Below are 100,323 nucleotides of genomic sequence, written 5' to 3'. Positions count from 1 at the left end.
ATCTTCCTTCTCTTTCCCTATTCAGCACCGCTTCTTTTACCCTTTGTATGAACTACCGCTCCTGTTTGAAGCGGCTGCAAAGGTGCGAATTTCATTTTGATTTAGCAAGTGAAAATTTCACTTTTTTTAACCTTTTTATTCGCTCTTAATTTTCAAAAAACAACGCCTCTTTTTCTAAAGCGGTCACAAATGTACACAGAAAATCAGCTATCAACCAAGATATATTTTCAAATAATTAAACCTATTTTACAACTGCCTGTAAATTAAGGTAAAATACATCCCCAAGCACCCTCACAATTAAGTAAAGGCGAGCATTTAGCTAATGTGTATATTTGAAATGTATATGAATGAGCATAATTTCCCTCCGCATTTCATCGCATCATTGAGCGCCGAAAACAGTTTCGATGAAGAAAATTTTGTAAAAGCGCACCGGTTTGAGGAGGCTCCAACCTCTATAAGGGTTAATCCTTTTAAACCATCTGCCTTAAAAAGCACACAAAATGTACCGTGGTGCGCCAACGGTTACTACCTGGACAGCCGTCCATCGTTCACTTTTGATCCTCTTTTTCATGCAGGATGCTACTATGTGCAGGAAGCATCATCAATGTTTATCGATCATGTTTTTAAAACAATCAACCAAAATAATGATGATGCGGTAAAAGTACTTGACCTTTGCGCGGCGCCCGGAGGCAAAAGCACCCTGCTTAATTCGGCCCTGCAGCCTGCCGATTTATTAGTGGCAAACGAGATCATTAAAACACGTGTACCTATATTAACAGATAATTTGAACCGGTGGGGTACGGTCAATACCATTGTCACCAATAATGATCCTAAAGATTTCAGCAGGCTGAAAAGTTTTTTTGATATCATACTCGTTGATGCCCCCTGCTCGGGCTCGGGCATGTTCCGAAAAGATCCGGACGCGATGAGCGAATGGTCGGAAGGGAATGTGAACCTTTGCCACCAACGGCAGGAACGCATACTGGCCGATATTTATCCGGCTTTAAAAGAAGACGGGTACCTTATATATAGCACTTGCTCATATTCGCACCAGGAAAACGAGGACATTCTGGACTGGCTTTGTACCGAGTTTGAACTGGAAAGCGTACGTATCCCAATTAATAAGGAATGGGGCATTGTTGAAACCCAGTCGCCGGAGAAAAAAGCCTGGGGCTACCGCTTTTACCCGGGTAAGGTAAAAGGCGAAGGCTTATTTGCCGCCTGCCTGCAAAAAAAAGAAAACAGCGGCGATCTGGCCTCCTTTAAAAATAACACCCAGCAAAAACTGCCGGGCAAGGAACTTGACCAAGTGCGCTCATATATTAATAACCCCGACGACCTTTATTATTTTAAGGTAAATGACGACTGGATGGCTATTAACCGAACGCACAAAGAAAGCCTTAATATATTGCAAAGGCACCTTTATATTAAAAAATCGGGGGTAATTATTGGTAAACTTGCCGGTAAGGACCTGATCCCTGATCATGAACTGGCGCTAAGCCTTATAATTAATAAAGATGCAGTTTTGGAAACGCCCCTTAATAAAGATCAGGCTATCCAATACCTGCGGCGGGATAATATCGAACTATCCACAACAGATAAGGGCTGGACGCTCATGACCTTTGAAGGGCATCCGCTTGGCTGGGCAAAATTATTGCCAAACCGGATCAATAATTATTACCCTAAAGAAATAAGGATCCTCTCGGCACATCCACCAAGAGAATGGTAGTATACTATTATATTCAGGATAATTAAGCCGTTCCAGCGTTAGGGATAGTAGCGGATACCGGCCGGTGGCTAATGCCTGTGCAGTATGAGCGAATAGCCCGGCCGCAGGCAACGCTATAATAATAGATTAACCTTACAAAAAAAGCCGCAAAGTTTGGAATACCCTCCCTTTGCGGCTTAGCGCCTTTGCGCGAGAAACAAGTTCTTTATAAAAAGGACATTGCCCCTAATACCTGATAATTTATTGAAATTTAAACCCTAAACCAATTTGCCAAACCTGGTTACGGTAATCGGGCAGGTTTTGATCAGCATAAGGACGATTTTCACCAAGGTCGATATTATAACGACCGCGGATCTCCACATTGCGATTAATGTCAAAACTTACACCTACTACGCCGGCTACGTAACTATGATTGGCATCGTTGTCAATATGATCAACACTGGTACCTAAACCGCTTTCGTAAGTATTTTTGGTTGATGTTAAAAAGGTAAGCTGTGGACCAATCAGCAGGTTAAAGCCCCGTACCACCCTAAATTTAGCCAGCAAAGGCACATCAATATAATTGGTACGCTGTGTAAATTTCCCGTCCCGGTCATTCACCTCATATCCTTTTTGCGAAAACAATACTTCGGGAGCAAATGATAGCGGGTAGATAATTGGCACATCAAAAGTTAAACCTGCATGCCAGCCGGCAAGTGAACTCGAACTATAGTTGCTGTTATAAGCATCAACCGTGTTTGAAACGTTTAAACCTACTGCCAAACCAACTTTTGGGGTGTAAAAATCATCATAACGGCGTTGGGGCTGAGACCTTTCAACAACCCGGCGGGGAGGGCGGCGATGGCGCGGTCCATAGTAATACCCCTGTGCGCTAACTGTCCCTACGGTAAAGAGGCACATTGCCAAGAAAAGTAATTTTTTCATCGTATTTGTCTGTTTTAAATAAGTGGCGGGAAAAGTCGTTAGCCCGTTAGTTTATCGGTTACTGCCGGCTTTTCCTTATATGTATGTTAATAATGTGATAGATTAATAAAAAACACAAAGGTTTATTAGCGGTTTGATTTTTGTAATAGTTGTAACATCATTTTCATCAAAAATTCAGAATAACGCTACATTTGGCCTATGCAAGCTTCTAACACCCGCATTTTCTACCCGCTGATTATCATCTTCACATTTTTCACCGCCGATGTTTTTGCACAAAAAGAAAGTTATATCCAGTTGTTAGGCAAACAAAACCGCTGGGTCGACTCGGTGTATCATAAAATGAGCCGTAAGCAGCGGGTTGCACAATTATTATTTGTACGGGCGCATACCAATAAAGGGAAAGCCTATGAAGATTCGGTTGGGCAGGTGATTAAAGAGCAGCAATTGGGGGGCGTTGTGTTTTTTCAGGGTGGGCCGGTGCGTCAGGCCAACCTAATTAATAAATACCAGAAACTGGCCAAAGTACCTTTAATTATAACTATGGACGGCGAATGGGGCCTGGGTATGCGCCTGGACTCTACCATATCATATCCATACCAAATGACCCTTGGTGCCATACAGGATAATAACCTGATTTACAAAATGGGGCAACAGGTAGCTTATGATTTTAAACGCCTGGGTATGCAAATGAACCTTGGCCCCGATATGGATGTGAACAACAATCCTAATAACCCGGTTATCAATTACCGTTCTTTTGGCGATAATATGTATAACGTGGCCAAAAAAGGCATTGCTTATTTTAAAGGCATGCAGGATGCAGGCTTGCTTACTTCGGCTAAGCATTTTCCGGGGCATGGCGATACCAATGTCGATTCGCATTTTGATTTGCCGCTGCTTCCTTATAGTCGCAGTCGATTAGATTCATTGGAGATGTATCCCTTCCGGGAAGCCATCAATGCGGGTATCAGTGGGGTAATGATCGCTCATATGGGGATCCCTTCCTTAGATAATACGCCAAAACTCCCCTCAACCCTTTCGCGCCCTATTATTACCGGAATTCTGAAAGATTCGTTAAACTTTAAAGGCCTGGTGATATCCGATGCGATGGAAATGAAAGGGGTAACCAAATATTTCCCCAACGGTGAAGCCGATGTAAGGGCATTTATTGCCGGCAATGATATCATCGAACTATCTGAAAACTCAGACCGGGCTATCGGCCTGATCCGCAAAGCTGTGAGGCATGGCAGCGTTAGTGCTGTTGAGTTTGAAGCGCGGATCAAAAAGATCTTAGTTGCCAAATACTGGGCAGGGCTTAATCAATACAAACCAACTGCTTTAACCAATTTAAGCCAGGACATTAACAGCGATGCCGCCAAAGCACTGGTGCAACAACTAAGCGATGCCGCGGTAACCCAATTGAAGAACAATAATGTAAAGCTTAATCCATTTTTAAAAACAGCCATCGTGAGTATAGGCGTAAGCTCGCCAACGCTTTTCCAGATGGAGGTTGTAAAAAGTTTCCCGAACAGCCGCATATTTATAGTTAATAAAGACGCACCGGCGATTGAAGTTACCAACATCCTGAACTGGCTTAAACAGTACCAGCAGATTATTGTAGGCATACATGATACCCGTCTGCGCCCGCAGAGCAAGCTTGATTACAGCAGCGATGTAAAGCTAATGATTGCCGATCTGGCATCACGCAAAAACACAGTATTCAGTGTGTTTGCCAATGCTTATACCATAGCGGGTTTGCCGGGACTTGAAAAAGCTAGCAGTTTATTGGTTTGCTACCAGATGTCGCCCGAACTGCAACAGTCGGCGGCGAAAGTGCTTAGCGGTCGTTTAAAGCCTACCGGTAAGCTTCCTGTAAGCGTGAATGCTTTATTTACTACGGGGATGGGGTTGTAGTCGCCCCCCCGGCCCCTAAAGGGGGAGTTCAAGTATAATATTAACGGGAGGCAATCAATTTCCATTTTAAGTCCTAATTTTGATATCGGTGGTTTTGGGGTTCAGATAAGTATCCTAAGAACGCCCGACTATCAAGCATCAGAATACAAAGAATTTTAATAACCAAATTAGAAGTCTTCCCCTTCAGGGGGAGATTTAGAGGGGGCTTATGCAATCTACATTCAATAAATATAACGCTAAATTTCAGGAAGCCTTAGCCGGTTTAAACCCCGAGCAATTGGCCGCGGTTAACAAAATGGATGGCCCTGTACTTGTAGTAGCGGGCCCCGGTACAGGCAAAACGCAGATCCTGGCAGCGCGGATAGGTAAAATCCTGACTGATACAGACGCTTTACCCAGCGAAATCCTGTGCTTAACGTATACCGATGCCGGCGCAGTGGCCATGCGTAAACGTCTGTTTGAATTTATCGGCCCCGATGCTTACCGTATTAATATATATACGTTCCATGCGTTTTGTAATGAGATTATCCAGGAAAACCTGGAATATTTCGGCAAGCTGAATTTGGAGTCGCTTTCCGACCTGGAATCGGCTATGCTATTCCGGGAACTGGTTGATGAGTTCCCGAACGATCACCTGCTGAAGCGTTTTACGGGCGATATTTATTACGATGTTCCCCGGCTTAAAAGCCTGTTCAGCACTATGAAGCGGGAAAACTGGAACGCCGAAATGATCGAACAGGCGGTAAATGACTATCTTGAAGACTTGCCTAACCGCGAGGAGTTTATTTATAAACGGGCTAATGCCAAAGCGGGCATCAAGATTGGTGATCCGAAGCAAAAAGATATCGACGCCGCGCATGACGTGATGAAAAAACTGCTGGCTGCTGTTGGAGAGTACCAAAACTATACAGAAAAAATGAAAAGCCGCGGCCGCTATGATTATGACGACATGATCATTTGGGTGTTGCGCGCGTTCCGCGATAATGAGGAGATCCTGCGCCGTTACCAGGAGCGTTACCAGTATATTTTGGTTGATGAGTTCCAGGATACCAGCGGATCGCAAAACGAGTTGCTGCGCTTTTTGCTTAATTATTGGGATACCCCGAATGTTTTTGTGGTAGGCGATGATGATCAGTCGATCTTTAAATTTCAGGGAGCCAACATGAAAAACATCCTTGATTTTGCCAATGACTATGTAGATACACTATACACCGTAGTGCTAAAACATAACTATCGCTCCAGTCAGCAGATCCTCGATATTTCAAAAGCGCTTATCGACAACAATTTTGAGCGATTAACCAGTCAGCTCAATTTAGATAAAGCTTTAAAATCGTCGCACCCGCGTTTTAATAACCTGTTGGTTGAACCGGTAATCCGGGAGTACGAGAACCCCGATAAAGAATTGGTCGATGTATCGCTACAGATAAAACAACTGGTTACTGACGGTGTACCTCCGGGCGAGATAGCGGTAATTTACCGTAACCACAACCAGGTTGAGGAGATGATCAAATTTCTGGATGTGCAAAAGATTCAGGTAAACACCAAACGCAAGATAGATGTGCTTACCCAACCCTTTGGAGAAAAGATCATTAATATCTTACGTTACCTGGCCATGGAGCTCGATTCGCCATACAGCGGGGATGAATTGTTGTTTGAGATCATGCATTATGATTTCTTTAACATCCCCCCTATTGAAATTGCCAAGGCAAGCGTTGCCGTGTTTAAAGAAAACTTTGGTACGCTGACTTACAATCAGCCTAAAACTTCTATCCGCCGTTACGTAAGCGAGATGAGGCCACCCAAACAAGCAGACCTTTTTCACCCCGACCAGCAACAGGAGATGCGGTACCTGGTAAGCAATATTGATTACCTGCTCAAAGAGTCGGTTAGCGTTACGCTGCAACAGCTTTTTCAAAGTGTGATAGCCAAAATGGGCATCCTGAAATATATTATGCAGCAACAGGATAAGGGCAGCTACATGCAAATGCTTACCAGCTTTTTCGATTTCCTGAAAGATGAAAGCCGCAAAAGGCCCGACATCAGCCTGCCTGATTTGATCTCGACCATCGAAATGATGAAGAAACATCAGATCCGCCTGGAACTTAACCAAAGCATCTTTTCGGAGAATGGTGTCAACTTCCTCACGGCACACGGCTCAAAAGGCCTTGAGTTTGAATATGTGTTTTTTATTGGCTGCGACAAACGTACCTGGGACAGCAAAGGCCGTAACAGCGGTTTCAGCTATCCCGACACACTCACCCGTTCCGCCGCTGATGAAATTGCACAGAAAGAGGAAGCGCGCCGCCTGTTTTATGTGGCGGTAACGCGTGCCAAGCAGCACCTTATGATCTCATACGCCGCTAAGGACAGGAAGGACAAAGACCAGGAGGCAAGCCAATTTATAGGCGAGATATTAGCCAGCACCAATATGCAGGTACAATATCCTAAAGTGGATGTTATGGATATGATCGAGTTCCAGGCAACCCAATTCAGCGAAGCCGAAAAACCAAAGGTTGAGTTGCTGGATAAAAACTACATCAACCAGCTGCTGCAGAATTACACGCTATCGGTAACCCACCTGAGCAGTTACCTGGACTGCCCGCTGCGATTTTATTTTCAGTGTTTGATCAGGGTGCCATCGGGTAAAAGTCCGGCGGCTACGTTTGGGCAGGCAGTACACTGGGCGCTCAACAAAACATACAGGCAGTTGAAGGATAATGATAACGAGTTTTTGAGTACGGAAAATTTTATGCGCGAGTTTAGATGGTATATGGCCCGCAATCGCGATTCATTTACTAAAGATGAATTTAAGTTGCGCTCTGCCTATGGCGAGAAGATCCTGCCGCCATATTATGAACAAAACGTACCGCATTGGAACAAGATAGCTGTTACCGAACGATCTATAAAAAACATTGAAGTAGCAGGTGTTCCTATTAAAGGTAACCTGGATAAAATAGAGTTTGACGGCAAGCAGGCTACCGTTGTTGATTACAAAACTGGTAAGCCTAAAAATGCAAAAGATAAACTACTGCGCCCAACCAATGATTTGCCCAACGGCGGCGATTACTGGCGACAGGCTGTTTTCTATAAAATACTGATAGATCATGACCGCACTACCGACTGGCAGGTGATCAGCACCATTTTTGATTTTGTTGAACCCATAAGCGATGGTGAATATTACCGCGAAAAATTTGTGATAACACCGGAAGACGTAGAGACAGTAACCGGGCAGATTAAGGACACTTATGAGCAGATCATGGCCCACAATTTCAGCACAGGTTGCGGCAAAAAAGAATGCGACTGGTGCCATTTTGTAAAAAGTAATTTTAAACAAGCCGATGAGATTTTGGGGATTGTTGCGGAGGAGGAGGAATAAAATATGCTGATGTAGAGACGCATAATTGCGTCTCTCGCAGGACAGGCAATCGGAAATAAATAGTTCGATAGACGCATGTGATGCGTCTCTACATTAAAAAAAGCCACTACCATATCATATGAAACACATCCTCCCGTTTTGCCTTTGGCGGTGTGATCACATTGACCACAAAAGAAGCGACAGGGGTTAACAGGGTTAACACAAATTCGAATATTTCTTAATATTAATCTAACAATCAGCTATTTATAAAAGGTACAGGGTTACACTAAAAATGCGCTGTGATCGGTGTTACCACCTTAAACGTACAAATTTAAACTCGCCATAGGAGAAATCGCATCACGTGATTATTACAATATGTTTCATTCTGCAAATTCATTAATTCCATAAATTCGGGTTTCAGACATACATCATATGAAACACATCCTCCCATTCCTCCTCCTCATCTTAACCTTGCCTGCCACTGCCCAAACCATCATAAAACAGGACGCTGGCATTAAGCAAATGGTTGATGAGGTATCAGCCAAAAACATTGAGGCTACCATCCGCAAACTGGTTAGCTTTAAAAGCAGGCACACGCTGAGCGATACAACCAGTAAAACCACGGGCAGCGGTGCAGCGCGCAACTGGATCAAGGCCGAAATGGAGAAATATGCTTCGGAATCAAACGGGAGGATGACCGTACAGTTTGATACGTTCACACAGCCTAAAGGTACACGTATCGATAAACCCATCAAGCTCAAAAACGTACTGGCCACACTGAAAGGTACCGATCCGAACGATACCCGGATATATCTGGTATCAGGCCATTATGATTCCCGCATAAATGATGTGATGGATGCCAATGGTGTTGAACCGGGCGCAAATGATGATGCTTCGGGCACTGCACTTTCAATGGAACTGGCAAGGGTGATGGCTAAACGATCTTTCCCGGCTACTATTATTTTCATGACGGTAGTTGGTGAAGAACAAGGGCTTTACGGATCGGCCAATGTAGCTAAACGTGCCAAAGCAGAAAACTGGAATGTAGATGCCATGCTGAATAATGATATCGTAGGCAATACTTATGGCATGGAAACCGACCTGAAAGATAACCGCAGCGTACGTGTTTTTAGCGATGGTGTACCTACAGCAGCTACCGATAAACAAGTGGCAGCTTTGAAATCATTAGGAGGAGAAAATGATAGTCCGTCGAGACAACTGGCAAGGTATACCAAAGAAATTGGAGAGCGTTATGTTGATCAATTAGACGTAAAGCTTATTTACCGGCGAGATCGCTATTTGCGCGGTGGCGATCATTTGCCATTTTTAGAACAGGGCTTTACGGCTGTAAGGTTTACTGAAATGAACGAGAATTTTAATCGTCAGCATCAGAATATCCGCGCCGAAAACGGTGTTGAGTACGGCGACCTGCCCGACTTTGTTGATTTTAATTATGTGCAAAAAGTAGCCCGCATGAACCTTGCAGTATTGGCTAATCTCGCTTCAGCCCCGGCCGGGCCTCAGAATGTAGGCGTGATCACCAGCGACTTAACCAATAAAACTAAATTAAAATGGGAAGTACCTTCCACGGGTAAAAGGCCCGCCGGCTATTATGTACTGATGCGCGAAACCATCAGTCCCTATTGGGAAAAGAAATTCTATGTAACCGATACTATAGCTACGTTGAATTACTCAAAGGATAATTATTTCTTCGCGGTACAGTCTGTTGATGCTGAAGGGCACGAAAGTTTGCCGGTGTTTCCGAAGCCGGTGAGGTAGATAATCAAAAGATTGTAGGTTAGATAATGGACATTAGATTTTGCACTCAAGAAAAATGAATTTTTTGAATTTGATTCACGGCTGTTTAAGAAGTGAGTAATTAGCACTCCGGCAAACTGATAGGGATATTAATTGCCAATCCGCCATCACTTGTTTCCTTATACTTTGAGTTCATATCAAGCGCGGTTTGCCACATCGTTTTTACCACTGCATCAAGGCTTACCTTCGCTTTTTCGGGATTGCTTTGCAACGCCAGTTGTGAGGCAGTGATAGCTTTGATAGCACCCATGGTATTACGTTCAATGCAGGGGACCTGTACCAACCCACCAATCGGGTCGCAAGTGAGGCCGAGGTGATGTTCCATGGCTATTTCGGCAGCCATAAGTACCTGGCGTTGGGTACCGCCCATACATTCGGTTAATGCTGCCGCAGCCATGGCAGATGATACGCCAATTTCGGCCTGGCAGCCGCCCATGGCTGCCGATATGGTAGCGCCTTTTTTAAAGATACTTCCGATCTCGCTGGCAGTAAATAAAAAGTTGATGATCTTTTGTTCGGTATTGCCATCGCAAAAAGCAATATAATATTGGAGCACTGCAGGAATAACACCTGCGGCGCCATTTGTTGGCGCAGTTACCACACGGCCAAATGAAGCGTTCTCCTCATTAACGGCTAATGCAAAACAGCTTACCCAATCTAAAGTATTTTTAAAGCTGTCGCCGGTATTTCTGATGGCTGCTATCCATTCATCATAATTGCTGTATTTATTATTCCCGATGAGCCTTGCGTTTAATTTTGCGGCGCGCCTTGCCACATTTAACCCGCCAGGCAATTGGCCGGTAGTGTGACATCCCCGGTAAATACACTCTTTTAATGCCTTGAAGATATTCAATGCCCCGGTACGGGTTTCCTGTTCGCTGCGCCAGGCCAGCTCGTTTTCGGCTACAACTTCCGAAATCCGAAGACCTGTTTTGATACACCAGTGCAGCAGATCGGCTGCGGTATCAATCGGGAAGGGAAGGTCAACCTCCGCTTTTGATTGCCCTGAAGCACCTTCCTTCACCACAAAACCACCTCCTATCGAGTAGTATGTTTCAGAAATTGCTTTTCCGGTACTTAAAAATGCCTGAAAAGTTACCGCGTTTGGATGATAAGGTAAGCTTTCGTTAAACAGGAACAGCAGGTCATCCTCAGCATAAAAACTCAATGGTAAAATACCACCGATGATCAGTTCATGCGAGCTTTTGATCTGCTCAATTTTAGGTATTACCTGGTCCACCTCGAAAGTAACCGGGTCATCGCCGCTTAAACCTAATAATATAGCTATATCCGTACCGTGCCCATGACCTGTTTTGGCTAATGAGCCATATAATAAGATCTTAACCTGCTGCACCATCGGCAGCACCCCCTGTTGCTCAAGCGACTGCACAAACTGCTGCGCGGCACGCCAGGGGCCAAGCGTATGCGAGCTCGACGGGCCAATGCCTATCTTAAACATATCAAAAACCGAAATCTGTTCTCTTTGCATCAAGTCAAAATTAAGGATAAATTATAATTACAGGTTCTATAATAAATACGTTATGCTGGTGCTTTTGATAAAAATAATTTATAATTTGCGTTGAACTTAAACAAATAATACACTTAAACTTAAACACTAAACAAAATTATGGATTCTTACACTTCTTCTTCCGACATGTCTGCGGGCATGGCTGGTGCTATTTTTGGTGCATTTTTCATCCCGTGCCTTATAATCTGGGTTATCGTGGTGATTAGTAGTTGGAAAGTGTACACCAAAGCAGGAAAACCTGGTTGGGCGTCAATCATTCCAATTTACAACATCATTGTACTACTTGAGATAATTGGAAAACCTATATGGTGGATTATCATGCTTCTGATCCCTTGCGCTAATATAATTTTTGGTATTTGGATGATTAACCTGTTAAGTAAAAGCTTTGGTAAAAGTGAAGGTTTTACAATTGGTCTGATTATCTTCCCGTTTATTTTTTATCCGATTCTTGGATTTGGAAGCGCAACCTATTTGGGTCCATCTGCCAAAGAAGCACAGGGCGCTGCACCATTTAACCCAAATGATTACCGCGATCCGTTCAATAATCAAAACCCACCTCCACAAAACTATTAATGTGGGTAAATAATATCATGATATATGCTTCCTGCAGCCCGTTGGGATTTATCCACTGGCTGCAGGGGCATTTGTTACCTTGTCCTTTTAAATATCTTACGGGTATTGATTGTCCGGGCTGTGGTTTTCAGCGATCGGTTATAGCCCTTATCCGGGGCGATCTTCAAAAAAGCTTCCTTTTATATCCCGCGGCTATTCCGCTGATCCTTTTTTTTATCTACGGCATAGCCGATGTTATTTTTAAACTTGATACTGACAAAGCGGTTGTAAAGAAAACCGTTTTTATGATCAATGGTAGTATCGTGCTTATCAGCTATGTTATAAAGATGTGGCATCTTTATAATCATGTTGCTTATTGATAAGGCTCAGACATGGCGCTTACATGGCTGTAATCTTTGATAATAGCCTGTAAAAACTGTAGGTCGTTCATATCGGGAGGCAGTGTGGCTATTTTCAAATGCTCTTTTAGTTTTGTTGCCATGTTGTAAACAACCACGGCATTATGCGTTTTCATGTAATTATGTATCACGTCGGCTATCAGCCTTACATCGTTATCGTTTAGCACAGCTACTTCTTTAAAAGTAGGTTCATAATCGTCGCCCGATGGCCTGAATGTTAAGCTGTCTATTTTGGTACGCGGATGTGTTTTTACCATAGCTGTTCCGGCAACCACATCACCTATACGCTGGCCGTTTTCAGTCACCAGGGCACAAAGCAGTGCGCCAAGGTTAAGGGTAATGCCAAAATCAACCATGCGCATCAGCCATCTTAACAGGTACTGTCCAAAGCGGGGACGGTTACCATTGAGGCTAATCACCCGTATCTTCATTATCCGCTTGCCAACGCTTTGGCCATTAAGCAGCGTTTCGCAAATCAAATCGTAAAATACAAATATCGCCGCCATGATAATTGCGCATGTTACCAGCACGCTTTCGGGCATTTTTCCGATGATCAGAAAAATAAAGATGAAATAGAAAGCAATGAAAATGGCGTAATCAATTATGCGGGCAACTATCCGTTCGCCAATACCGGCTATTTCATAGTCTATATCAATATTTTGTGTTGTGTGTACGGTTATGGTTTGCATCTTAACAAAGATAAATTTGTTAGTGTAAAATATGATAGCATATTAAAGATTTGTGAGTATTTTAACAAAAAATAAAACCTGCTTTTTAAAATGCGTGAGGCGCTGTTTATCAAACAAAATACCGAAAAATGGAAGGCCTATGAAACCAATAAGCCAACCGATCCGGATGAGCTTGCTGCCGCATTTATAGCCATTACTGATGATTTGGCATACGCCAAAACTTTCTTTCCGCAGTCAAATACAACAAAGTACCTTAACGGGCTTGCATCAACGTTTCACCAGGACATTTACAAAAATCAAAAGGAAAAAAGTAACAGGTTTGCAGCTTTCTGGCGATACGAACTGCCGCTGCTTTTTTTTCAGCATCGCAGGCAGTTATTGTATTCGCTTATCTTCTTTGCGGTTTTTACCTGTATGGGAGTGCTTTCGGCCAAATACGATAATCATTTTGTACGGCTTATCCTTGGCGATGATTATGTGAACATGACCAATGATAACATCGCGAAAGGTGATCCTTTCGGTGTATATAAAAGCAGTTCTTCGGGCCTGATGTTTTTCCAGATAGCCATCAATAATGTTTATGTCGAACTGCGCTTTTTTGTGATGGGCTTATTTTTTTCTGTTGGTTCATTATACGCCAGTTTAATGAACGGCGTTATGCTTGGCTCATTTCAGTATTATTTTTTCAGCAAGGGACTGGGAATCCAATCCATACTGGTGATTTGGATCCATGGTACGCTTGAAATGTCGTCGTTTATTGTGGCCGGTGGTGCCGGTTTAGTACTTGGTAACAGTTTGTTGTTTCCCAAAACGTATACCCGGCTGCAATCATTAAAAAAAGGGGCGCTTGAGGGCTTGAAAATTACAGTAGGCCTTATTCCCATCATATTATTAGCCGCTTTTTTTGAAAGCTTTGTAACGCGCCATACCGAAATGCCCGTTTGGTTAAGTATTATTATATTAGCCTCATCATTACTGTTCATGATATGGTATGTGATACTTTATCCTGCAAAACTGAATAAAAACCTAAACTATATTAATACCGATCATTAAATGAAATATATTATTGAACTGAGGAGGATCCGTGATTTTGGCGAAATAATAAATGACACCTTCACCTTCCTGAAACAGAATTTCAAACCGCTTTTTTCGTCATTACTCGTTATCTGCGGCTTTTTTTTGCTGGTTGGTACTGTTGCCACTGCATTTTCACAATTATCTGTTTATGACAGTCTTGATGCAGGCGCTAAAGGCGACTATAACAGCACCCTCAAAGTGGGTATAAGTGCTGCAGCAAACGGTTTTGTAATGATGCTGGCACAATTTTTTATATACCTTACCACCCTGTGTTTTGTCGCAGTTTATCTTGAAAAAAAAGGAGATAAACCAACGGCACAAGACGTTTGGGGTTATTTTAAATATTACTTTTTCCGTTCGTTAGGGAGTGGTCTTTTATTATTCATCCTGCTCATTTTCGGTTTTTTATTTTGTATAATACCAGGCATATATCTTACGCCGATATTTTACCTTATTTTGCCTACCATGATCATGGAGAACGCCTCATTTGGATACTCATTCAATAAAGGCTTCCGGCTTATAAAAGATCACTGGTGGATGGTTTTTGGGATCATATTTGTTTGCTCGCTGATAGTAAGTGTAAGTAATTCAATTGCCAGTATACCTTTAATGCTTGTTGCCTCATTGCGGATCCTCGTTTCTTTTAAATATCTTTCAATAGCAGCAGTGATATTTTTCAGTATGCTTCAAAATATTTTACTACTTACTTATGCTATTCCAACCATAGCCATTGCCTTGTGTTATTTTAGCCTCCAGGAAAGAAAAGACGGAACCGGGATCTTAGAGCGTATAGAAGCATTTGGCACACATGCCGATAAAGCCGACGATCTGCCTGCCGAACAATACTAATTGAGTTATGCCTAAACCGATACTAATCCTGTTCATACTGTTATGCTTTGCCCTTGAGCCGGCTGCGGCTAAAGTTGGCGGACAGGCTATCCCCTTAAAAACAGATACCGTTGCTAAAAAAAAGCCCCCGGTTTTGCGTATGGATAGTTCGAAGGTTAACGTACGCCGTTTTAACGAAGACGCGTTTGATAAATACCGGGCCGACAAGGAATATCAGTATAACGATAAAAGTATAGGCAATGAGCTGTCGTTCTGGGATAGGTTTTGGATGTGGTTTTGGCGTACCTTATTTGGCAGCTTAAGTATAAGCCCCGGCTTTGGAACTTTTTTAAAGTACTTCTTTTTGATACTGGCTGTAGGTGCGATCATTTTCTTCATCATGAAACTTTTGGGTATGGATATGGGCAGCCTGTTATTAGGTAAATCCCGTAAAACACCGCTGGCCTATACCGAATCGGCAGAGAATATCCACGAAATTAATTTTGATGAGGAGATTGAAAAGGCAATTTCAAATCATAACTACCGGCTGGCTGTTCGCCTGCTTTATCTGCGGAGTTTAAAACAGCTCAGTGATAACGGTCTTATCCAATGGCTGCCCGAAAAAACCAATTCAGCATATGTGTACGAATTAAACAATCCATCCGTACGGCAGTCTTTTGTGTCGTTGACCCGGCAGTTTGAATATGTATGGTATGGCGGTTTTAATATAGATGGTGCTGCTTTTGGCAATATAAACCAGTTGTTTCAAAACTTTAAAAAGCAGCTGTTATGAAGGACCTTAAGATTTACTTTATAATAGCTACAGCTTTGTTTACTGTTTACATAGTAGCAAACATGAACAAGCCCAAAGATATTAACTGGACGCCTACGTTCAGCAATACCGATAAAATCCCATATGGTACGCGGGTACTTTATGAGCGTGCCCGGGATATTTTTCCCGGAGCCGTGATCAAACCTAAACGCCAGGCCATTTACAATACTATTGCCGAAGATTCCATTAAGGGTTCATCCTATATTATCATAGCAGGGGGGCTCAATATTACCAAGCCCGATTTTAAACAGCTTAAACAATATATTACTGCCGGTAATGACGTTTTTATCGCCGCCGGATTTTTAGGGGCCGATTTCGAAAAGGAACTTAAAATAAGCATCACTAATAAATTTGCGGTTAATGGGAATGCTCATACGTTAATGCATTTTGTAAACCCGGCCCTGTCGCCCGAGGTGAATTATTTTGTTGATAAAGGTTTAACGGCAGGCTATTACGATAAATTTGATACCGCACATGCAGTAGTTATAGGTGAAACGGACGACCATAAGGCCAACTTACTGAAGTATCCGATGGGGAAAGGCAACCTGTATTTAACGCCCAATCCGGGTATGTTCACTAACTACAGCTTGTTAAAGCCTCAGGGGGCCGAATGGGCTTCTACCGCTTTATCCATGGTAAAGAAAACACCGGAGATAGTTTGGGACGAATATTATACTCAGGGTACCGGAGAGAATGACTCGCCGATGAGGGTATTCCTTGGGAATGCGCAGTTAAAAGCGGCTTACTATCTGGCATTGTTTACCTTGCTGATATTTGTGCTATATGAGGCAAAAAGGCGTCAGCGGATCATTCCAATTATTAAACCGCTCGAAAATTCAACTGTGGATTTCGTGAACGTAGTAGGGCAGGTATACTATGAACGAAGGGACAACATTAACATCGCCCGGAAAAAAATGCAGTATTTCTGGGCTTTTATACGCGAAACCTACCGGATAAAATCAAACCGGCCAGGTCCCGAATTTGTAGAAGAACTGGTTAACCGTACCGGTGCAACCGAAGATCTTGCCCGTGAATTGTCAGGTGCATTTATCTTCATCAGTACTCATGACATTGTAACAGATCAGGAGCTCATCAGGCTCAACCAACTTATTGAACAATTTTATATCCAATCCAGATAAATATGGAAAACGAATTTTTTGAACAACGTACCGATCTATCTAAATTAAGCACTGCTGTTGAGCAAATAAAAGCCACGCTGGCAACCATCATCGTAGGTCAGCATGATTCTATTGATTTGCTTATTGCGGGGATCCTCGCCGATGGCCATATCCTGATTGAAGGTGTGCCGGGCGTTGCTAAAACGCTTACCGCAAAGCTTATCGCCAAAACAATAGATGCCCGGTACTCCCGTATTCAGTTCACACCAGATCTGATGCCATCGGATATCCTGGGAACCTCTGTTTTTAACCCTAAAACAACCGAGTTTGAATTTAAACAAGGGCCTATTTTCGGTAATATCATCCTGATAGATGAGATCAACCGTGCACCGGCAAAAACACAATCGGCTTTGTTTGAGGTAATGGAAGAACGGCAGCTTACCATTGACGGGCACCGCTATAAAATGGAAGAGCCTTTTACCGTTTTTGCAACACAGAACCCGGTTGAGCAGGAAGGTACCTACCGCCTGCCTGAAGCCCAGCTTGACAGGTTTTTGTTTAAGATAGAAGTGAAATATCCGACACTTGAAGAAGAAATAACTATCCTTAGTCGTCAGCATCAGCAAAAAACAACCGATCAGCTAAGCCAGGTACAACCTTTACTCGCCGCTGCTGATATCAACCAGTTGCGCAACCAGGTGAGGGCCCTGCATGTAGAAGATAAGATCCTGGAGTTTACAGCTAAAATTATCCACGAAACACGTAACAGCAAATCCCTGCAGCTGGGAGGCTCGCCACGTGCGTCGCTGGCTATTGTTAATGGAGCCAAAGCGCTTGCTGCAACCAGGGGGCGTGATTTTGTTACCCCCGATGATATTATTTATGTTGCCGCTCCTGTGCTGCGCCATCGGATTATGTTAACGCCTGATAAGGAGATGGAAGGCGTAACGCCCGACGAGGTGATAACCCAGGTAATACAAAAAATTGAAGTGCCACGATAGTAAAGCGCGTGAAAAAACTATTCCGACTATTTTATACCAACTTGTTTTTAACTAACCGTTTATTCGGCGCAGTTGCTACCTGTGTGGTATTGTATTTACTTTCATTTTTCTTCCCGTGGTTGGGCATTATGCCCGACATCGCGTTTTACGCCTTATTGGCATTATTAATTGCCGATTTGTTTATACTTTACCGTGTTGCCGATGGCGTGTTTGCCAAACGCCTTGCCCCCGAACGCTTGAGCAACAGCGACGAAAACGAACTTAGTATTTATATCGAAAACCGGTATAGTTTCAGGATTAACACCGGAATTATAGATGAGATCCCCGCACAGTTTCAGAAACGTGATATTTGGTTTGCTACAACCCTTGCCCCCGGCGAACGTAAGCAGATCAATTACATGCTGAGGCCAACCCGCCGGGGCGAATATGAGTTTGGCTTTATTCGGGTTTTTGTGCGATCGGCTATTGGTCTGGTATCTAAGCGTTACAATTTTGAGCAGGCTGAGACTTTGCCCGTTTATCCTTCTTTTTTACAAATGCGTAAGTATGAATTGATGGCGATATCAAACCGGCTCACCGAGATAGGCATTAAGAAAATCAGGAGGATTGGCCACAGTATGGAGTTTGAACAGGTAAAATCCTATGTTCCGGGCGATGACTATCGCACCATAAACTGGAAGGCCACAGCCCGGCGGGGCGACCTGATGGTAAACTCCTATACCGACGAAAAATCGCAGCACGTTTATTGCATCATTGATAAATCGCGGGCTATGCGGATGCCTTTTGAAGGGTTAAGTTTATTGGACTATGCCATCAACGCAAGCCTTGTGCTATCAAACGTAGCCCTGCTTAAAGAAGATAAAGCGGGTTTAATAACTGTAGGCGAAAAAATAGGTTCTATAGTGCCTGCCGATAAGAATTACGCGCAGCTTAATAAGATAATGGAGGTTTTATACAAGGAAAAAACCCGGTATCTGGAAACCAATATGGAGGCCCTTTATGTTACAACACGCAGGGTATTAAAACAGCGCAGTTTGGTGGTGTTCTTTACCAATTATGAAAGCCTTTCGGCATTACAACGGCAATTACCATTTTTACGCAGGATAGCTAAATTTCATTTGCTGTTGGTCGTTTTCTTTGAAAATACGGAATTAAAAACCCTGAGCGAACAGCCTGCCAAAGATGTCGAAGGCATCTACATAAAAACCATTGCCGAAAAGTTTGCTTACGATAAAAAGCTGATGGTTAAAGAGCTGGCCAGCCACGGCATCCAGTCGATACTGACATCCCCCCAAAACCTTACCATAAACACAGTAAACCGCTACCTGGAAATAAAGGCGAAGCAAAAGATATAAATGACCATACATTTCCCGAATTGTCATTACTTAATTACCTATTGCGCTAATGTTACTTATCGTGATCATGCATTCTTTGCATTTTGAAACTTAAAGAAAAGATCTGCATTTTTAACATCGGGCGGTTTAGTCCGCGCAGAGACAATTTAAAACTGCCGGCTAACAAAATGTACCCTATATTTACATTGCCAACAATAGCCAAATCAAAACTTTCAACTTTTTGTTAGCAATCTTTTTTTGAATTGTAAGCCTATTCCCTCAACTTCGCAGTCCGAATTTTGATTATGAGTATTCATTATAAAATAATAGCTGCAGAGCTTTCTGTAGCTGAAAAGCAGGTTACCGCTACGGTAGGCTTGCTTGATGAAGGAGCTACCGTTCCGTTCATTTCCCGTTACCGTAAAGAACTTACCGGCAGTTTGGATGAGGTGCAGGTTGCCGCAATCCGCGATCGTGTACAGCAACTGCGCGAACTGGATAAACGCCGCGAGGCTATCCTGAAATCGCTTACAGATATGGGCAAACTAACGCCCGAGCTTGAAAAACAGATCAACGAAGCAGAAACAATGGTTACTTTGGAGGACCTTTATCTTCCTTATCGCCCAAAACGCAAAACCCGTGCTACTACAGCCCGCGAAAAAGGCCTGCAGCCATTGGCCGATGTTTTATTGGAACAAAAAAATATCGACCCCGAACTGATAGCTGCCGAATACATCAGCGATGAAAAAGGCGTAGCCAGCGTTGAAGAAGCTTTAGCCGGCGCAAGGGATATCATTGCCGAAACCGTTGCCGAAAATGCTGAAATACGTACCAAAATCCGTGAACTGTTTGTTGAAAAAGGCACTTTCGCATCAAGAGTGGTTGAAGGCAAAGAAGAGGCAGGCATTAAGTACAAAGACTATTTTGAATGGACTGAGCCTGTTAAAACAGCGCCATCGCACCGCGTATTAGCCATGCGACGCGGCGAAAAGGAAGAGATCCTATGGCTCGACCTGAAACCTGAAGAAGATGAAGCACTGGAGATACTGGAAAATTCAGTTATCAAGGCAAACAACCCGGCTGCCGGACAAATCCGCCTGGCTATCACCGATGGCTACAAACGCCTGTTAAAACCATCGATGGAAACAGAGGTGCGCCTGCTTACCAAAAAGAAAGCCGATGAAGAAGCGATCCGCGTATTTGCAGAGAATGCCCGCCAGCTATTGCTGAGCGCGCCGCTTGGTCAAAAACGCGTAATGGCGCTTGATCCGGGTTTCCGCACAGGTTGTAAACTGGTTTGTTTGGATGAACAGGGCAAACTGCTTGAAAATACCACCGTTTACCCGCACACGGGTGCAGGTCAGGCGCGTGAAGCCGAAAAAACAGTACAGCACCTGTTCCAGAAATATAATATCGAGGCTATTGCTATAGGTAACGGCACCGCTGGCCGCGAAACAGAGGTATTTGTTCGCAACCTGAATTTACCGGGCGTGACTATTGTAATGGTTAATGAAAGCGGTGCTTCTATCTATTCGGCATCTGAAGTTGCGAGGGAAGAATTTCCGGATTATGATGTCACTGTAAGAGGGGCCGTATCTATTGGTCGCCGTTTGATGGACCCATTGGCCGAGCTGGTGAAAATCGACCCAAAATCGATTGGCGTAGGTCAGTACCAGCACGATGTTGACCAAAACAAGCTGCAAACCTCTTTAGATGACACTGTGATTAGCGCGGTGAACGCAGTGGGGGTTGAGCTAAACACAGCTTCAAAACAGATCCTGGCTTATGTATCAGGCCTTGGTCCGCAACTGGCACAGAACATTGTGGAATACCGCAACCAGAACGGCGCTTTTAAACGCCGCGAGCAGTTGAAGAAAGTTCCGCGTTTGGGCGATAAGGCATTTGAACAGGCAGCAGGGTTCCTCCGCATCCACAATGCCGAAAATCCGTTGGATACCAGTGCAGTTCACCCGGAGCGTTATGGCTTGCTTGAACAAATGGCTACTGATATGAAGTGTACGGTGAAAGACCTGATGAGCAACCCAACCCTGCGCAAAAGCATTCCGCTGCAAAAATATGTTTCCGAAACCGTTGGTTTGCCAACCCTGAATGATATCATGGCCGAACTTGCCAAACCGGGCCGCGACCCGCGCGAGCAGTTTGAAGCTTTCAGCTTTACAGAAGGTGTAAATGCTATCGGCGATCTGAAAGTTGGCATGAAGCTGCCGGGCATCGTCACCAACATTACAGCCTTTGGTGCTTTTGTCGATATCGGCGTTCACCAGGATGGCCTTGTTCACCTGAGCCAGATCACCAACCGTTACATCAAAGACCCTAACGAGGTACTGAAAGTACATCAAAAGGTTGAGGTAACTGTTACCGAGGTTGATGTGAACCGCAAGCGTATTGCCCTATCCATGAAAGAGAACGACAAAAGCGAACCGAACCAGCGTCGGAGCGATGACCGCCGTCCGCAAGGCAATAACAACAAGGCCAACTTTAATAAAAGGGTTGAAAAAGAACCGGAGACAGATATGGCTTTGAAATTGGCGGCTTTGAAGGGTAAGTTTAAGTTGTAATTAAAAAAAACGGGATTGCTCACATGCTTGTTTACAAAAGCCAGTCATGTTGAACTTGTTTCAACACCCCACTTGCTAAGCAAGCCTGCTAAGCAAATTTGCGACTCGTCCTGTGGGGTGCCGAAACAAGTTCGGCATGACGATCTTTTTAAAAAGTTAGTAGCAAACTCCCTGAATAGTTTCTCACAAACAAAAAAATCCCCAACCTTACGGCTGGGGATTTCTATTTAATATCTGATTATAACTTACGCTACTGTCCCTTCTTTCAGCTTCTCAGCATTCTCTGCAAACTGAAGCGATTCAAGGATTTCCTGCAGGTCGCCGTTCAATACGCCCGGCAGGTTGTAAATAGTCAACCCGATCCGGTGCTCAGTTAAACGTCCCTGAGGATAGTTATAGGTACGTACCTTGGCCGACCTGTCGCCGGTTGATACCATGGTTTTACGTTTTTTTGATGTTTCTTCCAGGTGCTTTTGCAGTTCCATTTCGTACACCCTCGAACGCAATACCTGTAAAGCCTTATCGTAGTTCTTTAATTGTGATTTCTGGTCCTGGCATTGGGCAACAATACCGGTAGGGATGTGGGTTAACCTTACTGCCGAATACGTAGTATTTACCGACTGTCCACCCGGGCCTGAAGCGCAGAACAGATCTTTACGGATATCACTAACCTGCAGGTCGATATCAAACTCATCAACTTCGGGCAATACAACCACCGAAGCTGCTGAAGTATGTACACGGCCTTGTGTTTCGGTATCAGGCACACGTTGTACGCGGTGTACGCCCGATTCATATTTCAGGGTCCCGTAAGCGTCTTCGGCGTTTACGTTAAATACAATCTCTTTATAACCGCCGCTGGTGCCTTCGGTATAATCCACCAGCTCGGTACGCCAGCCGCGTTTTTCGCAATAGCGCATATACATGCGGTAAAGATCGCCGGCAAAAAGGGCAGCCTCATCACCACCGGTACCACCACGAATCTCCACAATAGCATTTTTCGAATCTTCAGGATCTTTAGGGATTAGCATCAGGCGAATTTCTTCCTCCTTTACTTCCTGTTGAGCAAGCAGTTCGTCAAGTTCCATTTTGGCCATCTCACGAAACTCCTCATCTTTTTCGGTAGCCAGGATCTCTTTATTGGTTTCGATATTGCTCATAATGTTGCGGTATATATGATACTCATCAACAATTTTGGCAAGGTCTTTATATTCTTTATTCAACTGGGCAAAACGCTTCATATCCTGCATTACCTCAGGATTGCTCAATTCACCTTCAACATTTTTCCAGCGCTCGTATATCAGCTCTAATTTATCTAACATATTTTATAAATAATGATGCAGCTAAAACTGTTTGATATTGAACCGGCTTATGAAATATTTAACGTTTCGGGCGGCTTACAGGCTTGCTGCAAAAAAGTGCACAAAAGTACGCATTTTACTGCATATTTTAATTCAGCGGATTGTAAGTTGTTTTTCTTAGTTTATAGATGATGGATCATAGAGCACCCCGCCTATGGTTCATAGTTCATGGACCATAGTAGCTCGGCTTATAGATCATAGTTCATGGATCATAGCAAAGCCACCCTATCAATATCAATTAGTCCAATCAAAAACCATGAACCATGATCTATTAACCATGAACTAAACAAAATACTCCAGCCTCAATTCATTACCATCAAAAACGGCATAGGAAAAATATGAAATCCATTCGCCAAGGTTAATATAACGGCTTTTAGGGGTCATTTGAATATCAAGCGGCATATGGCGATGGCCAAAAACAAGGTAGTCGTAAAAATTGGTCTTTAATTCTTCACGGCAAAAATTTACCAGCCATTCCTGTTCGCCTGGTTTTGGATTTTCTTTCTTTGCATTCGTATCCCGGCTGTGGCGACTCCATTTATTGGCTATTCCCACGCCAAGGTTTGGGTGAATGCGGGCAAACAGCCACTGGCAAAACCGGCTCCTGAAAAAACCTTTTAAAAACTTGTAAAAGTTATCACCGGGGCCAAGCCCGTCGCCGTGGTGAATGAAGAATTTTTTGCCGCCGCGTTCAATTTTCAATTCATTGCTGATGATAGTTGCGCCCAGTTCATTTACAAAATAATCAAACATCCACATATCGTGGTTGCCTTTAAACAGGTAAAGCTTTACACCGGCATCGGCAAGTTCGGCAAGTTTGCCAAGGAAACGGATGTAGCCTTTGGGCACTACGGTTTTGTATTCAAACCAGAAGTCGAAAACATCGCCAACCAGGAATAGTTCGGCGGCATCATGCTTAATACTGTCGAGCCAGCGCGTTATCTTATCTTCGCGTTGGCGGCTTGAGGCATATGTACCTGTGCCTAAATGAACATCAGAAGCAAAATAGAGTTTGTCGCGAACCGGCATATCGGCAAAAGTACGTTTTAACAGCCAAACAGAAAAGATAAAGATTGTTACACAATAACCAGCAAACAACGCCGTATCTTAGTGGTTATTCAGCATACATTAAACATTAAAATTATGGCAATCCTCGAAAACCCAAATCTTGACGATGCGCAGGAAGATAAAGACCCCGGCAACGAATTTGAGCAGAACGAAGGCCAGGATACCGGTAACGAAATAATCGATAACAGTGAGCCGGATGTAGCCGGATTGAATGCCGCCAGTCGCGCATCCGAATCGTCATTTACTTTAAATTTTGAAGACGGCTATGCTCCTGCGCCCGATAAAAAGAATGACGACCAGCAATTATCAAAACACTGATATATCAATAATGAAAAAATTACTACTGCCGGCATTGATCCTCGTCATTTTTGCCGGTAAGGCATCTGCACAGTCAAAAGGCTTTACGATGGCTGATTTCAAGGCTAATATAGGCAAAACAGGCACTTTGTGCGATACCGTTTACTCGTACAAAGCGGTGAGCGACACACTTACCCTATTAAACTTAGGCGCGGCTTACCCAAGGCAAAAATACACCATAGCGATAAAGGGCAATAAAATAAAGCTCGACCTGTCTACGATAAAAGGAAAACACGTATGCGCAACCGGCACATTTGAGTTTTTTAAAGGTCAGCCCGAAATCGTAGCCGACAAACCAGAGCAAATCACGGTTAACTAATAAGCTATCAATGCCTTATAAACAAGAAAAGCAGATCGTTGACCTGCTTTTCTTGTTTATAAGAGAATAATCTTATTAAGGTTTTTTAGCCTTAAGCTTTATGCATTTCGCTTTTAGCTTCAATTAAAAAGCTTTGTACAAGCCAAATACAATCTGCCCTTCGGTAATTGGCTGTTTGGTTACCAAACGGCCCACATTAAGCGTACGCCCGGTTGTGGTCACATCATATCCCTGCGATTTAACATAATTTCCTTTAAGCGATAATCCCCAGCCGGCACCCATATCAAACCTGATAGCCGCGCTGCCTCCATATGCAAAAGCATAGCCTTTGGCACTTTGCTGGGTAATGCTGCCGGTTTGCGCGTCAACTCCTGTAACACTAATGGTTAACTGCGGTGATGTTTGGCTTTTGATAGCACCTGCCGATGCCCTTAAATCAAATGACAGGCTTCGCCATACAAAGGTGTATTGCGGGCCTACTAACAGGTTAAAGCTACGGTAACGTTTATCGGCAGTTACAGTTCCCTGGTCGGCTTTAAAATCGGTTGTATAGCCCTGCGATAGTATCAGGTCGTCATCATATGAAAAATTGCTTTGGTCCTGGTATGAGAAAGTGTAACCGATACCAAAATTTCTGTAGATGTAATATGCTCCGTCAAGCTGAAAGGTAACACCCTTGTTTGCAAAGCCAGATTTATTATTCTTATAATCCACCTTTTGGAAATCGCTTAACGGATAAGAAATACCCATACCTAAGCCCACATAAGGTTTAAGTTTTACTTTGGTTTCGTCATCTTTATCGTTGGTATCCTGAGCTTTTGAAGTAAATGCCAGCAGTATTAAAAGGCCTGCTGTAAAAAAAGTAAGGGTTTGTTTCATGTTTGTTATTATGTAACTGTATTACCGTTAGTTGCCGCTGCATCCTTAACCGCAAAGCAAACGTGTAAAAAAACGCATTATTATTGATACTTCGGTGATAACAAGCTCCGCTTCCGGGTTAAAAATCACACGGGTTATCAACTGCAAAAAGTTAAAGGGGTAATTTTTAATAATTTGCCCTTATTTTACAACGGTTTTTTCACGCCGCTAATATAGCCTGCCACGGGCAATTAAACAGCAATCGGGTGTAAAATTAACAACTTTTAACCTTTTGAACCGTTATTGCCTTGCGGCAATGTAGCCTGAATGGCTATCTTTAGTTGCCTGTAATTTAAACAACCATGACAAAAACGTTCTGTTTATTTGCATTAGCTGTTTTATTTTGCAGCTATACACATGCACAAATGACTATAAAAACACTTCCATACCCTAAAACAAAAAAAGTTGATGTTGTTGATACCTATTTTGGCACACAAGTGCCCGATCCCTACCGCTGGCTGGAGAATGACCATGCCGATGATACCAAAGCCTGGGTACAGGAAGAAAATAAGGTAACGTTCAACTATCTCGATCAGATCCCCTACCGGGCCGACATTCATAAGCGCCTGGAGTTTTTATGGAATTACGAAAAATATAGCGCTCCCTTTAAGGAAGGCAAATACGTTTACTTTTATAAAAACGACGGGCTGCAAAGCCAAAATGTATTGTACCGCCAGTTGGGCGATAACGGCGCCCCCGAAGTTTTTCTCGACCCGAATAAATTCTCTGCCGATGGTACTACCTCTTTACAAGGCATCCAGTTTAGCAAAAACGGGGAGCTGGCAGCCTACCAGATCTCTGAGGGAGGCTCGGACTGGCGCAAGGTCATCGTTATTAACACCGAAGATAAAAGCGTTGTGGGTGACACCCTGAAAGATGTAAAATTCAGCGGACTGGCATGGCATGGTACCGATGGCTTTTATTACAGCAGCTACGATAAGCCGACAGAAGGCAGCCAGCTTTCGGGTATGACACAGTTTCATAAACTTTATTACCATAAGCTGGGCACACCTCAAAGTACCGATAAGCTGATCTTCGGCGGTGATAAAACCCCTCGCCGTTACATAGGAGCTTATCTTACCGAGGATGAACGCTTTTTGGTGATCACAGCCGCCACTTCAACAACCGGCAACGAGCTTTATATCCGGGACCTGAGCAAACCCGGCAGCCAGATCATTAACATTGTGAACAATTTTGATAACCAGCACAGCGTTTTGGATAATGTGGGGAGCAAGCTTTATATCCTCACCAATATCTACTCGCCCAATTTTAAAATAGTTACTGTTGATGCCGGCGAACCGGGTATCACCCATTGGAAAAACCTGATCCCCGAAACTAAAAACGTATTAAGCGCCACTACCGGCGGAGGTAAAATTTTTGCCGAATACCTGCAGGATGCCACCTCGCTGATCCAGCAATATAATATGGATGGCAAACTTGAACGTACTATCCAGTTGCCGTCAATAGGCTCCGCGTCGGGTTTCGGCGCAAAAAAAGAAGAGAAGGTTACCTATTACACTTTTACCAATTACATATACCCGCCAACTATTTTTAAGCTGGATATTGAAACCGGCGCCTCCTCTGTCTATAAAAAATCGGGGGCAAAGTTTGATCCTGAACAGTATGAATCAAAACAGGTGTTTTATACCTCGAAGGATAAAACAAAGATCCCAATGATCATCACCTATAAAAAAGGGACGGTACTTAACGGGCAAAACCCAACCTTGCTGTATGCTTACGGTGGTTTTGGCATTAGCTTAACCCCTGCTTTCAGTACATCAAACATCATATTGCTTGAGCATGGAGGTATTTATGCTGTGCCTAACCTGCGGGGCGGCGGCGAGTATGGCGAAACCTGGCACCGCAAAGGCATCAAGCTAAAAAAACAAAATGTGTTTGATGATTTTATTGCCGCGGCCGAATACCTTATCAAAAATAAATATACTTCCAACGATTACCTTGCCGTGTCGGGCGGCTCAAACGGTGGCCTGCTTATCGGCGCTATGCTAACCCAGCGTCCCGACCTGTTTAAAGTAGCATTCCCTGCCGTAGGCGTGCTGGACATGCTGAGGTATAATAAATTTACCGCAGGTGCCGGCTGGAGCTATGATTATGGTACCGCCGAAGATTCGGAACAAATGTTTAAATATCTTTATAACTACTCACCATACCATGCCCTTAAACCGGGCATTTACCCTGCTACCATGGTTACCACCGCCGATCATGACGACCGTGTGGTACCAGCCCATTCCTTCAAATTCGCGGCACGCCTGCAGGAATACCAGCAGGGTACTGCGCCAACACTTATCCGCATTGAAACCAATGCCGGCCACGGAGCAGGACAAAGTACAGCCCAGCTCATCAATGGCCAGGTTGATAAATGGGCCTTCATGTTCTGGAATATGGGGATAAAGTGGTAACGATTTTTTAATTTCAATACTCAATTTATAAATGAAAAAATACCTGTTAGCTGCTGTTCTGTTATTCGTTGCCTCGGCAATAACATTCGCGCAGCATAAAAAACCAAATTTAAACATTGTATTTATAGGCAACAGCATAACCCAGGGCGTGCAGCTGGCCAATCCGGCAACTGAAGCGCCGCCAGCCACGGCAGTGGCTTATCTGCAAAAACAAAAGAACCTGGACACAGTAAGCTTCAGTAACCAGGGCCATAGCGGCTACACCACGCTCGATTTTTTGCCAGGTACAGGTACTTTTGCTAAAGTTGAAGAAGCCGCCAGCGCGTTTACCAATAAGGATGCTTTACTGATATTTTCGATAAAACTGGGTACAAATGACAGTGCTATACACGGGCCGCATGGCGCGCCCGTATCGCCTGAAGATTATCAAAAAAATTTAAAGACCATAGCTGATAAACTTTTAGCCGATTTTCCAAAAGCGGTTATCATTTTCCAGCACCCGTTATGGTATAGTCCTAACACCTATAATGGAGCAAAATATTTGCAGGAAGGGTTAAGCAGGCTGCAAAGCTATGTGCCGATGATAGATGCGCTTGTAAAAGCATACGCCTCAACAAACCCCAAACAGGTTTTTGTCGGCGATACCAAAGCATTCGCCTACTTCGAAAAAAATCATTTAACTGATCTCATCCCCGAGAATGGTAAACAAGGTACTTTTTATCTTCACCCCAATAAAAAAGGGGCCGAAGCTTTAGGTGAGTTTTGGGGCACGGCTATCAATAAAATAATAAAGCGCTATTTTAAATAAATTACTTGGCGCTTTACATCTCTTAAATGAAAGCTAAAAGCACAATGCACAAAGCCGAAAGAACATATTGGTTTTCAATACCATTAAGTTACTTCGTGTAAGTTAAATAATAGGCGTTATATAACCCTACACTCATGCTAATCACCTCAAAATCACTACATAGCCCGAAATAACAATGTTATTCATCTTTGTATTTACTATATAGTAGTAAGTACCGGACGGCAGCGGTTTTCCCTGGTAAGTGCCATCCCAGGGCTTAGGATATCCTACAGAATGAAATAAAAGTTGCCCGTAGCGGTTGTAAACATCAACTGTGCTGTTTTCATACGCTACTAAGCCTTTAATTTCCCAATAGTCATTTACCCCATCACCATTTGGTGTAAAGGTGTTACTAACGTTTATTACCGGCGAAACCTTAACCGCAACAGTGCTTTTGTTAACGCAGCCGTTTGACTTATCGGTGATCTTCAGTTGATAAATTACATCCTGATCGCCGGTTACTACCGGGTTTTTAGCTGTAGCGTTGTCCAGACCGGTGGCCGGAGTCCATTCATAGCTTACGTTTTCGCTGCCTACCACCGGGTTTAAAGTGATCGTATGCCCTTTTAAAACATATCTCGTATCGCCGGCTGCATCTGCCTGCACCGTCGGCGGCGGCACAAAATTGATGGTGATATCATCAGTGGGGGTATGACAATCATCGGCCTGGGTTGCGGTAAGCGTTAATTTAACCGAGCCCTTGGCAATATCAATAGGGTCTGGCTGAAAGCTTGGATTAAGTACATTATCCGAAGGGATAAATCGCCCCAATCCCGATGCCGATGTCCATTTTACTGTAGTTCCGGAAAATACCTGTCCGCTCAGCGGCACCATTGGGCTCTGGATACAAACATTATCGATGCTTGGCGGTCCGGCATCGGCACCAGGGCTTGGCGCAAAGGTAATTGTAACATCCTTGGATACCGGAGCACAATCATCCTTCCCGGTTGATGTAAGGGTTAAGGTAATCGATCCCGCATTCCTTTCTGCCGTTGTCGGAGTATATCGTGCTTTGGGATCATCCTGCTTAGAGAAGCCATTGGGCGTCCCCCCGGTCCAGGTCCCTGTGCCGGTAGCACTTTGTACGCTGCCATCAAGCTGTATGTACGGAACCCTGACACAAACAGTTTGCGGGCCTCCCGCGTCAACAATTGGGATACTGTGTACTTCAACCGGCACCATATATGGTTCGCCCGGGCATTGATTAATTATCAGATACAAATTATAAGGACCCGCGTTAGCGGCTGTAGCTTTTGGAATAGTTACACTTGGGCTTTGGCTTTCCGATCTGAAATTATTGGGGCCGGTCCATAAATATGTTGCACCAGCTATAGGCTGGGTTTGCAGTATAATATCATTGCCTTCGCAAACGGGGCTGTTGCTGTGCCCTTCTATTTTTAATGTCTGGGGCCTTACAGTTACCGTATATTTAACCGGAGTACCCGGGCAGCCAAATGCTACAGGTGTTATGGTGTAAGAAACCTGGATAGGGTTTGTTGTGGTATTGACCAGGGCTTCATTAATAGGGTTAGCGGTTTGATCGGTAACCGCGGCATTGCTGATGCCGGTGACAGCCGGCCTGCTCCATAAAAACGTAGCCGTAGATATATTGGATGTTAAAGTAAGCCCAAGTGGGGTGTTGTTACACATAACAGACGACAGCGGCGGCGGATTGGTAATTACCGCTCCCGGGTTAACCGTCACCTTAAGCGGATACGGAACTCCCGGACAGTCGCCCGTTTTAAAATTAAACATATAGGTAACTTCAACAGGCGCATTGGTGGTATTATAAAGCACCTCTTTTATAGTAGGTGACGCCTGGCCCGCTACAGCAGCATTACTGATACCCGGAACGGCCTCCCTGCCCCATGTAAAGCTTGTTACCGTTACCGGGGTGTTAAATTTAACTTCGTAATTGGTGCTTGTACCATTACAAACCGGGCCGGGCGGAGCGCTTTTAACCACGGGGGTGGCATTTACCTTTACTGTGTATGTAAACACAGCTCCGGGGCAACCGTTTAAATATGGTGTTATTTTATAAGTCACGTCAACAGCCGCGCCGTTTGCATCGTTATTTAACAGTGTTTCGGTAATTGTGCTTGATGTTTGCCCCGTTACTGCTGGGTTACTGATGCCGGCAACAGCAGGGCGGTCCCATGAAAAAGTGGCGCCGGGCTGGTCGGCGGTGATCGCATAATTTAGCGCGGTACCGCTGCATATCGGATCGCCTGTGGCGCTGCTTATTACCTGTGGGGCGGGCGTAACTTTTACATCAACTTTAGTGCGTTCACTAATACAGTCATTAACCTTAGTCTCCACATAATAAGTTCTGTTGATGGTTAACGGAGCTGTAGGAAAAGGGTTTCCCTGGTGTACAGGGGTGCCTCCGACGGGCACATTGTACCAGGTGTAGGTGCCCGTTGAGCCGCTTGCGGTAAGTATAGCAGATTGGCCTTCACAAACCGTTGCTGTGTTATCGGTGCCAACCGTAGGTGCTGCCGGAGGGGGTATCGCCTTAACCAAAACAGGGGTACGCGCACTGGTAATACCGCCCACAGTTGTCGCAACATAATAAGTAATATCGTTTAGTATAGGCGGGGTAGTAAATATCGGGCCAACTTTAAGAGGCGTTCCACCGGTAGCATCGCTATACCAGCGGTATGTTCCGCCCGGCGCTGTGGCTACGAGGGTGGTTGTACTGCCTATACAAACAGATTTACCAGGGGCCGTTGGCGCGGCAGGCACCGGGTTTATAGTTATAGTAACTGTGCTCGATTTTGAACCGCAAGGTCCCGCAGGATCATTAGATGTTAAAGTTAGTGTCGCTACTTTTTCTCCCGTAGCCGGCGTATAAACAGCATCCTTACTTGTTGGGTCGGAGAACGTCCCCGCGCCGCCTGTCCATTTTACTGATGTAGCCCCCCCTCCGAAACTTCCGGCCAACTGTACAAGGTCGCCCTGCTTTTTAACCTGGTCCGGGCCTGCATCAACGATAACCCTATTGTAAATAGTTATCTGGTTGGTAGCAATACTTTGCGGACAGCCGCTGCTTGCGGCTATGGTATTGGTTATGGTGTACGGCCCCCCGGCGTGGCTTCTCACCAGGTCAATCTCGCCGGTGCCGGGATTCTTAAATACGATATTACCGGTCGGTTCGCTGAAAACGCCGGCACTTGCCCCCGGCTGGAAAACCGGCAGCGGGTTTTTTACATCGTTACAGATGGGGGTATTATATGTAAAAGTAGCATCCGGTGTTGTTACTATGGAGATGCTTTGGCTGGCCGTTCCCGGGCATGAGCCCCCATAGGTAAAAGTAATGGTATATTTTCCGGGAATACTTGCCGCCACATTGATCTCGCCTGTGGTGTTACTCACAAAAACCAGCCCCGGTGTTGACGAAAAAGTACCTCCGGCCGGATTAAGAATAGCAGGCTTTACATTACTTCCCGATGTACATATCGTGCCCGAAGGATACCGGAACTGGGGGTCAATAATAGATGTTATTGATACCGTGAAAGCGGTACGCGGACTAACACATGTGCCATTAACGGCCTCGGCATAAAAAGTTGTTTGTGCAAACAAAGGATCGGTAGTATAAGTGTTGCCGGTATGCACCGGTGTACCGCCTGTAGCACCAGTATACCATTGAATGGTTGCGCCCGAAGCCGGAACGCTTAAACTGGCAGGGTCGCCGGGGCATACCGTTGCAGTACCGTTAACCGTTGGAGCGGCAGGCAGTGGGGTAACCTGTACGGTTACCGGGGTACGCTGGCTGCTGCAGCCATTAGCTATACTTTGTACATAATAAGTGGTATTTGCAGTTAGCTCCGGCGTAACATAGGTGTTGCCGGTTACTAACAGGTTACCGCCGGTGGCCTGGTCATACCATTCATATTCATCGGGCGAGCCTGTTGCTGTAAGTGTGGCCGATGTACCGGCACATATTGCCGGAACCGGTTGCACAGCAGGGGCAGGGATCGGATCAAGAACAGTCACAGTAATTGCCGACCTCTCGCTGATACATGTTCCTACCGTGGTTTGAACATAATAAGTTGTGGTGGCTGTTAAAGCGGGAGTTGTAAATGTATCGCCCGAAAATATAGAGTTACCGCCGGTGGCCGCGGTAAACCATTGAAAACTTCCGCCTTGTGCCGATGTTGCCGTTAAAGAGGCTGTTGCCCCATTACAAATTACTGGCCCGTCGGGCACAACCGGTGCATCCGGGGCAGGGGTAACAGTAATTGTTATCGGGGTACGTTCGCTTGTGCAACCACCGGTGGTATGCTCAACATAATAAGTTTTATTACTTGTTAAAGCCGGGGTTTGAAAAGTATTGCCAGTACCAACCGAACTGCCACCTGTGGCTGCTGTATACCAGTTATACGTGCCGGTGGGCGATGGATCGGCAGTTAAGGTAATACCGGTGCCATAGCAGGCAGACGGTGATTGCGAAGGTGGCGCGGCCGGTATCGGCGTTACAGATACCGGCACCGCGATACGGTCGCTTGTGCAATCGCCTACCCGTGTTTGCACATAATAAGTAACCGCAGAGGTAAGCACCGGGGTTGTATAATCCGGGCTTGAAATTAACGGAGTGCCTCCTGAAGGTACATCAAACCACTCGGCTACCCCCGAGGCATCAGCATGCAGCGTAATAGCCGATCCGGAACAAGTGCTGTAGCCACCTGCAGGAAGTACAGGAACGGCTGGCGGTGCATTAATCCGGGCAACTACAGGGATACCGGAGCTGGCACAACCTTTAATTACTGTAAAAAGATAATAAGTGGTATTTGCAAATAATGGGGGTGTTATATAGGTTGCATCGTTGCTCAATGGTGTTCCTGTTCCCGAGGAATTTGAATACCAGGCATAACTGTCGGCACCCGAGGCTATTAACGTTGCGGGGGTACCATAACACACCGGATCTGCCTGAATGCCTGGCCGGCCTGTTACATTAACAACAACCGAGCTCCGTGTACTGGTACAGCTGCCTACTGTTGTTTCCACATAAAAAATGGTACCCTGGGTAATTGGGCCTGTTACATATGGGTTACCTGTAAACAAGAATTTGCCATCAGCATCATACCATTGGTAAGTTCCTCCGGGAGCCGTTGCTGTTAAAGTTGCCGAAGTATTGGGGCAAACAACCTGATTGGCTACCGTAGGCGGATTTGGAGAAGCTACAGCGGTAATGGGAATACTGGCAACTTTTGGCTGGCAGCCCGGGGTTTTATCACTAACCGTTACCGTATACGTTCCGGCTTTGTTTACATCAATAGATGGCGTATTTTCACCGGTGTTCCAGATATAGGTAAATGGGCCTGTACCGCCCGATAGATTAGCGGTTAACGTTACATTCTTTCCCGAACATATCGTATTAGCTGTTGAGGATATGGTTACATTCAATGTACAAACTTGACTATACCCTGCTAACGACCAAATAACCAACAGGAATAGTACAAGCAACGGCTTATTAATGTTCTTCATAAGTCTCTTTATACTCAATAAATGTGGCTGCAAGCGGCTCATTTTAACAACTCCCCTTATTGAGCACAGTTTTAAGATTGGCAAACAATACTGTTATGCTATACCAATCCGGCAATGATGTGCGCCTTTTTACGTAAAATACTAAAAATAGGTTTGATAAAACGTCAACAAAATGCACAATGAAACCCTGATGAAATTATTTCTTTTATAGATTAAAAAAATACCCGGTTAGGAAAATAACCAGGTATAAAAGAGGCACGATAGTGTACCTCGTACAATTACGGGATCTGCCGGTAATCATTCACTCTCCGGCAGCGATATAATAGTATTTTAAAGATCCGGATTGGCTTATAACAAAGCCACAAAATCACGCATTGCCTGTCCCGGATCCTGTTGTTTCATGAAAGTTTCGCCAATTAGAAAACCATTGAAACCTTCCAGTTTAAGGTGCCTGATGGTTTCGGGATCGCTGATGGCGCTTTCCGAAATCTTCATAAACTCGGCGGGGATATGTTTAGCCAATTTGTAAGATGTTTCAACCGACACGGTAAAATCGGCCAGGTTGCGGTTATTTACACCAATGGCATCCAGGTTGGGGTTAATGCTGCGTTCCAGTTCTTCGAGGTTATGCACCTCGAGCAATACGTTAAGGCCTATACTTTTGGCAAGTTTGGCCAGGGTATCAATTTCGGCAGGTGTAAGTATAGCGGCTATGAGCAGGATAATATCGGCGCCTAATGACTTGGCCTCTATTACCTGGTACTCATCTATCATAAAATCCTTGCGCAATACAGGGATGCTGTTTACCGAACGCGCTTTCACCAGATCGGCTTTCCGGCCCATGAAGAAGTTACGGTCGGTTAAAACCGAAAGTGCCGAAGCGCCGGCAGCGGCATAATCTGTTGTAACGGCGCTAACCCGCACCTTGTCGTTAATAATACCTTTTGAAGGCGATTTACGCTTAAACTCGGCTATGATACCGGTGCGTGACGGATCGAGCAAAAATTCTTTGAATGAATAAGTTTCACGGTGAAAATGATCCGATTCTTCAAGTACGGTATATGATGTACGTTTTTTTGCCGAAGCAACTTCTCTTTTTTTGTTGGCAACTATTTTATCAAGTATCGTCATAGGATCGAAGCACTAATATTTATGTCATTGCGGGGCGCGAAGCAATTAGTCTTACCCAACCCCGTCCAGAGGAGAGGATTTTAAATACTTTTTAAATCTTCCTTTCCGTAGGAGATTTAGAGGGGGCTAATTGCTCTCTTCCTTATAATGACATAGTTGTAAGCTATTGGTTAATAAGTGTATTTTTTAATCAATTTTATAACATGTACGTTGCCTGCGGCCCGGGCTTTTCGTTGCAAGTCCTCGCTTTTCCTGCCCCCAATCCCAACCCGCGCTGTGGGCTTTTCACTGCAATCCCTAACGCGGCCACCGCGCACCGCTAAGTGTCCTGCTCCCCGCGAGGGTCCTTCTGTCCCCGCAGGGTCCTCTGCGAGAGACCCTGATGAGACGTTATATCAATTTTTCAAAGTTATCATTATTCCTTAAAACTAAGCCTTAAGCCAGTTTTGCATCATTTCCTTACCATAATCGGTCAGGATTGATTCGGGGTGGAATTGTACGCCCCTTACATCATATTGCTTATGCTTAAGCGCCATGATAGAATTATCGGCTTCATCAATAGCGGTAACCTGCAATGAATCGGGCAGGTCATTCCCGCTTACTACCCATGAATGGTAACGTCCAACTTTAAAGCTATCGGGCAAACCGGCAAATAGTTCTTCATCGCCATCGGTTACTTTTATCGGCGTCGCGATACCATGCATAGGCTGGTTAAGATTGTACAGGCTCCCGCCAAATACTTCGGCAATAGCCTGCTGACCAAGGCATACCCCAAATATGCTTTTGGTGGGTGCATACTTTGCTATAACATCCAGCAGCAAACCGGCCTCTGAAGGAATGCCCGGCCCCGGCGATAGGATGATCTTATCAAAAGCCTCCACATCCTCAATGGCAAACTGATCATTTCTCCAAACCTCACATTCCAAGCCGAGCTCGTTAACCAAATGCACCAGGTTATAGGTAAAGGAATCGTAATTATCTATGATCAGAATCCCCCCCCGCCCCCTAAAGGGGGTGCTTGAAGAGGGTGTATTTATATTTTCGTTCATTGTTATATATATCTTAAAAAATCTATTAAAATCTAAATTATCCGCTATAATTCCCCCTTTAGGGGGTTAGGGGGCGTTGCCTACAGCTCCTCCGCCAGTTCAAAAGCCCTTCTCAAAGCAGAGATCTTGGTATCAACCTCCCTTAGCTCACTTTCGGGGATCGAACCGGCGACTATGCCAGCACCTGCCTGGTAATGCAACGTATTGTTCTTGCTCAAAAACGAACGGATCATAATAGCATGGTTAAAATCTCCGTTGAAGCCCAGGAAACCTATAGCACCGCTGTAAAAGCTGCGTTTTATATTTTCGTTTTCATCGATGATCTCCATGGCTCGGTATTTTGGAGCGCCGCTCAGCGTGCCCGCCGGGTAAGTATCAGCTACAACTTTAAAGGCCGATACACCGGGCTTCAGTTTTCCGCTTACGTGTGATACCAAATGGATCAGGTGCGAGTAATACTGAACCTCTTTAAATGCCTTCACGGTTACATTTTCACAATGACGGCTCAGGTCGTTACGGGCCAGGTCAACCAACATTACGTGTTCTGCCGATTCTTTGGGGTCGTTCTCGAGGTTGCGGGCCAGCTCGGCATCGCGCTCATCATCACCGCTGCGTTTAAATGTTCCGGCTATCGGGAATATGTTAGCCACATTATTTTTTATGGTGATCTGCGCTTCGGGCGACGAGCCAAAGATCCTGAAATCGCCAAAATCAAAATAAAACAGGTATGGTGATGGGTTGATAGAACGCAGGGCGCGGTAAACGTTAAACTCGTCGCCCAGGAAAGTACGGGAGAAAGCCCTTGAAGGCACTATCTGGAAAACATCGCCCCGATAAATGTGCTGCTTCATTTTCTCCACTATGGCAATGAACTCATCGCCGGTAAGGTTCGATTTTTCATCGCCATTGCTTTTAAAGCTATACTCGGGGAAGTTTTTGTTTTTGATGAGGTATTCCAGTTTTTCGATACCGCCATTGGTTGGTGCACCTTCGGACTGATTATGAAATATGTAAAGTTCATTTTTAAAGTGATCGATAGCGATGATGTACCTGTAAATATGGTACTGCATCACCGGGATCTGGCGTGTAGCATCATCGCTTTGCTTTAGTTTAATGGTTTCATAATGTTCAACGGCCTCGTGGGTAAAGTAACCAAACAAGCCATTGGTGATCATTTTTAGCGGCAGCGAGTCGGTTTCAAAGCTACCGGTAAAATTGTTAAGCTGTTCAATCAAATCAAACGTACCAGCCTCATGTACTTCCTGGCTGCCATCGGGATATTGTTTTTTTAGGATACCGTTATTGAGCACTATACCGCTGAGCGGTTCGCAGCAAATATAGCTGGTGCTGTTTTCGCGGCTGTGATAATCCGAGCTTTCCAGCAGCAGCGAGTTGGGGAATACATCGCGCAGGCGAAGGTAAATGCTCACCGGTGTGGTGGTATCGGCCAGCAGCTTTTTATAAGTAGTAGTAATTTTAAATGTGCTCATGTTTATTTTTCAAATATCTTAAAACAAAAAAACCCGGCGAATTGGGGTCGCCGGGTTTCCTATTTAGGTTCACAATTGATTAGGTTGTCTCTGATCAAAAAGCGCAAGCCGGCTGCCAATTTAATTGGTGCCACCAGCTGTTTTTATGTGTGTTTTTAATCATCGCGGTCACAAATTTATAAAGAAATTTGAATTGTCAAATTTTTTGTGAAATTATTTATTTGCTAAATCCTATTAGCTACGTAGAATTACTGTGGAATAAGCATAATACCTACCGAAATAAGTACAATCCCGATCAAATAAAAGATAGCGATGGCTTTATGCTTAGCCTCTGGCAGGGCAGCTTTCTTCGATTTGCTGTGACCGATAGTGATCAAAACAATGGCAATAAGCATAATTACCCAATGCTCAACCGTAAAATAACGGGTGACAGGGTTTTTCATGGTCTCCTTGCTAAACTGCACCATCGGACTGATAAAAAACAAAATAATTCCCAGCAAAAATTGCGTATGTACCGAGATCATGGCAAACAGGTTAAGCTTGCGGTTGCCCTCGCCGTAAGGTCTTTTACCCAGCCAGCCCATAAACGCGCGGATAAGGGCCAGCAATACCAGTACAATAACAATGTACCTGAAACCGGAATGGAATTCCTTAAAAAAGCTATAAAGTGTCATACATCAAAATTTGCCGTGAATATACAACATATAGCTCATTGATGGCATTAGGTCATTGGGTCATTTTTTGCAGACATAAACTGCCGTTAATAAAAAAATGTCAATTGCGAGCGCAGCATGGCAATCGCACGGAAGCACGGCCGCTCTGTATAGCATGCGATTGCCGCGTCGCACCTCGGCTCGTTCCCATTGTGCTCCTCGCAATTGTAAGAGTTTAGTAATTCGATGACAGAATGAATAGTTTTATTTTTTGTTGTTTAGGGAGACCATATCGATTGGCTTTTTGCCATTAATACCTTGATGTGGTCTTTCCCAATTATAATAATAAAGGTATTTTAGCAATTCATCTTCAAGCTCTTCAAAACTGTCAAAATCAGTATCTTCAATTAGATCCTCTTTAAGAGTCCTCCAGAACCGCTCAACCTTGCCGTTTGTTTGCGGCCGGTAAGGCTGCATATAGCGTCGTTTGATGCCTGTTTCTACCAGCATTCTTTCAAAGGGATGATTCTTTTTGTTCAGACTGGCGGAAGTGCCAAACTCGGGCCCGTTGTCAGCTATGATTTCCTCGAACTGGATGCCGAACTCCCGCTTGAGGGCCTGCATACAGCGTAATGCTGTAAACATTGCAGTTAAGGCTGTATAACTCTGCCCATGCCAAACGGGAATAATCATCTAAAACACAGAGCAGATAAAGCTTTCTATGCTGTCCGCGAATGACTGTTTTACCCAGATGGTGACAATCGATATGTCCTAACTGACCCATACGTTCTTTGATGATCCTGCGCTTTTGTTCCTTATTGGCTACCGTTAAACGATTCTGCTGATATCGTTTCAGGATATTATATACCCCTGAAGGTGATGGTGTAAAGGTATTGGCTTTTTGTTTGATCCGCTCCGCTATTTCAAATTTATTGCAGCCCCGTGCGCGCAGCTCCAGTACCTGGGCTTCATCCTGTAATGAGGGACGCCTGGTTTGGCACTTCGGGCCACGTTTACCAGGTAGCAGATCCTCCTCATTACCCGATTGTTTAAAACGGTTGTAATATTTACGAAAACTACGCCTGTCTGTATGATGGGCTGCATAGAAATCTTTAGCAAATCTGAAGATTGGATGTTGCTTTGCCTTTACCTGGTCATACTCAAGAATTAACTGCCGATAAGTCTTTAAGTAATTACGCTTCAGCGTTAGATCATCATTATTGTTTCGCATAACTTATTAGCTAATGGTATAAAGCTAATTCTGTTACCGAATTATATAACCTTTACAGCAATGACATGGTTTATAATTTATCCCATAAACAAAAAAAGCGATGAGCCTAAACCCATCGCTTTTCAAAATCCGAAATCGAAAATCCGATATTCGAAATCAATAAATTATATCAGCAGCCTTACCGGCTCTTCTAATAATTGTTTTAATGTTTGCAAGAAGGCGGCAGCTGTAGCGCCGTCAACCACGCGGTGGTCGGCGCTCAGGGTAACCTTCATGATGTTGCCAGGTACTACCGCACCATTTTTAACAACCGGAACAGCCTGAATACCGCTTACAGCAAGGATACATGCGTTTGGTGTGTTAATGATGGCCGTAAACTCGTCAACGCCAAACATACCAAGGTTTGAAATGGTGAAGGTTGAACCTTCCATTTCGTTTGGCTGTAGTTTTTTAGATTTTGCTTTGCCTGCAAACTCTTTCACTTCAACCGAAATATGGCTTAATGATTTACCATCGGCAAATTTGATAACCGGTACCAATAAACCTTCGTCAACAGCAACGGCAACACCAACGTGAACGTGCTCATTAGTGCGGATCTTATCGCCTAAGAATGATGAGTTGATAGCAGGATGCTGCCTTAAGGCAACAGCGCAGGCTTTAACAACAAAATCATTAAATGAAATTTTAACCGGAGCGATCTCGTTCATACGGGTACGGGCCACAATAGCCTGATCCATATCAATGCTCATGGTTACGTAGAAATGCGGAGCAGTAAACAAGCTTTCGCTTAAGCGGCGGCTGATAGCTTTACGCATTTGAGTAACCGGCCTTTCGCTGAATTTCTCTTCGCCTGTAAAGGTTGGCAATACGATAGGTGCTTTTGCAGCAGCAGCCGGAGCGGCAGCAGGTGCAGCTTCAGTAACAGGAGCCGCAGCCGGTTTAGCCGACGGTGTATATTCTTCCACATCCTTTTTGATGATACGGCCGCCTTCGGCACTTCCTTTTACATCATTAAGGTTGATACCTTTATCTTTAGCTATTTTACGTGCCAGCGGAGATGCTTTTACGCGGCTATCATCAGTGTTAGAAGTTTCAGTGGCAGGTGCAGTTGCAGTCGCCTCCGTTTTAGTTTCAGTGGCAGGTGCAGCTTCAGCGGCGGCAGGAGCCGAACCACCATCCTGTAATAGCGGGGTGATGTCGGTACCTTCTTTACCTACTATGGCAATAATATCATTTACTTTAGCGGCTTCCCCTTCTTTAACACCTATATATAACAAGGTACCGGCTTCGTAACCCACAACTTCCATGGTAGCCTTATCGGTTGCCACATCAGCCAGTGAATCATCTGCTTTTACTTTATCGCCAACTTTAAAGTTCCATTTTTCAATGGTACCTTCGGTCATGGTGTCGCTCAATAATGGCATGCGGATAACCGTAGCCGGAATGCTTGATAAATCAACCTTAGGTGCGGCTGGTGCCGGAGTAGCGGCAGGTGCTTTGTCGGCAGCTGGTGCCGCTTCCTTAACAGGCTCTGCGGCAGCGCCACTGCCAGCCTGGTCAAGTAAAGACTTATAATCTTCACCTTCTTTACCTAAAATGGCAATTACAGAATCAACCGGGGCGGCAGCACCTTCCTGTATACCTATATACAGCAATGTACCATCCTGGTACGATTCAAAATCCATGGTAGCTTTATCAGTTTCAATCTCGGCCAGTACATCGCCCGATTTAACCTTGTCGCCAACTTTTTTATGCCATTTCGCCAATACCCCTTCGGTCATGGTATCGCTCATTTTAGGCATTTTTACTACTTCGGCCATATATTAATAGTATTATAAATTCAGTATAAATATAGTTAGTTCTTATCGTGAAGTTTAAAGTCTGAAGTTTTTAGCCTGAAGTCTTTTTTTTTGACCGCAAAGACTGTAGGCTTTCGACTTAGTACTTTCGACTTAAAACTTAGTCCCTTATATAAGGGTAATCTTCTTGAACGTAAACATCTGTATATAATTCAGATGCCTCCGGCCATGGCGATTCTTCAGCAAACTTCACAGCTTCGTCAACAATAGCTTTGATCTTAGCGTCCATTTCGTCAAACCATGCTTCATCAGCATATTTTTCGGCAAGGATAGTTTGTTTGGTAGCCTCAAGAGGGTCTTTCGCTTTATAGCTTTCCAACTCCTCTTTAGTACGATACTTTTGCGGATCGGACATGGAGTGACCTTTATAGCGGTAAGTACGCATTTCAAGGAAAGTTGGGCCTTCACCTGCGCGCGCGCGCTGAACAGCTTCGTCCATTGCTACGTGTACCGCAGCAGGATCCATACCATCAACCGGCGATGAAGGGATTCCATAAGGCAGGCCTAATTTATAAATATCAGTCTGCGCGGTTGTACGCTCAACAGAAGTACCCATGGCATAACCATTGTTTTCGCAAACAAAAATTACAGGCAGTTTCCAAAGCGCAGCCATATTAAAGGTTTCGGTAAGCGCGCCCTGGCGTACGGCACCATCACCCATATAGGCAATGTTCACAAACTCGGTACCTTTATATTTTTCGGCAAAAGCAATCCCGGCACCCAGTGGTACCTGGCCGCCCACAATGCCGTGACCACCATAAAAATGTTTTTCTTTATCAAACATGTGCATAGAACCACCTTTGCCTTTTGAGCATCCGGTAGCTTTACCATACATTTCGGCCATAATGGCGTTTGGAGTTACACCTTTAGCAAGTGCATGAGCATGATCGCGATATGCGGTGATCATGCTGTCTTCAGGTTTAATTACAGACATGGCTCCGGCTAAAACAGCCTCCTGCCCAATATATAAGTGGCAAAAGCCCCTGATCTTTTGTTGTCCGTATAACTGTCCTGTTTTTTCTTCGAACCTGCGCATCAATAGCATCTGTTCGTACCACATCAGGTAGGTGTCCTTGTTTATTTCGATTGAACTCATGTATTAAACAACCTTTTTGGAGTAAAGCGCAAATCTAATTATATCCTGCAAAATATCGAAACCTCAAGCAAATTGTTGCAAAATTTTATTCGGTGGCCTTAAAGTGTGTTTAAACACAACAAACTGGCTGTTTATGAGTTTGGCATAGTCCGGCAGGTTAAAATAGAACTTAAAAAAACACACCACGGCGCAATAAATTATCGTTTTACGAAGTTTTAGAAGGGTTGTTTTTCGCAAAAGACTAAAAAAAGCCTTTAAATAATTACAACCAAATTACATTAATACACGTACAAAAGCCTGTTTATTAAAAGGATGTGTAATAAAAAGCGCTTTTTTATATTTTTTGAAAAATAAGCTGCATTTATTTGCAATTTTAAAAAATATAAATAGTTTTGTAGAGCACGATAGACATAGTGTCTGATTTAATAAACAATTTGTTGTCCTAACTCAACAAACAAACTGATTAAATGAAGAAATTTGCCCTGGCTATTGCCTTACTTTTCAGCGTCGTAGCTTCACAAGCTCAAACCAAAAGTGCCCAAAGCACCAGTGATGATAACAAAGACGACCAGGAAAGTTTAGGTAAAGCATACTTTTCCCAAATTATGGGAGTTGCTTTATCTGCTACCTCAAACATGAAACTCTTTCACTTTGTTTACGATTGGATTGGTACCCCCTACCATTTTGGCGGAAGCTCAAGAAGAGGCATTGACTGCTCAGCCTTCACCAAAGAATTGTACAGCGAAGTTTTTAACCTCGATATTAAACGTAACTCACGCGATATTTTCAGCATGGTTAACCCTGTTGGTAAAGATGAGTTAAAAGAAGGCGATTTGGTTTTCTTTAAGATCCACAGCCGCAGCATTTCACATGTAGGTATTTATTTAGGTAATAATAAATTTGCTCATGCCTCGTCAAGGGGTGTAGCCATCAGTAGCCTTGACGATGCTTACTACAGCCGTTTCTTTTATAAAGGCGGCAGGTTGTTAGCCTCGTTTAAAGACGAGTTTAAAGGTTCGGCATCGACGGGTAACAACGATATGGGCGACGACGTAGACGAAAGCAAGAACTAAACGATTTTGAAATAAATAAACTAATTTGGTCCCTTCATCCTGGTGAGGGGATTTTTTTTATAATGAAATTTTTATTGCTTACGGCAGCCTGCCTGGCGCTGTTTTTACAGGCGTGTAACCATCCGCCAAATAAAAAACAAATCCTGGCCCCTGCACCTAAACCCGATACTGCCACTACAACAACTACAGCAGTTGTTCAGCCTGATTCATCCATATCCATTGCCGCTGTTGGCGATATGATGCTCGGAACATCGTACCCTAATAATTATACCCTCCCCCCCGACAGTGCGAAAAACAGTTTTAATGTAATAGCTAACGAACTAAGAAACGCCGACGTAACTTTTGGCAATCTTGAAGGCAGCTTGCTTGACGGAGGGACCCCCGCCCATTATAAACTGCATCAACGAAGTAAGGCTTACTTGTTCAGGATGCCTACAGCCTATGCAGGCGTTTTTAAAAACGCCGGTTTTAACTTGCTGAGCCTGGCCAATAACCATATAGGCGACTTTGGCGATACGGGCCGGATGAGTACCACTCACGTGCTTGATAGCATAGGGATTAATTATGGCGGATTGCTTAGCCACCCCTCCACAGTGTTCGAACGTAACGGTGTTAAATATGGCTTTTGCGCTTTTGCCCCCAATGCCAATACCCTGCCTATTCTCGACCTAAAGAACGCAGCCCGTATCATAAGCCAACTGAAACAGCAATGTGATATTCTCATTGTATCATTTCATGGTGGCGGCGAGGGCGTAGCTTGTGAACATATTCCTTTTGCAATGGAATCCTTCATCAGTGAAAAACGTGGCGATGTAAATGCCTTTGCCCATAATGCTATTGATGCCGGTGCAGATATTATATTGGGCAATGGCCCGCACGTGAGCCGGGCAATGGAGGTTTATAAAAACCGGCTGATCGCTTACAGTCTCGGTAATTTTTGTACTTATAAATCGGTAAGCGTGGCAGGCGTTTGCGGCCTGGCGCCATTATTAAAAGTAAAGCTGAACAAAAAGGGGGAGTTTTTAAACGGACGCATCATATCCCTAAGGCAAGCGCATGATAAAGGGCTTGAACTTGATTCGCTTAACCGTGCTGCTATCCGGATCAGGGAACTTACAGAAGCCGACTTCCCGAATGCGGGATTACTTATATCCGACACGGGCGAGATCAGCCTTAACCCGGCTATTCAGAGCGAGAATTTATAAATAGATACCAGGGCAGGAATTAAACGCCGTATCTACTCACCCCGACTTCGCTACGCTCGTCACCCCTCTCTGCTGCGCAAAGAGGGGGTTTTAATTTCTTCCTACCCTTTGCGGCACAGCCGGAGAGAGGGTGGTCCAGCGAAGCGTAGACCTGGTGAGTAAACTATGCGATTTGCAGCTAACACGCTATTTAAGCCGCTTCATCCTTAGTATTCCGCACCAGGCTGATACCCGTTGTAAAAAATATTAATGAGATAATACCTATTACCACCATGGTGGTTATTTGCGCGCTATGGTTTATGATAGCTACACCGGTATAAATAAGGCCAACTATACCAAGCACGCTCAATATAGCTCCAAAAGTTCGTTTTAAGTTCATAACAGGTGTGTTGTTTTTTATAAGCATTTTTTAAAAAACAAATAACACACCAATAATTAATGCTACTTTTATTTTAAACATAATAAACCAAACCATGCCCGAATCATTTGGATCATTGATAACAATCATCATTTTTGTTGTTATCCTTATTACTATTTTCACCTCGTTTGTGTCTGTAAAACAGGGCACTATAGTAGTTATCACCGTATTTGGCAAATACCGCCGCATCCTAACCCCGGGACTTAATTTTAAGATCCCTTTTATAGAAAACATTTACTCCAAAATCTCTATCCAAAACCGCTCGGTTGAGCTGGAGTTCCAGGCGGTAACTTACGACCAGGCCAATGTGTATTTTAAGGCCATGCTGCTGTACTCGGTACTTGACCAACAGGAAGAAACCATCAAAAACGTAGCTTTTAAATTTGTTGACGAACGCAACCTGATGCAGGCCCTGATCCGTACGGTTGAAGGCTCCATCCGTGCTTTTGTAGCTACCAAACGCCAGAGCGAGGTACTGATATTACGCCGCGATATTGTGGAACACGTAAAAGAGCAACTGGATGTGATACTGGAAGGCTGGGGCTACCACCTGCAGGACCTCCAGTTAAACGATATTACTTTTGATGATGTGATCATGAAATCAATGAGCCAGGTGGTGGCATCAAACAACCTGAAGGCCGCTGCCGAAAACGAAGGCCAGGCCCTGCTCATCACCAAAACCAAAGCTGCCGAGGCCGAGGGTAACGCTATCAAAATTTCGGCCCAGGCCGAGCGTGAGGCAGCTCAATTACGTGGCCAGGGAATTGCGCTGTTCCGCGAGGAAGTTGCCCGCGGTATGACTGTAGCCGCTAAAGAAATGGCCGAAGCCAACATGGATACCTCGGTGATTTTGTTCACCATGTGGACAGAATCCATCAAACACTTTTCCGAAAACTCAAAAGGGAATGTTATTTTCCTGGATGGCTCAACCGATCAGATGCAACATACGTTAAAAGAAATGATGGCCTTAAACCTTTTACATACCGACAACGTCAAAAAGTAAAAGTTTGAAACCGCCAGTTTTTTTAAATGAAAAGAAATATAGTGAAAGTGATAGGCCCTGCGGCCATGTGTTTTTTAATGATGATTGCGCCTGCTTCGGCACAGTCATTTCACCAGCTAACTGCCAATGATTTTTGGGGAACGCCGCGGGCTAATGCCGGCGGCGTTGTAGCTTATACCAACTGCACCATCGATTACCGGTACCAGGCCCGGCGCGAAGGCAGGGGTTACCGGCTGAATTTTAACATCAGGCTCATCCTTAACAACAATAAATCATGGCTTGATAAAAGCAGGGTTAATACGCCGCAGCAACTCAGCGAAATACTGAAACATGAGCAGGGCCATTACACCATTGCCTTTTTAGAGCAGCAGGAGCTGCTACGCATAGTAAGCAATACCCGTTTCAGCAATAATTACAACTACGAAGCCATGGCCATTTTTAACCGTATCGACGCCAAGTACAAACAGCTCAATGCCGATTATGATGAGGATACGGCTCACATGACAGATCGCAAGCAACAGCATAGCTGGGACGTGTATTTTCAGCAGAAGCTTAAGTTTTTGCCAGGGGATACGGAGAGTTAGTTTTTTTTTGCATGCTCAAACATCCTTTGCCTAAGGAGTAAAAGCGAGGGATTGCGCGATTCCCTTCCGGGCATAGCCGTCAATTTAAGCGAAAGCAATAAAAATGAGTTTGTTTTTTTGAGATTGAGGGCAGAACGTAGTTTGCCCGTAAAGGCAAACTTTATGTATTTTTGCTCTCATAGTTTTATTTCTATTTTTTTGAAAGGCAGACCGGTGGAGGTCCTTGATGTTGATCTCAAGACCTTGTATCTCTCTACAAGGCAATTCTATCGCTAAAAGTCGCTCCAGGGCTCCTTTGATAAACTCCGTCAGCCCTTCATTATACTTTTGATGCAAAGCCTGTTTCGATATATTAAATGACTGCCTTAACATCAGCTGCATACTCATGCCATTAAATGATTGATTGCTGTCAAATAGCAGCGTATCCAGAAGATCTGCTCCGCTTATCTTCCTTAAACGTTTGATCACTCCCGTCTCTTTCCTCAGGATATCAAGAAATCCTAGGTCAAATAATTCCACTTTTAAGCGTTTAAATAACCCTGTCAGGTTTGGTTGGCCGATTCTTGCTCTTAAAAATTTTCATACTATTCCTTAAATTGACGACTATGCTCTCAAGAGGTGGCATTAATGCGCATTAGCGTCACTGCTTTGTTCCTTTACAGCAATGACGCTTTTGTTTTACACCGGTTCTCGCTCTACCTCAACCGGCCTTTTACCATACCTATTAATAACTTCAGCCAAAATCAAATTAGGTACCCAGCTTAAAAAGGCAATGATGAGGTAGTTATTATGAAAATTTACGCCATTACCTAAAACAGTAAACAGCCAGATATAAAAGCGCAGGGTAACCGCGCCGAAGGCGAGGGCATAACTCCGGTTCATCATTTTGATGTGATCGTCAATCCTTCCTTTTTTTATCAGCAGAAACGCAGCCAGTGTAAAAGCAGCCCACAATGTGTTTTGCAATAAAAAAGATATGAATACACCCGTTCCCCGGTTTATAAAAAGCGTCATGACATAGGCTCCCGGCGCAGCAAAAAAAAGCACACCAAACACATACAATTTTCCCAATGCCCTGTGCAGCGCTTTATTATTATATACCTTTTTTGAAAACTGAAAGAATCCGGCCAGTAGGATCACACTGCTGCCTATAATATGACAATAAAAAGCAGGCAGGTACCACCCGGTTTCAACCGCCTTTTGTTTGATGTGCAAAAAGTAGGAGTCATGATTAAAATCCCAGTATTGAATAAATGTGCCCGCACAAAGCACAAACACCCAAAAAAAGGCAAAGTATCTCAATATGCGGGTTGTAATGCTCATTTAGCTGCAAGTACATTAGGCTTTATTGCCGGCAATCCTTTAAGCTTCTGGTCTATCCACTGGATGTTATACTTATCAATCTCGGTAAGCGAATCCTGAACGCTGATGTTTTCCGGTTTATAACGATCATAAAACTGCTGCGTGAAAATATCCGTCCATCGTTTGTCTTTAAACTTGTAGTTATAATCGGCGTAGATCTCGTTTTTCATATACCTCAATACTTCGGACGAAATTGGCCTTCCGACTGAAGTTTTATATTTTCCATTATCAAGTTTACCATAAACATAACAGCCATTAATAAAATGGTCGTCTATTTTTTGGTATTTAGTAAAAGCAAATACCCTTTTGGTATTCATGGCCTCTTTTACTTTACCATTTTCAATTTTTAAAAGGTGAAATATGGGTAATTCATCAATAAAGGTGTTATTATAAAGTTCGATGTTAGCAGTGGTGGTTACTTTTACCTCCAGCAGCGAATCGCTGATAGCATTGATATTATACTCATTGCAGCTTCCGCTTAATTCGCTACCACCTTCTTCGGAGTTAATATCAGTGTTAATTTCATAGCTATAAATCTTGTTGTTTTTGTTATCTATCAACACCATATTATTGGTGTCATAGAATTCGGAACGGCCTCCAATAAAGTAATCGCGGATAGAATAATAAGCACTTTGCAACCAACTGTTGTTTTCCGTGGATATTTTTACTGGCAATGCCTTCGCTTTTACTATATACTGTGAACTTGTGGCTACAAAGTCAACATGGTTTCGCAGCGGATTTTTAAACTCCTGAATCTTTCGGATCAACCCAAGGTCAACAAGGTAAGAAGGAGGTATATAAATGCTGCTGTGCTGCTCGCGCGAGTTAAACTCGGTGATGTCACCAGCCGGGCTTTTGGTCAATGTAAATGAGTTTGGTTGCTTAAGTTTTGAAAACAGCTCACTGATTTTAACCTCGGCTTTTTCGGACACAGAAAAGTCGTTTTTTAACCAAAAGTACTCATCGCCTTTTCTTAATGCGGCGAGGTTTTCGGTGTCATTAACCGGAAATATCTGGTCATATTCAACGGGAATTACAACTTTGCCACTAAGGTCGTAAAAACCCCGCTTACGATCTTTTTCAACTTCAATAAGATCAGGGAACGTGCCGCTGATGTTATGAATAAGGTCATATTCAGCAGGGATTACTTCTTTATAATCGGGTCCGATTAATCCTATTTTATATATTTTGGCAGTATCCTTCATTAAGTTATAGTAATCCCATTTCCCCTTTACTACATAAAAATATGTCTGTTTCTTTAAATGGGTAAACCATATTACGCTATCATATTTAGCGAATAAATTGCCTGCATCTAAGAATGCTTTCAGTGTTTCCGGGCTGTAAATTTCTTTATCTGTATATTTTTTCTCCCACGCGGTATTACGGTAGGTTATATAATCACTCATGAAATTACGAGCATCTACCTGGTAGATGCTAAGTTTGTTTTGCTCGTTTTTTTGAATGGTAAAAGTTATGCCCGAATGCCTTGTATCCAGATGCTGTTCGCTAAAGGTAACAGGAACAACGGCTGTGGCGATTTGAGGATTGATCTGCGTAATTTCGGCCTGCTCTACATTCAGCTCTATGTTAAAAGACACATCCTCTTCGCCGCTTTTTTGCTGTTTGTTGATTAGGGTTGTTATTAATTTATTTATAGGTTCAGATGCTTGCTTATCGGCAAAATAACTCATCAATGAATCGCGATTGCCTTTTATAACCTGAGCTTTGAATGCTTTTAAAAAGTTGCTTATTTCATTGCTGCTGGTTGACGGTTTGGATTTTCCACGGAAAATAAAGTACCCGCTAACAGTTAATACAATAACAGAAACTGCAACAATAAGGATAGGTTTGGTTTTCATACAACCAAGGTAAGCTATTTTTTGAAATAGTAAAAGCAGGCTAAACTCCTTAAAAACAAGCCTATAAATATTACTTATATTACACAATAACTATATAGCTAAAATCTATATAACATCAATTATAAGTATTCGGGGGGCGGCTTTTAATTTCTATATTTGCATAAACATTAAAAGAAACATCAAAATATGTTAACCATAGGACAAAAATTCCCCGAATTTTCTAAAACAGCAGTAGTAAGCCTTGAAAAAGGTAAAGAGTTTGAAACCCTTACTTCTGAGTATTTAACCAACGATGATAACGTTTGGACTGTAATGTTCTGGTGGCCAAAAGACTTCACTTTTGTTTGCCCTACTGAAATTGCTGAGTTTAACAAAAACTTTGGCGAATTCCGTGACCGTGAAACCCGTTTGATCGGTGCTTCTACCGACTCTGAATTTGTTCACGCTGCATGGAGAAGAGATCACGACGATTTGCGTGATTTGAAATTCCCTATGCTTGCTGATACTTCAAAATCATTAGCCGAAGACCTGGGCATTTTAGAGCCAACTGAAAAAATTGCTTACCGTGCTACTTTCATCATCGACCCGCAAGGTATCATCCGCTGGGTATCAGTTAACGACCTGAGCGTTGGCCGTAACGTGAAAGAAGTATTACGCGTACTTGACGGTTTACAAACCGACGAGCTTTGCCCTTGCAACTGGGAAAAAGGTCAGGAAACTTTAACTGTATAATAATTAAGCAGAAAGCCGAAGGCTGAAAGCTAAAAGCGAAAGGCTCAAAGCAAGGGAAGCATAGCTTTCAGCTTTGGGCCTTTTCTTTAAATTCCAAGCATCAGCCTTTAAATTTTCTGCCAATAACTCAATAAACAACAGCTTTTGGCTTTATGCTTTAAGCTTTCCGCTAAAATTAGCTTTCGGCTTTAAGCCTTAAGCTTTCAGCTAAAAAAAATGAACGAAAGTACCGAAGTGATCCAGGAGATACTTGAAAGTATCGGATTAGATAAAAATTATCGCACAGCCAGCCTGAGCCTTTTAGAAACAGGCGAATCACGTTACCTGCGCGACCTTAAGCTGAACTTTACCAGCACCCTTACCTCCGCACATTTAACTAATAAAGAATGCGCCTTGCTGGGTTTGGCTACTGCTGTAAACAATAACAATGTTCCGCTTACCAACTTCTTTACCAAATACGCTAAAGAAAACGAAGCTACCGATGCCGAAATTGGCGAAGCTGTAGGTTGCGCCTCATTGCTGGCATCAAACAACGTATTTTACCGTTTCAGGCATTTTACCCAAAAGGAAAAGTACACCCAGATCCCAGCACGGATCCGTATGCAGTTAATGATGAAACCGGTAACCGGTAAAGAGTTTTTTGAACTGGCCAGTTTAGCCGTATCAGCCATTAATGGTTGCGAGATGTGCGTGAACGCACATGAGGATTCGCTTATAAAATTGGGCACTACCGAGGAGCGTATTTTTGATGCCGTACGTATAGCATCATTAACTACAGCTACAGGTAAAGTTATATTTTAACAAGCTTAACTTATTTTAACAATGAAAAAGGCATGAAATAATAAAATTTCATGCCTTTTTCATAAATAGTATTTTATTGCCTAATAAAATTTGCGTTTATTAATTAAAATCCAGTAAATTTATACCTTAAGATTAAACAAACCCCGGTCGCAATATTCAAATATGTTGTTTATGCGGGAGGAGTTACTTAAATTTTAATTGTTAATTTTTTTTGGGGAAAGCCGTTCCGGTAATAGTGGAACGGCTTTTATTGTTTTAGTGCGAATCGGCAACAGCTTTCAGCTTTTTGAACGGCTGCAGGTAAAGCAACGGTATCGAAAATAACATCACCAATCCCGATATCCAATAAGCATCGTCATACGTTAACAACAATGTTTGCCTGGTAACCATACCTTCGATAGCCTGATATGCCATATGGGTAGCATCAATCATTGATTTGCCTTTGGCCATAAATCCCTGGGTGAGCATATGCAAACGGTCATTAAACGGATTGTTATACGGATTGATATTTACCAGCAAATTATTGCGGTGCACACCCTGGCGTATATGGATGAGGGTTGTTAATGTAGCTATCCCGAAAGATCCACCCAACTGGCGCATCATATTGTTCAAGCCCGATCCCTGACCTAACTCAGGGCCCTTCAAATCTGCCATGGCCAACGTAGTAAGCGGCACAAATAATAAAGCCATACCCACACCACGGATTAATAACGGTATTAACACATCCTTTTCGCCCGTAGCCAGTGTCGAATTGCTTAACATATGTGTAAATACATAAAAAAGGAACATGCCCGCAGTAGCCATAAACTGGGCTGGTATGCCCTTATTTAGCATTTTGCCTATAAATGGCATCATCACAATGGTACATAAACCACCGGGGAACAACAGCTCACCGGTTTGCTGGGCGTTAAAGCCAAGCAGGTTTTGACAAAACACCGGGAACACGAACACCGATCCATACAAACCAAACCCAAGTATAAAGGATGTGAACATGCCCACAGCAAAACTTCGGTGCCGCAGAATGCTGAAGTTTACAATAGGATGCTCGGTACTCATCTCACGCCAAATGAATAATAGGGTACCTAATACAGCCGATATAGTTAATACCAGGATATATGGCTTAGCAAACCAGTCTTCACTTTCACCTTTTTCAAGTACGGTTTGTAAGCTGCCTACTGCAATAGCCAGCAAGATAATACCCCACCAGTCAACAGGCTTGCCTTTGGCATCCTTGGGTGTTTCCCGCACGAAGGTGTACGTACAAAATGCCGCCAACGCCCCCACCGGGATATTTACGTAAAAGATCCAGGGCCATGAGTAGTTTTCAACTATCCAGCCGCCAATGGTTGGGCCTACTGTTGGGCCTACAACCGCTCCCAAACCAAATAGCGCGGTTGCAGTACCTATCTGCTCACGAGGCCAGGTTTCAAGTAATATGGCTTGGGCTGTCGAAATCAAACCACCACCGGCAATACCCTGAATAATCCTGAACAATACCAGCTCATCCATACTGTGCGCGTTACCACATAAAAATGATACGATGGTAAACACGATGATAGATGCCATGAAATAGTTTTTACGCCCAAAACGGCCGCCCAGCCAACCCGACATGGGCAATATGATCACGTTTGCTACCGCATACCCGGTAACTACCCAGGCCACATCTTCAAGGGTTGCGCCAAGGTTACCCTGTATGTGAGGCAACGCCACATTAACGATAGTGGTATCAATCAGCTCCAGTAATGAAGCTGTGATCACCGTAATGGTGATGATCCACTTTTTAAAGCCAGTTTCAGCCATAATATTATTCTTTAATTACAGATACGTTTACGCTCATACCCGGGCGTAATTTTGCAAGCTCCTCTTTAGTGCCGTTGATTTTAATTTTTACAGGCACACGCTGTACAACTTTTACGAAGTTACCGGTAGCATTATCCGGAGGCAACAGGGAGAATTTAGCACCTGTAGCAGGCGAAAAATTGTAGACCTGGCCTTCCAGCTTCATATCTGGATAAGCATCAACTTCAATTTCAACTTTTAAACCATTTTTGATATTGGTAAGCTGTGTTTCTTTATAGTTGGCGGTAATGTAAAGGCTGTTATCATTCACAATTGAGAACAGGGTTTGGCCGGCCTGCACCAACTGACCTAACTGTACATTCTTTTTAGAGGCTAAACCACTTGCCGGCGATTTCACCAGCGTGTAACTCAATTGCAGTTTTGCATAATCAATATCAACCTGTCTTTGTGATACACCCGTGTGGGTAACAGCTAACTGGCTGCGGGTTGTGCCAATTTGCTGCACAGCCGCTTTGTACTGATCCTGCGATGCTTTGTAGTTAGCTTTTGCAACATCCAAATCGGCCTTAGCCTGGTCAAATTGTTGCTGGGTTACCGAACCGTCTTTTACCAGGTTGGCGTAACGGTCGTAATCTTTCTGTACTTTTTCTAAATGGGCCAGGTTTGATGAAACCTGGGCTTTTGCGCTTGCAGAGTTTGCTTCGTTGGCGAAAATTTGTGATTGATTTACATTAATGCCTGCGCTTGCGCCAACTTGTGCCGCCTGAGCCTGCTCTAATTTTACTTTATAGTCGCGGTCATCAATTTTAACCAGCGGCTGACCAACGTTTACATGAGTGTTTTCTTCAAAATAAATTGAATCAACATATCCGCCAACGCGGGCAACTACAGGGCTGATATCGCCGTCGATCTGGGCGTCGTCAGTATCAATGTGTTTGCTAAAGTAGATGTATTCTTTTATACCGAAAATTACGCCGCCAATAAGTACAATGCCTAATATGATGGGGATAACTTTGTTTTTCTTTTTCGGTTGTTCCGGTGTTTCTTGTTCCTTTGCCATTTTATTTAAAGGTTTGGTATTGTTATTTGTTGATTTTTCCTGTTGATTTTAATAGTGTATAGTAAGCCAGACCCGCATCGGCTTTAGCCAATTCTAAATTGATCTGTGCCTGGTAAAGCAAGGTTTCGGCATCGGCCCTATCGGTTGCAGATGCTATATTGCTTTTGTATTTTGATTCGAGGATCTTGTTGTTTTCACCGGCCTGATCAATAGAGGTTTGTAAAAGTTTAACCTTTTCAAGCGCCTGGGTATAGCTTTGGTAGCTTTGGTTCACTTCATTTTTTATTCTGTCAGTAGTGATACCTTTGTTGATCTCAACCTGCTGCTCCTGGATCTTAGCCTCGGTAACTTTGTTCTTGTTGGTCCAAAGGGAGCTGAAGTTCCATGATACGGTTAATCCTACAGATATAGGGGTGATAAAATTACCGCTTTTAGGTATCGGGTTGGCGCTTACATCAACATAATAAGCAGCAGCCGATGCGCCTACCGTTGGCAGGTTATTAGCTTTAACGCTTTTAGTATTGGTTTCAGCAACGCGACTGCGTAAAGCAAATTGTTTAAACTCAGGGCGGGCGGCCATTGCTGTATCAAGGTAAGCAGTTAACGGAGATACCTGCCTGTCGGCTTCGGTGATCTGGTCGATGTTTAGCTGTGTCCCTTCCGGTAAACCTAACAACACATTAAGGTTATAGTTGATGATACGACGGTTAGTTTCCAGGTCGACACCGTTAACCTCGATATTTGAGCGTTGTAATTGAAAGCGCAGCACATCGTTTTTGGTTACCAAACCCTGTTCAAAAAAACGCTGTGCCTGTTTAATTTGTACATCAACAGTAGCAAGGTTTTGAGCTACCACCTTTTTGCTTTGCAGCACTTTGTAAAGGTTATAGTACGAACTGATGATATCATAAACTACCTCGTCTTTATCATTTTCAACATCAAGGCGGGAAACCTGGGTGAGCAGATCGGTAGATTGGCGGGCATATTTTAATTTATTACCGCCAAATATGGTTTGGTTTAAGCTCAGGATCCCTAAATACGCATCGGCATGCGATGGCAGGTTAATGCTTTCAGAACCCAGCGCCAGTCTGTTGGCCGGGATTTGGGCACGGTTATAGCCATAGCTTACTTTACCTGTTGGCAATGCTTCGTCTTTTGCCTGATTGTATTGAGAAACAGCTTGCTCAACTTTTGAATTTGATAGTTTTAAAGTTTTGCTGTTTTCAAGGCCGAGTTTAATGGCTTCGTCAAGTGTAATTGTCCTGTCTTGTGCGCTGGCAGCAAAAGGCAGGCTCAAAACTATGAGGGCGATACTACCGCGTAAAATGGGCCGTAACACCTGCTTTAATAGCTTAAGGTGGTTGGTTTTGTTATTTTGAGTTGTCATGTTCTTTAACTAAATAAGCTTTTAAAAGTCTTTTCATGTATGTTTTAACACGTGGTTTCAGTTCATTTTCCATAAACTTTTCATCACGAATATCATGTCCCAGTATTAATGATGATAGCTGCGGCATGTTAACTATGTAATTTTTTGTGCCAAAAAGGGTAGCTATTACCAGTGCTATATCGGCATCTGTATGAAACAAGCCGCTGTTTACGCCTTCTTCCATAATCCTTTTTACCTCATATACATTTACCATCAGTATTTCGATGATCTTATCGGTAAGGTCGCCACGTTTATTCATGGACACTTCCCTGTTAATGAGTTTTTGAAAACAGTTGTTGGCTATGATGCGTTCAACGTAATTGTCGACACATTTATCCAGTTTATCCCAGGCATTCATGCTGCCATCGCTGTTAATATTTTGCAGCAGCGTACGGAACGAATTAATCTTACGTTCAAAAACAGCCAGGAAAAGTCCTTCTTTTGATCCAAAATAGTAATTGAGCATAGCCATGTTTACACCGGCTTCGCCCGATATGGTACGGGTGGAGGCTCCGTCATAACCCAGGTCCGCGAATACCTTTTCGGCCACGTCGAGGATATGTTCCTTTTTATCTATCTTATCTTTTTCCATTGTTTTAACGGCACAAAATTAATCAAACGATTGATTAAGCGTATCGGATTGAAGCAGAAAAAGTTAATCAGTTGATTAAGATTACCATCGAATGACAGATTTGTTTGACAATGCTTAAAAAAATTGTAAAAATCAAAAGTGTTTGTGAAAACATTTAATATTTATCATTAAAAACTTTAACAGATTGATGGTCACCGTAATGGTTTTGTTATATTATTGATACAGGAAATACAGAATATCTATCTTTCAATATATTTGTTGCTATGAAGCGTATCCACCTCATTGCAGTATTCCTGTTTGCAACTGTTTTTTCAAAGGCCCAAACCAACCCACCTACCGATCTCGGCACTATTCAACAAAACCTTAAAAAACTTGATGTGCTTGGTAGTGTATTATATGTTGCCGCCCATCCCGATGATGAAAACACCCGCCTGCTGGCTTACCTGGCGCAGGAAAAACATTATCGCACCGGTTACCTGTCGCTCACCCGTGGCGATGGCGGACAAAACCTGATAGGCAATGAGCAAAGCGAATTACTTGGCTTAATCCGTACGCAGGAACTGCTGGCTGCCCGCCGGATTGATGGCGCCGAACAGTTTTTTACCCGCGCCAATGATTTCGGCTTTTCAAAAGGACCGGAAGAAACGCTAAAGATCTGGGATAAGGAAAAAGTATTGGGCGATGTAGTTTGGGTGATCCGCAAATTCAGGCCGGATGTGATCATTTGCCGCTTCCCAACAACCGGCGAGGGGGGCCATGGGCATCATACCTCTTCGGCTATATTAGCGCAGGAAGCTTTTACAGCCGCCGCCGATCCAAACCGTTATCCGGAGCAGTTAAAATATGTAAAACCATGGCAGGCCAAACGCCTGATGTGGAACACTTTTAGTTTTGGCAACATTAATACTACCTCGGCCGATCAGTTTAAGATCAATGTTGGGGTTTATAATACCATCCTGGGTAAAGGTTATGGTGAAATAGCTGCCGAAAGCCGTAGCAATCACAAAACGCAGGGTTTTGGTTCGGCCAAACAACGCGGCGAATCATACGAATTTTTTAAAACTATTTTGGGCGATGCCCCGCAAAACGACCTCATGGATGGCGTTAATACCACCTGGAAGCGCGTTAAAGATGGCGATGCTATCTCTACGTTAACAGGTGTTATCAGCCGGAATTTTATTAGTGACGCGCCCGAAAAATCAGTACCGGCATTGGTACAATTGCTGACGAAAGTGGAGAAAATATCGGATAACTACTGGCGCGAACAAAAAACCAAAGAGCTGAACAACCTGATTACAGCTTGTGCCGGTCTGTGGTTTGAAGCTTACGCAGCCGAGCCAACATATGCTTTGGGCGATAAAATGAGCATACGTGCACAGGTGATCAACAGGTTTAACTATCGTGTTAAGATAAACAGCATTGATGCTAACGATAGCGCATTAGCATTGCAAAGCAAGGAGATACCATTTAATCAACTGCAAACTTTTGAAACTACTGCCGCCGCATCTATGTTAACGCAGCCGTACTGGCTTGCAGCCTCGCACCCCATTGGTGTTTACACTTTGCCCGATAATACCTTGGCCGGCAATCCCGAAAACCCAGATCTACCCAAAATTACCTTCCAGTTTATCATTGAGGGGAAGCCTATTAATATTGACCGCCGCATAATATATAAATACGTTGACCCGGTTAGGGGCGAGGTTTATCAGCCTATTGAAATAACGCCGCCGGTAACCGCCAATATCGAAGGCAAGGATTATATCTTCAGCACACAGCAGGTACAAACGGTATTGGTAAACCTGAAAAGTTTTACCAAAGCAAATGGAACCATCAGCCTGAAACCTGTTGCCGGTTGGAAAATAAGCCCCGAAAAAATTGACTTCACCGATAAGGATAAAAATGAGGAATGGTCAGTAGCATTTACGGTTTCCCCAACTGATACTAAAACTAAGACTACCGATCTGGAAGCGGTGGTTAACGCTAACGGCCAACCATTTTCACTTAGCCTTCGCCGTATCAGGTATGATCACGTACCAGCTATTACCCTATTTCCGCCGGCACAAACAAAGCTTGTTTACCTCGATCTTAAACATAACGGCAGAAAAATAGGCTACATTGCCGGTGCCGGCGACCAAATGCCCGAAGCTTTGCGCCAGGTAGGTTATGATGTACATTTGCTAAGTGAAAACGAGGTGATGAATGGCGATCTTTCGGGTTATGATGCCATAGTAACCGGGGTACGAGCTTACAATGTGAATGAGCGCCTTGCTTATCAGCAGGCAAAACTAATGGCTTATGTAAAAAATGGCGGCAACCTGGTAGTGCAATACAACAATAACAATGGTATTGTTGTAAAACAAATAGGCCCGTATCCTTTCACTGTAGTGAACAGGAGGGTTACCGACGAAAATGCCGAGGTAACTGTTTTAGATCCTCAAAACCCGGTGTTAAACTATCCTAACAAAATAACCAATGATGATTTCAGCGGCTGGATCCAGGAGCGCGGACTATATTTTGTAAGCAATATCGACCCGCAGTACAAACCCATTTTGCAAATGCATGATAAAGGCGAGGAACCTCTTAACGGATCATTAATTGTTGGTGATTATGGCAAAGGCAGGTTTATATACACATCACTCGCATTTTTCAGGGAATTACCTGCCGGTGTGCCCGGAGCTTACAGGTTGTTCATTAACTTGTTGAGCAAGCCAAAGTAAGCGAATAAATGCGTATTGCCAGGCGAAGCCATCAGAGTCTTCTGTGAGAGACCCTGATGGAACATTAAAAAATGATGATGACGTATAAAAATAGTTTAGCGATAGTGCGTGGGCCGCGTTAGTGATAGTAGCGGATACCAGCCTTGTGGCTAATGCCTGTGCAGTATGAGCGCATAGCACGGCCGCAGGCAACGCCCATATTTATGATATTGATCAAAAAAAACACATTTAAAAATCAACAACTTACAATAACGAAGACAACCCGACCGGGGGGAACTCATTAATACCTATATAATTATTAATAATCCCAAACTGTACAAGCAGCCACACAGAACTGCTCTTCTAAGTGGAGATTGCTTCGTACCTCGCTATTAAGGCTATCTTTATCTTTTCCTTTATTAAACGCGACTATCCGGCAAAAAACACTTTATGTTATCAAAACCGTGTCAATTTCAGCGCGTTAACAATTTTTTAATATAAAACTCTTTCAATTACAGTAAATTCTATTTACGTTTGAATTTTTTCTTGATGTAGCTTCAAATAATTTTTTACCCTGAAGCACATGTTACGCGTCGACAGTTCCAAACCATGCCAAATTATTTATGCCATTGCCAAGCATGACTACCTGTCGTATGTTATTGAGCCTCACATTGTTCAGCTTAACCCCAACGGTGAATTTTCGTTAACTCATCAGCGTTTATTTTCCAATACCGCCAAAGAATTTTGCGATTTTCTGGATGAAACTGATATCAGGTTGATCAAACTGCTGGAGGAGATGGAGCAGGGAAACGTGATCAAAAGGTATTACAAAAAACCAATTCGCCCGTTCGAGTTTTTCTCCAAGATTTTCAATGAGCAGATGTTCGATATGATTCGCCCAAAACTGGAGAAGCGTATCGCCGAAGCCTTATCGTTACTTTGCGGCAAGCAGGTGTACCAGATGAGCAAGGAAGGCTATCCCGGCGAGCGTAAGCTTCAGCTGGCTACCGAGGCGGCATCGGTGTTATTTCATTTCAGGCGCAGTGAAGAAGAGATCAGGTATTTCCCTACCATCAAATACCAGGGCATGCGCATTGAGTTCATGTTTAAAAATGCAGAGATCATTTGTAACCACCCGGCCTGGATGCTGCTTGATGATACCCTTTATTATTTTGACAAGGAGATTGAGGGTAAAAAACTGCAACCATTCCTGAACAAGCGTTTTATTGCCATACCCAAATCGTCGGAGCAATCATACTTTGAAAAATTTGTAGCCCCGCTTATCGAAAAGCATAATGTTTATGCCGAAGGCTTCACCATCAATACTGAAAAGTATGACGCCTGCCCTGTGCTTAAACCTATTTATATTGAAGGCGGTACTTCGCAGCTGCAACTTTCTTTTAAGTATGCGGGCTATGTATTTCCTTATGGCGATGGCAGGCACATTTCTGTGCGGATGGAAAAAACCGGCGATGATTACCTGTTTCACCGTATTAAACGTTCAACTACCTGGGAAAAAGGCAAAATGCACCAATTGGAGCAAATGGGGCTTAAAATAGCTTCATCATTGTTCCAAAACCTTGAAGTTGCCGGACACGATGAAGATGACGACCGCTCGTTCTCCGTTTTTGAATGGCTCAACCAACATCATGATCAGCTTATTGAACAGGGTTTTGAGCTGGAACAGCCCGAAGGGCAAAAACGCTATGTATTTGGCAGCAGCAAAATTGAGCTTGAAGTAACAGAAAATAACGACTGGTTTGATATCAACGCCATGGTGAGCTTCGGCCCCTACCGCATTCCTTTTATCCAGCTTAAAAATCATATCCTCAATCATAAAAAGGAATTTACCTTGCCATCGGGCGAGATAGCCGTGATCCCCGAAAAATGGTTTTCACAATACGGTAACCTGCTGCACTTTACCGAAGGCAGCAATGAGTTAAAATTACGCCGTCATCATATAGGCCTCGTTACCGATTTGGCCGAAGGCGAAATGGCCAGCGTTACCATGACCCGTAAACTGCAAAAGCTAACCAATTTTGATGAGCTTGAAGATGCGCCGATGCCTGTTAATTTCGAGGGCAATTTGAGGCCATACCAAAAAGCAGGCTATAACTGGTTTCACTTTTTAAAACAATACCACTTTGGCGGCTGCCTTGCCGATGATATGGGTTTGGGTAAAACCATCCAAACTTTATCACTGCTGCAAAAGCACAAGGAAGATACGGAAGAGGCTGGAGGCAAAGCCACTTCGCTGGTGATCATGCCAACCTCGCTGATATATAACTGGCTTAATGAGGCCCGCAAATTTGCACCGCAATTAAAACTTATGGTACATACAGGCACTATGCGCTATCGCAGTGCCGAAGTTTTTGCCAATTACGACGTGGTCATCACTACCTATGGTATCAGCCGCATTGATATTGAAATGTTTAAAGGTTTCTTTTTTGATTACGTGATCCTGGACGAAAGCCAGAATATCAAAAATCCGTCGTCAAAATCATACCAGGCGGTTAAACAGCTCAAGTCGCGCTTTAAATTGATCTTGAGCGGTACTCCGGTCGAAAATTCGGTTAACGATTTGTGGACACAGATGTCGTTCATTAATCCCGGTTTATTGGGCGCGCAACAGTTTTTCCAAAACGAGTTTGTGGCGCCAATAGAAAAGAAAAAGGATGAAGATAAGGCCCGCAAACTTCAGGCCCTGATCAAGCCTTTTGTGTTACGCCGCACCAAAGAGCAGGTAGCAACAGAATTACCACCCAAAACTGAAAATCTTTTCTACTGCCAGATGACAGAAGAACAGTCGTCGGTTTATGAAGAGGTAAAATCCGAATACCGGAATGAGTTGCTGAAAAGCCTGGAGGATGGTACGTTCGCTAAAACACAGATCCAGGTACTACAGGGCTTGATCAAGCTAAGACAAATTGCCAACCACCCGATCATGATCGATAAGGATTATGAAGGCGACAGTGGTAAATTTGAAGATGTTGTGCATACCTTAGGCAACGTGCTTGACGGTGGGCATAAAGTGCTCATATTTTCGCAGTTTGTAAAACAGCTGAGCATTTACCGCGAGCATTTTGAGCGCATTGGTATTCCTTACGTCTACCTGGACGGCGCTACGCAAAACCGGGGCGATGTGGTTAAGCAATTTCAGGAGGATGAAAAAACGCGTGTCTTCCTGATCTCGATAAAAGCGGGGGGCGTAGGTCTTAACCTTACCGAAGCCGATTATGTGTTTATTCTCGACCCATGGTGGAACCCCGCTGTTGAACAGCAGGCCATTGACCGTACGCACCGCATTGGCCAAACCAAAAACGTGTTCATCTATAAATTCATCACCAAAGATTCGGTTGAAGAAAAAATCCTGGCCCTGCAGCAGCGTAAGCTCAGCTTGTCAAGAGCGCTAATCACTACCGAAGAAAGCTTTATTAAGTCGCTTACGGCGGACGATATTAAGGAGATATTGGGGTAAAAACGCCCCTCCCAAGCCCTCCCCTAAAGGTGGCCGTTGCGCAACAGGGCTTAAAATGGCTGAATAATTAATTTGCAGAGCAAATGGTTATTCGGCCATTTGCTTTTATCGCCATCCCTAAAGCGTTTAATGAGTGCTCTGTTATTGAGATACAGGCCGAAAAAGTATTAATAAAAGCATCAGAATGGTTCCCGGGTATTTTTCTTATTCTTCTTCTGACCTTTGTTGAAACGCCATTGACAAGTTTTTTAAGGTTATAGGCAACGGCGGCCATGATCATACATTTATTGGCCAATTCGAGCCCTTTTGTGTTTACCTGTTTCATGCCTGTAAAATTGATCAGGGTGCCCAGTACCGGTTCTACCGTACTTTGTCTTACTTTCCTGGCCTTGCTCCCTTGTCGGGTTTGCATGCGTTCATGCATTTCTATATAAAGGTCTTTAGCTACGGAATCCTTAAACACTTTAAAGCCTTGCAGATTAGCGCAGGTGCTTTTAAGCGGACAGTCCCTGCAATCTTTAACACTGGTACGATATATCTTATGGGTATTATCGTTCTCTGCTTTTTTGAAGTTGTGAAAAGTAAGGTATTTGCCTTCAGGACAAACATACCGGTCTTGCTCCCCGTCATAACTGAAGCCCTGCCGGCTTTCCCTGCTTTGACATCCTGACCTGTTAGGTATGAAGCCTTTAATATGATTATCAGCTAAAAACAGAAGCGCCGCTTCACCGCTATAACCTGTATCGGCAAGCACATCTTCTATTTCCATGCCATTATCTTTAAGGTTTCCGGCGACATGGGTAAGGATATCAGGCAGACATGGTGCATCTCCTCTATCTGCATGAAAGGCCTGGATGTGTGTAATAACGTGGTTTTGTGTATCTACGCTTACATGAGCCGAATAGTTCAGCCGCGTTGTTTTTCCGGGTTTCACCGATAACCGGGCATCAGGGTCTGATGGGCTGTAACGCTTGCTGTTCGCTTTCTTATCAACTTTAGCGTTCTTTCTCGGCTTAGGCTTGGTGTTTTCATCCGGTATGTCCCCAGCCGGGGCTTCATCATTATGATCGTCCAATTGCTTGCCATAAGTTGATGCATCATTCATGATCTCGCGTTCGACCAAACTTGACATAGCTGCATTGGCTTTGACAAATGCGCTATCGATAGCCTGTCTTTTACCTGCTACCAAACCTGCATCAATACACTTTTTCAGAACCTGTTTAAACACAGCTGTAAACTCATCTTCTCCATAAAGCTGGCGTGTGCGGCTTAATGTCGAATGCCAGGGAAGTTCTTCATCCAGATCATATCCTATAAAATAGAGGATATCCATGCGCATACGTGAGGTAGCAATAATGCGCCTATCGCTATTCAGGTTCTCTAAATAACCAACAAGCATTAGTTTGAAAAACACAACCGGGTCAATGCTCTTTTGACCCTCTGTACCATAATATTTGGCCGTTGTATCATAAACAAAGTGGAGATCAAGTATGTCTTTCAAACGCCTGTAGAAGTTATCAGCCGGAACATAGTCTGAAAGCTGAAACCTGATGAAGAGCTTTTCCTGATAATCTTTTTTGCCTTGCATGTCCTTAATATACAAAATAAATCTCTGACTACCAAATAGTTAATCAAAGAAAAAGACCCGATCAAAACTTTATTCGATCGAGTCTTTTCTCAGTTGCGCAACGGCCACTAAAGGGCAAGGGCTTTAAAAGAAAAAGCGATGAGTAATTAATGCTCATGGCTTTTTCTTTTTTACTTGCGCTCGTTTGTAACGAGTGCTTAATATGGGTTTGCGTTTGAAACGCGAATCCGGCGATGCAATCGCCTAACCGCGTTAAGCACTCGTTACAAACGAGCGCAAGAAGTAAAGGTCTCGCCCTTCAGGGGGAGATTTAGAGGGAGCTTATTTTAACTTACTCAGTGCCGCTTTAACCCTCGGTATCAGGGCTTGAATTTCGCTCAGCGGGGCAGCACCTACAGAGGCACGGAACCAATTCACATCATCACCCGTGCCGAAGGCCGAAAATGGAACAAATGCGGCTCCGGCCTCTTTAATTAAATAAAAGTTTATATCTGCCGAATCTTCCAACACTTTGCCGTCCGGAGTGGTTTTGCCACTGTAATCTATTTTCAGGGTAAGGTAGATAGCGCCCATCGGTTCAATCGAATCTACATTTAAGCCACTGGCTTTCATCTCCTGGAAACCTTCATGCAGGGCAGTAAGGCTTGCCTGGATCTTTCCTTTTAAGTCATCAAGATAACTGTTTACATCAGCCTCGTCAGTTAAAAATTTGGCCATAGCCATCTGTTCAGGCTTTGGCGACCAGGCACCCATGTGGCCTACAATGGCTTTCATATTTTCGATAACCAGCTCCGGCCCGAAACCCCAGCCTACACGTACACCCGTTGCTGCAAAACATTTTGAACCGCCATCAACAAAAATGGTGTAATCTTTTAATTCAGGGCGAAGGGTTACCGGATCGTAATGCTTATGCTCGCCAAAAGTTAACTGCGAGTAGATTTGATCGTATAGTAAATACAGTGGTTTCTCACCCGCCGCACGGCTCTTGTTTTCGGCAATTACAAGGTCGCAGATCTCCTCCAGGTCCTTTTTGCTGAACATAGTACCGGTAGGATTTAAAGGCGAACACAACGCCAGCAAAGCCGCTCCTTTTAAATGCGGGCGAATATCATCTGCCGTAGGCATAAAATTATTTTCAGGAGCGGTAGGGATAATCACTGCATCAGCATTCAGCAGATCGCTGTAATGGTTATTGTTCCATGACGGTGCAGGGAAAACCACTTTTTCGCCGGGGTTAACTACCGCCAAAAATATAGAATAGATCAGCGGGCGCGAACCACCCGAAATCAGGATCTGGTTGGGTGCATAGTCAAGACCTAAACTTCTTTTCAAAAAGCCACTTACACTCTGGCGCAGATCAAGCATGCCATCAGCAGCCGGGTAGTTGGTTTGATTATGATTATAGGCGTCAATAATCTTTTCCTTTAGAGGAGTTGGAATAGGATAAATATTGGAATCGAAATCGCCGATGGTAAGGTTGGCGATATTCTGGCCTTGTCGTTTTAATTCGTTGATCTCGCCCGCAATCTTGATGATCTCCGAGCCATGCAAATTTTGAGCTAATAAGGAAACACTCATGGATTTATGTATTTATGAGCGGCAAAGATAGCCGATTGAGGTGAAAGGCGAAAGGGTATAGGAAGGTAAAAGGATAAAGGCAAAAGGTGAAAGGTTTATTTGAGGGATTACAAAAAGCTGTATGGCTAAAAGAAAACCTTTTGCCTTTGACCTTTCGCCTTTAACCTTAAAAGCTTATAAATACGCTTTGCGCAGTTTAATGATCCGCATCCAGTGCATGAGTTTCATTACGGGGTAAACCGGGTCTATCTCAAACCATTTGGCGCCAAAATTGGCTTTGTTGGGGTGTTTGTGATGATTATTCTGAAATAGTTCGCCCAGCATTAAAAAATCAAACGGGGTAGTATTTTTTGACTTATCTCCATTATCAAAATTTTGATAGCCATATTTATGACCGCACCAGTTTACAATAGCACCATGAATTGGTCCCATTAAAAAGTGAATCGGGATCAGCAGGTACATCCACCAGGCAGTAGCAAATTCCACATAAAATAAAATGTATAAAATACCGAATGAGATACGCGACACAATTGATGAGCCTATAAAGTCTACAAAACGCCATTCAGGAATATTACCTTTAAAACGCTCTTCCGGCTCCTTCAGTTTCCTTACATGCAGGCTGTAACTTTTAGCCGTATATATCATCATCTGAAAAACATCCCTGAAAAAATGAGGCGAATGCGGGTCCTTTTCGGTATCACTGTATGCATGGTGTTCACGGTGCATAATAGCATAAGCCCTCGGGTTTAAAAATGATGATCCCTGGCAAACATAAGTAAGCAGGTAAAACATTCCTTCGTAAAACTTATTGGTTGTGAACATTTTGTGAGATGCGTACCTGTGCAGGAAGAACGTTTGAAAGAATAGCGACAGAAACCAGTGCGCTATGAAGAATATGATAATAACCATTGAAATGTAGAAAATAGACTTATTTATAATCTTTCCAAAGATACAATTTAAAGCCTTATAAAGTTTTTAATATGTGAATAATCGTAGCAGCCTCCATAAAAAATGCCGTTCCTGGCATAGAAACGGCATCTGCTTAAAAAAGTTGTTTTACCTGGATTATAATAATTCAAACTGTTCGGCCAATAAGCGGTACGATTCCAGCCTATCCTCAAAATTTTCAGTTATTGTAACAGCCATAATTTCATCCACCTCATAATCATTGGCAAGCCAGCTTAATTTGAGCTTTAGCTCAGTAGGCGAACCTGCAATTACCCGGTAACGGTTATAACGGATGCGCTCCTGTTCGGTTGGGGTATACTCCACATCTTTTACATCCTCATAGCTTAGCGGCACTATTGGCCCACCTTTTTCAAACTGCAGAAAGCGATGGTCCATCACGGCCTGGTGCTGCCTAACCTTTTCCTCATCTTCAGAGCAAAAGATAAACACAGCCACGTTGGCTTGTGGCTGTTGTAAGTCATCCGACGGTTGAAAACGTTCCTTGTACATTTTAACACTTTCGGGACCACCGTTAGGGTTAATAAAATGAGCGAAGGAAAAACCCATACCGAAATGTGCCGCAAACAAGCCGCTTTGTCCGCTTGAGCTTAGCAACCACATATTAGGCACGGTTTTAACCTGCGGGATAGCCCTGATACGCACCTGTATGGTTCCCGGTTCGTAAGTATCATGAAAGTAATTCTGCAGATCGGCCAGTTGCTCAACAAAGTCTTGCTCCCTAAACTGGTTTGAAGGGTTAAGCGCGGCTGCGGTGATCCTGTCGGTACCCGGCGCACGGCCCATTCCAAGATCAATCCGGCCGGGGAACAGCGCTTCCAGCATCCGAAAGTTTTCGGCAACTTTTAGTGTACTGTGGTTTGGCATCATAATACCACCCGAACCCATGCGCATGTTTTTAGTTTCGCCAGCCAAATGGGCTAATAATACTTCGGGCGTTGAGCCTGCTATAATACCCATATTATGATGTTCCGAAATCCAGAAGCGGGTGTAGCCAAGGGTATCGGTATATTTTGCCAGTTGTATGGTTTCCTGTATGGCCTGCTCGGCAGTAGCGCCTTTTCTAATCGGCGACTGGTCGAGCACGCTCAGTTTAATCTTGTTTGTGCTCATATCTATTGTGAACACAAAAATAAGCATCGGGTTGGAGGTGGGCTTTATAGCCGGGCTTTTATGGCATTGCAATTACTATTACTGCTGCATCAATTTGCCCCTGGTAATAAATAAGCCCCGCCTGGTGAGCGGGGCTAAACATAATTAACTATTTATAATTGATTTGAAAAAATCCGTATTGATTACGAGCATCCCATTGAGTTGCCGCAGTTTAAGCATTTGTAACAGGTACCCGAACGAACCGTGGTATGCCCGCAAACGTTACAGCTCGGCGCATCACTTTGTACGCCCATACTAACATCGAAAGATAAGCCTTTTCTTTGAGCATTAATAGAATTATCTGAAGATTGCGTAGATGGCTGGTACACATTGGTTTCATCTGCATTAAAATCCTCATCACCCATTTGCGGGTTTCCCAATATGCCGTTTTTATCGGTTATGATGTGTACCAGGTCGGTGCGGTCCTGGTATTCATAGCCCAACATCCTGAAAATATAATCGATAATGGAGGTTGCACTTTTAATATTGGTATGCCCTACCACCATTCCCGCCGGTTCAAAACGGGTGAAGGTAAATTTTTCTACGTATTCTTCCAGCGGTACACCATATTGCAGGCCGATAGAAACCGCGATGGCAAAACAGTTCATCAATGAGCGGAAGGTTGCACCTTCTTTATGCATATCTACAAAAATCTCGCCCAGGGTACCGTCCTCATATTCGCCGGTACGTACAAATACGGTTTGCCCGTCAATACTGGCCTTTTGCGTAAAGCCGCGGCGTTTGTATGGCAGGTGTTTCTTTTGCACCACGCGCGAAAGCTGGCGCATAAAATTGGTATCCTTTGATTTCTCCATGATGGCCATGGCTGCTTCAATAACCTGCTCTGGTGTCAGATCGCTCAGTTTTACGTTAGCAGCTTCGCCTAATACTTCTTCAATTGTATCCAGCTTGTCATCAGCTTCTTCCTTAACATCCGTTTTGGTTGAGAGCGGTTGTGATAGCTTACAGCCATCACGATAAAGTGCGTTGGCTTTCAGGCCCAGCTTCCACGAAAGTTCGTAGCAATCTTTGATTTCATCAACTTTGGCTTCGTTTGGCAGGTTGATGGTTTTTGAAATGGCACCCGAAAGAAATGGCTGCGCTGCTGCCATCATTTTGATGTGCCCATGGGCATGGATATAGCGCTCGCCTTTTGCGCCGCATTTGTTGGCGCAATCAAAAATAGGATAATGATGTTGTTTCAGGTACGGCGCTCCCTCGATGGTCATAGTACCGCAGATATACTCGTTAGCTTCTGCAATTTGTTTTTTGCTGAAACCAAGTGCGCGCAGCACATTAAAATCGGGCGCATTATACTGCTCGGCCGTGATGCCCAAACGTTTCAAACATTCTTCACCCAGCGACCAGATATTGAAAGCAAAGCTGATCTCAAAAGCAGATACCAGGCCCTTGTCCAGTTTTTCCAGTTCATCATCATTAAAACCTTTGGCTTTAAGCGTATCTATATTGATATGGGGAGCACCTTTTAGGGTTGCTGTACCTTTAGCATAATTAACAATGGCGGTAACCTCATGGTCCTGGTAACCTAAATTGCGCAGAGCCTCGGGCACAGCCTGGTTAATAATTTTGAAGTAGCCCCCACCCGATAATTTTTTGAATTTCACCAACGCAAAATCCGGCTCGATACCGGTAGTATCGCAATCCATTACCAAACCGATAGTTCCCGTTGGGGCAATAACGGTAGTTTGCGCATTGCGGTAGCCATATTTTTCGCCCATCTCAACAGCCTTGTCCCAGGCATTGCAGGCAGCTGAAAGCAGGTAATCGGGGCAATGCTTTGGGTTAATACCCGGAGGGGTAATTTCCAGTCCCTCGTAGTTTTCGGTAGAGTTATACGCAGCATATCGATGGTTGCGCATCACCCGCATCATGTGCTCTTTGTTATCGTTATAACGGCTGAAAGCACCGAGCTCACGGGCCATTTCGGCCGAGGTTGCATAGGCAGTGCCGGTCATGATGGCGGTGATAGCTCCGCCAATAGCACGCGCTTCGTCGCTATCATAAGGTATGCCGTTCACCATCAGGGCCGAACCCAGGTTGGCATAACCAAGGCCAAGCGTGCGGTAATCATAGGATAATTGTGCCACCTCTTTTGATGGGAATTGTGCCATCAATACGGAGATTTCCAGTACAATGGTCCACATTCGGCAGGCATGTTCAAAACCCTTTACATCAAATACACGTGTTTGCGAATTAAAGAAATGGGCAAGGTTGATGGATGCCAGGTTACAGGCCGTATTATCTAAAAACATATACTCCGAACAGGGGTTAGATGCGTTGATGCGACCACCTTCGGGGCATGTATGCCACTCATTGATGGTGCTATCAAACTGAACACCCGGATCGGCACAGGCCCAGGCAGCAAAAGCGATATCATCCCACAGCTTTTGCGAGGATATGGATTTAACGGTTTTGCCGCTCATCCGGCTGGTTAAATTCCAGGCCGAGCCGGTTTTAAGTGCTGTAAAAAAACTGTTGGGAATGCGTACCGAGTTATTGGAGTTTTGACCCGATACCGTGCGGTAGGCCTCGCCTTCATAATCAGACGAATAACCTGCGGCTATCAGGGCTGCTACTTTCTTTTCTTCTTCCACTTTCCAGTTCACAAAACCCTCAATTTCGGGGTGATCCAGGTCAAGGCAAACCATTTTGGCTGCCCTGCGGGTTGTCCCGCCCGATTTGATAGCTCCTGCTGCCCTGTCGCCGATTTTCAGGAATGACATCAGTCCCGATGAATAACCACCGCCCGATAGTTTTTCACTCTCGCCGCGAATCTTAGAAAAGTTTGTGCCTACGCCCGATCCGTATTTAAAAATACGGGCCTCACGAACCCAAAGGTCCATAATGCCGCCCTCGTTCACCAAATCGTCATCAACAGAAAGGATGAAGCAGGCGTGCGGCTGTGGGCGCTCATACGCTGAAGTTGATTTACTTAACTGTTCTGTTACCGGGTCTACATAATAATGCCCCTGTGGTTTGCCGGTAATGCCGTATGAAGTATGCAGACCGGTATTGAACCATTGCGGCGAGTTTGGAGCAGCCAGTTGGCCAACAATAGTATAAACTATTTCATCATAAAAGATCTCAGCATCTTTTGGTGAAGCAAAATAACCATATCGCATGCCCCAATCTTTCCAGCAGTTGGCCATACGATGGGCAACTTGTTTAATGCTTTTTTCAGATCCGGTTGAGCCGTCGGGTTGAGGTACGCCTGCCTTACGGAAATATTTTTGAGCCAGGATATCAGTAGCCACCTGCGACCAGCCCGCCGGCACCTCAACATCGTTCATTTCAAATACAGCATCGCCTGAGGGGTTGCGGATCACTGACGATCGCTTTTCATATTTAAACAGGTCGTAAACACTGGTACCTTCTTTGGTGAAATAGCGTTCGGCATTGAGCCCCTTTTCCCCGCTTGCTGCGGGCGCCTTCCTGGTAATGTTTTTAGCCATAGCTTTTACAGATTATGATAAAATTAACTGAGTACGTGCAACGTTAAAAAGGTTCAGGGGTTTTAAATCAAATCTATTAGTATGCTGAACAGCATAATAGCCGGAGTTTTCCACATGCCTGGAATAACATGCATCCCTTGTTCTTATGCAAGAGAAATTAATTGATTTTTAAATACTTGCAGTGTTGATAATTAAGAATTCATGTGTTTTTTTTGAAAAAAGGCATATAGTTTTAACCATGCTCAGTCACTGTGTTTTAGCCTGCCGGTGCCAGTCTTGTGAGGTTGCCTGTGTGTAAGGTTGACTCTTGCCTTCTAAAACAAAAAGCCTCCGGATTACTCCGGAGGCTGGGTTAATTGTTATATTAAGATCAGTCAACAATTACATCTCTAAAAAATGGTCGAAAGTATCGCTGCGGATACCTAACCTTAGGGTTTCAAGCGGGATGATATCCGTTGGGGCAATATTACCCAGGCTAACATTTGCACCTATCAATTTAATGAACCAAACCTGTTGCGCTTTTTGAGGCGCTTCCCAAATAATAGATTCTTCGGGTATCTGGGTCAGGATCTCGTCGACCAATCCCTGGCGAACCTCTCCCGAATCACGATATATGCCCACATTTCCGCTTTCACGTGCTTCAGCAATTACTTTCCATGAGCCAGCCTCAATTTCGGCATTCATCAGTTTGATCCATTTATAAGGGGCAAAAATCTTTTGAACATCTTTTGAGCCCACTTCGGATATTACTGTAACCTGCTTGGCCAGCTCACTGATGTATTTGCATTTTACATCATGCTCAATAGTAATCGAACCGTCGGATACTTCGCAATGTTCCAGCTGGTATTTATCCAATAAACGGCGGTAATCGTCAAACTGGTTACGTACAATGAAGGCCTCAAACAGGGTACCCCCAAAATAAACAGGGATCCCGGCCTCGCGGTAGAGTTTTAGCTTTTGTTCAAGATTAGGGGTTACATATGATGTAGCCCAACCCAGCTTTACAATGTCAGTATACGGCCCGCCAACTTCAATAAAATCTTCAACCTGGCGCAAGCTAAGGCCTTTATCCATAACCATGGTTATGCCTTTATCACGGGGTTTAGTTGTACGGTCAGGAAGATGATTAATAGTGTAGTTCATTGTAAGTATTTGTTATAGCCTATAACTAAAAGTTCTAACGAGGCAAAGGTCGCAACAAATATGCAGATGTGCAAATTTCAAATGTTAAATGATTTTAAAGCTCATGGTAAATTCATTGTTGGTAGTGAGTTGTTGATTGAGTTGATCTACCGTCATCTTGCGGTCGCGCGTTTATCTTAAAACACGAAAAGACACATATTATATGCGTCTTTTCATGCTTTACCTTATTTAAGAGATAGAACCATTCACCTAATCAACTCAATCAACCATTCTCCCTACTTAGTATACCTGTTGATAATATCCACAATCACTTTATTCTTTTGCAATTGCGGCAGGTAATCAAACAGGATGTAATGTTTTTCCGGATCGGCTGCTAAAGCATACTCCAGGTTATTAAGGGCTTCATTGTATTCGCCTTTGGCAAACAGGTAAGCCACCATACGGTAGTATAGCTCAGCAGCTTCGGGGTTATTTTTGATAGCCTGGGCTATAATTTCAATAGCTTCATTAAGCTTTTGCTGCTCGTAAAGTATTGATGAATAATCCAGCCAGGCATCAATATCAAGCGGATTTAGCTCAACCACCTTTTCGTAAGCCTTTTCTGCTTCATCTAAATGGCCAAGTTTATATTCGGCATCAGCAATGGCAAACCAGTAATCGGCATTGGCGATGTCAAGGTCAAGCGCTTTTTTATAAAAGTGCAGGGCCTCAAAATAGCGTTCCTCAAAATCAAGGGTTACACCTATCCCAAACCAGGCATCGGCCAGCTTTGGATCCATCTTAACCGATTTTTTGTAGAAAGCCCGGGCGTCGTCCATTTGTTCCAGCTTTTCGTAGCATTCGCCAATGGCACAATACGTATCGGCATTAGGCTGTTCATACTCAAAAGTATGACGGTATACTTCTATAGCTTCTGCATATTTTTCAAGGTTAACCAGTGCGTTGCCTTTGTTAAAATAGGCCGAAGCAAAGCTGTCCTTAATTAATATAGCATAGTCATAAGCATCGATGGCTTTTTCAAACAGGCTTAGCTTGGTATAAGCGTTGCCCAAGTTATACCAGGCCGCGTAGCTGTACGGTTCGTTATCGATATATTGCTGATAAAACTGTACGCTTTCCTGCTGGTTGTCCATCACGTCGTAGCAAAAAGCCAGCTCGTAAAGGGCATCCTGGTTTTCCATATTTTGCTTAAGGCAAAGCTTAAGATAGGTTATAGCAGTATCATAATCGCCCATGTTTTGATAAACGTAGGCTATGTGCAGCAGGATCTCGTCGGTCTCTTCGGCAAGGTCAAGCGCTTTTTCGTAATTTTCCAGCGCCTCGGAGTAACGCTCCAGGCTTTCGTACAGATTACCACGGATGATATAGATATCCGCGTCAGAAGCTTCGAGCATAGCAGCTTGGTCCAAAGCGGCAAAAGCCTCCGGAACCTTGTTGCTTACCACAAGCAGTTGGGCCTGTTTAATCAGGAAAATTGCCGCAAAAGGGTGCTGGCTTCTCGCGTACTCTGCTACCTGTAATGCCCTGGCCGGATCATTCTTTTCGATGTAGTAGTCGATAATGTTCTCAAACGCCTGGGCATCAAAAAAGTACAAGTCCTGATTTCTGATCATTTCCTCGTACCGTTCTACCGAGAATTTTGGGTCTTCGGTAAAACCAAATTCAAATTCTTCTTCCATTCAATTTTGTTTGCAGAACATCCGCTTTAGGTTGACAAATTGCCTTGTAAAGACTTATTGAGTTCAAATTACAATAAGTAAGCATCCAAAATGCAATTTAGTTTTCAACATTCAAACATTCTTAACAACTGTTCAATACAAAGCATTGATAATTAATGACAATGGATACAACAGGCAAGCGATGAGTGATTCTGAAAAATTGCCCTAAAGATTTCTACCTTTGGCAAAAGTAACAATTATGGAGCCTAATATTTCAGATATCCTAAAACGTTTACATATAAACGATATTAATGACGCCTTTAGTACAGGCAGTACCTGGGGCAGCAGCGACGGTGCCGCAGTAAAAGATATAACATCGCCGGTCGACGGCAAAAAAATAGCATCAGTAAGGCTGGCAACCGAAGCAGATTATAACCAGACGGTTGAACAGGCAGCCAAAGCATTTAAAACCTGGCGCAAAACCCCGGCACCTAAACGGGGCGAAATAGTGCGCCAGATTGGTGAGGCCTTACGCGCAGCCAAGCATGACCTGGGCACCCTGGTATCCTACGAAATGGGCAAAAGCCTGCAGGAAGGCCTGGGCGAGGTGCAGGAGATGATAGATATTGCCGATTTTGCAGTTGGCTTAAGCCGCCAGCTTTACGGTTTAACCATGCACAGCGAAAGGCCAGAGCACCGCATGTATGAGCAATATCACCCGCTGGGCATTGTAGGTATTATTTCGGCATTTAACTTCCCGGTAGCGGTCTGGAGCTGGAACTCCCTGCTGGCCTGGGTGTGCGGCGATGTATGCATCTGGAAACCATCCGAAAAAACGCCTTTAACGGCTATTGCCTGCCAACATATAGCGCAGGAGGTGTTTAAAAAGAATAATATTGAAGAAGGTGTTTCATGCCTGGTTATTGGCGACCGTAACATAGGCGAACTCATGGCTGCCGATACACGCGTTCCATTAGTATCTGCTACAGGCTCAACCCGTATGGGTAAAGCGGTGAGCGCCGCGGTTGGTGCAAGGCTTGGCAAAAGCCTGTTGGAGCTTGGCGGTAATAACGCCATCATCATCAGCGAAAATGCCGATTTGGATATGTCGCTCATCGGCGCGGTGTTTGGCGCCGTGGGTACTGCCGGCCAGCGTTGCACCAGTACCCGCAGGCTTATTATTCATGAAAGCGTTTACGCGGCATTTAAGCAAAAGCTGGTTAACGCTTATAAGCAGATCAGGATTGGAAACCCATTGGATGAACAGAACCATATGGGTCCGTTGATTGACACCGATGCTGTTGCCTTGTATCTTGAGTCGATTGAAAAATGCAAGGCCGAAGGCGGCAACTTCGTGGTTGAAGGCGGCAAACTGGAAGGTGTAGGTTATGAATCGGGCTGTTATGTAAAACCATGCATTGCTGAGGTTGAAAATCACTTTAAGATAGTGCAGCACGAAACCTTTGCACCTATCCTTTACCTTATCAAATACAATACTATTGAGGAGGCTATCGATTTGCAAAATGGTGTTCCGCAAGGACTGTCATCAGCTATTATGACCAATAATTTGCGGGAGGCAGAACAATTTTTATCCTACGCGGGTTCTGATTGCGGAATTGCCAATGTTAACATCGGTACATCGGGCGCCGAAATAGGCGGCGCTTTCGGCGGTGAAAAGGAAACAGGCGGCGGCAGGGAGTCAGGTTCGGATGCATGGAAAGTTTATATGAGAAGGCAAACCAATACTATAAACTATTCAAAAACGCTGCCTTTAGCCCAGGGGATAAAGTTTGATTTGTAGTTTCTGAACCGGGATTGGGGGCGATTTTTAAGATTTATGGGATTTGCTTGTCCTATTTATAAGTAGGACGGGAATAAAATCCCGATTTATAAACAGGATAAGAAATAAAATCCTGGCCATCCACATAATCCACCCAAATCCCGGTTCGGATAGTTTCACTAACGCCCCGGAAAATAAAAATTAACCTAAATGAAAGTCGGCACGTAAAAAGCCGGAAGATTAAACTAAAACAATTTATTAAGTCTTAGATAAGACATACTATAACCCAAGTTCATGTTCAAATTTTGCAAGTACATAAGCGCAACCACTTTATCAGCAGCATTATTAGTTAATTTACCGGCATCGGCACAACAGGCACCTGTTGCCGACCCCGCCCCGCCAAAAGCCTGGCACCTGCTTGATTTAAAGGAAAGCGGCTTTTACGGCATCAGTTTAAAGCAAGCATACCTGTTTGTACAAGGCAAAAAAAGCAAGCCTGTTCTCGTCGCAACTATCGACAGCGGTACCGACACCCTGCAAACGGACCTAAAAACGGTGTTATGGGTAAATAAAAAGGAGATCCCGGGAAACGGCATTGATGACGACCATAATGGCTACGTTGACGATATACATGGATGGAACTTTTTAGGCGGCCCCGGCGGCAAAGCCGACTTTACCGAAACCACAGAAGAGGTACGTGAATACAATAAATTAAAAAGTAAATATGCTTCGCTTACGGATTCGACCGCTACCAATAAAAAAGAATATGCTTACTGGCTGCGTGTTAAAACGGTTTATGATTCAACAGTAAACAAGGCCAATACCGAAATCGGCCAGCTTTCGCCGGTGATGAACGCGTTGATGGTTACCAGCGGGTATATTAAGCGCGGTCTTAATTTACCGGCAAACGGCACTTTTACACAGGCCGACCTTGTAAAGGTTAAAGCCACTAATGACACCTTAAGCCAAAGCAAATATGTTTGGGAATCGGTGTTTTCGCAGGAGGGCGTGGGTTCTACCAATGCCAAAATCATTAAGGACCTGAGCGAATACCTGGCGAAACTTAACAATGATGTATCGCCCGACCTTACATCGCGCAAACGCATTGTAGGCGATGATCCGGACACAATGGATGGCAAACCATATGGCAATAACCTGGTAAAATTTGCAGATGCGGCACATGGCACCGGTGTGGCCGGGCTCATTGGCGCGGTGCGTAACAACAATTATGGTATCAATGGCGTGGCCGATAATGTAAAACTGATGATCATTAAGGCCATCCCTAATGGCGATGAATATGATAAAGACGTAGCCAATGCTATACGCTACGCGGTTGATAACGGTGCCAGGGTGGTTAACATGAGCTTCGGAAAAAAGATCTCGCCACATAAGGAATGGGTAGATGCCGCTTTCAAATATGCGGCCTCAAAGAATGTTTTATTAGTGATGGCTGCCGGCAATGATAACCAGGATATGGATCTTCAGCCCGAATTCCCAAATGATACTTTTTTAGATGGCTCATCAAGCGATGCTGATAACGTGATCAGCGTTGGTGCGTCCGGGCCCAGGATGGGGCAAAACCTTGCCGGTGATTTTTCAAATTATGGTAAAAAAAGCGTGGATATTTTTGCTCCAGGGGTAAAAGTTACCTCCATTACTACCGATGCTGAGGTTGATACAGAAGATGGCACCAGCTTTTCGTCGCCAATAACAGCAGGCATAGCGGCTTTGATATTAGAATACTATCCAACGCTGAGTGCTAAGCAGGTAAAGGAAGCTATTTTAGGCTCGGCAACACCGCTAAGGGGCACTATGGTATTAAAACCCGGCAGCAAAACCGAAAAGGTTGATTTTACAACGTTATCCAAAACCGGAGGTATAGTCAATGCATACAAAGCGCTGCAAATTGCCTCAAAAATGAAGGGCGAGGTTTTATCAAACTAATTCCATAAAGATAGAACAGTGATTTTTGCGTTGCGTAAAAATCACTGTATTCCAACCTTTTACCTTTCTCCTTTTACCTTTAACCTCCTCAAAAGGGCAAAATAAAAAAACACTTTCCAGTTATGGTATTTTTCTCTACATTTGCGGGCTAATTGTTGCTCATTGAAATCGCTTAAAAAATATTCGATTCCCTTTACGGGGCTTAAACTTGGGAAACACCAGTTTGAGTATGACATACAGGATGACTTTTTTGATGAGTTTGAATATTCGCTCGTAAAAAAAGCCACCCTGCACTGTGAGGTTGAACTGGATAAGCAGGAAACCATGCTGATCCTGAATTTTAAGATAGACGGCACAATTGATACCACCTGCGACAGGTGTTTATCTCAACTGCCGCAGCAGGTTGATATTACTGAACAGCAAATAGCTAAGTTCAGCGATGAACTGATAGATGAAGACGAGGAGATCATTACCCTTGGCAAAAACGATCATGAGATTGATGTAGCCGGGCTGATTTACGAATATATTAACGTTGCAGTGCCGTTTATATCGGTTTGCGACAACGAGGGTGAAACCCCTTATTGTGATAAAGAAATGCTTGAAAAACTAAATAGCTTTTCGGCAAATGGTGAACAAAGTGAGCAAACAGACCCACGGTGGGATGCGCTCAGGAAAATGAATAAATAATTAATATTAGGATATTATGCCACATCCAAAGCGGAAATTTTCGAAATCAAGGAGAGATAAACGCAGAACGCATTACAAAGCGGAAGCTCCAACTTTAACTACCTGCCAAACTACAGGCGCTGTGCATTTGCCGCACAGGGCATATACTGTTGATGGTAATGTTTACTACAACGGTAAAGTTCTTATTGAGAAAGCAGCAGTAGCATAAGTTTAATTTTCTGAAAATGAAGATTGGCTTAGATATTATGGGCGGTGATTACGCTCCCAAAGCAGCTGTTTTAGGAGCTATCGAAGCGTATAAAACTTTATCTGCCGACCAGAAACTGGTACTTATTGGCGATAAGGAAGTTACAGTAAGTATTCTTCAGGAAAATGGTGTAAGCCCTGATAACTTCGAGTTTGTACATACAACCGAAGTTATTGGCATGGGTGAGCACCCTACCAAAGCTATTGTTCAGAAGCCTGATTCGAGCATATCAGTTGGTTTCCAGCTGTTAAAAAGCGGCGAAATCCAGGCCTTCTCATCGGCTGGCAATACCGGCGCCATGCTTGTTGGAGCCATGTTCAGCGTAAAAACTATTCCGGGTGTTATACGCCCGGCAATGACTACTATTGTACCCAAACTTAAAGGCGGTTTGGGTATTTTGTTGGATGTAGGTGCCAATGCTGATTGTAAGCCTGATGTGCTTGTTCAATTCGGCGTACTCGGCAGTTTATTTGCACAGGCAGTTTATGATATCAGCAACCCGCGTGTTGCTCTCATGAACATTGGAGAAGAAGAAGAAAAAGGTAATATCCTTAGCCAGGCCACCTACCCATTAATGAAAGCTACATCGTTGTTTAACTTTGTAGGTAATGTTGAAGGACGCGATCTTTTCAGTGAAAGCGCCGACGTTTATGTATGCGACGGTTTTACCGGCAATGTAATATTAAAGCTTGCCGAATCGTTCTATGTTATAACGCGGAAGAAACAGCTGAAGGACGAGTTTTTTGACAGGTTTAATTATGAACAATACGGTGGCAGCCCAATATTGGGAGTTAACGCCCCCGTTGTTGTTGGTCACGGCATCTCGAGCCCCGAGGCAATAAAAAACATGGTCCTTTTATCAAGGAACATGGTGGAGAGTAACCTCGTTGATAAAATAAAACAAGCATTCCAGTAATTTTATAAAGATGAGTAAAGTTCATGCCGCTATTACCGCAGTACATGGTTACGTTCCCGACTATGTATTAACCAACCAGGAACTGGAAACAATGGTTGATACAAATGACGAATGGATAACCAGCCGTACCGGTATCAAAGAGCGGCGCATATTAAAAGGCGAAGGCCTTGCTACATCTGATATGGCGGTCCCTGCCGTTACCGAGCTGCTCAGAAAACGCGGCATCGGTGCAGAGGAGATCGATCTTATCATCTTTTGTACTACTACCCCCGATATGATCTTCCCGGCTACAGCGAACCTTTTAGCGCATAAAATTGGTGCTAAAAACGCATGGGGATTTGATTTGCAGGCAGCCTGTTCAGGCTTCGTATACGGCTTAACCACAGGCGCTCAATTTATTGAAAGCGGCAAACATAAAAAGGTGCTGGTTGTTGGCGGCGATAAAATGTCGGCCATTATTAACTACCAGGACCGTGCAACCTGCATCATTTTTGGCGACGGCTGCGGCGCGGTATTGCTTGAGCCTAATGAAGAAGGCAACGGCGTTATCGATTCTATTTTAAAAAGCGATGGTTCGGGCAGTCAGTACTTAAACCTGAAAGCCGGCGGTTCATTGAAACCGGCGAGTCATGAAACGGTTGATGCTAAAGAACACTTCGCCTACCAGGAAGGCCAGGCCGTGTTTAAATTTGCAGTAACCAATATGGCCGATGTTGCGCACGAGGTAATGGAACGCAACGACCTTACCGGTGATGATATTGCCTGGCTGGTACCACACCAGGCCAACAAGCGTATTATCGATGCTACTGCAAACCGTACAGGTGTAAGCTCAGATAAAGTGATCGTTAACATCGAGCGCTATGGCAATACCACCAACGGCACCATCCCGCTTTGCCTGTGGGAATGGGAAAGCAAGTTTAAAAAAGGGGATAACCTCATTTTAGCAGCCTTTGGCGGTGGCTTTACCTGGGGTTCAGTTTATTTAAAATGGGCTTATTGATGTGCTGATTCCAGATGTGCGGATGTGCCAACTTACATAAAGGAAGTATATTCATCACATCAGAAATTTAAAACATCTGTAAAAAGTACATGTTATCTGCTTAAGGGAATAGAAAACAGACCGCTTAATTACGATAGCCGGTCATTTTAAAAGCTAATTAATCAACACATAACTTGCATATCTGCGCATTTGCATATCTGCACATTTGACTATAACTTAGATATAAACTTTGTCCAAAACCAATTAATCCTTCAACATGGATATTAAACAAATTCAGGACCTTATTCGCTTTGTTTCCAAATCGGGCGTGAACGAAGTATCAATCGAGCAAAAAGATTTTAAGATCACTATAAAAACCAACGAGGTGCAACCTACAGTGGTTCATGCCACTATTCCGGCAGTTACGCAACCTGTTACACAGGCATTGCCATCTGCTCCGGCTCCTGCGCCTGTTGAGCCTGCTGCACCGGCTGCTCCGGATACATCGAAATACATTACCGTTAAATCGCCTATGATCGGGACTTTTTACCGCTCATCAAGCCCGGATAAACCTATGTTTGTTAATGTTGGCGATGAAATCAAACCAGGTTCTGTAGTATGTATCATTGAAGCTATGAAACTGTTCAATGAAATTGAATCAGAAGTTTCGGGCCGTGTGGTAAAAATCCTTGTTGATAACGCCTCCCCTGTAGAGTACGATCAACCCCTGTTTTTAGTGGAACCAGTTTAATTGTTAAGTTGATTAAGTGAATGGTTGATTAGGTGAGTGGTTTTACTGCTTTAAAATCAGCCTTTCATTGTTTAAGCTTATTAAGTGTTTGATAACCTAATCAATCACTTAACTCAATCAACCATTAACTAACATATACTTATGTTTAAAAAAATATTAATAGCTAACCGTGGCGAAATCGCCCTTCGTATTATCCGTACTTGTAAAGAAATGGGTATTAAAACGGTAGCTGTATATTCTACTGCAGATCGCGATAGCCTTCACGTTCGTTTTGCCGACGAAGCTGTTTGTATTGGCCCGCCGCCAAGCCGCGATTCTTATTTAAATATTCCTAATATCATCTCGGCTGCCGAACTAACCAATGCAGATGCGATCCATCCAGGTTACGGTTTCCTGTCTGAAAATGCTAAATTTTCGGCCATTTGCGCTGAGTATGGTATCAAATTTATCGGTGCTACTGCCGAGCAGATCAACCAGATGGGTGATAAAGCTTCGGCCAAAGATACCATGAAAAAAGCCGGTGTGCCTATTGTTCCCGGATCTGATGGTCTGCTTGCCGATGTAAAATCGGGTATTGCTATCGCCAATAAAATAGGTTACCCTGTTATATTAAAAGCAACTGCCGGCGGTGGTGGCCGTGGTATGCGTATTGTTTGGAAAGACGAAGAGTTTGAGAACGCCTGGGACTCGGCCCGTGCCGAATCAGGTGCAGCCTTTGGTAACGATGGCTTATACCTTGAAAAGTATGTTCAGGACCCGCGCCACATCGAAATTCAGGTTGTGGGCGATCAGTTTGGCAAAGTATGCCACCTTTCTGAACGTGACTGCTCTATCCAGCGCCGTCACCAGAAACTGGTTGAGGAATCACCTTCCCCTTTCATGACCGAAAAACTCCGTAAAAAGATGGGTGAGGCAGCTATTAAAGGCGCCAAAGCTGTTAAATATGAAGGTGCCGGCACTGTAGAGTTTTTGGTTGATAAAGACCGCAACTTCTACTTTATGGAGATGAACACCCGCATCCAGGTAGAACACCCGGTTACCGAAGAGGTGATCAACTTCGACCTGATCAAAGAGCAAATTAAAGTAGCTGCAGGAATCCCTATCTCTGGTAAAAACTACGAGCCAACAATGCATGCCATTGAATGCCGTATCAATGCCGAAGATCCGTTTAACGGTTTCCGTCCGTCACCGGGTAAAATAACCAACTTCCACTCTCCTGGTGGCCATGGTGTACGTATTGATACACACGTGTATACAGGCTATGTTATCCCGCCAAACTACGACTCGATGATTGCCAAGGTAATTTGCGTGGCCCAAACACGCGATGAGGCTTTGAGCACCATGGAGCGTGCGTTGAGCGAATTTGTGATAGAAGGCGTGAAAACTACAATTCCATTCCATTTAAAATTATTGAAGGATCCTAACTTCCGTGCTGGTAACTTTACCACCAAGTTTATGGATACATTTGAATTATAAAAATAAATTCAAACTATCTTCATACTATAAAACGTATTTAGCACTATAGCGTTGATACAGCGGTATATATTACAATGAGCGAGAACAAGATCATCAAGGCCATAAAGGATAAAGGTAAAACGTTAGAGGCAGAAATGTCGTTCTTTGATCACCTCGAAGCCTTGAGATGGCACCTCGTAAGAGCTTCGGTAGCAATTGTAATATTTACCGCTGTTGTTTTTTACTACTACGACTGGATCTTTGATACCATTATCATGGGGCCCAGCAAGTCAACCTTCTGGACTTACAGGATGCTTTGCAAAATTGGCGCCGCCCTGCACCGTGATGGTTTTTGTATTGACAAAGTAAACATCAAGCTCATTAATACCGAAATGGCGGGCCAGTTTACCCTGCAAATCAACTCGGCATTAATTATCGGTATCACATTGGGCGTCCCATATCTGATATGGGAAATCTGGCGGTTTATCAAGCCGGCCCTGCATGACGCCGAGCGTAAAGCCGCTACCGGCTTTGTGTTTTATGCCTGTGTGCTTTTCTTTTTAGGGATCACTTTTGGTTACTTCGTGATTACACCGATGTCTATTAATTTCCTGTCGAGTTATACGGTGAGTGCGGCTATCCAAAATTTATTTGATATCGATTCTTATATCTCGTCGGTAGCTACCCTTACCCTGGCTACAGGCGTTGTTTTCCAATTGCCTATCATCGTGTATATATTGGCCAACCTGGGTGTCATGACACCTAAGTTCATGAAAGAAACCCGCCGTTACGCTATTGTAGTGATCCTGATCATAGCCGCCGTGGTTACCCCTACTCCTGATATGCTTACGATGACCGTAGTTAGTATCCCGCTGTTTGTTTTGTACGAGGTTAGTATAGTTGTAGCCGGTCTTGTTGAAAAACGGAGGATTAAAAAAGAACAGGAGTTAGATAAAGCGTAATTGCCTTCTTTAAACCGGCAGCATGCTTTTTTAGTGAATGAAAACTACAAAAAAGGCGAGATTCGCATATTTTTCGGGTAAGTATTTCCTTTTTTAAGCAATTACAAACTGGCCGGTTTATAACAAAAAACTTACCTTTAACAAGCGATAAAACGTTATACTTTTGATAAATGAAGCAAGGATTAAAAATAGCTATCGGTTCGGACCACGCCGGGTATGATTACAAAAAAATTTTAACAGAGGCGCTGTCTTCTGTCGAAGTAAAAGATTTCGGCACCTATTCATCCGAATCGGTTGATTATCCTGATTTTGCACATCCTGTAGCCAATGCAGTTGAAAGCGGTGAGTGTGACCTGGGGATCCTGATTTGCGGCGCCGCCAATGGCGTTGCCATAACTGCCAACAAACACCAGGGCATTCGTGCAGCCATTTGCTGGAAAGAAGAAATAGCGGTACTGGCCCGCAGCCACAACAACGCCAATATAGTTTGCGTACCTGCCCGCTTTGTTACCCCCGAAGAAGCGAAGGCTATAGTAACTACATTTTTAAATACTGAATTTGAAGGCGGCAGGCATGCTAACCGTGTAGAAAAGATAGCCTGCATGTAATTAGGTTAAAGGGAAAAGGCGAAAGGTTAAAGGTTTTTTATCTCTTCGTTTATTTTGCAAAATGCAGCTGCCTTTTGCCTTTCACCTTTGCCCTTTAACCTCAAAAAAAGAACTATTAACTAAAAGAATGAATAAATTACCACTATTGCTCATCGCGCTGGCTTCGGCAACGACAGCCTGTGCCCAGCAGAATGCCACGGCAATGAAATATGCCGGGCTGATAACTGCTGAAGATGCGAAAAAGCACCTGAGCATCCTGGCTTCGGATGCCTTTGAAGGCCGGGAAACAGGTAAACCCGGCGCCGAAAAAGCCGCTAACTATATAGCCGGCGAGTTTAAAAAATTAGGGCTTCAGGCTCCTGTTAACGGATCGTACTTTTTTGATGTTCCTCTTACCGAAAATGCGTTAAAAGTAACAGCATTCACCGTTAACGGCAAATCATTTGAGTACGGTACCGATTTTTATTTAGGAGGTGCGTTCCCTGATAAAAGTACATCTGTAAGTGATATCGTTTTTGTTGGCTACGGTACCGATGCCGAAATAGGCAGCACTGATCTGGCGGGTAAAATTATACTTTGGATCAACGAAGATAAGCCCGAAGCAGGAGCAACACCAAATACCAGCTATCGCATGAGCAATGCGCGTATGAAGGTTGTAAAAAACTTACAAAGCAAAAATCCCGCTATCATATTAGCTGCTAACCCGGGTATTGCAGCTGCACTGGCCCGCTTTGGAAAAAGCGTAACAAGTCCGCGGTTAACTATTAAAGATGACGCAGCTAAACCGGCAAATACCAATGCCCCTGTATTTAACATCACAGCTGCATTAGCCGACGAACTGGTAAAACCAACCGGTAAAACTTATGATGATCTTAAATCTGCTTCTGCTGCAGCAGCAGTTACCCCTGCTACTGTTATAAAAGATAATGTAGTTATAAACTACGCAACTACTAAAAAAGATGTAAAAGCAGTTGACGTATTAGGTTACATGCCTGGTACCGATCTGAAAGATGAAGTATTGATCTTTTCAGCACACTATGATCATATCGGTTTAAACCCCGATGAAAAAGCAAAAGATAAAGTGAACAACGGCGCCGACGATGATGGCTCGGGTACTACCGGCATTTTGGAAATTGCCCGCGCTTTTGCTAAAGCTAAAAAAGACGGTCACGGCCCCCGTCGCAGCATCCTGTTTTTAGGTAACGTTGGCGAAGAAAAAGGTTTATTGGGCTCTGAATATTATTCAGACCATCCTGTATTTCCATTGGCTAACACCATTACCGATTTAAATATTGACATGATTGGTCGCGTTGGTGAAGAATACATCGGCAAACCCGATTCTGCAAATTATGTATACCCCATCGGCTCGGCCATGCTGAGCAAGGAACTGCATGAAATTGGTGAAAATGCCAATAACACTTACACCAAGTTAAAGCTTGATTACAAGTATGACGATCCAAATGATCCAAACAGGTTTTACTACCGCAGCGATCATTATAATTTCGCAAAACATGGCGTACCAATCATCTTCTACTTCAACGGTGTACACGCTGATTACCACCAGCCGGGCGACGAAGTAAGCAAGATCAATTTCCCGCTGCTGGCCAAACGCGCTCAACTGGTATTTTACACCGGATGGGAGCTTGCCAACCGCGATAAACGCCCTGTAGTGGATGCAGCGGCTGCCGGAGGGAAATAGTGAGTGGTTGATTGGGAGAGTGGTTCTCTCAATAAAATAAAACACAAAAGGCGCACAATATGCGCCTTTTGTGTTTTATAAATAACTGCCGCGGGTTTAGCGCAGCGCAACCCGTGGGTTGTATCGGTTAAGTTTTCAACTTAACCACTGAAGCTGAAAGCTTCAATTATTTAGAACCACGGGTTACGCTGCGCTAAACCCGCGGCAATGAGAAGCTTTTAAAACTTTCTAACATGTTATCTGTTCAAAAACAACCACTCACATAATCAACTAAATCAACCACTCACCCAAAAAATAAAACAAAAATCCTACTTTCGCATATATGGGAGCAACCGCTGAAGAATTTTTGGTAAAATCGGAGGAGAAGGCTTTTGATGCCGATCACCGTCGCATCATCAACTTCAATATTGACCGGTACAATACAGCGGTATCGCGGGGCCTTTCGCGCATTATCAATTTAGATAATGCCAAAAAGAAAGGTCATGTGCTTAAATGGAAGGTGATGGAAAACCTGGATAAGTTCCTACCCGAATTTGAGGCCAATTTTCAGAAACGAGGCGGCAGGGTGATCTGGGCTAACGACGTAGAAGAGGCCCAGCGTGAGATCCTGAACATCATCAAAAAGGCCAACGCCAAAACTGTGGTGAAATCCAAATCGATGGTTACCGAAGAAATTCACCTGAACGAGTTTTTAGAGAGCAATCAAATAGAATCGCTTGAAACCGATCTGGGTGAATATATAGTGCAGCTGTTGGGCCAAAAGCCATACCATATTGTTACCCCGGCTATGCACCTGAGCAAGGAGGATATCGCTAAACTTTTCCACGAAAAGTTTGGTACCCCTGTTGATGCCACGCCCGAACAGATTACACTGAAAGCACGCGAGCTGCTTCGCGAAAAATATGTACAGGCAGATGTGGGTATTACCGGCGCTAATTTCCTACTGGCGGATACCGGCAGCATCGCCATCAGCGAAAATGAAGGCAACGCACGCCTTTGCACTACGTTCCCCAAAATTCATATCGCTATTATTGGTATTGAGAAGATCATCCCTTCCATTACCGATCTGGACTTGTTTTGGCCAATGCTATCTACTCATGGCACCGGGCAAAACCTTACCGTTTACAATACTATATTAAGTGGTCCGCGCCGGCCGGATGAAACCGACGGGCCTGAAGAAATGTACGTAGTGCTGCTGGATAATGGCCGCACCAACCTGCTGGCAAAAAAAGACCAGCGGCAAGGCCTTTACTGCATCCGTTGCGGGGCTTGCCTTAACGGTTGCCCCATTTATAAAAACATTGGAGGCCACACTTATGCCACCACTTACAGTGGCCCGATAGGCTCTATTATTACCCCGCATACCCAGGGGATGGAAAATTTCAAACACCTGAGCTATGCTTCAAGCCTGTGCGGTAAATGTACCGAGGTTTGCCCGGTTAAGATCGACATCCATAAAATGTTGCTCCTTAACCGCCGCGATGCGGTGAACGAAAACCTGGTTACCAATAAAGAACGCTGGGGCTGGGCTATCTGGAAAAAAGGAATGCTTAAACGCAAACTTACCGATTTTTTTGGCGGAGGCATGAAAAACTTCCTGCTTAAAACCTTCTTTAAACGTACCTGGGGCCATTTACGCGAGATGCCGCATGTAGCTGATAAATCATTTAGCAAGCAATGGCAGGAAATGAACAACACACCCGAAGAATAATGCTATGCGTAAAATAATTTTAAACGTAGCTGTTAGTCTCGACAGCTATATTGAGGGACCTAATGGTGAGTACGACTGGTGCTTTGACGACCAGGATTATGGCCTTACCGACTTTTTTAAAGCCTGTGACGCCATCTTCATCGGGCGCAAAAGTTATGAGCTGATCATGCGTACCGATCCAAAAATGTTTGCCGCCATGAAAATTTATGTGTTTTCGGATACACTTCATGATCCCCAAGCTGATAATGATGAAATAATAAGGTCTGCTGATTTTAAAAGCAGGATCGAAGAAATCAGGAGCCAGGAAGGACGCGATATCTGGTTGTTTGGCGGGGCAGAACTTGTTGAAGCGTTTATCAAAAAAAATCTAATCTCCGAATTATTACTATCAGTGCACCCGGTAATTTTAGGTAGTGGAAAACCCCTTTTTACAAATATAAAAGAACGCATTAACCTGGTATTGCTTGGTGCCGAACAATTTTCAAGCGGACTTATTCAACTCAGGTATATCGTCAAACCGTAGTTCAAATCTGTAATTACTTGAAAGTTAAAGGCCTATATGCCTGCTCTGCGCTTAGTTGCCCTATCCTACTTCAATAACCACAAAATCTTTTTGCATCCGTTTCACCTGCTCGGCCATGCGTTTAATAAACAGGTAATTTGCCGTACCGCCAATAACCGCGCCTACAACCGGAACCAGGCGTTCGGCAGTGCGGGTGCCTAATATCATCAGCATCCTTTCGGCAATGCCTTTCATCATGGATTTGGTGATAGCCACGCCGGCTTCCACCCTTACTGATGTTGCTACTAACGACATAAAATCGTCGAAACCATTATCATACGTGCCCCGATAATAATACATAATGCCCATAATAGCCCTAAACTGCTGGGTGATCAAATTGATGAAATCAAATGGGATCCCTGCTACGAGGGTAAACATCCCCCCGCTGCCTGCCATAGCCCCCGAACCTGCTGCAAGACAAGCGCACTGGTTAATAAAACCTTCGAGGCCGAGTTTATCAACGCCGTTTTTTATTTTAAGCTGATCGATACCTTCAAATATTTTCCTAAACCCCATATGGGCAAGGCTTTCGGTATGCAACCGGATATCATTACCTATTTTATTGAATTTGATGAGTTTCATTGTTTATTAATTATTGGCGGTTATTACACCGCTGTACTATTAACAATAGATCCATCTGCGTGTTTGTAAATTTGGCGGAAACAGAACAATAAGTTTTAAGGGATAGCTAAACCATATTTTTCATCCTGGTCGGGATGGTTACTATAGAGGCAAGCTTATTCAGGTGGAATGATTTTCTGAAATTGCGAGAAACTAACCTTGAAGGGTAATTAATTTAACCTATATGTTTCCTTAAGTTTTCAATTGCCCCAACGGGTACTGCCAGTTCGCCTAATTCGGCTATCACAACCTCGGGGCCGGGTAAAAACAGTGCCATGGTATTAGCCCGGATAACCTCTTGTACGCGAATCCGCAAAGGCTCACCCAATAAAGATAACCCGCCGCCCAACACTATCATATCAGGGTGAAAAAGATGTACGGCGTGTGATAAGCCGAAGCCCAGGTCGGCAGCGGTATCATTCAATATTTTCAGCGCATCTGCATCTCCCTGTTCCAAAGCAGTTAGTAACATTTTGGCCTCGCCTCCATTTATGCCCGCACAAAGTTTGGCCAGCTCACTATCAGGCTTTTGAGCTATTACTGTACGAATCTTTTTGTCAACCGCCCAGCCCGAGCAGCTATCTTCAAGCGTAAGGCCTTCCCGGTTAAGGCGGATGTGCCCTATTTCCGCTTCCCCGGGTTTTGCCCCGTGATAAATTTGGCCGTTAATGACCATTCCGGCACCTGCACCACTGCCAAGAGTTACATAAAATACATGTTCATAGTTACGCCCTGCCCCTTTTAATGCCTCGCCAAGGGCAGCTGCATTAGCATCATTCTCCAAAATAACCGGTACATTAACCTGCTGCTGCAACCAGCCCGAAATGTTAAATCCGTCCCAGCCGCTTAACTGGTGCGATTTAGCAATGCAGCCCGTCTCCCTGTCAACCGGTCCGCCAAAACCGATGCTTATACCTTTAATGATATACTCTTTTGAAATATTGGTGATGGTTTGGGCAATATGCTCCCTGATCCCTGCGGCACCCAACCCTCTGTCTACCGCAAAACGAAATGTCCTGTTGATAATAAAACTATCATCGGCCAAAACTATTTGCAGTTTGGTTCCGCCTATTTCAATACCTATATAGCAATTTTGCATGGTTAAAATATCCGGCTCTTAAAGTCTTGCTTCTATTATCTCGTTGTCTTGCTTCTAACTTCTCTACTTCCACTTAAAACTTTTAATCATCACCGCCATGTCCTGCTTTATAAAACTAAGCACAGGTTGTATGGAGTCGAGCCGGGGTTCGGTGTTAAAATATAGCGCTCCCCGTATATAATTATGCACACTATCCGTAAGGAAAAACTGCGCCGATGAAGCGGCATTGCCGTCTATAGTATAGTAAATGCCATAAACTTTTTTATCAGCATAATGGATGATGCCTTCGTCAATGGATGTGGCTTTTACGGTATGCTTAAAGGCGAAGGTGCGGGCATCCTCCACCAGTTGGTTAAACTCTTTTTTTGAGGTGATGGGCTGATAGCTTAAATGCAGTGTGGCATTAAACCGCGGGAACTGCATGTTTATCCAGCAAGGTTTGGCACCTCGCTTTTTATCCGGTTCTATAAAGGCGTATTTGGGATATGTAAAAGCATACGGGCAACCGGCAGCATAACCCTGGTATTCCTTTTTTGGGAACGCTATGCGATAGTAGCCGCGGGGCTTGGGTGCGTATTCATGATTGCCGCCGCATGCAGCCAAAAACAATAGCACTGCTGCCAGTAAACTTACATACTTCATGGATGTTTCTCCTTTGAGTTCCAGATCTCCCATGATTTTTCGGCCTGTAAAACCAGCATTTCATAGCCATTTTTAGTTACCGCGCCGCGCTCGCGGCCGTGTTTTAAAAACAGGGTTTCTTCGGGATTATAGATCAGGTCGTACAAAATATGATTTTCGCCAATAAAATCATAAGGTATAGGCGGGCATTCATCAATATTAGGATGGGTACCCAAAGGAGTTGTATTGATGATAAGTTTGTGCTGTAAGATATGGTGTGGCTGAAGATCTTTAAACAGAATATTATCCGCATGGTGTGTTGGCTTGCGGGTAACAACTTTATAGGTGATACCTAAATTTTCCAGTACACATTTTACTGCTTTTGCGGCACCTCCATCTCCTAAAACCAGGGCGTCATCATTGCCATCGCCAATTAAAGGCTTTAATGATTCCTCAAACCCATAAATATCGGTATTATAGCCTTCCAGTCTGAAATCATGGTCTTTAACCCCTATCTCGCCCGAAAATGCGGCTTCAATCGGGCTTTCGGCAGTCACCCTGATACAGTTTACGGCGCCGGCTGTACGGGCGTCATGCTCTATCCAATCTAAAAAAGGCAGCACGTTTATTTTATGAGGAATGGTTACATTAAGGCCGCAAATATCCGGATGCTCATCAAGCAGGTCCTGCAGGTCCTTGATATGCTCAATAGGGTAAAGATCATAGCGTGCATCTGTAATCCCTTCGTTTTTGAACTTTTCGGTAAAAAACTTTTTTGAAAATGAATGAGAGAGCGGAAAACCAATTAGCCCGTAGTGTTTCATGGTCAATTTTATAACGATATCAGCTGCTAAAGTAATCAATTATAGCTTAAGCTGACATAGGTTTAATGGTGTAATATTAACAGCAAAACTGGCAGTTTTAACTATTGATTTAAAACGGGTAAGCTGAAAAAACTTTGCATAAAAATTGTTTATAAGGAGATTTATTTCAAATTAAGGCAATTCCGGGCGCCGATAAAATTGTAATTTGGGCTTCAATATCATGACCCCTATTACAATTTACCCTATTCATCTTTTCCGAAGGATCATCCCTTTTTGTGTTATCATTTTATGCAGCTTTGCTGCACTGGCTCAAAGTCAATCCCGGCCCGCTAAAGAACCTGTATTAAAAATGCTCCGCAGCATGAAAAGTCCGGATTCGGCAGCTGTGCTTACAAAAAAGCTGATCGATTCGGCCAGGAAAAACAACAATAAACCATTTGAAGCGCGGGTATTGCTGGCCCGGGCTTACCAGGCTTATGGAATAGGTAATGAACATGATGCTTTAACGTTTGGCCGTGAAGCTACCAAATTGACAACCCCGGCCGATTCACTTACTTATGAAAAAGCACCAATAATGGTAGCCTACATGCTCAGTCGCGAGGCCAAAACGGTTGAAGCCTTAAACGTTGCTTTTAAAATACTGAAAGAGTGCGATAACAGGGGATGGAAAAGTTTGAGTATAGACTGTCGGGCTTGTATTGCCGATATTTATCGATCTATAGGTAACCCTAAACAAGCCCTGCCTTATGCTGAGCAAGCTTCAAAAGATGCATTGAGCATAAAAGATACAGCTTCTTATATTTTTGCGCTGAGTAACCTATCCAACATCCTTTCCGAACGGAGTATATCGTCGCCTGGTAACCTGGTAAAAGCTACCCGGCTAATGGAACAGGTACTTGATAAAAAGTATGCTCATTTTCTTTCAGATTTTAGCATAGCCCGTTACCAGGGTAATCTGGGCCGGCTTTACCTCATGACCAACCAGGATAAAAAGGCTGAGGAGATCCTGATGAAATCACTGGAATTATCCCGCAAAGGCGAGTTCAAAACTCTCGAAAAGCATAACCTTAACGAACTTATGACAATGTATGTTGATCATAAGGAGTTTAAAAAGGCCGCGCGCTACGGGGAAATGGCGGTTAGTATCCAACCCGAATCACAAAGTAACATCACCGTACAAAAAAACATCTATAATCATTTAACCGATGCATATGAAGGTATTGGCGATTATAAAAACGCTTTTAAGTATAGTTATCTGTACCGGCGGCTTAATGACAGCATCAATCAGCTCGATAAAGCAAGGGATGCTTCCGAACTTGATAAAAAATACCAGGCCGATAAACGGTTATTAATAGCCGCCGGTGAAACTAAGCTGGTTGAGGTACAACGGAATTTTTTAATTGTGCTTGCGCTGTTTATAGTAATAGCATCCATTATCAGTTATCGTTGGTTTATTCTTAAAAAGAAAAGAGAGACGGCTTTACTGGCCGAAGAACATAGTCAACTGGAAAAAATGGATGCTATGAAAACACGCTTTTTTGCAAACATAAGTCATGAATTACGCACCCCATTAACACTCATCATGGGGCCGGCGGTTCAGCTCCTGGCTTTTACTAATTATGAAGATGAACAGCGTAACATGCTGCATTCGATATTGCGCAATAGCAAAAAGCTACTCAATATGACCAACGAATTGCTTGATCTTGGCAAGTTGGAAGCGGGGAAATTAGCATTACAACCCAAGCCCGTTGCATTATTATCATTTGTGAAGATACTATACCAGGGTTTTGTATCGGCCGCTGAATATAAACAAATCGATTACAGATTGCTCAACTTCATTGATCCGGCGCTTTTTGTTTTGCTCGATCAGGAAAAGTTTGAAAAAATAGCTAATAACCTCATCAGTAATGCCATTAAGTTTACGCCTTATGCAGGTACTATAACCATTACTGCTGATATAAAGCTGCAAATGATTGAGTTTGGAGTAGCCAATACCGGTGTGGGGGTTCATCCGGATGATCTGCCCAATATTTTTGACCGTTATTACCAGGGCAGGGGTAATAACGCGCCCTTAGAAGGCGGCACAGGCATAGGCCTTGCTATAGCGCGTGAACTTGCAGAACTGATGGGCGGGCATATTGCAGTTGATAATAATTGGGGAAAGGGTGTGTTTTTTAAGATCGTTATCCCGCTTAAGGCAACTGAAAAGCCGGCAACTGAAGTGTCCGGAACAGAAGCCATAATTGTTTCGCACGGTAAAACCGGGGGGAAAGACACTAACGGGGAACTTATTATGCTGGTTGAAGACCATCATGAAATGGCTGCTTATATTGCAGATATTTTACGGCCGCAATATCAGCTCATCACTGCCGGCAATGGCCTCGCAGCACTAAAAAAACTGCAGGATATGCCGGTAATGCCCAGCCTGATCATATCAGATGTGATGATGCCCGAAATGGACGGCTTTACCCTGCTTGAAACCCTGAAGCAAAGCCCGGCTTACTGCAACATCCCGGTGATCATGCTCACCGCACTGGCCAATACACGGCATAAGCTTAAAGCGCTTCATATTGGTGTTGATGATTATCTTACCAAACCATTTTTAAGCAGTGAATTGCTTGCACGCGCTGTCAATCTTATTAATAACGCAGCCGCCCGCTCCGGGGCTACCATTCCCGATGATGATGAGCTGATTACAGGAACCAACGATCTGCAGATTGAACAACCGGCAGAAAACCCGGGCTTGAAACTTTCGCCTGCCGATTTATCCTGGCTTGCGGAATTGGAAGCCCAGGTACGAAAACATACCGGCAAAACCGATCTTACCCTTGCCGCACTGAGCTATGAACTGGCGATCAGTGAGCGGCAATTGTTTCGCCGCATAAAATCAATTACCGGACTTACGCCTAATAAATACATCCGCGCCATTAAATTACAAATAGCACGCGAAGCTATCGAAAGCGGAAAGTACCGCACCATTGCTGAAGTGTCATATGCCGCGGGGTTTGATACACCTGCATACTTTGGCAAATTGTTTAAGGAACATTATGGCCGCGACGTTAACGAGCTACTTTAAACAATCCAGCCGGTTATCATTGTCTTTTTAATTTCAGAAATCTTTAACTGACAGGAGGCTTTTTAAGCAAATGGCGGTTTTATAAAGCTAAATGGCAGTTTTATTATATCGCTTTTAGGCAGCTTTGTGAGATACAATCACCCCCTAATATAATGACTGTGACTTTTAATGAGGATAATCTCCGTACCCTTAACAGCCAAACCGATACAATACCAACTATCGGCAAAGCGCCTGATGCAATATGCCCAAGATGCAAAAATAAATTTTGCGACCGGATCAAAAGAGGTGCTATTGTTAAACTGTTGCTTCCCCGGCTTGCAGTAAAGCGCTATCGCTGCAGCAGGTGCTCAAACAGGTTTTATAAACGCGGATAAATTTATTTAAGCATCTACCTTTTATTTTTATTTAAGCATCTACCTTTTATTTTTTAGGATAGCAAGAGAAATCAGCTTTTCAACTTAAACCTGAATTATGCCTGATTTTAATTGTGCTTTGCCGGTTTACTTTCGGGTAGCCGGCATTGTTTTTTAAGAAGGCACCTCATCTTATATCCCATAAGGCGGAACGCGTTATTCCATTGATGCCTGCATATCCCGCCAACAAAAAAGCCCGCCAGTTATCCCGGCGAGCCTTCTTCATTAAAAGTAAGATTTTAAATAACCTTATTCAATAACACTTAGTTTAAGCGTGTTGGTTTTACCTTGCTTAATAATAGGTGTAGACGCTGTATTAATAACGATATCGCCGGCTTTGATCAGGTTTTCGGCCTTCAGTATATCATTAACATCAGCAATGGTTTGATCGGTACTTTCCAGCTGATCATAGTAAAACGCTCTTACACCCCATACAAGGCTAAGTGCATTTAACAATTGCTTGTTTGATGTAAAGATATATGTACTGGCTTTAGGCCTGTGGCTTGATATTTCAAACGCTGTATAACCCGAGGTGGTCATAGAAACGATACCTACCGCGTTGCTTTGTTCAGCAATGTGTACTGCAGATTCACAAAGCGCATCACTTAGGAAGTATGGAGATGACGGGTCCTTAACTACTGCTTCTTTAGGGGCGTTAAAAGGGTAGCCGAACTCTTCAACATTGCGTACAATTTTGGCCATAGTTTCAATAACAATAACCGGGAACTCACCAACTGATGTTTCGCCGCTTAACATAACCGCATCGGCACCATCAAGTACAGAGTTGGCAACGTCATTCACTTCGGCACGGGTTGGGCGTGGTGTGGTGATCATTGACTCCAGCATCTGGGTAGCTACGATAACCGGTTTTGAAGCAGCGCGACATTTACGGGCGATCATTTTTTGCAGTAATGGCACTTCTTCAAGCGGCATTTCAACACCAAGATCACCACGGGCAACCATTACACCATCTGTAGCAGCAATAATGGCATCAATATTTTCAATAGCTTCCGGCTTTTCAACTTTGGCAATTACCTTAGCCGCCGAACCGTTGCGTGCTATAATACGTTTCAGGTCAATGATATCCTCACCTGTGCGAACAAAAGAAAGACCGATCCATTCAACATCCTGTTTAAGGGCAAATTCAAGGTTGATCAAATCTTCTTCGGTTAAGCTTGGGATAGACACTTTGGTGTTAGGCAGGTTAACCCCCTTGCGTGACGTTAAGATACCGCCGTGAACAACCTCACATATAACTGTATCAATTTTGTTGGTTTCAATAACCCTTAACTGCAGTTTGCCGTCATCAAGCAAAATAATTTCGTTTGCCTGTACGTCCTGTGGGAAGGTATCATAAGTAATATAGATCTGCTCATCGTTACCAATGCACTCGTGAGTGGTAATTTTAATGTGCGTTCCGTTAACTAAATGAATACCGCCGTCCTTTACCAGTCCGATGCGAATCTTAGGGCCCTGTAAATCGGCCAGGATACCTACGTTGGTTTTGTATTGCTCGTTAATTTCACGGATAAGATCGATCACTACCTTATGATCTTCAGGCTTACCGTGCGAAAAATTAAGACGGCAAACGTTGACACCTGCCTTGATCATCGCTAATAAAACATCCTTTTTAGCTGATGCCGGCCCCATGGTGGCAACAATTTTTGTACGATTATAGTATAGTTCCATATTATTCGGGTTAAAACTGGAGGGTATTTAATGATTGTAAAACCAACATCTTTTTAAATTCGGCGCTAAAATAAAAGATTTTCCCGTGATTTTATTTTTTTTGGGTCAATCTTTACAGCTGCAACTATCTCTGGTATTTTATTAAGCGATGAAATGATCGTATCAAGCTCATTATCATCTATATAGTTACGGATCATTAAAAAATAGTCGGCACTTTTTATTTCAGGCACCAGGTAGCCATCTGAACCTTTATTGCCTATAAAGAAGAAGTCTGTTTCGGTGGTTTCCCAGCTGTAACGGTATAATGAAAACAAAACAGGTTCGCTCCCGGGGTAAATATCTACTTCCAGGTCATCGGTTTTTACGAAATTAAAATTCAAGTACTTGTTTATAAGAAAACAAACCCGGTAATCTTTAAGTGAGCTTGTTACTGCAATGAGCACAAAATCAAAATCGATCTCAAACTTTAAAAATTTCCTGTTCAAAATCATTACTTTTACGCCGTCAAAATTACTAATACAAACCGTTTCAATAAAATTTTGTTTAGAGATTTATATTGTAAAAGTTTTAGATTTGTTTATTGACAGAATTTATTTTTCTTTGCACTGAATTTTTATTAATCATTAAACTATAAAGACTATGTCTGATATCGCTTCAAGAGTAAAAGCTATTATCGTAGAAAAACTGGGTGTTGACGAAAGTGAAGTTACGCCAGAAGCGAGTTTCACCAACGATCTTGGTGCCGACTCGTTAGACACCGTGGAATTAATCATGGAGTTTGAAAAAGAATTTAACGTGGCTATTCCTGACGATCAGGCTGAAACTATTGGTACTGTTGGCCAGGCAGTTGCTTACCTTGAAAAAAACGTTAAATAAAACTCCTTAACTGGATTAAATGGAGTTTAAAAGAGTTGTAGTAACCGGGCTTGGAGCACTTACTCCTATTGGTAACACTGTTTCAGACTATTGGAACGGACTGATCAATGGAGTAAGTGGCGCTGCCTTGATCAAAAGTTTTGATACCGAAAAATTCAAAACTAAGTTCGCGTGCGAAGTAAAAGACTTTGACGCAGATGGTTTTTTGGGCCGTAAAGACGCCCGCAAATTGGATCCTTTTGTACAATACGCCTTATTTTCAACCGAAGAAGCCGTAAAAGACGCAGGATTAGATTTTTCAAAACTGGATACCAGCCGTATTGGCGTTATCTGGGGCTCGGGTATTGGGGGTTTAAAAACTTTCCTCGACGAGGTGACGGCCTTTGCCAAAGGTGATGGCTCTCCGCGTTTTAACCCGTTCTTCATCCCTAAAATGATTGCTGATATAGCCCCCGGCCATATATCTATTAAATATGGTTTGCGCGGCCCCAACTTCACTACTGTTTCGGCATGTGCTTCATCAAATAATTCCCTGATAGATTCATTTAACTACATCCGCTTAGGTAAAGCTAACATGTTCATCAGCGGTGGTTCTGAAGCCATTATCAACGAAGCTGGCATAGGTGGTTTTAACGCCATGCACGCGTTATCAACCCGTAACGATGATCCGGCAACGGCATCACGTCCGTTTGATCTGGACAGGGATGGTTTTGTGGCCGGTGAAGGAGCAGGTACTATTATTTTAGAGGAGTTAGAGCATGCAAAAGCCCGCGGCGCTAAAATATACGCCGAAATGGTGGGTGGCGGCATGAGCGCCGATGCCTATCACATGACAGCACCTCATCCCGATGGCTTAGGTGCCGCATTTGTAATGCGCGCAGCCCTCGAAGATGCTAACCTTAGCCCTGCCGATATTGATTATGTGAACGTTCACGGCACATCAACCCCAATCGGTGATCCGCAGGAAATTAAAGCAATACAGGATGTGTTTGGTGATGATATTTACCGTATCAACATTAGCTCTACCAAATCAATGACAGGCCATTTACTTGGTGCTGCCGGCGCGGTTGAAGCTATTGCATCGATACTGGCATTAAAAAATGGTATCATCCCTCCAACCATTAATCACTTTACTGATGATCCGGCTTTTGATCCTAAGATCAATTTCACTTTCAATACCGCTCAAAAACGCGATATTAATATAGTGCAAAGCAATGGATTTGGTTTTGGCGGACACAATGCTTCTGTAATATTTAAAAAGTACGAAGATTAATTGTGGTTTGATGCCTATAAGTCGGTTCTACAAGCTTTATATATCACCCAACAGAAAGTATGTTAAAATTTTAAAGAATTTGCTCGGTTTTGTGCCGGGCAATTTGTCTTTATATCGCATGGCTTTCCGTCATAAATCGGTAGCTCAAAACATCAAGAAAGGGGTGAAAAACAGTAACGAACGCCTGGAGTTTTTGGGCGATGCCGTACTGGGCAGTGTTGTTGCTGAAGTACTTTTTAAATTATACCCTTATGAAGATGAGGGCTTTTTGACCGAATTACGCTCAAAAATAGTAAGCCGGGTAAACCTTAATGCACTCGGAAAAAAACTTGGCTTTGATAAATTGATTGAGTACGACAACCGTATGCTTAACTCGAGCAGACAGGGGTCATTGCTTGGCGATGCATTTGAAGCCCTGATTGGCGCAGTTTATCTGGATAAAGGCTATGACTTTACCAAAAATTTCCTGATCAATCATATCATAAAACCTCATATTGATATTCATACGCTTGAGCAAACGGAAACTAACTTCAAAAGCAAGCTTATTGAATGGTGCCAGCGACATGGCCGCGATATTATTTTTGAACTGGTAACCAATCAGGACGGCGAAAGCACCAAGCTTTTCACTGTACAGGCCAATATAGATGGTGAAGTAATGGGATCGGGCAAAGAATTCAGTAAAAAGAACGCCGAAAAACTTGCCGCCGAAAAAGCATGCGAAGCCTTGGGCATCTGATTCAAAGTATTTTAACGATTAAAGCGGCAGTTTCTTTTCCTTTTTAAGTTCTACCGGCCCTTCACCCAATTTAACAGTTGAATCGGGCACGATGAATGTTGGACTGTTTAGCTTTTCGAGCTTTTCTTTATCACTGCTATTTTTATAATATTCATATGCCCGTATGGTGT

General features: G+C 43.7%; 79 protein-coding genes (1 of these 79 cut by a window edge). 42 read left to right on the top strand and 37 right to left on the bottom strand.

What is annotated here, in order from left to right:
* Positions 1-343 precede the first annotated feature (343 nt).
* Entirely contained in the window at positions 344-1,729 is a 1,386-nt protein-coding gene (locus ACEN82_RS27775) for a methyltransferase RsmF C-terminal domain-like protein (protein WP_413321808.1), read from the top strand.
* Between the two features lie 240 nt (positions 1,730-1,969).
* Here the strand turns inward: ACEN82_RS27775 and ACEN82_RS27770 are convergent, their stop codons facing one another.
* Entirely contained in the window at positions 1,970-2,653 is a 684-nt protein-coding gene (locus tag ACEN82_RS27770; protein WP_413321807.1) for a porin family protein, read from the bottom strand.
* 198 nt (positions 2,654-2,851) lie between these two features.
* Here ACEN82_RS27770 and ACEN82_RS27765 point away from each other — a divergent pair, with 198 nt between their 5' ends.
* The 3 genes from ACEN82_RS27765 to ACEN82_RS27755 all read left to right on the top strand — a co-directional run bounded on the left by ACEN82_RS27765 (position 2,852) and on the right by ACEN82_RS27755 (position 9,698).
* Complete coding sequence (locus tag ACEN82_RS27765; RefSeq protein ID WP_413321806.1) at positions 2,852-4,564, top strand: glycoside hydrolase family 3 protein; 1,713 nt, start codon at positions 2,852-2,854, stop codon at positions 4,562-4,564.
* A gap of 208 nt (positions 4,565-4,772) precedes the next feature.
* Positions 4,773-7,940, top strand: a complete 3,168-nt coding sequence (locus ACEN82_RS27760) for an ATP-dependent DNA helicase (RefSeq protein WP_413321805.1) — start codon at positions 4,773-4,775, stop codon at positions 7,938-7,940.
* 411 nt (positions 7,941-8,351) lie between these two features.
* Positions 8,352-9,698 carry a M28 family peptidase gene (locus tag ACEN82_RS27755; protein WP_413321804.1) on the top strand — a complete coding sequence of 449 codons (1,347 nt, stop codon included), beginning with the start codon at positions 8,352-8,354 and terminating at the stop codon, positions 9,696-9,698.
* 100 nt (positions 9,699-9,798) lie between these two features.
* On the opposite strand, the gene ACEN82_RS27750 is transcribed toward ACEN82_RS27755, so the two are convergent.
* Positions 9,799-11,226, bottom strand: a complete 1,428-nt coding sequence (locus ACEN82_RS27750; RefSeq protein WP_413321803.1) for an L-serine ammonia-lyase — start codon at positions 11,224-11,226, stop codon at positions 9,799-9,801.
* A gap of 138 nt (positions 11,227-11,364) precedes the next feature.
* Between ACEN82_RS27750 and ACEN82_RS27745 the strand changes: the two genes are divergently transcribed.
* Together ACEN82_RS27745 and ACEN82_RS27740 are read left to right on the top strand one after the other, a co-directional pair.
* Positions 11,365-11,838: a DUF5684 domain-containing protein gene (locus ACEN82_RS27745; protein WP_217633233.1), complete on the top strand. Its 474-nt coding sequence runs from the start codon at positions 11,365-11,367 to the stop codon at positions 11,836-11,838.
* Positions 11,838-12,197 carry a DUF2752 domain-containing protein gene (locus ACEN82_RS27740; RefSeq protein ID WP_413321802.1) on the top strand — a complete coding sequence of 120 codons (360 nt, stop codon included), beginning with the start codon at positions 11,838-11,840 and terminating at the stop codon, positions 12,195-12,197. The genes ACEN82_RS27745 and ACEN82_RS27740 overlap by 1 nt, the downstream gene beginning before the upstream one ends.
* Here ACEN82_RS27740 and ACEN82_RS27735 read toward each other — a convergent pair.
* Positions 12,191-12,925 (bottom strand): RDD family protein, encoded by a 735-nt coding sequence (locus ACEN82_RS27735; RefSeq protein ID WP_413321801.1) that lies wholly within the window; start codon positions 12,923-12,925, stop codon positions 12,191-12,193. The genes ACEN82_RS27740 and ACEN82_RS27735 overlap by 7 nt on opposite strands.
* Before the next feature lie 90 nt (positions 12,926-13,015).
* Here ACEN82_RS27735 and ACEN82_RS27730 point away from each other — a divergent pair, with 90 nt between their 5' ends.
* The 7 genes from ACEN82_RS27730 (at position 13,016) to ACEN82_RS27700 (ending at position 21,694) form a co-directional block, all read left to right on the top strand.
* On the top strand, positions 13,016-13,978 hold the full coding sequence (locus ACEN82_RS27730) for a stage II sporulation protein M (RefSeq protein ID WP_413321800.1): 963 nt from the start codon (positions 13,016-13,018) through the stop codon (positions 13,976-13,978).
* Positions 13,979-14,851, top strand: a complete 873-nt coding sequence (locus ACEN82_RS27725; protein ID WP_413321799.1) for a hypothetical protein — start codon at positions 13,979-13,981, stop codon at positions 14,849-14,851.
* A 7-nt stretch (positions 14,852-14,858) separates the two neighbouring features.
* Entirely contained in the window at positions 14,859-15,623 is a 765-nt protein-coding gene (locus tag ACEN82_RS27720; RefSeq protein WP_413321798.1) for a DUF4129 domain-containing protein, read from the top strand.
* A complete protein-coding gene (locus ACEN82_RS27715) occupies positions 15,620-16,801 on the top strand; it encodes a DUF4350 domain-containing protein (protein WP_413321797.1) in 1,182 nt (393 codons plus the stop codon). The genes ACEN82_RS27720 and ACEN82_RS27715 overlap by 4 nt, the downstream gene beginning before the upstream one ends.
* A gap of 2 nt (positions 16,802-16,803) precedes the next feature.
* Positions 16,804-17,781 carry an AAA family ATPase gene (locus ACEN82_RS27710; protein ID WP_090534833.1) on the top strand — a complete coding sequence of 326 codons (978 nt, stop codon included), beginning with the start codon at positions 16,804-16,806 and terminating at the stop codon, positions 17,779-17,781.
* An 8-nt stretch (positions 17,782-17,789) separates the two neighbouring features.
* Positions 17,790-19,136 carry a DUF58 domain-containing protein gene (locus ACEN82_RS27705; RefSeq protein WP_413321795.1) on the top strand — a complete coding sequence of 449 codons (1,347 nt, stop codon included), beginning with the start codon at positions 17,790-17,792 and terminating at the stop codon, positions 19,134-19,136.
* Between the two features lie 284 nt (positions 19,137-19,420).
* Positions 19,421-21,694: a Tex family protein gene (locus ACEN82_RS27700; RefSeq protein WP_413321794.1), complete on the top strand. Its 2,274-nt coding sequence runs from the start codon at positions 19,421-19,423 to the stop codon at positions 21,692-21,694.
* 245 nt (positions 21,695-21,939) lie between these two features.
* Here ACEN82_RS27700 and prfA read toward each other — a convergent pair whose 3' ends face one another.
* Positions 21,940-23,013, bottom strand: coding sequence for a peptide chain release factor 1 (gene prfA / locus ACEN82_RS27695; RefSeq protein WP_091167385.1), 1,074 nt, complete (start codon positions 23,011-23,013; stop codon positions 21,940-21,942).
* 321 nt (positions 23,014-23,334) lie between these two features.
* Positions 23,335-24,081, bottom strand: coding sequence for a UDP-2,3-diacylglucosamine diphosphatase (locus ACEN82_RS27690; RefSeq protein WP_413321792.1), 747 nt, complete (start codon positions 24,079-24,081; stop codon positions 23,335-23,337).
* Between the two features lie 114 nt (positions 24,082-24,195).
* Between ACEN82_RS27690 and ACEN82_RS27685 the strand changes: the two genes are divergently transcribed.
* Together ACEN82_RS27685 and ACEN82_RS27680 are read left to right on the top strand one after the other, a co-directional pair.
* Positions 24,196-24,438 (top strand): hypothetical protein, encoded by a 243-nt coding sequence (locus tag ACEN82_RS27685; RefSeq protein ID WP_413321791.1) that lies wholly within the window; start codon positions 24,196-24,198, stop codon positions 24,436-24,438.
* Positions 24,439-24,448: 10 nt separating this feature from the next.
* Positions 24,449-24,796 carry a hypothetical protein gene (locus ACEN82_RS27680; RefSeq protein ID WP_413321789.1) on the top strand — a complete coding sequence of 116 codons (348 nt, stop codon included), beginning with the start codon at positions 24,449-24,451 and terminating at the stop codon, positions 24,794-24,796.
* A gap of 123 nt (positions 24,797-24,919) precedes the next feature.
* Here ACEN82_RS27680 and ACEN82_RS27675 read toward each other — a convergent pair whose 3' ends face one another.
* On the bottom strand, positions 24,920-25,675 hold the full coding sequence (locus ACEN82_RS27675; RefSeq protein ID WP_413321788.1) for an outer membrane beta-barrel protein: 756 nt from the start codon (positions 25,673-25,675) through the stop codon (positions 24,920-24,922).
* A 341-nt stretch (positions 25,676-26,016) separates the two neighbouring features.
* Between ACEN82_RS27675 and ACEN82_RS27670 the strand changes: the two genes are divergently transcribed.
* Positions 26,017-28,134 carry a prolyl oligopeptidase family serine peptidase gene (locus tag ACEN82_RS27670; RefSeq protein WP_413321786.1) on the top strand — a complete coding sequence of 706 codons (2,118 nt, stop codon included), beginning with the start codon at positions 26,017-26,019 and terminating at the stop codon, positions 28,132-28,134.
* A 31-nt stretch (positions 28,135-28,165) separates the two neighbouring features.
* Positions 28,166-28,942: a GDSL-type esterase/lipase family protein gene (locus ACEN82_RS27665; RefSeq protein ID WP_413321784.1), complete on the top strand. Its 777-nt coding sequence runs from the start codon at positions 28,166-28,168 to the stop codon at positions 28,940-28,942.
* Between the two features lie 141 nt (positions 28,943-29,083).
* On the opposite strand, the gene ACEN82_RS27660 is transcribed toward ACEN82_RS27665, so the two are convergent.
* From ACEN82_RS27660 to pdhA, 9 genes are all read right to left on the bottom strand, one after another.
* Positions 29,084-34,468: an Ig-like domain-containing protein gene (locus tag ACEN82_RS27660; RefSeq protein ID WP_413321783.1), complete on the bottom strand. Its 5,385-nt coding sequence runs from the start codon at positions 34,466-34,468 to the stop codon at positions 29,084-29,086.
* 348 nt (positions 34,469-34,816) lie between these two features.
* Positions 34,817-35,599, bottom strand: coding sequence for an indole-3-glycerol phosphate synthase TrpC (gene trpC / locus ACEN82_RS27655; RefSeq protein WP_090534816.1), 783 nt, complete (start codon positions 35,597-35,599; stop codon positions 34,817-34,819).
* A 428-nt stretch (positions 35,600-36,027) separates the two neighbouring features.
* Positions 36,028-36,648 carry an anthranilate synthase component II gene (locus ACEN82_RS27650; RefSeq protein ID WP_495644053.1) on the bottom strand — a complete coding sequence of 207 codons (621 nt, stop codon included), beginning with the start codon at positions 36,646-36,648 and terminating at the stop codon, positions 36,028-36,030.
* An 80-nt stretch (positions 36,649-36,728) separates the two neighbouring features.
* Complete coding sequence (locus ACEN82_RS27645; protein WP_413321782.1) at positions 36,729-38,138, bottom strand: anthranilate synthase component I family protein; 1,410 nt, start codon at positions 38,136-38,138, stop codon at positions 36,729-36,731.
* A gap of 248 nt (positions 38,139-38,386) precedes the next feature.
* Positions 38,387-38,812, bottom strand: a complete 426-nt coding sequence (locus ACEN82_RS27640; RefSeq protein ID WP_413321781.1) for a cytochrome B — start codon at positions 38,810-38,812, stop codon at positions 38,387-38,389.
* A gap of 243 nt (positions 38,813-39,055) precedes the next feature.
* On the bottom strand, positions 39,056-39,301 hold the full coding sequence (locus ACEN82_RS27635; RefSeq protein WP_413321780.1) for an integrase core domain-containing protein: 246 nt from the start codon (positions 39,299-39,301) through the stop codon (positions 39,056-39,058).
* Positions 39,302-39,362: 61 nt separating this feature from the next.
* A complete protein-coding gene (locus ACEN82_RS27630; protein WP_413321779.1) occupies positions 39,363-40,022 on the bottom strand; it encodes a hypothetical protein in 660 nt (219 codons plus the stop codon).
* A 164-nt stretch (positions 40,023-40,186) separates the two neighbouring features.
* Positions 40,187-41,842: a dihydrolipoyl dehydrogenase family protein gene (locus ACEN82_RS27625; RefSeq protein WP_413321778.1), complete on the bottom strand. Its 1,656-nt coding sequence runs from the start codon at positions 41,840-41,842 to the stop codon at positions 40,187-40,189.
* 139 nt (positions 41,843-41,981) lie between these two features.
* Positions 41,982-42,977: a pyruvate dehydrogenase (acetyl-transferring) E1 component subunit alpha gene (gene pdhA, locus ACEN82_RS27620; protein WP_413321777.1), complete on the bottom strand. Its 996-nt coding sequence runs from the start codon at positions 42,975-42,977 to the stop codon at positions 41,982-41,984.
* Positions 42,978-43,444: 467 nt separating this feature from the next.
* On the opposite strand from pdhA, the gene ACEN82_RS27615 reads away from it, so the two are divergent.
* Both ACEN82_RS27615 and ACEN82_RS27610 read left to right on the top strand, forming a co-directional pair.
* Positions 43,445-44,050, top strand: a complete 606-nt coding sequence (locus ACEN82_RS27615) for a C40 family peptidase (RefSeq protein ID WP_090534806.1) — start codon at positions 43,445-43,447, stop codon at positions 44,048-44,050.
* Positions 44,051-44,112: 62 nt separating this feature from the next.
* A complete protein-coding gene (locus ACEN82_RS27610; RefSeq protein WP_413321776.1) occupies positions 44,113-45,255 on the top strand; it encodes a CapA family protein in 1,143 nt (380 codons plus the stop codon).
* Positions 45,256-45,445: 190 nt separating this feature from the next.
* On the opposite strand, the gene ACEN82_RS27605 is transcribed toward ACEN82_RS27610, so the two are convergent.
* Positions 45,446-45,634, bottom strand: a complete 189-nt coding sequence (locus tag ACEN82_RS27605) for a hypothetical protein (RefSeq protein WP_090534854.1) — start codon at positions 45,632-45,634, stop codon at positions 45,446-45,448.
* 94 nt (positions 45,635-45,728) lie between these two features.
* Here ACEN82_RS27605 and ACEN82_RS27600 point away from each other — a divergent pair, with 94 nt between their 5' ends.
* Positions 45,729-46,676, top strand: a complete 948-nt coding sequence (locus tag ACEN82_RS27600) for an SPFH domain-containing protein (RefSeq protein ID WP_090534803.1) — start codon at positions 45,729-45,731, stop codon at positions 46,674-46,676.
* A 26-nt stretch (positions 46,677-46,702) separates the two neighbouring features.
* Entirely contained in the window at positions 46,703-47,260 is a 558-nt protein-coding gene (locus ACEN82_RS27595; protein ID WP_090534801.1) for a DUF922 domain-containing protein, read from the top strand.
* Between the two features lie 84 nt (positions 47,261-47,344).
* Here the strand turns inward: ACEN82_RS27595 and ACEN82_RS27590 are convergent, their stop codons facing one another.
* The 3 genes from ACEN82_RS27590 to ACEN82_RS27580 form a co-directional block, all read right to left on the bottom strand.
* The gene (locus ACEN82_RS27590; protein WP_413321774.1) at positions 47,345-47,779 is read right to left on the bottom strand and encodes a hypothetical protein; all 435 of its coding nucleotides are present in this window, start codon (positions 47,777-47,779) and stop codon (positions 47,345-47,347) included.
* A gap of 159 nt (positions 47,780-47,938) precedes the next feature.
* Entirely contained in the window at positions 47,939-48,583 is a 645-nt protein-coding gene (locus ACEN82_RS27585; protein ID WP_090535026.1) for a DUF2306 domain-containing protein, read from the bottom strand.
* Positions 48,580-50,481 carry a WG repeat-containing protein gene (locus ACEN82_RS27580; RefSeq protein WP_413321772.1) on the bottom strand — a complete coding sequence of 634 codons (1,902 nt, stop codon included), beginning with the start codon at positions 50,479-50,481 and terminating at the stop codon, positions 48,580-48,582. Before ACEN82_RS27580 ends, ACEN82_RS27585 begins: the two co-directional genes overlap by 4 nt.
* Before the next feature lie 186 nt (positions 50,482-50,667).
* Between ACEN82_RS27580 and ACEN82_RS27575 the strand changes: the two genes are divergently transcribed.
* A complete protein-coding gene (locus ACEN82_RS27575) occupies positions 50,668-51,213 on the top strand; it encodes a peroxiredoxin (RefSeq protein WP_090535023.1) in 546 nt (181 codons plus the stop codon).
* Between the two features lie 216 nt (positions 51,214-51,429).
* Complete coding sequence (locus tag ACEN82_RS27570; protein ID WP_413321770.1) at positions 51,430-52,014, top strand: carboxymuconolactone decarboxylase family protein; 585 nt, start codon at positions 51,430-51,432, stop codon at positions 52,012-52,014.
* A gap of 255 nt (positions 52,015-52,269) precedes the next feature.
* On the opposite strand, the gene ACEN82_RS27565 is transcribed toward ACEN82_RS27570, so the two are convergent.
* Genes ACEN82_RS27565 through ACEN82_RS27550 form a run of 4 tightly spaced genes read right to left on the bottom strand, consistent with a single transcriptional unit; the run spans position 52,270 to position 56,892 of the window.
* Positions 52,270-53,814 (bottom strand): DHA2 family efflux MFS transporter permease subunit, encoded by a 1,545-nt coding sequence (locus ACEN82_RS27565; RefSeq protein ID WP_413321769.1) that lies wholly within the window; start codon positions 53,812-53,814, stop codon positions 52,270-52,272.
* A gap of 4 nt (positions 53,815-53,818) precedes the next feature.
* Positions 53,819-54,874, bottom strand: a complete 1,056-nt coding sequence (locus ACEN82_RS27560) for an HlyD family secretion protein (protein ID WP_090535019.1) — start codon at positions 54,872-54,874, stop codon at positions 53,819-53,821.
* Between the two features lie 22 nt (positions 54,875-54,896).
* Positions 54,897-56,261, bottom strand: a complete 1,365-nt coding sequence (locus ACEN82_RS27555) for a TolC family protein (RefSeq protein WP_090535017.1) — start codon at positions 56,259-56,261, stop codon at positions 54,897-54,899.
* A complete protein-coding gene (locus ACEN82_RS27550; protein ID WP_090535016.1) occupies positions 56,245-56,892 on the bottom strand; it encodes a TetR/AcrR family transcriptional regulator in 648 nt (215 codons plus the stop codon). Before ACEN82_RS27550 ends, ACEN82_RS27555 begins: the two co-directional genes overlap by 17 nt.
* 263 nt (positions 56,893-57,155) lie before the next feature.
* On the opposite strand from ACEN82_RS27550, the gene ACEN82_RS27545 reads away from it, so the two are divergent.
* Together ACEN82_RS27545 and ACEN82_RS27540 are read left to right on the top strand one after the other, a co-directional pair.
* Positions 57,156-59,609, top strand: coding sequence for a PIG-L family deacetylase (locus tag ACEN82_RS27545; protein WP_413321768.1), 2,454 nt, complete (start codon positions 57,156-57,158; stop codon positions 59,607-59,609).
* 562 nt (positions 59,610-60,171) lie between these two features.
* The gene (locus tag ACEN82_RS27540; protein WP_413321767.1) at positions 60,172-63,066 is read left to right on the top strand and encodes a DEAD/DEAH box helicase; all 2,895 of its coding nucleotides are present in this window, start codon (positions 60,172-60,174) and stop codon (positions 63,064-63,066) included.
* A 67-nt stretch (positions 63,067-63,133) separates the two neighbouring features.
* Here the strand turns inward: ACEN82_RS27540 and ACEN82_RS27535 are convergent, their stop codons facing one another.
* The 7 genes from ACEN82_RS27535 to ACEN82_RS27505 all read right to left on the bottom strand — a co-directional run bounded on the left by ACEN82_RS27535 (position 63,134) and on the right by ACEN82_RS27505 (position 74,645).
* On the bottom strand, positions 63,134-64,654 hold the full coding sequence (locus tag ACEN82_RS27535; protein ID WP_495643978.1) for an IS1182 family transposase: 1,521 nt from the start codon (positions 64,652-64,654) through the stop codon (positions 63,134-63,136).
* Positions 64,655-64,975: 321 nt separating this feature from the next.
* Positions 64,976-66,232: a pyridoxal phosphate-dependent aminotransferase gene (locus ACEN82_RS27530; RefSeq protein ID WP_413321186.1), complete on the bottom strand. Its 1,257-nt coding sequence runs from the start codon at positions 66,230-66,232 to the stop codon at positions 64,976-64,978.
* 174 nt (positions 66,233-66,406) lie between these two features.
* Positions 66,407-67,141 carry an acyl-CoA desaturase gene (locus tag ACEN82_RS27525; protein WP_413321187.1) on the bottom strand — a complete coding sequence of 245 codons (735 nt, stop codon included), beginning with the start codon at positions 67,139-67,141 and terminating at the stop codon, positions 66,407-66,409.
* Between the two features lie 156 nt (positions 67,142-67,297).
* Positions 67,298-68,311 carry an LLM class flavin-dependent oxidoreductase gene (locus ACEN82_RS27520; protein ID WP_413321188.1) on the bottom strand — a complete coding sequence of 338 codons (1,014 nt, stop codon included), beginning with the start codon at positions 68,309-68,311 and terminating at the stop codon, positions 67,298-67,300.
* Positions 68,312-68,493: 182 nt separating this feature from the next.
* Entirely contained in the window at positions 68,494-71,823 is a 3,330-nt protein-coding gene (locus ACEN82_RS27515; protein ID WP_413321189.1) for a vitamin B12-dependent ribonucleotide reductase, read from the bottom strand.
* A 381-nt stretch (positions 71,824-72,204) separates the two neighbouring features.
* The gene (locus ACEN82_RS27510) at positions 72,205-72,966 is read right to left on the bottom strand and encodes a phosphosulfolactate synthase (protein WP_413321190.1); all 762 of its coding nucleotides are present in this window, start codon (positions 72,964-72,966) and stop codon (positions 72,205-72,207) included.
* A gap of 275 nt (positions 72,967-73,241) precedes the next feature.
* Positions 73,242-74,645, bottom strand: a complete 1,404-nt coding sequence (locus ACEN82_RS27505; RefSeq protein WP_091172989.1) for a tetratricopeptide repeat protein — start codon at positions 74,643-74,645, stop codon at positions 73,242-73,244.
* Positions 74,646-74,883: 238 nt separating this feature from the next.
* On the opposite strand from ACEN82_RS27505, the gene amaB reads away from it, so the two are divergent.
* The 13 genes from amaB (at position 74,884) to ACEN82_RS27440 (ending at position 88,886) form a co-directional block, all read left to right on the top strand.
* Positions 74,884-76,425, top strand: coding sequence for an L-piperidine-6-carboxylate dehydrogenase (gene amaB / locus ACEN82_RS27500; RefSeq protein WP_413321191.1), 1,542 nt, complete (start codon positions 74,884-74,886; stop codon positions 76,423-76,425).
* Between the two features lie 273 nt (positions 76,426-76,698).
* The gene (locus ACEN82_RS27495; RefSeq protein WP_413321192.1) at positions 76,699-78,348 is read left to right on the top strand and encodes a S8 family serine peptidase; all 1,650 of its coding nucleotides are present in this window, start codon (positions 76,699-76,701) and stop codon (positions 78,346-78,348) included.
* A gap of 162 nt (positions 78,349-78,510) precedes the next feature.
* The gene (locus ACEN82_RS27490) at positions 78,511-79,035 is read left to right on the top strand and encodes a YceD family protein (protein ID WP_413321193.1); all 525 of its coding nucleotides are present in this window, start codon (positions 78,511-78,513) and stop codon (positions 79,033-79,035) included.
* Between the two features lie 16 nt (positions 79,036-79,051).
* Positions 79,052-79,243 (top strand): 50S ribosomal protein L32, encoded by a 192-nt coding sequence (rpmF, locus tag ACEN82_RS27485; protein ID WP_090534782.1) that lies wholly within the window; start codon positions 79,052-79,054, stop codon positions 79,241-79,243.
* A gap of 16 nt (positions 79,244-79,259) precedes the next feature.
* Positions 79,260-80,198: a phosphate acyltransferase PlsX gene (gene plsX, locus ACEN82_RS27480; RefSeq protein WP_413321194.1), complete on the top strand. Its 939-nt coding sequence runs from the start codon at positions 79,260-79,262 to the stop codon at positions 80,196-80,198.
* 10 nt (positions 80,199-80,208) lie between these two features.
* Positions 80,209-81,198, top strand: coding sequence for a beta-ketoacyl-ACP synthase III (locus ACEN82_RS27475; RefSeq protein WP_413321195.1), 990 nt, complete (start codon positions 80,209-80,211; stop codon positions 81,196-81,198).
* Between the two features lie 256 nt (positions 81,199-81,454).
* Positions 81,455-81,928, top strand: coding sequence for an acetyl-CoA carboxylase biotin carboxyl carrier protein (accB, locus tag ACEN82_RS27470; RefSeq protein ID WP_176628829.1), 474 nt, complete (start codon positions 81,455-81,457; stop codon positions 81,926-81,928).
* A 141-nt stretch (positions 81,929-82,069) separates the two neighbouring features.
* Positions 82,070-83,404: an acetyl-CoA carboxylase biotin carboxylase subunit gene (gene accC, locus ACEN82_RS27465; protein ID WP_090534775.1), complete on the top strand. Its 1,335-nt coding sequence runs from the start codon at positions 82,070-82,072 to the stop codon at positions 83,402-83,404.
* A 74-nt stretch (positions 83,405-83,478) separates the two neighbouring features.
* Positions 83,479-84,345, top strand: coding sequence for a twin-arginine translocase subunit TatC (gene tatC / locus ACEN82_RS27460; protein WP_090534774.1), 867 nt, complete (start codon positions 83,479-83,481; stop codon positions 84,343-84,345).
* A 170-nt stretch (positions 84,346-84,515) separates the two neighbouring features.
* Entirely contained in the window at positions 84,516-84,953 is a 438-nt protein-coding gene (gene rpiB / locus ACEN82_RS27455) for a ribose 5-phosphate isomerase B (protein WP_090534772.1), read from the top strand.
* Positions 84,954-85,080: 127 nt separating this feature from the next.
* A complete protein-coding gene (locus ACEN82_RS27450; RefSeq protein WP_413321196.1) occupies positions 85,081-86,652 on the top strand; it encodes a M28 family peptidase in 1,572 nt (523 codons plus the stop codon).
* Between the two features lie 322 nt (positions 86,653-86,974).
* Entirely contained in the window at positions 86,975-88,363 is a 1,389-nt protein-coding gene (locus tag ACEN82_RS27445) for a LutB/LldF family L-lactate oxidation iron-sulfur protein (protein WP_413321197.1), read from the top strand.
* Positions 88,364-88,367: 4 nt separating this feature from the next.
* On the top strand, positions 88,368-88,886 hold the full coding sequence (locus ACEN82_RS27440; protein WP_413321198.1) for a dihydrofolate reductase family protein: 519 nt from the start codon (positions 88,368-88,370) through the stop codon (positions 88,884-88,886).
* Between the two features lie 60 nt (positions 88,887-88,946).
* Here ACEN82_RS27440 and ACEN82_RS27435 read toward each other — a convergent pair whose 3' ends face one another.
* The 4 genes from ACEN82_RS27435 to ACEN82_RS27420 form a co-directional block, all read right to left on the bottom strand.
* Positions 88,947-89,507 carry a hypothetical protein gene (locus ACEN82_RS27435; protein WP_413321199.1) on the bottom strand — a complete coding sequence of 187 codons (561 nt, stop codon included), beginning with the start codon at positions 89,505-89,507 and terminating at the stop codon, positions 88,947-88,949.
* A gap of 214 nt (positions 89,508-89,721) precedes the next feature.
* Complete coding sequence (locus tag ACEN82_RS27430; RefSeq protein WP_413321200.1) at positions 89,722-90,645, bottom strand: ROK family protein; 924 nt, start codon at positions 90,643-90,645, stop codon at positions 89,722-89,724.
* Positions 90,646-90,708: 63 nt separating this feature from the next.
* Complete coding sequence (gene gldD / locus ACEN82_RS27425; RefSeq protein WP_495644151.1) at positions 90,709-91,287, bottom strand: gliding motility lipoprotein GldD; 579 nt, start codon at positions 91,285-91,287, stop codon at positions 90,709-90,711.
* Positions 91,284-92,090 carry a shikimate dehydrogenase family protein gene (locus tag ACEN82_RS27420; protein WP_091173039.1) on the bottom strand — a complete coding sequence of 269 codons (807 nt, stop codon included), beginning with the start codon at positions 92,088-92,090 and terminating at the stop codon, positions 91,284-91,286. Before ACEN82_RS27420 ends, gldD begins: the two co-directional genes overlap by 4 nt.
* Before the next feature lie 220 nt (positions 92,091-92,310).
* Here ACEN82_RS27420 and ACEN82_RS27415 point away from each other — a divergent pair, with 220 nt between their 5' ends.
* Positions 92,311-95,166: an ATP-binding protein gene (locus ACEN82_RS27415; RefSeq protein WP_413321202.1), complete on the top strand. Its 2,856-nt coding sequence runs from the start codon at positions 92,311-92,313 to the stop codon at positions 95,164-95,166.
* Between the two features lie 662 nt (positions 95,167-95,828).
* Here the strand turns inward: ACEN82_RS27415 and pyk are convergent.
* Positions 95,829-97,268, bottom strand: a complete 1,440-nt coding sequence (gene pyk / locus ACEN82_RS27410; protein WP_413321203.1) for a pyruvate kinase — start codon at positions 97,266-97,268, stop codon at positions 95,829-95,831.
* A 65-nt stretch (positions 97,269-97,333) separates the two neighbouring features.
* Positions 97,334-97,759, bottom strand: coding sequence for an IPExxxVDY family protein (locus ACEN82_RS27405; RefSeq protein WP_229701770.1), 426 nt, complete (start codon positions 97,757-97,759; stop codon positions 97,334-97,336).
* A gap of 148 nt (positions 97,760-97,907) precedes the next feature.
* On the opposite strand from ACEN82_RS27405, the gene ACEN82_RS27400 reads away from it, so the two are divergent.
* The 3 genes from ACEN82_RS27400 to rnc are packed head-to-tail and all read left to right on the top strand — an operon-like array spanning position 97,908 to position 100,153.
* Complete coding sequence (locus ACEN82_RS27400) at positions 97,908-98,144, top strand: acyl carrier protein (protein WP_031266521.1); 237 nt, start codon at positions 97,908-97,910, stop codon at positions 98,142-98,144.
* A gap of 19 nt (positions 98,145-98,163) precedes the next feature.
* Complete coding sequence (gene fabF, locus ACEN82_RS27395; protein WP_090534755.1) at positions 98,164-99,417, top strand: beta-ketoacyl-ACP synthase II; 1,254 nt, start codon at positions 98,164-98,166, stop codon at positions 99,415-99,417.
* A 10-nt stretch (positions 99,418-99,427) separates the two neighbouring features.
* A complete protein-coding gene (gene rnc, locus ACEN82_RS27390; protein ID WP_090534754.1) occupies positions 99,428-100,153 on the top strand; it encodes a ribonuclease III in 726 nt (241 codons plus the stop codon).
* Positions 100,154-100,171: 18 nt separating this feature from the next.
* Here rnc and ACEN82_RS27385 read toward each other — a convergent pair whose 3' ends face one another.
* Positions 100,172-100,323, bottom strand: the 3' portion of a protein-coding gene (locus ACEN82_RS27385; protein WP_090534752.1) for a hypothetical protein. 658 nt of this gene lie beyond the right edge of the window; the window shows 152 of its 810 coding nt (coding positions 659-810); its start codon lies off the right edge, out of view — the gene reads right to left on this strand; its stop codon occupies positions 100,172-100,174.

Source organism: Mucilaginibacter sp. Mucisp73 (assembly GCF_059491465.1).
Note: the sequence above shows the minus strand (reverse complement) of the source record. Positions and strands in the feature narration are given on the sequence as shown.

Bases quoted from the DNA above. Each gene is read 5' to 3' on its own strand.
- ACEN82_RS27775 (WP_413321808.1), top strand. From the start codon at position 344: ATGAATGAGCATAATTTCCCTCCGCATTTCATCGCATCATTGAGCGCC.
- ACEN82_RS27770 (WP_413321807.1), bottom strand. From the start codon at position 2,653: ATGAAAAAATTACTTTTCTTGGCAATGTGCCTCTTTACCGTAGGGACA.
- ACEN82_RS27765 (WP_413321806.1), top strand. From the start codon at position 2,852: ATGCAAGCTTCTAACACCCGCATTTTCTACCCGCTGATTATCATCTTC.
- ACEN82_RS27760 (WP_413321805.1), top strand. From the start codon at position 4,773: ATGCAATCTACATTCAATAAATATAACGCTAAATTTCAGGAAGCCTTA.
- ACEN82_RS27755 (WP_413321804.1), top strand. From the start codon at position 8,352: ATGAAACACATCCTCCCATTCCTCCTCCTCATCTTAACCTTGCCTGCC.
- ACEN82_RS27750 (WP_413321803.1), bottom strand. From the start codon at position 11,226: ATGCAAAGAGAACAGATTTCGGTTTTTGATATGTTTAAGATAGGCATT.
- ACEN82_RS27745 (WP_217633233.1), top strand. From the start codon at position 11,365: ATGGATTCTTACACTTCTTCTTCCGACATGTCTGCGGGCATGGCTGGT.
- ACEN82_RS27740 (WP_413321802.1), top strand. From the start codon at position 11,838: ATGTGGGTAAATAATATCATGATATATGCTTCCTGCAGCCCGTTGGGA.
- ACEN82_RS27735 (WP_413321801.1), bottom strand. From the start codon at position 12,925: ATGCAAACCATAACCGTACACACAACACAAAATATTGATATAGACTAT.
- ACEN82_RS27730 (WP_413321800.1), top strand. From the start codon at position 13,016: ATGCGTGAGGCGCTGTTTATCAAACAAAATACCGAAAAATGGAAGGCC.
- ACEN82_RS27725 (WP_413321799.1), top strand. From the start codon at position 13,979: ATGAAATATATTATTGAACTGAGGAGGATCCGTGATTTTGGCGAAATA.
- ACEN82_RS27720 (WP_413321798.1), top strand. From the start codon at position 14,859: ATGCCTAAACCGATACTAATCCTGTTCATACTGTTATGCTTTGCCCTT.
- ACEN82_RS27715 (WP_413321797.1), top strand. From the start codon at position 15,620: ATGAAGGACCTTAAGATTTACTTTATAATAGCTACAGCTTTGTTTACT.
- ACEN82_RS27710 (WP_090534833.1), top strand. From the start codon at position 16,804: ATGGAAAACGAATTTTTTGAACAACGTACCGATCTATCTAAATTAAGC.
- ACEN82_RS27700 (WP_413321794.1), top strand. From the start codon at position 19,421: ATGAGTATTCATTATAAAATAATAGCTGCAGAGCTTTCTGTAGCTGAA.
- prfA (WP_091167385.1), bottom strand. From the start codon at position 23,013: ATGTTAGATAAATTAGAGCTGATATACGAGCGCTGGAAAAATGTTGAA.
- ACEN82_RS27690 (WP_413321792.1), bottom strand. From the start codon at position 24,081: ATGCCGGTTCGCGACAAACTCTATTTTGCTTCTGATGTTCATTTAGGC.
- ACEN82_RS27685 (WP_413321791.1), top strand. From the start codon at position 24,196: ATGGCAATCCTCGAAAACCCAAATCTTGACGATGCGCAGGAAGATAAA.
- ACEN82_RS27680 (WP_413321789.1), top strand. From the start codon at position 24,449: ATGAAAAAATTACTACTGCCGGCATTGATCCTCGTCATTTTTGCCGGT.
- ACEN82_RS27675 (WP_413321788.1), bottom strand. From the start codon at position 25,675: ATGAAACAAACCCTTACTTTTTTTACAGCAGGCCTTTTAATACTGCTG.
- ACEN82_RS27670 (WP_413321786.1), top strand. From the start codon at position 26,017: ATGACAAAAACGTTCTGTTTATTTGCATTAGCTGTTTTATTTTGCAGC.
- ACEN82_RS27665 (WP_413321784.1), top strand. From the start codon at position 28,166: ATGAAAAAATACCTGTTAGCTGCTGTTCTGTTATTCGTTGCCTCGGCA.
- ACEN82_RS27660 (WP_413321783.1), bottom strand. From the start codon at position 34,468: ATGAAGAACATTAATAAGCCGTTGCTTGTACTATTCCTGTTGGTTATT.
- trpC (WP_090534816.1), bottom strand. From the start codon at position 35,599: ATGACGATACTTGATAAAATAGTTGCCAACAAAAAAAGAGAAGTTGCT.
- ACEN82_RS27650 (WP_495644053.1), bottom strand. From the start codon at position 36,648: ATGAACGAAAATATAAATACACCCTCTTCAAGCACCCCCTTTAGGGGG.
- ACEN82_RS27645 (WP_413321782.1), bottom strand. From the start codon at position 38,138: ATGAGCACATTTAAAATTACTACTACTTATAAAAAGCTGCTGGCCGAT.
- ACEN82_RS27640 (WP_413321781.1), bottom strand. From the start codon at position 38,812: ATGACACTTTATAGCTTTTTTAAGGAATTCCATTCCGGTTTCAGGTAC.
- ACEN82_RS27635 (WP_413321780.1), bottom strand. From the start codon at position 39,301: ATGCTGGTAGAAACAGGCATCAAACGACGCTATATGCAGCCTTACCGG.
- ACEN82_RS27630 (WP_413321779.1), bottom strand. From the start codon at position 40,022: ATGCGAAACAATAATGATGATCTAACGCTGAAGCGTAATTACTTAAAG.
- ACEN82_RS27625 (WP_413321778.1), bottom strand. From the start codon at position 41,842: ATGGCCGAAGTAGTAAAAATGCCTAAAATGAGCGATACCATGACCGAA.
- pdhA (WP_413321777.1), bottom strand. From the start codon at position 42,977: ATGAGTTCAATCGAAATAAACAAGGACACCTACCTGATGTGGTACGAA.
- ACEN82_RS27615 (WP_090534806.1), top strand. From the start codon at position 43,445: ATGAAGAAATTTGCCCTGGCTATTGCCTTACTTTTCAGCGTCGTAGCT.
- ACEN82_RS27610 (WP_413321776.1), top strand. From the start codon at position 44,113: ATGAAATTTTTATTGCTTACGGCAGCCTGCCTGGCGCTGTTTTTACAG.
- ACEN82_RS27605 (WP_090534854.1), bottom strand. From the start codon at position 45,634: ATGAACTTAAAACGAACTTTTGGAGCTATATTGAGCGTGCTTGGTATA.
- ACEN82_RS27600 (WP_090534803.1), top strand. From the start codon at position 45,729: ATGCCCGAATCATTTGGATCATTGATAACAATCATCATTTTTGTTGTT.
- ACEN82_RS27595 (WP_090534801.1), top strand. From the start codon at position 46,703: ATGAAAAGAAATATAGTGAAAGTGATAGGCCCTGCGGCCATGTGTTTT.
- ACEN82_RS27585 (WP_090535026.1), bottom strand. From the start codon at position 48,583: ATGAGCATTACAACCCGCATATTGAGATACTTTGCCTTTTTTTGGGTG.
- ACEN82_RS27580 (WP_413321772.1), bottom strand. From the start codon at position 50,481: ATGAAAACCAAACCTATCCTTATTGTTGCAGTTTCTGTTATTGTATTA.
- ACEN82_RS27575 (WP_090535023.1), top strand. From the start codon at position 50,668: ATGTTAACCATAGGACAAAAATTCCCCGAATTTTCTAAAACAGCAGTA.
- ACEN82_RS27570 (WP_413321770.1), top strand. From the start codon at position 51,430: ATGAACGAAAGTACCGAAGTGATCCAGGAGATACTTGAAAGTATCGGA.
- ACEN82_RS27565 (WP_413321769.1), bottom strand. From the start codon at position 53,814: ATGGCTGAAACTGGCTTTAAAAAGTGGATCATCACCATTACGGTGATC.
- ACEN82_RS27560 (WP_090535019.1), bottom strand. From the start codon at position 54,874: ATGGCAAAGGAACAAGAAACACCGGAACAACCGAAAAAGAAAAACAAA.
- ACEN82_RS27555 (WP_090535017.1), bottom strand. From the start codon at position 56,261: ATGACAACTCAAAATAACAAAACCAACCACCTTAAGCTATTAAAGCAG.
- ACEN82_RS27550 (WP_090535016.1), bottom strand. From the start codon at position 56,892: ATGGAAAAAGATAAGATAGATAAAAAGGAACATATCCTCGACGTGGCC.
- ACEN82_RS27545 (WP_413321768.1), top strand. From the start codon at position 57,156: ATGAAGCGTATCCACCTCATTGCAGTATTCCTGTTTGCAACTGTTTTT.
- ACEN82_RS27540 (WP_413321767.1), top strand. From the start codon at position 60,172: ATGTTACGCGTCGACAGTTCCAAACCATGCCAAATTATTTATGCCATT.
- ACEN82_RS27535 (WP_495643978.1), bottom strand. From the start codon at position 64,654: ATGCAAGGCAAAAAAGATTATCAGGAAAAGCTCTTCATCAGGTTTCAG.
- ACEN82_RS27530 (WP_413321186.1), bottom strand. From the start codon at position 66,232: ATGAGTGTTTCCTTATTAGCTCAAAATTTGCATGGCTCGGAGATCATC.
- ACEN82_RS27525 (WP_413321187.1), bottom strand. From the start codon at position 67,141: ATGGTTATTATCATATTCTTCATAGCGCACTGGTTTCTGTCGCTATTC.
- ACEN82_RS27520 (WP_413321188.1), bottom strand. From the start codon at position 68,311: ATGAGCACAAACAAGATTAAACTGAGCGTGCTCGACCAGTCGCCGATT.
- ACEN82_RS27515 (WP_413321189.1), bottom strand. From the start codon at position 71,823: ATGGCTAAAAACATTACCAGGAAGGCGCCCGCAGCAAGCGGGGAAAAG.
- ACEN82_RS27510 (WP_413321190.1), bottom strand. From the start codon at position 72,966: ATGAACTACACTATTAATCATCTTCCTGACCGTACAACTAAACCCCGT.
- ACEN82_RS27505 (WP_091172989.1), bottom strand. From the start codon at position 74,645: ATGGAAGAAGAATTTGAATTTGGTTTTACCGAAGACCCAAAATTCTCG.
- amaB (WP_413321191.1), top strand. From the start codon at position 74,884: ATGGAGCCTAATATTTCAGATATCCTAAAACGTTTACATATAAACGAT.
- ACEN82_RS27495 (WP_413321192.1), top strand. From the start codon at position 76,699: ATGTTCAAATTTTGCAAGTACATAAGCGCAACCACTTTATCAGCAGCA.
- rpmF (WP_090534782.1), top strand. From the start codon at position 79,052: ATGCCACATCCAAAGCGGAAATTTTCGAAATCAAGGAGAGATAAACGC.
- plsX (WP_413321194.1), top strand. From the start codon at position 79,260: ATGAAGATTGGCTTAGATATTATGGGCGGTGATTACGCTCCCAAAGCA.
- ACEN82_RS27475 (WP_413321195.1), top strand. From the start codon at position 80,209: ATGAGTAAAGTTCATGCCGCTATTACCGCAGTACATGGTTACGTTCCC.
- accB (WP_176628829.1), top strand. From the start codon at position 81,455: ATGGATATTAAACAAATTCAGGACCTTATTCGCTTTGTTTCCAAATCG.
- accC (WP_090534775.1), top strand. From the start codon at position 82,070: ATGTTTAAAAAAATATTAATAGCTAACCGTGGCGAAATCGCCCTTCGT.
- tatC (WP_090534774.1), top strand. From the start codon at position 83,479: ATGAGCGAGAACAAGATCATCAAGGCCATAAAGGATAAAGGTAAAACG.
- rpiB (WP_090534772.1), top strand. From the start codon at position 84,516: ATGAAGCAAGGATTAAAAATAGCTATCGGTTCGGACCACGCCGGGTAT.
- ACEN82_RS27450 (WP_413321196.1), top strand. From the start codon at position 85,081: ATGAATAAATTACCACTATTGCTCATCGCGCTGGCTTCGGCAACGACA.
- ACEN82_RS27445 (WP_413321197.1), top strand. From the start codon at position 86,975: ATGGGAGCAACCGCTGAAGAATTTTTGGTAAAATCGGAGGAGAAGGCT.
- ACEN82_RS27440 (WP_413321198.1), top strand. From the start codon at position 88,368: ATGCGTAAAATAATTTTAAACGTAGCTGTTAGTCTCGACAGCTATATT.
- ACEN82_RS27435 (WP_413321199.1), bottom strand. From the start codon at position 89,507: ATGAAACTCATCAAATTCAATAAAATAGGTAATGATATCCGGTTGCAT.
- ACEN82_RS27430 (WP_413321200.1), bottom strand. From the start codon at position 90,645: ATGCAAAATTGCTATATAGGTATTGAAATAGGCGGAACCAAACTGCAA.
- gldD (WP_495644151.1), bottom strand. From the start codon at position 91,287: ATGAAGTATGTAAGTTTACTGGCAGCAGTGCTATTGTTTTTGGCTGCA.
- ACEN82_RS27420 (WP_091173039.1), bottom strand. From the start codon at position 92,090: ATGAAACACTACGGGCTAATTGGTTTTCCGCTCTCTCATTCATTTTCA.
- ACEN82_RS27415 (WP_413321202.1), top strand. From the start codon at position 92,311: ATGACCCCTATTACAATTTACCCTATTCATCTTTTCCGAAGGATCATC.
- pyk (WP_413321203.1), bottom strand. From the start codon at position 97,268: ATGGAACTATACTATAATCGTACAAAAATTGTTGCCACCATGGGGCCG.
- ACEN82_RS27405 (WP_229701770.1), bottom strand. From the start codon at position 97,759: ATGATTTTGAACAGGAAATTTTTAAAGTTTGAGATCGATTTTGATTTT.
- ACEN82_RS27400 (WP_031266521.1), top strand. From the start codon at position 97,908: ATGTCTGATATCGCTTCAAGAGTAAAAGCTATTATCGTAGAAAAACTG.
- fabF (WP_090534755.1), top strand. From the start codon at position 98,164: ATGGAGTTTAAAAGAGTTGTAGTAACCGGGCTTGGAGCACTTACTCCT.
- rnc (WP_090534754.1), top strand. From the start codon at position 99,428: ATGCCTATAAGTCGGTTCTACAAGCTTTATATATCACCCAACAGAAAG.